Annotated in this window: 124 protein-coding genes and 1 tRNA gene (1 of these 125 running past the window's edge); 19 read left to right on the top strand and 106 right to left on the bottom strand. The window is 36.2% G+C overall.

All coding sequences use genetic code 11. The annotated features are described in order from the left end of the window. On the bottom strand, positions 1-899 hold the 5' portion of the coding sequence (locus P9E47_RS11425; protein ID WP_003329193.1) for a metallophosphoesterase family protein. The gene continues 373 nt to the left of window position 1, outside the view; only the first 899 of its 1,272 coding nucleotides appear in the window; its start codon is at positions 897-899; its stop codon lies beyond the left edge, outside the window. Positions 900-1,060: 161 nt separating this feature from the next. Between P9E47_RS11425 and P9E47_RS11420 the strand changes: the two genes are divergently transcribed. Then, positions 1,061-1,492: a universal stress protein gene (locus P9E47_RS11420; protein WP_003329192.1), complete on the top strand. Its 432-nt coding sequence runs from the start codon at positions 1,061-1,063 to the stop codon at positions 1,490-1,492. Between the two features lie 64 nt (positions 1,493-1,556). On the opposite strand, the gene P9E47_RS11415 is transcribed toward P9E47_RS11420, so the two are convergent. The 20 genes from P9E47_RS11415 to P9E47_RS11320 form a co-directional block, all read right to left on the bottom strand. Next, positions 1,557-2,345, bottom strand: coding sequence for a M15 family metallopeptidase (locus P9E47_RS11415; RefSeq protein ID WP_326163506.1), 789 nt, complete (start codon positions 2,343-2,345; stop codon positions 1,557-1,559). 84 nt (positions 2,346-2,429) lie between these two features. Then, on the bottom strand, positions 2,430-3,809 hold the full coding sequence (locus P9E47_RS11410; protein WP_326163504.1) for a sensor histidine kinase: 1,380 nt from the start codon (positions 3,807-3,809) through the stop codon (positions 2,430-2,432). Beyond that, complete coding sequence (locus tag P9E47_RS11405) at positions 3,806-4,504, bottom strand: response regulator transcription factor (protein WP_326163503.1); 699 nt, start codon at positions 4,502-4,504, stop codon at positions 3,806-3,808. The genes P9E47_RS11410 and P9E47_RS11405 overlap by 4 nt, the downstream gene beginning before the upstream one ends. 124 nt (positions 4,505-4,628) lie before the next feature. Then, on the bottom strand, positions 4,629-5,168 hold the full coding sequence (locus P9E47_RS11400) for a hypothetical protein (RefSeq protein WP_003329187.1): 540 nt from the start codon (positions 5,166-5,168) through the stop codon (positions 4,629-4,631). A gap of 114 nt (positions 5,169-5,282) precedes the next feature. Beyond that, the gene (locus P9E47_RS11395) at positions 5,283-5,936 is read right to left on the bottom strand and encodes a hypothetical protein (RefSeq protein WP_233276091.1); all 654 of its coding nucleotides are present in this window, start codon (positions 5,934-5,936) and stop codon (positions 5,283-5,285) included. A 16-nt stretch (positions 5,937-5,952) separates the two neighbouring features. Next, complete coding sequence (locus P9E47_RS11390) at positions 5,953-6,870, bottom strand: ABC transporter ATP-binding protein (protein ID WP_326163502.1); 918 nt, start codon at positions 6,868-6,870, stop codon at positions 5,953-5,955. Next, a complete protein-coding gene (locus P9E47_RS11385; RefSeq protein ID WP_003329184.1) occupies positions 6,867-7,709 on the bottom strand; it encodes an ABC transporter permease in 843 nt (280 codons plus the stop codon). Before P9E47_RS11385 ends, P9E47_RS11390 begins: the two co-directional genes overlap by 4 nt. Next, positions 7,684-8,169 carry a nitrous oxide reductase accessory protein NosL gene (locus P9E47_RS11380; RefSeq protein WP_003329183.1) on the bottom strand — a complete coding sequence of 162 codons (486 nt, stop codon included), beginning with the start codon at positions 8,167-8,169 and terminating at the stop codon, positions 7,684-7,686. Before P9E47_RS11380 ends, P9E47_RS11385 begins: the two co-directional genes overlap by 26 nt. Before the next feature lie 20 nt (positions 8,170-8,189). Beyond that, positions 8,190-9,590 (bottom strand): nitrous oxide reductase family maturation protein NosD, encoded by a 1,401-nt coding sequence (gene nosD, locus P9E47_RS11375; RefSeq protein WP_003329182.1) that lies wholly within the window; start codon positions 9,588-9,590, stop codon positions 8,190-8,192. Beyond that, the gene (locus tag P9E47_RS11370; RefSeq protein ID WP_326163501.1) at positions 9,569-10,153 is read right to left on the bottom strand and encodes a hypothetical protein; all 585 of its coding nucleotides are present in this window, start codon (positions 10,151-10,153) and stop codon (positions 9,569-9,571) included. Before P9E47_RS11370 ends, nosD begins: the two co-directional genes overlap by 22 nt. A 113-nt stretch (positions 10,154-10,266) precedes the next feature. Then, positions 10,267-12,117, bottom strand: a complete 1,851-nt coding sequence (gene nosZ / locus P9E47_RS11365) for a Sec-dependent nitrous-oxide reductase (protein WP_003329179.1) — start codon at positions 12,115-12,117, stop codon at positions 10,267-10,269. A gap of 24 nt (positions 12,118-12,141) precedes the next feature. Next, positions 12,142-12,603: a hypothetical protein gene (locus P9E47_RS11360; RefSeq protein ID WP_003329178.1), complete on the bottom strand. Its 462-nt coding sequence runs from the start codon at positions 12,601-12,603 to the stop codon at positions 12,142-12,144. Between the two features lie 306 nt (positions 12,604-12,909). Then, the gene (locus P9E47_RS11355) at positions 12,910-13,644 is read right to left on the bottom strand and encodes a DNA polymerase beta superfamily protein (protein ID WP_326163500.1); all 735 of its coding nucleotides are present in this window, start codon (positions 13,642-13,644) and stop codon (positions 12,910-12,912) included. A gap of 86 nt (positions 13,645-13,730) precedes the next feature. Further along, complete coding sequence (locus P9E47_RS11350; RefSeq protein ID WP_003329176.1) at positions 13,731-15,770, bottom strand: methyl-accepting chemotaxis protein; 2,040 nt, start codon at positions 15,768-15,770, stop codon at positions 13,731-13,733. A gap of 193 nt (positions 15,771-15,963) precedes the next feature. Beyond that, positions 15,964-16,902, bottom strand: a complete 939-nt coding sequence (locus tag P9E47_RS11345; RefSeq protein WP_326163498.1) for a hydroxymethylglutaryl-CoA lyase — start codon at positions 16,900-16,902, stop codon at positions 15,964-15,966. A gap of 10 nt (positions 16,903-16,912) precedes the next feature. Beyond that, positions 16,913-18,121, bottom strand: coding sequence for a CaiB/BaiF CoA transferase family protein (locus tag P9E47_RS11340; RefSeq protein WP_003329174.1), 1,209 nt, complete (start codon positions 18,119-18,121; stop codon positions 16,913-16,915). 140 nt (positions 18,122-18,261) lie between these two features. Further along, the gene (locus P9E47_RS11335; RefSeq protein ID WP_003329173.1) at positions 18,262-19,329 is read right to left on the bottom strand and encodes an ABC transporter substrate-binding protein; all 1,068 of its coding nucleotides are present in this window, start codon (positions 19,327-19,329) and stop codon (positions 18,262-18,264) included. Positions 19,330-19,368: 39 nt separating this feature from the next. Further along, positions 19,369-20,214, bottom strand: a complete 846-nt coding sequence (locus tag P9E47_RS11330) for an ABC transporter permease (RefSeq protein WP_003329172.1) — start codon at positions 20,212-20,214, stop codon at positions 19,369-19,371. Further along, positions 20,211-20,993, bottom strand: a complete 783-nt coding sequence (locus tag P9E47_RS11325) for an ABC transporter ATP-binding protein (protein WP_407697182.1) — start codon at positions 20,991-20,993, stop codon at positions 20,211-20,213. The genes P9E47_RS11330 and P9E47_RS11325 overlap by 4 nt, the downstream gene beginning before the upstream one ends. Positions 20,994-21,093: 100 nt before the next feature. Further along, entirely contained in the window at positions 21,094-21,870 is a 777-nt protein-coding gene (locus P9E47_RS11320) for an IclR family transcriptional regulator (RefSeq protein ID WP_003329170.1), read from the bottom strand. A 396-nt stretch (positions 21,871-22,266) separates the two neighbouring features. Between P9E47_RS11320 and P9E47_RS11315 the strand changes: the two genes are divergently transcribed. The 3 genes from P9E47_RS11315 to P9E47_RS11305 are packed head-to-tail and all read left to right on the top strand — an operon-like array spanning position 22,267 to position 25,229. Next, entirely contained in the window at positions 22,267-23,514 is a 1,248-nt protein-coding gene (locus tag P9E47_RS11315) for a 3-isopropylmalate dehydratase large subunit (RefSeq protein WP_003329168.1), read from the top strand. After that, positions 23,514-24,011, top strand: a complete 498-nt coding sequence (locus P9E47_RS11310) for a 3-isopropylmalate dehydratase small subunit (protein ID WP_003329167.1) — start codon at positions 23,514-23,516, stop codon at positions 24,009-24,011. The genes P9E47_RS11315 and P9E47_RS11310 overlap by 1 nt, the downstream gene beginning before the upstream one ends. A 30-nt stretch (positions 24,012-24,041) precedes the next feature. After that, positions 24,042-25,229 (top strand): MFS transporter, encoded by a 1,188-nt coding sequence (locus P9E47_RS11305; RefSeq protein ID WP_003329166.1) that lies wholly within the window; start codon positions 24,042-24,044, stop codon positions 25,227-25,229. Between the two features lie 174 nt (positions 25,230-25,403). Here the strand turns inward: P9E47_RS11305 and P9E47_RS11300 are convergent, their stop codons facing one another. The 7 genes from P9E47_RS11300 to hpaD form a co-directional block, all read right to left on the bottom strand. Next, positions 25,404-26,093: a GntR family transcriptional regulator gene (locus P9E47_RS11300; RefSeq protein ID WP_051678256.1), complete on the bottom strand. Its 690-nt coding sequence runs from the start codon at positions 26,091-26,093 to the stop codon at positions 25,404-25,406. 77 nt (positions 26,094-26,170) lie between these two features. Continuing rightward, entirely contained in the window at positions 26,171-26,554 is a 384-nt protein-coding gene (locus P9E47_RS11295; protein ID WP_003329164.1) for a 5-carboxymethyl-2-hydroxymuconate Delta-isomerase, read from the bottom strand. 132 nt (positions 26,555-26,686) lie between these two features. Then, positions 26,687-27,427, bottom strand: a complete 741-nt coding sequence (locus tag P9E47_RS11290) for a fumarylacetoacetate hydrolase family protein (RefSeq protein ID WP_003329163.1) — start codon at positions 27,425-27,427, stop codon at positions 26,687-26,689. Further along, a complete protein-coding gene (locus P9E47_RS11285; protein ID WP_326163497.1) occupies positions 27,424-28,218 on the bottom strand; it encodes a fumarylacetoacetate hydrolase family protein in 795 nt (264 codons plus the stop codon). Before P9E47_RS11285 ends, P9E47_RS11290 begins: the two co-directional genes overlap by 4 nt. Before the next feature lie 29 nt (positions 28,219-28,247). Next, entirely contained in the window at positions 28,248-29,675 is a 1,428-nt protein-coding gene (locus tag P9E47_RS11280; protein ID WP_326163494.1) for an aldehyde dehydrogenase family protein, read from the bottom strand. A 123-nt stretch (positions 29,676-29,798) separates the two neighbouring features. Beyond that, on the bottom strand, positions 29,799-30,632 hold the full coding sequence (locus P9E47_RS11275; RefSeq protein ID WP_326163492.1) for a MerR family transcriptional regulator: 834 nt from the start codon (positions 30,630-30,632) through the stop codon (positions 29,799-29,801). 117 nt (positions 30,633-30,749) lie between these two features. Then, positions 30,750-31,748, bottom strand: a complete 999-nt coding sequence (gene hpaD, locus P9E47_RS11270; protein ID WP_003329159.1) for a 3,4-dihydroxyphenylacetate 2,3-dioxygenase — start codon at positions 31,746-31,748, stop codon at positions 30,750-30,752. Positions 31,749-32,040: 292 nt separating this feature from the next. Between hpaD and P9E47_RS11265 the strand changes: the two genes are divergently transcribed. Beyond that, positions 32,041-32,505 carry a flavin reductase family protein gene (locus P9E47_RS11265; protein ID WP_326163491.1) on the top strand — a complete coding sequence of 155 codons (465 nt, stop codon included), beginning with the start codon at positions 32,041-32,043 and terminating at the stop codon, positions 32,503-32,505. 157 nt (positions 32,506-32,662) lie between these two features. Beyond that, the gene (locus tag P9E47_RS11260; RefSeq protein WP_326163489.1) at positions 32,663-33,529 is read left to right on the top strand and encodes an FAD synthetase family protein; all 867 of its coding nucleotides are present in this window, start codon (positions 32,663-32,665) and stop codon (positions 33,527-33,529) included. A 107-nt stretch (positions 33,530-33,636) separates the two neighbouring features. On the opposite strand, the gene P9E47_RS11255 is transcribed toward P9E47_RS11260, so the two are convergent. The 14 genes from P9E47_RS11255 to P9E47_RS11190 all read right to left on the bottom strand — a co-directional run bounded on the left by P9E47_RS11255 (position 33,637) and on the right by P9E47_RS11190 (position 49,661). Then, complete coding sequence (locus P9E47_RS11255; protein ID WP_326163487.1) at positions 33,637-35,118, bottom strand: 4-hydroxyphenylacetate 3-hydroxylase family protein; 1,482 nt, start codon at positions 35,116-35,118, stop codon at positions 33,637-33,639. Positions 35,119-35,280: 162 nt separating this feature from the next. Next, complete coding sequence (locus P9E47_RS11250) at positions 35,281-37,167, bottom strand: XylR N-terminal domain-containing protein (protein ID WP_326163486.1); 1,887 nt, start codon at positions 37,165-37,167, stop codon at positions 35,281-35,283. Positions 37,168-37,285: 118 nt separating this feature from the next. Then, complete coding sequence (locus P9E47_RS11245; protein ID WP_004432299.1) at positions 37,286-38,593, bottom strand: TRAP transporter large permease; 1,308 nt, start codon at positions 38,591-38,593, stop codon at positions 37,286-37,288. Next, complete coding sequence (locus P9E47_RS11240) at positions 38,583-39,137, bottom strand: TRAP transporter small permease (RefSeq protein ID WP_004432295.1); 555 nt, start codon at positions 39,135-39,137, stop codon at positions 38,583-38,585. Before P9E47_RS11240 ends, P9E47_RS11245 begins: the two co-directional genes overlap by 11 nt. A gap of 26 nt (positions 39,138-39,163) precedes the next feature. After that, positions 39,164-40,243: a TRAP transporter substrate-binding protein gene (locus P9E47_RS11235; protein WP_004432293.1), complete on the bottom strand. Its 1,080-nt coding sequence runs from the start codon at positions 40,241-40,243 to the stop codon at positions 39,164-39,166. A 130-nt stretch (positions 40,244-40,373) separates the two neighbouring features. Continuing rightward, a complete protein-coding gene (locus P9E47_RS11230; protein WP_004432292.1) occupies positions 40,374-41,060 on the bottom strand; it encodes a GntR family transcriptional regulator in 687 nt (228 codons plus the stop codon). Between the two features lie 199 nt (positions 41,061-41,259). After that, positions 41,260-42,765: a 5-carboxymethyl-2-hydroxymuconate semialdehyde dehydrogenase gene (gene hpaE, locus P9E47_RS11225; protein ID WP_004432291.1), complete on the bottom strand. Its 1,506-nt coding sequence runs from the start codon at positions 42,763-42,765 to the stop codon at positions 41,260-41,262. A gap of 39 nt (positions 42,766-42,804) precedes the next feature. Further along, complete coding sequence (hpaI, locus tag P9E47_RS11220) at positions 42,805-43,725, bottom strand: 2,4-dihydroxyhept-2-ene-1,7-dioic acid aldolase (RefSeq protein ID WP_004432290.1); 921 nt, start codon at positions 43,723-43,725, stop codon at positions 42,805-42,807. A 247-nt stretch (positions 43,726-43,972) separates the two neighbouring features. Continuing rightward, a complete protein-coding gene (locus tag P9E47_RS11215) occupies positions 43,973-44,794 on the bottom strand; it encodes a DODA-type extradiol aromatic ring-opening family dioxygenase (protein WP_004432289.1) in 822 nt (273 codons plus the stop codon). 112 nt (positions 44,795-44,906) lie between these two features. Beyond that, complete coding sequence (locus tag P9E47_RS11210; RefSeq protein WP_035196840.1) at positions 44,907-45,698, bottom strand: 2-keto-4-pentenoate hydratase; 792 nt, start codon at positions 45,696-45,698, stop codon at positions 44,907-44,909. 12 nt (positions 45,699-45,710) lie between these two features. Beyond that, positions 45,711-46,739 carry a 4-hydroxy-2-oxovalerate aldolase gene (gene dmpG / locus P9E47_RS11205; RefSeq protein WP_326163592.1) on the bottom strand — a complete coding sequence of 343 codons (1,029 nt, stop codon included), beginning with the start codon at positions 46,737-46,739 and terminating at the stop codon, positions 45,711-45,713. Positions 46,740-46,757: 18 nt separating this feature from the next. After that, on the bottom strand, positions 46,758-47,642 hold the full coding sequence (locus P9E47_RS11200) for an acetaldehyde dehydrogenase (acetylating) (RefSeq protein ID WP_004432286.1): 885 nt from the start codon (positions 47,640-47,642) through the stop codon (positions 46,758-46,760). A gap of 19 nt (positions 47,643-47,661) precedes the next feature. Then, positions 47,662-48,459 (bottom strand): 2-keto-4-pentenoate hydratase, encoded by a 798-nt coding sequence (locus P9E47_RS11195; protein ID WP_035196838.1) that lies wholly within the window; start codon positions 48,457-48,459, stop codon positions 47,662-47,664. Positions 48,460-48,710: 251 nt separating this feature from the next. Beyond that, positions 48,711-49,661 carry an amidohydrolase family protein gene (locus tag P9E47_RS11190; RefSeq protein ID WP_004432283.1) on the bottom strand — a complete coding sequence of 317 codons (951 nt, stop codon included), beginning with the start codon at positions 49,659-49,661 and terminating at the stop codon, positions 48,711-48,713. 232 nt (positions 49,662-49,893) lie between these two features. Between P9E47_RS11190 and P9E47_RS11185 the strand changes: the two genes are divergently transcribed. After that, positions 49,894-50,685 carry an IclR family transcriptional regulator gene (locus P9E47_RS11185; RefSeq protein WP_004432282.1) on the top strand — a complete coding sequence of 264 codons (792 nt, stop codon included), beginning with the start codon at positions 49,894-49,896 and terminating at the stop codon, positions 50,683-50,685. Between the two features lie 57 nt (positions 50,686-50,742). On the opposite strand, the gene P9E47_RS11180 is transcribed toward P9E47_RS11185, so the two are convergent. From P9E47_RS11180 to P9E47_RS11170, 3 genes are all read right to left on the bottom strand, one after another. Continuing rightward, positions 50,743-51,579, bottom strand: a complete 837-nt coding sequence (locus P9E47_RS11180; RefSeq protein ID WP_326163484.1) for a methyl-accepting chemotaxis protein — start codon at positions 51,577-51,579, stop codon at positions 50,743-50,745. Positions 51,580-51,758: 179 nt separating this feature from the next. After that, positions 51,759-52,184 (bottom strand): GlcG/HbpS family heme-binding protein, encoded by a 426-nt coding sequence (locus P9E47_RS11175; RefSeq protein ID WP_004432280.1) that lies wholly within the window; start codon positions 52,182-52,184, stop codon positions 51,759-51,761. A gap of 14 nt (positions 52,185-52,198) precedes the next feature. Beyond that, complete coding sequence (locus P9E47_RS11170; RefSeq protein WP_004432279.1) at positions 52,199-52,399, bottom strand: 4-oxalocrotonate tautomerase; 201 nt, start codon at positions 52,397-52,399, stop codon at positions 52,199-52,201. Between the two features lie 235 nt (positions 52,400-52,634). Here P9E47_RS11170 and pyc point away from each other — a divergent pair, with 235 nt between their 5' ends. Beyond that, positions 52,635-56,081 carry a pyruvate carboxylase gene (gene pyc, locus P9E47_RS11165; RefSeq protein ID WP_326163482.1) on the top strand — a complete coding sequence of 1,149 codons (3,447 nt, stop codon included), beginning with the start codon at positions 52,635-52,637 and terminating at the stop codon, positions 56,079-56,081. Positions 56,082-56,194: 113 nt separating this feature from the next. Here pyc and P9E47_RS11160 read toward each other — a convergent pair whose 3' ends face one another. The 8 genes from P9E47_RS11160 to P9E47_RS11125 all read right to left on the bottom strand — a co-directional run bounded on the left by P9E47_RS11160 (position 56,195) and on the right by P9E47_RS11125 (position 64,322). Next, positions 56,195-56,488 (bottom strand): 2Fe-2S iron-sulfur cluster binding domain-containing protein, encoded by a 294-nt coding sequence (locus P9E47_RS11160; protein ID WP_039957667.1) that lies wholly within the window; start codon positions 56,486-56,488, stop codon positions 56,195-56,197. A gap of 120 nt (positions 56,489-56,608) precedes the next feature. Then, positions 56,609-57,523: a catechol 2,3-dioxygenase gene (locus P9E47_RS11155; RefSeq protein ID WP_004432276.1), complete on the bottom strand. Its 915-nt coding sequence runs from the start codon at positions 57,521-57,523 to the stop codon at positions 56,609-56,611. A 175-nt stretch (positions 57,524-57,698) separates the two neighbouring features. Continuing rightward, positions 57,699-59,603: a XylR N-terminal domain-containing protein gene (locus P9E47_RS11150; protein ID WP_326163481.1), complete on the bottom strand. Its 1,905-nt coding sequence runs from the start codon at positions 59,601-59,603 to the stop codon at positions 57,699-57,701. Positions 59,604-59,981: 378 nt separating this feature from the next. Beyond that, positions 59,982-61,004 (bottom strand): NADH:ubiquinone reductase (Na(+)-transporting) subunit F, encoded by a 1,023-nt coding sequence (locus tag P9E47_RS11145; RefSeq protein ID WP_326163480.1) that lies wholly within the window; start codon positions 61,002-61,004, stop codon positions 59,982-59,984. Positions 61,005-61,052: 48 nt separating this feature from the next. Continuing rightward, positions 61,053-61,343, bottom strand: a complete 291-nt coding sequence (locus P9E47_RS11140; protein ID WP_004432271.1) for a hypothetical protein — start codon at positions 61,341-61,343, stop codon at positions 61,053-61,055. 16 nt (positions 61,344-61,359) lie between these two features. After that, positions 61,360-62,877: a ferritin family protein gene (locus P9E47_RS11135; RefSeq protein WP_035196827.1), complete on the bottom strand. Its 1,518-nt coding sequence runs from the start codon at positions 62,875-62,877 to the stop codon at positions 61,360-61,362. 8 nt (positions 62,878-62,885) lie between these two features. Continuing rightward, positions 62,886-63,185 carry an MmoB/DmpM family protein gene (locus tag P9E47_RS11130; RefSeq protein WP_004432265.1) on the bottom strand — a complete coding sequence of 100 codons (300 nt, stop codon included), beginning with the start codon at positions 63,183-63,185 and terminating at the stop codon, positions 62,886-62,888. 15 nt (positions 63,186-63,200) lie between these two features. Then, entirely contained in the window at positions 63,201-64,322 is a 1,122-nt protein-coding gene (locus P9E47_RS11125) for a ferritin family protein (protein WP_326163477.1), read from the bottom strand. A 402-nt stretch (positions 64,323-64,724) separates the two neighbouring features. Between P9E47_RS11125 and P9E47_RS11120 the strand changes: the two genes are divergently transcribed. Next, a complete protein-coding gene (locus P9E47_RS11120; protein ID WP_004432261.1) occupies positions 64,725-65,150 on the top strand; it encodes a PaaI family thioesterase in 426 nt (141 codons plus the stop codon). 78 nt (positions 65,151-65,228) lie between these two features. On the opposite strand, the gene paaI is transcribed toward P9E47_RS11120, so the two are convergent. From paaI to P9E47_RS11085, 7 genes are all read right to left on the bottom strand, one after another. Continuing rightward, positions 65,229-65,630, bottom strand: a complete 402-nt coding sequence (paaI, locus tag P9E47_RS11115; protein WP_326163476.1) for a hydroxyphenylacetyl-CoA thioesterase PaaI — start codon at positions 65,628-65,630, stop codon at positions 65,229-65,231. Positions 65,631-65,640: 10 nt separating this feature from the next. Next, on the bottom strand, positions 65,641-66,852 hold the full coding sequence (locus P9E47_RS11110; RefSeq protein ID WP_326163474.1) for an ABC transporter substrate-binding protein: 1,212 nt from the start codon (positions 66,850-66,852) through the stop codon (positions 65,641-65,643). A gap of 131 nt (positions 66,853-66,983) precedes the next feature. After that, the gene (locus tag P9E47_RS11105; RefSeq protein WP_004432258.1) at positions 66,984-67,736 is read right to left on the bottom strand and encodes an ABC transporter ATP-binding protein; all 753 of its coding nucleotides are present in this window, start codon (positions 67,734-67,736) and stop codon (positions 66,984-66,986) included. Next, a complete protein-coding gene (locus tag P9E47_RS11100) occupies positions 67,733-68,521 on the bottom strand; it encodes an ABC transporter ATP-binding protein (RefSeq protein WP_326163472.1) in 789 nt (262 codons plus the stop codon). Before P9E47_RS11100 ends, P9E47_RS11105 begins: the two co-directional genes overlap by 4 nt. 21 nt (positions 68,522-68,542) lie before the next feature. Then, on the bottom strand, positions 68,543-69,553 hold the full coding sequence (locus tag P9E47_RS11095; RefSeq protein WP_157382165.1) for a branched-chain amino acid ABC transporter permease: 1,011 nt from the start codon (positions 69,551-69,553) through the stop codon (positions 68,543-68,545). A 1-nt stretch (position 69,554) separates the two neighbouring features. Next, positions 69,555-70,433, bottom strand: a complete 879-nt coding sequence (locus P9E47_RS11090) for a branched-chain amino acid ABC transporter permease (RefSeq protein WP_004432255.1) — start codon at positions 70,431-70,433, stop codon at positions 69,555-69,557. 307 nt (positions 70,434-70,740) lie between these two features. Then, the gene (locus P9E47_RS11085; RefSeq protein ID WP_004432252.1) at positions 70,741-71,691 is read right to left on the bottom strand and encodes an NAD(P)H-dependent flavin oxidoreductase; all 951 of its coding nucleotides are present in this window, start codon (positions 71,689-71,691) and stop codon (positions 70,741-70,743) included. A gap of 72 nt (positions 71,692-71,763) precedes the next feature. Here P9E47_RS11085 and P9E47_RS11080 point away from each other — a divergent pair, with 72 nt between their 5' ends. Next, on the top strand, positions 71,764-72,279 hold the full coding sequence (locus P9E47_RS11080; protein WP_004432250.1) for a gamma carbonic anhydrase family protein: 516 nt from the start codon (positions 71,764-71,766) through the stop codon (positions 72,277-72,279). 37 nt (positions 72,280-72,316) lie between these two features. Here P9E47_RS11080 and paaX read toward each other — a convergent pair whose 3' ends face one another. The 13 genes from paaX to paaK all read right to left on the bottom strand — a co-directional run bounded on the left by paaX (position 72,317) and on the right by paaK (position 84,062). Beyond that, a complete protein-coding gene (paaX, locus tag P9E47_RS11075; RefSeq protein ID WP_004432248.1) occupies positions 72,317-73,183 on the bottom strand; it encodes a phenylacetic acid degradation operon negative regulatory protein PaaX in 867 nt (288 codons plus the stop codon). Positions 73,184-73,344: 161 nt separating this feature from the next. After that, positions 73,345-74,121, bottom strand: coding sequence for an enoyl-CoA hydratase-related protein (locus P9E47_RS11070; protein WP_326163471.1), 777 nt, complete (start codon positions 74,119-74,121; stop codon positions 73,345-73,347). A 62-nt stretch (positions 74,122-74,183) separates the two neighbouring features. After that, positions 74,184-75,386 (bottom strand): thiolase family protein, encoded by a 1,203-nt coding sequence (locus P9E47_RS11065; protein WP_326163469.1) that lies wholly within the window; start codon positions 75,384-75,386, stop codon positions 74,184-74,186. Positions 75,387-75,404: 18 nt separating this feature from the next. Continuing rightward, positions 75,405-76,259, bottom strand: coding sequence for a 3-hydroxyacyl-CoA dehydrogenase (locus P9E47_RS11060; protein ID WP_326163467.1), 855 nt, complete (start codon positions 76,257-76,259; stop codon positions 75,405-75,407). A gap of 103 nt (positions 76,260-76,362) precedes the next feature. After that, positions 76,363-77,880: an aldehyde dehydrogenase family protein gene (locus P9E47_RS11055; RefSeq protein ID WP_326163465.1), complete on the bottom strand. Its 1,518-nt coding sequence runs from the start codon at positions 77,878-77,880 to the stop codon at positions 76,363-76,365. Between the two features lie 30 nt (positions 77,881-77,910). Next, complete coding sequence (locus P9E47_RS11050) at positions 77,911-78,684, bottom strand: enoyl-CoA hydratase-related protein (RefSeq protein ID WP_326163463.1); 774 nt, start codon at positions 78,682-78,684, stop codon at positions 77,911-77,913. Positions 78,685-78,694: 10 nt separating this feature from the next. Beyond that, positions 78,695-79,471 carry an enoyl-CoA hydratase/isomerase family protein gene (locus tag P9E47_RS11045; protein WP_326163462.1) on the bottom strand — a complete coding sequence of 259 codons (777 nt, stop codon included), beginning with the start codon at positions 79,469-79,471 and terminating at the stop codon, positions 78,695-78,697. Further along, on the bottom strand, positions 79,464-79,772 hold the full coding sequence (locus P9E47_RS11040; RefSeq protein WP_326163461.1) for an EthD family reductase: 309 nt from the start codon (positions 79,770-79,772) through the stop codon (positions 79,464-79,466). Before P9E47_RS11040 ends, P9E47_RS11045 begins: the two co-directional genes overlap by 8 nt. Positions 79,773-79,803: 31 nt before the next feature. Further along, positions 79,804-80,298: a 1,2-phenylacetyl-CoA epoxidase subunit PaaD gene (gene paaD, locus P9E47_RS11035; protein ID WP_326163460.1), complete on the bottom strand. Its 495-nt coding sequence runs from the start codon at positions 80,296-80,298 to the stop codon at positions 79,804-79,806. A gap of 112 nt (positions 80,299-80,410) precedes the next feature. Continuing rightward, a complete protein-coding gene (gene paaC, locus P9E47_RS11030) occupies positions 80,411-81,241 on the bottom strand; it encodes a 1,2-phenylacetyl-CoA epoxidase subunit PaaC (RefSeq protein ID WP_326163459.1) in 831 nt (276 codons plus the stop codon). After that, positions 81,241-81,591, bottom strand: a complete 351-nt coding sequence (gene paaB / locus P9E47_RS11025; protein WP_004432201.1) for a 1,2-phenylacetyl-CoA epoxidase subunit PaaB — start codon at positions 81,589-81,591, stop codon at positions 81,241-81,243. The genes paaC and paaB overlap by 1 nt, the downstream gene beginning before the upstream one ends. Before the next feature lie 39 nt (positions 81,592-81,630). After that, the gene (gene paaA / locus P9E47_RS11020) at positions 81,631-82,593 is read right to left on the bottom strand and encodes a 1,2-phenylacetyl-CoA epoxidase subunit PaaA (RefSeq protein ID WP_004432200.1); all 963 of its coding nucleotides are present in this window, start codon (positions 82,591-82,593) and stop codon (positions 81,631-81,633) included. A 143-nt stretch (positions 82,594-82,736) separates the two neighbouring features. Further along, complete coding sequence (gene paaK, locus P9E47_RS11015) at positions 82,737-84,062, bottom strand: phenylacetate--CoA ligase PaaK (protein WP_326163456.1); 1,326 nt, start codon at positions 84,060-84,062, stop codon at positions 82,737-82,739. A 370-nt stretch (positions 84,063-84,432) separates the two neighbouring features. On the opposite strand from paaK, the gene P9E47_RS11010 reads away from it, so the two are divergent. Beyond that, positions 84,433-84,984, top strand: coding sequence for a hypothetical protein (locus P9E47_RS11010; RefSeq protein ID WP_326163455.1), 552 nt, complete (start codon positions 84,433-84,435; stop codon positions 84,982-84,984). A gap of 108 nt (positions 84,985-85,092) precedes the next feature. On the opposite strand, the gene P9E47_RS11005 is transcribed toward P9E47_RS11010, so the two are convergent. Next, entirely contained in the window at positions 85,093-85,404 is a 312-nt protein-coding gene (locus P9E47_RS11005; RefSeq protein ID WP_004432197.1) for an iron-sulfur cluster assembly accessory protein, read from the bottom strand. Positions 85,405-85,524: 120 nt separating this feature from the next. Further along, a complete protein-coding gene (locus P9E47_RS11000) occupies positions 85,525-86,235 on the bottom strand; it encodes a DUF3889 domain-containing protein (RefSeq protein ID WP_326163454.1) in 711 nt (236 codons plus the stop codon). A 196-nt stretch (positions 86,236-86,431) separates the two neighbouring features. On the opposite strand from P9E47_RS11000, the gene P9E47_RS10995 reads away from it, so the two are divergent. Further along, complete coding sequence (locus P9E47_RS10995) at positions 86,432-87,253, top strand: alpha/beta fold hydrolase (protein WP_004432193.1); 822 nt, start codon at positions 86,432-86,434, stop codon at positions 87,251-87,253. 66 nt (positions 87,254-87,319) lie between these two features. Here P9E47_RS10995 and P9E47_RS10990 read toward each other — a convergent pair whose 3' ends face one another. After that, positions 87,320-87,991 (bottom strand): SOS response-associated peptidase, encoded by a 672-nt coding sequence (locus P9E47_RS10990; protein ID WP_004432191.1) that lies wholly within the window; start codon positions 87,989-87,991, stop codon positions 87,320-87,322. 223 nt (positions 87,992-88,214) lie between these two features. Between P9E47_RS10990 and P9E47_RS10985 the strand changes: the two genes are divergently transcribed. Beyond that, a tRNA-Val gene (locus P9E47_RS10985) sits at positions 88,215-88,286 on the top strand. Between the two features lie 145 nt (positions 88,287-88,431). Here the strand turns inward: P9E47_RS10985 and P9E47_RS10980 are convergent. The 6 genes from P9E47_RS10980 to P9E47_RS10960 all read right to left on the bottom strand — a co-directional run bounded on the left by P9E47_RS10980 (position 88,432) and on the right by P9E47_RS10960 (position 92,435). Then, a complete protein-coding gene (locus P9E47_RS10980) occupies positions 88,432-89,166 on the bottom strand; it encodes a sulfite exporter TauE/SafE family protein (RefSeq protein ID WP_326163452.1) in 735 nt (244 codons plus the stop codon). A 172-nt stretch (positions 89,167-89,338) separates the two neighbouring features. Continuing rightward, complete coding sequence (murI, locus tag P9E47_RS10975; protein WP_004432185.1) at positions 89,339-90,136, bottom strand: glutamate racemase; 798 nt, start codon at positions 90,134-90,136, stop codon at positions 89,339-89,341. 41 nt (positions 90,137-90,177) lie between these two features. Continuing rightward, entirely contained in the window at positions 90,178-90,327 is a 150-nt protein-coding gene (locus P9E47_RS22935; RefSeq protein WP_407697181.1) for a DUF5651 domain-containing protein, read from the bottom strand. Then, complete coding sequence (locus tag P9E47_RS10970) at positions 90,296-90,463, bottom strand: hypothetical protein (RefSeq protein WP_157382164.1); 168 nt, start codon at positions 90,461-90,463, stop codon at positions 90,296-90,298. The genes P9E47_RS22935 and P9E47_RS10970 overlap by 32 nt, the downstream gene beginning before the upstream one ends. Before the next feature lie 632 nt (positions 90,464-91,095). Continuing rightward, positions 91,096-91,782 (bottom strand): Crp/Fnr family transcriptional regulator, encoded by a 687-nt coding sequence (locus P9E47_RS10965; RefSeq protein WP_326163451.1) that lies wholly within the window; start codon positions 91,780-91,782, stop codon positions 91,096-91,098. A gap of 275 nt (positions 91,783-92,057) precedes the next feature. Then, positions 92,058-92,435, bottom strand: a complete 378-nt coding sequence (locus P9E47_RS10960; RefSeq protein WP_004432177.1) for a hotdog domain-containing protein — start codon at positions 92,433-92,435, stop codon at positions 92,058-92,060. Positions 92,436-92,626: 191 nt separating this feature from the next. Here P9E47_RS10960 and P9E47_RS10955 point away from each other — a divergent pair, with 191 nt between their 5' ends. After that, complete coding sequence (locus P9E47_RS10955) at positions 92,627-94,123, top strand: DNA/RNA helicase domain-containing protein (RefSeq protein ID WP_035196787.1); 1,497 nt, start codon at positions 92,627-92,629, stop codon at positions 94,121-94,123. Between the two features lie 63 nt (positions 94,124-94,186). Here P9E47_RS10955 and P9E47_RS10950 read toward each other — a convergent pair whose 3' ends face one another. From P9E47_RS10950 to P9E47_RS10930, 5 genes are all read right to left on the bottom strand, one after another. Beyond that, positions 94,187-94,963: a sulfite exporter TauE/SafE family protein gene (locus P9E47_RS10950; RefSeq protein WP_004432171.1), complete on the bottom strand. Its 777-nt coding sequence runs from the start codon at positions 94,961-94,963 to the stop codon at positions 94,187-94,189. A gap of 59 nt (positions 94,964-95,022) precedes the next feature. Continuing rightward, positions 95,023-96,156: an MBL fold metallo-hydrolase gene (locus P9E47_RS10945; RefSeq protein WP_326163449.1), complete on the bottom strand. Its 1,134-nt coding sequence runs from the start codon at positions 96,154-96,156 to the stop codon at positions 95,023-95,025. Positions 96,157-96,202: 46 nt separating this feature from the next. Next, complete coding sequence (locus P9E47_RS10940) at positions 96,203-96,598, bottom strand: DsrE/DsrF/DrsH-like family protein (protein WP_004432166.1); 396 nt, start codon at positions 96,596-96,598, stop codon at positions 96,203-96,205. A 25-nt stretch (positions 96,599-96,623) separates the two neighbouring features. Further along, a complete protein-coding gene (locus tag P9E47_RS10935; protein ID WP_004432165.1) occupies positions 96,624-97,199 on the bottom strand; it encodes a sulfurtransferase TusA family protein in 576 nt (191 codons plus the stop codon). 72 nt (positions 97,200-97,271) lie between these two features. Beyond that, positions 97,272-97,568, bottom strand: coding sequence for a rhodanese-like domain-containing protein (locus tag P9E47_RS10930; RefSeq protein ID WP_326163448.1), 297 nt, complete (start codon positions 97,566-97,568; stop codon positions 97,272-97,274). 404 nt (positions 97,569-97,972) lie between these two features. Here P9E47_RS10930 and P9E47_RS10925 point away from each other — a divergent pair, with 404 nt between their 5' ends. Next, positions 97,973-99,394, top strand: coding sequence for an NAD(P)/FAD-dependent oxidoreductase (locus P9E47_RS10925; protein ID WP_326163446.1), 1,422 nt, complete (start codon positions 97,973-97,975; stop codon positions 99,392-99,394). A gap of 270 nt (positions 99,395-99,664) precedes the next feature. Here P9E47_RS10925 and P9E47_RS10920 read toward each other — a convergent pair whose 3' ends face one another. Then, entirely contained in the window at positions 99,665-100,429 is a 765-nt protein-coding gene (locus P9E47_RS10920; RefSeq protein ID WP_004432162.1) for a sulfite exporter TauE/SafE family protein, read from the bottom strand. 99 nt (positions 100,430-100,528) lie between these two features. Here P9E47_RS10920 and P9E47_RS10915 point away from each other — a divergent pair, with 99 nt between their 5' ends. Continuing rightward, positions 100,529-101,422 (top strand): LysR family transcriptional regulator, encoded by an 894-nt coding sequence (locus P9E47_RS10915; protein WP_326163445.1) that lies wholly within the window; start codon positions 100,529-100,531, stop codon positions 101,420-101,422. 35 nt (positions 101,423-101,457) lie between these two features. On the opposite strand, the gene P9E47_RS10910 is transcribed toward P9E47_RS10915, so the two are convergent. The 12 genes from P9E47_RS10910 to P9E47_RS10855 all read right to left on the bottom strand — a co-directional run bounded on the left by P9E47_RS10910 (position 101,458) and on the right by P9E47_RS10855 (position 110,362). Further along, positions 101,458-102,009 (bottom strand): CueP family metal-binding protein, encoded by a 552-nt coding sequence (locus P9E47_RS10910; protein WP_326163444.1) that lies wholly within the window; start codon positions 102,007-102,009, stop codon positions 101,458-101,460. Positions 102,010-102,107: 98 nt separating this feature from the next. After that, entirely contained in the window at positions 102,108-102,773 is a 666-nt protein-coding gene (locus P9E47_RS10905) for a response regulator transcription factor (RefSeq protein ID WP_326163442.1), read from the bottom strand. Next, positions 102,770-104,152, bottom strand: a complete 1,383-nt coding sequence (locus P9E47_RS10900) for a sensor histidine kinase (RefSeq protein ID WP_004432159.1) — start codon at positions 104,150-104,152, stop codon at positions 102,770-102,772. The genes P9E47_RS10905 and P9E47_RS10900 overlap by 4 nt, the downstream gene beginning before the upstream one ends. Positions 104,153-104,181: 29 nt before the next feature. Next, positions 104,182-104,913: an urease accessory protein UreH domain-containing protein gene (locus P9E47_RS10895; protein WP_326163441.1), complete on the bottom strand. Its 732-nt coding sequence runs from the start codon at positions 104,911-104,913 to the stop codon at positions 104,182-104,184. A 57-nt stretch (positions 104,914-104,970) separates the two neighbouring features. Then, the gene (locus tag P9E47_RS10890; RefSeq protein WP_326163440.1) at positions 104,971-105,204 is read right to left on the bottom strand and encodes an SHOCT domain-containing protein; all 234 of its coding nucleotides are present in this window, start codon (positions 105,202-105,204) and stop codon (positions 104,971-104,973) included. A 221-nt stretch (positions 105,205-105,425) separates the two neighbouring features. Continuing rightward, the gene (locus P9E47_RS10885; protein ID WP_267880052.1) at positions 105,426-105,557 is read right to left on the bottom strand and encodes a hypothetical protein; all 132 of its coding nucleotides are present in this window, start codon (positions 105,555-105,557) and stop codon (positions 105,426-105,428) included. 14 nt (positions 105,558-105,571) lie between these two features. After that, the gene (locus tag P9E47_RS10880; RefSeq protein WP_326163438.1) at positions 105,572-107,986 is read right to left on the bottom strand and encodes a heavy metal translocating P-type ATPase; all 2,415 of its coding nucleotides are present in this window, start codon (positions 107,984-107,986) and stop codon (positions 105,572-105,574) included. A 76-nt stretch (positions 107,987-108,062) separates the two neighbouring features. Continuing rightward, entirely contained in the window at positions 108,063-108,269 is a 207-nt protein-coding gene (copZ, locus tag P9E47_RS10875) for a copper chaperone CopZ (protein ID WP_004432155.1), read from the bottom strand. Between the two features lie 13 nt (positions 108,270-108,282). Continuing rightward, positions 108,283-108,624 carry a metal-sensitive transcriptional regulator gene (locus tag P9E47_RS10870; RefSeq protein WP_004432154.1) on the bottom strand — a complete coding sequence of 114 codons (342 nt, stop codon included), beginning with the start codon at positions 108,622-108,624 and terminating at the stop codon, positions 108,283-108,285. 333 nt (positions 108,625-108,957) lie between these two features. Further along, on the bottom strand, positions 108,958-109,413 hold the full coding sequence (locus P9E47_RS10865) for an OsmC family protein (RefSeq protein ID WP_004432153.1): 456 nt from the start codon (positions 109,411-109,413) through the stop codon (positions 108,958-108,960). Positions 109,414-109,676: 263 nt separating this feature from the next. Continuing rightward, positions 109,677-109,979 carry a hypothetical protein gene (locus P9E47_RS10860; RefSeq protein WP_004432151.1) on the bottom strand — a complete coding sequence of 101 codons (303 nt, stop codon included), beginning with the start codon at positions 109,977-109,979 and terminating at the stop codon, positions 109,677-109,679. 194 nt (positions 109,980-110,173) lie between these two features. After that, positions 110,174-110,362, bottom strand: coding sequence for an ATP-binding protein (locus P9E47_RS10855; protein ID WP_407697183.1), 189 nt, complete (start codon positions 110,360-110,362; stop codon positions 110,174-110,176). A gap of 10 nt (positions 110,363-110,372) precedes the next feature. Between P9E47_RS10855 and P9E47_RS10850 the strand changes: the two genes are divergently transcribed. Beyond that, positions 110,373-110,780, top strand: coding sequence for a phosphatase PAP2 family protein (locus tag P9E47_RS10850; protein ID WP_326163436.1), 408 nt, complete (start codon positions 110,373-110,375; stop codon positions 110,778-110,780). Here the strand turns inward: P9E47_RS10850 and P9E47_RS10845 are convergent. The 3 genes from P9E47_RS10845 to P9E47_RS10835 form a co-directional block, all read right to left on the bottom strand. After that, positions 110,729-111,340, bottom strand: coding sequence for a DedA family protein (locus P9E47_RS10845; RefSeq protein WP_326163435.1), 612 nt, complete (start codon positions 111,338-111,340; stop codon positions 110,729-110,731). The genes P9E47_RS10850 and P9E47_RS10845 overlap by 52 nt on opposite strands. A 17-nt stretch (positions 111,341-111,357) precedes the next feature. After that, positions 111,358-111,849, bottom strand: coding sequence for a CDP-diacylglycerol--serine O-phosphatidyltransferase (gene pssA / locus P9E47_RS10840; RefSeq protein ID WP_004432147.1), 492 nt, complete (start codon positions 111,847-111,849; stop codon positions 111,358-111,360). Between the two features lie 212 nt (positions 111,850-112,061). Next, positions 112,062-112,460: a DUF5661 family protein gene (locus P9E47_RS10835; RefSeq protein ID WP_326163434.1), complete on the bottom strand. Its 399-nt coding sequence runs from the start codon at positions 112,458-112,460 to the stop codon at positions 112,062-112,064. 241 nt (positions 112,461-112,701) lie between these two features. On the opposite strand from P9E47_RS10835, the gene P9E47_RS10830 reads away from it, so the two are divergent. Both P9E47_RS10830 and P9E47_RS10825 read left to right on the top strand, forming a co-directional pair. Further along, positions 112,702-113,208 (top strand): hypothetical protein, encoded by a 507-nt coding sequence (locus tag P9E47_RS10830; protein ID WP_326163432.1) that lies wholly within the window; start codon positions 112,702-112,704, stop codon positions 113,206-113,208. 72 nt (positions 113,209-113,280) lie between these two features. Next, the gene (locus P9E47_RS10825) at positions 113,281-113,802 is read left to right on the top strand and encodes a hypothetical protein (protein ID WP_326163431.1); all 522 of its coding nucleotides are present in this window, start codon (positions 113,281-113,283) and stop codon (positions 113,800-113,802) included. 51 nt (positions 113,803-113,853) lie between these two features. On the opposite strand, the gene P9E47_RS10820 is transcribed toward P9E47_RS10825, so the two are convergent. From P9E47_RS10820 to P9E47_RS10810, 3 genes are all read right to left on the bottom strand, one after another. Then, entirely contained in the window at positions 113,854-114,228 is a 375-nt protein-coding gene (locus P9E47_RS10820; protein ID WP_004432141.1) for a YmaF family protein, read from the bottom strand. A 220-nt stretch (positions 114,229-114,448) separates the two neighbouring features. Further along, the gene (locus tag P9E47_RS10815) at positions 114,449-114,901 is read right to left on the bottom strand and encodes a nucleoside deaminase (protein ID WP_004432139.1); all 453 of its coding nucleotides are present in this window, start codon (positions 114,899-114,901) and stop codon (positions 114,449-114,451) included. Positions 114,902-114,986: 85 nt separating this feature from the next. Beyond that, a complete protein-coding gene (locus P9E47_RS10810; RefSeq protein ID WP_326163428.1) occupies positions 114,987-115,208 on the bottom strand; it encodes a cation transporter dimerization domain-containing protein in 222 nt (73 codons plus the stop codon). Positions 115,209-115,343: the final 135 nt, after the last annotated feature.

Below are 115,343 nucleotides of genomic sequence, written 5' to 3'. Positions count from 1 at the left end.
TGAGCCTTTGTTGGACCAATAATCCGGAACCGAACAGCCAAGAACCGCCCTTCTGCATCTTGAACCTTTTTTTCTAATTCCTCATGGATTCTTTCCATTATTTCCTCAAAATTTTCAAGACCGCTTACATCAATTTCACAAAGTTCCCAGCGTAGTACATCCAGTGACAAATGCGTATAAGACTCAATTTCACCATTTTCCACCCTCACAAGTGTGCATCCTTTGTCACCTGTTTCTTTTATATGTCTTCCTTGAATATTCCCTGAAAAAAGAATAACAGGTTTATTTTTATGAAGGACTTCACGTAGATGGATATGACCCAACGCCCAATAATCGTACCCTTTTTCCTTCATATCATCGATTGAACATGGCGCATAGTTTTCATGATCTTCCCGCCCTGTCGCACTTGTATGAAGAACACCAATATTAACACAGCCTTCAATTCTATTAGGGTAATTTTTTACTAGATTCTCTTCTATTGATCGATGAGCGAAGCCTTGTCCGTGTATAGCAACACCGAGTTCGTCAAGGATAATAGTTTCCGGCTCCTTTGTTGAAAATTCGAAGACATTATCGGGAAGCTTCAATTCCTTCGTTATTAAACTGGCAGCATCATGGTTGCCACGGATAAGGAATACTTTAATATCAGCTTTTTGCAAACGGACCATTTGACTGGCAAAAAACAAACCTGTGTTGTAATCTTTCCAGTCACCATCATATAAATCGCCAGCAATGATGATGAATGAAACCTGTCTCTCAATCGCTGTGTCTACTAAATTCCTGAACGCATCTCTAGTTGCACTACGGATTCTATCAACCGGTGCTCCTTCATATTGCTCAAGTCCTGATAATGGACTGTCAAGATGTATATCTGCAGCATGAATAAATGAAAATGACAAGACTTCATCGCCTCCAACTTTTTCCTATTTCCCTATCGTTACACCTATTATAGCAAACAAACGTTCCTAATAACAAGCTTTAAAAATTCACACAACTTTAAAAAGTCTATCACTATTTAAATGGTAGAATAGTATTATAAATAGTAGAGGAGAGATTTCTAATGTTCTCAAAAGTACTTGTGGCTTATGATGGATCAGATTTAGCAAAAAAGGCTCTACAAATGGCAATGAAACTTTCTCAAGAGAATCCTGATTTGGGTGTCGAAATCGTACATGTTTACCAAATTCCCACAGTTGCAATTGGAGAGGGGGTTTATACCCCTTCCGCCCAGGCTGCTATGAACTACCTTGAAAATGCTCAAAAAGTCTTAGCTGAAGCCGAAGAATTAGTAGCAGGTACAATTAAGAATTTCAATGTAACATTAAAAGAAGGAAATATTGCGAGAAATTTATTGGATCATGCCAATGAGACAGGATGTGATTTTATATTGATAGGCAGTCGCGGACTTAGCGGCATAAAGGAATATTTTCTTGGCAGTGTCAGCCACAATGTTGTTCAAAAATCTAATGTACCAGTTTTAATCGTTAAATAATATTAAAGAAGGAAAACCTCCTTGGCGGATTTATGCAGCCTAGGAGGTTTTGATATTATGATTGTTATCGTTGTGCTAGATATTCTTCAAAAGTATATCCATTTTCATAAATTACTGTTGCCACATCCTTGCCAACATAACGAATATGCCAAGGCTCGTAAATATAGCCAGTTATGTCTTCTTTCTCTTTTGGATAGCGAATAATAAAACCATACTTATGAGCGTTGTTCTTTAACCAAATTCCTTCTTTTGTTTCACCAAACTCTTCTATTAAATCATATCCAACATACTTGGATGTTACATCCATGGCTAGTCCTGTTTGATGTTCACTTTGTCCAGCCTCGGCACTCACTCTTCTGGCTTCCTTTTCCCCTTTTTTGGCAACATTTGAAGCAAAAATTGCTTCCTGTCTTGAATAGGAACGATATCCAGAAGCACCTAATAATTCAATTTGCTCCTCTTTTGCCGCAGCAAATAGTTCTTCTAGGGCTTCTGCAGCAGCTTTGCGGACATAGCGTTTAGGGATGTCCTCTTCAAAAGAAAAAGGAATATTTGGTGCAACTAAATCGCTAGGTTCATAATCTTCAGGTAGTGTATTTTTCTTATTTACTAAAACTAATAGATCATCTGAGTTTGAAACCACTTTGATAACTTCATCTTTCTTTTCAATACTGTCTGTATTTTCTTGAGGTGTTTCTTTTTTTATTGGCTGCTTTGCTACTTCAGAGTCGATTAATTTTTCCTCAATTGGAACAGCGGCATCTACACTTTGCGCACTACTATTAATGATTTCAGCATTGCTACAACCAGTTAGTACCAGCCCTATCGTTAATGCGATAAATGGCTTTTTCATTATTTATAACTCCTTTTAATCTATTTTTCAAATTCTATTATATTATAATTCTCATGTCAACGAATGACAATTTTCTACTATTTTTTATAAAAAACTTGGTAATCTGATAGAAAAGCTAGTTCCCTTGCCAATTTCACTAGTAACTGAAATCGTTCCCTCATGTGCTTCCACAAATCCTTTTGCAATGGATAGACCCAAACCAGTCCCACCTTGATCCCGGTTTCTTGACGAGTCAGTTCGGGAAAAGCGGTCAAAAATTGTTGGTAAGATTTTCGGATCAATACCTGAACCTGTATCGGAAATCGTAATTACCACTTCACCTGTGTTTTTATCGTAATCCGAAAGAATCGTTATTTCACCGTTTCGTGGTGTATGTCTAAGCGCATTATCCAATATATTAACAATGACCTGCGTCATCCTGTCCTCATCTAATGGAAGTATAATTTCTTTAATCAGTAAACGTTTTTTAAGTGTGATATTTTTGTCATCAGTTAAAGCAAGGAAGTTTGAAATAACTTTATCAAGGAATTGATTCACATTTAAAGGCGCTTTGTTTAGCGGAAGTTTCCCCGCTTCTGCTAAAGACAACTGTTGAAGATTGTTAACTAAACGGGAAAGCCGGTAAACTTCATCAACAAGAAGCATAATTTCTTTTTCGTTCGCTTCAATCACACCCTCCTGGATAGATTCGAGTTTTCCACGAATAATCGCCAGTGGTGTTCGAAGTTCATGGGCCACATCTGCCATCAGATTTTGTCTAAGCCTTTCATTTTGCGCCAACTGTTCTGTCATATGATTGAAAGCTTGTACAAGATGGGAGAATTCATCCTTTTTATTCACCTCAACGCGAAATGAGGTATCACCGGATGATACCTTCTCGATTCCTTTGAGTAATTTAGCGACCGGCTTTGTCAAACCTTTAGCAATGATAAAACCTACTGCAACAGCAATCAGGCTGCCAATCATTGTACCTAGTAAAATAGTAGAATTAGTTGAATGGATAAATTGCTTCACTAGATTTTGCTGGATTAAATCTTCTTCACGGATTATGATGAGCTCACCGACTTTTTTATTATTAAAAAGTAAGTCACGATGAATCCCTGGAACCTCCAAAGCCGGTTTTCCATTATATAATTGTTTAGAGTCAGCAATAATAACGCCTTTGGTGTTAGCTATTAATACTTGCAGATTGAGGAGCATCGGTGTTCCCACCATCCCCCCATGCCTTCTCCCCATCATCATTTGATTGGACTCTAGCACTTGTTCTACATTTTGAAAGCTATGATTTAATTCGTAATAGCTTTCGAAATATATCTCCAATCGATCAACTATTCCCATTTCCTGATTTACTAGAAATTGCTGAAATTCCGTTTTGATTTGATTTTGAAAATAAAAATACTGAAATAATCCCATCAATAATACAATTGTCGTTACCGCAAAAATTAATTTTGAGAGAAGCTTCATAGTTCTCCACCAAACCGATAGCCAATCCCATACATCGTATGGATATATGTGGGATTATGCGGGTCATTTTCCACCTTTCTTCTTAAATTGCTTACATGTGTATCAATAGAACGCTCATAATTGGCATAGGTTTCACCAAAGGCAGCATTCATTAATTGCAGGCGACTATAAACTCGTCCAGGCTTTTGCGCCAACATGGCCAAAATTTTGAATTCCGTCGGGGTTAAATTTACTCTTTTTCCACTGACAAAAACTTCGTATGTGGATAGATTAATCATGATCTCTCCATGCTCAAGGATTTCATCTTCATCTACATCTGAATCTTCATTTGTAGCTCTTCGTAAAACCGCCTTGATCCTTGCAGAAAGTTCCCGCAAACTAAATGGCTTTGTAATATAATCATCTGCTCCCATTTCTAAACCTACAATTTTATCAATCTCATCGGTCTTTGCGGTCAGCATAATGACAGGTAACTTCTTTTGAATTGAGCGGATTTCTTTAAGTGCTTCATAGCCATCCATTTCGGGCATCATGATGTCCAACAGCACCAGATCAATTTGATCATTTTTTACAGTTTGAACAGCACTGTCGCCATTTGCCGCCTCTACAGTTTCATAGCCCTCATTTTGTAAATAGGAAGATATCATTTCCCGAAGATTGTGTTCATCATCAACAACTAGTACTCTTTTAACCAATCAAATCACCTCTTTCATCTTAATTATAATGAATTTTCCCTTGGTAGATTGTGGACATTAGGGGAACATTAACAAAAGCCAAAGGCAATTTTTGCCCTTGGCTTATCTTTTAAATCCTATTATTTTACCACCACATTGGACCGGCACCCATTCGTCCTCGTCCCATTCCTGGATTTGCACCCGGCATCATGAAACATCCTCCACCTCTATGGTAGCCGGCACCTCCTGGGCCAACTCCTTCAGCATCAATCATATTCTCAACCATGGCCTTCATATTTTCCAGCATTAAATCTTTTTGCTCGTTAGTAATTGTTTTCGCCTTTACCATATCATCGAGCACGGTTTCCCTTTCAGCGATAACTGCTTTTACAACTTCAGCAGCACTAATATCCTTCTCATTCATTAGCTCTGCAATAGACTTTCCGTCCAAGCAGGCTTTATAAAGCTCATCACTAGTCATTCCCAGCTTTTCAGCAATGATTTCATGCATAGACCCTTGGAAATAAGAGCCCATGAACATTCCCATCCTTCCGTACATCGAAACATTGTTATTTGGTTGAACTTTTGCTGGAGCGTTCGCAGCTTCCCCCAGTGTCGGATTAGTCATCCCAAATGCCAATGTACCCACCATCACTGCGCCTAAAAACACCTTAAATCCTTTCATCACACATTCCACCTTTCTATAATTCTATTATTCTTTCTCTACCTTAATTATAGAAAATCATTTTATAGGTAACGTCAGGAAATTATTAAGGAATTGTTAAGATTTCAAGCTGTTTTAATGGTAAAAAATAGTTGTATCAATCATACCTACGGCTTCGACCAACAAATCATCAAATTCTTTTTTTGCATTGTATTTTAATGTTGCATCATCCTTTTGATCATTATATTTTTCTTTCTCTTCCTCTACTAATTTTTGTTTGACCTTTTCGGAATTTATTATAGTAAAGTAGCGTTGTTTCTCGTAATTCCAGAATTTCTCTTCGCCAAAGGAAGCAATCATTTCCTTGAAAGTTGCTGATGAGGATAATTCCTGCTTGATGGCTTTCATTCTTTGTTGCACTTCCTCCTCTGTAGCAGAGACCCCTTTTAAATCTGCTAAATAATCAACCGCTCTTAATTCTACAATCTGTGAAATCAGGGTTTGTTCTGGTGGACATGTATCATCTTTTGGCTTATTTGATAGTGCATTCTGTAGTTGAGCACGAAAACACTCATAATCCATTTCTTCCTGCGCTATTTTCTTTCCGCCGACGCTCGCATAAATCTGACCACTTTCATTTTGATTCTCATTTTGTTTTGCTGTTGTCACACTCGTTTTTTCACTCATACTCTTGTTTTGTTCAGCTGTTGCCGTTGATCCACTCTGATTATTACAGCCAGCCACAACGACTAAAAATATTAACAAAATAATGTATTTTAATATTTTCATTATTTTCACCTTCAATTTATGCATTCATTGTGTATCTCTTAGTTAAAATTTCTTGATAAATATCCTCTAATGTAACCTCTTTTATTTCAATATCCTTTATATTTTCGAACGATTGTAAAGCTTTCAAGGCTTTTAATTTTTCATCATAAGTACATGACAAAACATAGGAATCCTTTTGCACTTCAATTGGATAACTCAATTTATTTGTTAGTTCTGCTACATCTTGTATCCCCTTAAATGAAACCTTTATTTTCACTTCATCTTTAGCATTTCTTTTTAAATCTTGAATATTGCCAAGTGCAACTAGTTCGCCGTCACTCATAATACCGACCCGGTCAGCCAAATCCTCTACTTCACTTAAAATATGGGATGCGAAAATGATTGTTGTTCCTTCCTCATTTAGATGTTTGATAACTTTTTTGAATTGAATCGCCCAAAATGGGTCCAACCCTGATGTTGGTTCATCTAAAATTAACAAAGGTGATTTCGGTAAAAGGGCGATGGCAAATCCAATCCTCTGTGTCAGTCCCTTTGAAAAATCGCCTACTTTCTGATTTTTATAATCACTTAAACCGACTATTTCCAGCACCTCATCCTCATTTTTCTCCGAAATTTTTTGAAGCTCCGCAAAAAAATGAAGCGTTTCTTTTGCTGTCAGATGTGGGTACAAGGCCATAATTTCCGGCAAATAGGAAAATTGTTGTTTTGCATTTTTTTGAAATGGGGCTACATCAATTCCATTTATGCTAATTTGACCCGAGCTTTTTTGGATTAAACCCGTCAGCATTTTAATCAGTGTACTTTTACCTGCACCGTTATGACCTAATAAAGCAAAAATTTCACCCTGATTTATACTTAAGCTTATATTTTTTACTACTTCCTTTTTTCCATATATTTTTTTTACATTAGTAATACAAACGATAGGGTCTGTCATTTCAACACGCTCCTTTTAAAGAAAAACACTGTTAATAGAAGCGGAATGATGATCCATGCGAATATTCCACCCGTAAGCAGTATTTCACTTGAAACATTGGTAATCATCCGTGTTAACTCCACTAAACTTGGTCCAAAGATCGTTTCTCCTCCTAAATTTACAATTGCCAACGTTCTCACCGAATCAGTTGGATTGAATAGAATCGAGATTAGCAGAAACATCGCCATAGAAGTACCTTCAAACAGATTAGCGGCTGCCATGACGAGTAAATCGTAAATAAGGATAAGGAAAAACCAAATAATGGTACTTACAATAATGGCTGTTATTCTTTTCTTTGCAAGTACAGAAATTAGCATCGATATGCTTAAAAACGATAATACAAGGAGAATCGATAACATGACGAAAATTAAATATGACTTTGCATCTGCAATCGATACTTTAAAAGCAACAACCATCCCCATCAGACCAAAGCCAACAGTAATGGTGAGAATTAAAGCGGTGGCCATTCCACAATATTTCCCAACTATAAATTCAACAGCACTAATTGGTTTCGATAGCATTAAGTTCATCGTTCCGTGTTCCCGCTCCCCACTTATAGACGTACTACCCAATAAAAGCGTAATCATCGGAATTAGAAAGAGAATTAAGTTGAGTAAACTGGCCGTTGTCTTATTAAAGCTTTCAAACCCTAGTCCGGTACTTTTTATAATCCCCATGTAAATGATGGAAAAAGAAAGCACCATAAAAATAACTAAAAATGTATAAAACCAGCGATTACGAATGGAATCCAGCAATTCCTTTTCAATGAGCACTTTAATTGTGTGTATGTTCATTCTCATTATGACTGCTCCGCTCTTTTATTTTCTCTTTCACTTGATTCCACAACATCTTTTCACCACTGGATTCCGCTAAAAATTTCTCTGCATTTGTATGACTTGAAAAAGCAAGGAAACCATAATTCATGGGCGTCTCGACTTCGTCTGTAAAGACAAACGCTGCATCCTCAACTTGCACCCATTCTCTGCTATAAAAATCTCTGACATATGGTTGTCCAACTGGCAGGTTATCATTTATATACATGGTCATACAGCCAATATCATCGAATTTAGAAATTTGTCCGCTAGGCGTGACAATTTGGGTACTAAACTGGTTATCTTGCACCATCATTGTACAAGCCTCACAAATATCTACCTCCTCATCAATGGCCTCGGGCATAATGGTTCCTACCTGTCCGCAAGAAGCAAGCAGCAAAACGAGTAGAAAAAGAGAAAAGAAATTTCTTAAAATGTGTTTACCCATGCGATTCACCCCATTCAAAATCATCTGCCAAAACGAGTAGATAGGCGTACTAATAAACGAATGCTGAGAAGAACAACTACAAGTGAAACTAAAAAGGTAATCATTCCAGCTTTTTTACTTGTTTCAGTTTCCATACCTTCTAAAAATGCTCTAGAGTTTAGATCCTCTAAAAGTGGAAAAGGATCAACAACTTCAGCCCGTTCAATGACCGGAAACATTTTATCCACCGTCTGCAGCATTTTAGCAGTTGGACTTTCAACAAACAAACGAAAATGAGGGTATTTATACATAAAAAACTCAAAAGCCGATCCTGAATGATGCGCGTTGTCGCCAATTCCATCTTTTTCAATATCAATTCCTGAATAATCGCTCCAATAGTTTCCTCTATTTCCGTAATACCATTGATCATTTATTGTTATTTCATTAACCAACACCTGCTGAAGATTATCAATAAAGCTATTTTCATAGATAACATCATCCCAGTTACTACCGAGAACCTCCATTCCGATATCATTCTGAATGATGGTATTTTTCCTGAAGATGTTACCTCTCGATAAATCCGAATTAATGCCAATCGAATTATTAAAAAACAAATTATTTTCAACGATGCTATCTTCTACTGTTTGAAAAAACATCCCAAATGCCCTGTAGCCCCGATTGTTTTCAAAAATATTTTGTTCCATGTTAATCCTTTTCGAAAACATGATAGCGGCACCGGAAACATTGTTACTAAAATAATTGTTTTTAAAGCTATTGTCATTGGACCACATATAGTGCAACCCATAACGGATACCACTTATTTTATTATTAGTAACAATGGTCTTGTCTGAATGGTCAAAATACATACCATCCCGGACATCTGTAATTACATTTCCATCAATTGTATTATTTTTTGAATTAAAAAAATGAAATCCATTCCCACGTTCCGAAAACTTCTTATCTTTCAAACCATGTATTTCATTGTCTTTTATTAAATTACCTTCCGAACTATCAATATAAATGCCGAATAATACATCTTCAAATACATTATTCATGATTTTTGCATCATTCTTTTGATCAATTAATATTCCCGCATCATTATCAAGGAAATTATCACCGCTACCCTTAATTGTAAAACCGTTGATGACAACATTTGGACTTTTAATCGTAATGACATGTTTTTGCTTGTCGCCTTCAATAATGGCTTTATGTTTTTCAATAGATTCCAATGTTATAGATTTAATAATTTCTAGCTTTTCCTTATAGTTACCAGGGTAGACTTTAATGATGTCGCCATTTTTAGCCTGTTCTACTGCATCAGAAATAGTTTCGCACGATTTATCTTTTCCAACCTCAAGTTCTGCTGCATAGCTTTGTCCATCCATGAGGCAAAAAATTAGGATTGAAAAAAATACAGAAATCAGGCTGACTTTTTTGCCCATAATTTTTCACCCCATGTGCCGAGGAACACACCAATGGCGCTCAACACAAGGAAGTAAAAGCCACTTCGAAATGAACTATAAGTTGTAAAGTTAGCAAGTGTATTATCCCCAACAACAGGTGGTACAAATGGGTCTACTTTAATTGGTGCATCTGGAGATAAATTTGTTCCAAATGTATTAAGCCAATGATACATATCATACATACCTAGTGCGCCGCCGACTACGAATAAAAGACAAACAAGATAGGCTAGTTTTTTATATCCCAAAATGGCTGTTAAGGCTGTTAATATCACAATTCCCCAAATGATAAAAGGAATATATTGAAGTTCAGGAAATCCTTCTTCACTGATTTCTTCCATGCCAATATAGTGATTTAAGTTATTCAGAATATCAATTTCACCAGATAGTTTCGATGGATGGACAATAATTGCGAGACCTTCTGGATATTGTGGTGCTTCTAAATCTAAGCCCCACCATGGCAATAAGGAGGAAATGCCCAAAAGAACAGCTCCTATAATAATCAATACTCGGCTTATGATGGATAATTTTTTTGAAGTTTTCATTTTGACTCCTCCAGTTATCAGTAAAAGGGAGGATGTCTCCTCCCTAAAATATTGTCTAGCTCCAGCGCCCAGCGACTCGTATACTTCGCTTAACTAGCTTTAAGCTTTTCTTACTATTCTTTTGGTTTAACTAACATATAACCTTGCATTTCTTGGTGAAGCGCTGAACAGAAGTTTGTACAGTAGAATGGGAATACCCCTGGCTTGTCTGCTTTAAACTTAATTGTATTTGTTTGACCTGGTTGAACCTCAAAGTTAATGTCATATAAGTTAATACCAAATCCATGCGTGATGTCTTGGTCAAGGTCGATATTAGTTAAATGAATTGTAACTTCATCGCCCTCATTCACTTTAATTTCATCAGGATAAAAACGTGAGCGCACGGCAATTCCATAAACAGTCACTTTATTTCCATTTCTCTCAATTCTTGCATCTTCCTCAGACCAAATAGCATCAGGATTGTTTTCATCTTTTTCATAAATCTTCACCGGATTAATTTTGTCTGCCTTAATAATTTGGGCGTAGTGTGGCTCCGGATCAATTGGTGCTTCATTGATAATTTCCATTTTGTCACCCTCAATATCGATTAATTGCATATTTTCAGGATGTGATGGTCCAACTGGCAAGTGGCGGTCCTTAGCTAACTTATTCAATGCCACAAAGTATTTTCCATCCGGGCTTACCGTATCCCCTTCAGCAGCAGAGCCATGTCCAGGGCTGTAATGAACGGTTACCTTATCAAGAACCTTCCATTCTCCAATTTTCCATTTTGCAACGGTACTTTCAACGAAGTTTGTTGTGTAGGCATAGCCATCCGTTCCAAATTGTGTATGCAATGGTCCGAGTCCTGCTTCAACTTCTGCTGCCATGACAGAATTATAATTGACAACAGGAATACCTCTTACCTCGTCAGTAAAATCTTTATTTTCAACGGCTTGCTTAAACTTTTCAAAATCATACGCTGTTACAATTGGTGACAGTTTTCCATTTCCAACAAAGTATTTTCCATCAGGCGTAACGTCTACACCGTGCGGGCTTTTTGCAGCGGCTACTGCATAAACGATTCCTGGGGCTTTCTCAGGATCAATGACTTTTTGGCCGTTTACTTCTTCGAACTTGCCATCCTTCACTGCCTGCTCAGCAGCTTTCCAATTGATTGCAAGAATATAGTCTGTTTCATTTTTCGAAGCATTTACTTCTAGTAAATGGGTCGCCTCTTCTGTATTATATGTTGTTAAAAATGCCCATCCGTCTGAAGGACCTTTACCTGCATCAGATAGGTCAAAGTTCCATGGTGGCAGCTTTAATTGCCAAGCAGGTGTCATATGACCTGTTTTTTGATCAACACTAATTGCCTGTAGTGCACCATTATAGGACTCCTTATACTGTTCAAGCTCTTTATAAGAACCATCCATTGGGACAGAGAATCTCGTACCCATCATAAAATATTCAGTATTCGGTGTTACGAATACGGCGGAGTGTGGACCCATGATATTCGGAATTGGTCCAATAATTTGTTCTGTATGGAACGTTTTTAAGTTAATCATCGCTGCACGATTGTTTGCATTATCATTTATAAAAACAAATCTGCCATCATAATCACCATTTGTCTCACTTAATGACGGATGGTGGGCATCACCCCATGTAAAGCCACCCATCAACTCTTTCGTACGTTCATCATATCCATACCCTGTAGCTGAGTCTGGGGAAAATACTGGAATTGTACGAATTCTTCGTAATGATGGCACCCCGATAACAAACATTTGTCCAGAGTGACCGCCTGATGAAAACATATAGTATTCATCGTGCTGCCCTGGCGGCACAAATGCTTTATTTTGGGCAGATGCAATTTGCGAACTGCTCATTGTTGGGGCAGGGCCATCAGGTTGGATCACAATATTTCCGGCAACCATACCTGCAATAATCCCGATAACCATAGGGACATACCATTTACCAAATTTCATTACCTATACTCCTCCTCCGTAGTTTTATTGCTCACTGTATTCTTTTACAATACTAATAACCTTCTCTTTTTCCTCATCTGTTAGCGGTGTAGTTCCAAAAACCGCTGACATCGTTCCTTCCGGTTCTTCTAAAAATTCCTCTAATGATTTACCAAATCGATTCTTTACATCACCATAAGCAATCGCTAAATCTGGCGCTGTTCCATTTCCTTTAGCACCGATCGGGCTTACAGCATGGCAGGCAATACATCCTTTTTGTACCAGGATATTATCAGTGTGCTCTGCTAGATTAGGTTGTGCCGTTTCTGTAGTTTGTTCAGCTGTTTTATCTGTCACATCAGCTGCTTCCGAAGAATTTGTACTTTCTGTCTGTGGCGGTGGTTCAGTTGTTGCTACTTGCTTGTCATTATTAAATAATAAAGAAACCATAAATCCTACTACAATTCCAACCACTAAAAAGAGTATCCACCGAAAAACCTTATTCATAAATCTCCCCTCCCTCTCTCTTTAATTTCTTTGAGAAAACATTAAAGTAAAAATTCGCAAACCTTGCACATTATCTGCACAATTTCTGCATATTTCAACGATACCAATGGACGTATCCCGCAACCGTGATACAAATCACGAAATACTGTGTCGAATTTGTACAGTTTTTGTCAGAATTGTGTTAAAATTTCAATTAATTTATGTTGGAATTGTGTTGAAATTGTGATGAAATGGTGTTGTCGTACCTATTTGTGCTGAGTTTTTGGAAGATGGAGATGGTTCTATTCGGGGTGGGGGCATAGCCAATCAGCCCCCATTAAACGATTCAATCAATACGGTCTTCACACTTACTTTAATCAATTGCTCAAACTTTTCTTTTAGTGTCACATTAACCTCGACCGATTTATATACATCTTCAAGCGCTCTAATCACTTGTTCTTTTTTACGAATCATCTCTTCAAGTTGATCAAAGCCGTATTCGCCTAAACGGATATTTAATAGTAACTCCCGCACAGGGTCTTTTGCGTCATACTGCATCGCTTGTTCGAATGAGCTAAATGAGAATTTTTGATACCGATCTAAAAAATCAAGTATTCTATAAGAACTCATCGCATGTTTATAAGTTTTACCAGGAAGCTCCTTTCCTTTATCCCGATTAAATTCTTTCATTTTCTGCATATACATACCAAGGCAAGCATCATAAAGGTAAGGTAAATTCATTTTTGCAAGTTCATCTCGTAACACAATAATTTTGGAATATAGCTCCTGATCGTAGACTTCATATTCTTCTGAAAAAAGAACTTCCATGAAATTTACATTTGATTTATATAGTAAATTCGGCAGTTTTCGGATATCGTGGTATTCAATATCTTCATCATCACTAACAAAGGCTTTCGAATATTGGCCGCCTTCGTAAAGATCATCAAAATTAGGATAGAAAAATATTTTATAATCCTTATCTGAAAATTCATTATTCAAATTATAATTATGGCTACCTACCAGCGCTTTGAAACAGAGTTTTCTTTTTGACAAAAATATCACTCCCACATCATAAGCTTTACATTTATTCCATTATTTTGTCCAAAAAAAAATAGAGAGTCATTTTAGACTCCCCACCCATACCTAATTTAATCTCTAATTTCCTTCTCCTCTATTTCGATCGAACTTTCTTCTGAATTATCATCTAAATTTTCATCTTTCACAAAACTGCTATTCTCTAATTGGAACTTATTAACTTCCTCGAATAAAATTTTAGATAGTTTTAACAGATCAGCAGCAGATCGGTTAACCTCTTCGATTGCTTGAATTTGATTTTCGCTGCTTGCCGATACTTCTTCACTAAATGCTGCTGATTCTTGGGAAACAGCGCTTATTTCTTGCATAGCCGAGAACAAATCTTGCGAAGTTTTATTTACCGTTTCCAAGGCTCGACGGATTTCCACTGTACTTCCATCAATGACAGCAACTTGATTTACAATGTCGTCAAAAGAGTTAAGTGTATGAAGAACCGAATCTTTTTGCTTTGCATTATAGATTTCCAGCTTTTCAGCTTCCCTCGTTGAAATGGCAATTTTTTCGTTAATGGTGGCAATGACTTCTTGAATATTATTTGTTTCTTGTTTTGTTTTCTCAGCCAGTTTGCCTACTTCATTAGCAACAACTGAAAATCCTCTCCCAGCATCCCCAGCCCGAGCAGCCTCTATTGCAGCGTTTAGGGCAAGCAACCCTGAGTTTTCTGAAATCTCTCTTATTGTCTCTAGAATTTTTGAAATTTGGTACGACTGATCTGCAACCTCCTGAACACTATTAATTAGGGTTTGGGCAAGATCAGTATATTCTTTCGAAGTATGGTCGAGCTCATTTACAACTTTAATCCCAATTTGACCTTTTTCACTTGTTGTTTTTGCTTGGTGAGTAATTTGTTCAGCATGATCATTAACATTATTTATTTGGGTTAAAATTTCCTCTATTAATCTTGAGCCTAAATCTATATCATTCGATTGCTTTTGGGCCCCAGAAGCTATTTGTTCAATGGCTTCATTTACCTCATAAGTCTGTGTGGCAGTTTGATCAGATAAGGTAGACAATGCATTTGAAGAAGAAGATAGCTGTTCAGCTGCCTGTTTCACTTTTTGTAAAGATGTTTGAACATTATCCGCCATCTGATTGAATGCGTTTGCTACTTTTCCTATTTCATCCTTAGATGTTGCAACAACACGATGGGTTAAGTCACCCTTCCCGATAATTTCAGCCCCACTGTGAAGATCCATGACCGATTTTGAAATCGATTTAAAGATTAGATAACCTAATAAAAGAAGGATAAACAGCACGCCAGCACTTATACTAATCATAATAATGATTAGCAAATTCATTTGCTTTTCTTTGTATTGAAGAATCTCATTATTCTCTTCAGCCAACACTTCGTTTACTGATTGAACTTCTTTATTCAAATCAGATATTATTGTTTGAAATGTATTCGATGAAGAGATTTGGCTTATGATTAGTCGTTGAACCTCCATAAATGCATAAAGGTAGTTATCAAGTAGCTGTTTATCACTACTTGAGTAATTTGCATTTGTTGCGATGTGATTAGTAAGCTCCTGTGAAAGTTTAGAATATTCATTTACAGGTATGTGATCAGCGATAAAATCTTTTTCAATCATTCGGAGCGCTTGATATAACTGAACTGCTTTTGAATCGCCTTTTGCCTTGATCGCCGACTCTAATTTACCGGCGGCCTCATTTAGTTTTCCTTTCATACCAGAAGTCGGATTATAGCCTAATTCTTGTTGCCTATTGACTAGCTCCCGGAAACGACTATCATACATCGTGGAAAATTGAAGCAGCATACGAGTACTATCCTTAATCTTCTCTTCATCACTCAATTGACCAAGTGTTTCAACTGTTGATTTAAGCTGTGTAATCTCCTGTTCCACGAGTTTTACATTTTCTTCATCAAATGATTGTAAAAATTCCGTTTCATTAACCCGCGCTTGGTTAGCGTGAATTATAATATCCTTTCCCAACCCTACTGCCTGAATAACGCGTTCAATTTTTTCATCCATAACACCCAGCCTATTAAACGCATAAAAGACGGCACCTAGTAATAACGCTAATCCGATAACTGCAGTGATAATAATTCCTAATATTTTTTTTTGTATAGTCATACACTCTACCTCATAAAATATTTTTTCTTTATTTTAAAGCTCTTCCAATTTACTTAATATTATAAATTTTATAATAGATATGTCGTTAATTCAATTTTTTTCTATATTTTTATAATTTTTTATTTGTGAAAGTAATTAGAAGGCTTCACTCCCATAAGAAAAGGATAGCTGGCATTAACCAACTATCCTTTTCTTAACCAATTTTTTCTTGACATTTCGGTGCTAAATGTAGATCTGAACATTTCCCTGCTTTCAATATAAAGCTATTTGAGTATACCGGAAATCTTTCTTGGAGTGCTTTACCAATTAATATTACCTTGTCTAAATCAATTCCAGTTTGGACCCCCATTTCCTCAAATCCATGAATAATGTCTTCAGATGCAATGTTTCCACTTGCATTTGGGGCATAAGGGCAACCGCCAAGCCCTGCAACTGAACTATCAAAATCCGTTATTCCTTCTTCAAAACCTGCCACAGCATTTGCAAAAGCCATGCCGCGAGTATTATGGAGGTGCATCGAGAATTTTAGTTCAGGATATAGATCCCTAATTTGGCCGACAATTCTTTTTACTTTTACCGGATTTGCCATACCAGTTGTATCAGCTAGAGAGATATCGTAAATTCCTAGATCAATATATCTCTTACAAATCTCTGAAATTCTTTCAATTGGAACATCACCTTCGTACGGACAGCCAAATATAACCGAAATAGACCCAGAAACGATGATTGATGAATGCTGTGCACGGGTGACTAGCGGTTCAAATTCTTTCATAGCATCGAAAGTTTTTCTATTTGCATTACTGAGACTGTGTGAATCAGTAGCGGATAACATTAACTTCACCTTATCCACCCCGGCCTCCATTGCTCTTTCTAAACCTTTTAGGTTCGGAACCAAAGCTCGTAACTTAACATCCTTTCTACGATTGATTCCATTTAACACTTCTGAAGCATCCTTTAACTGAGGGATAGCTTTAGGATGAACAAAAGATGTAACCTCAATTTGACTATAACCACAATTCATCAATTGATTAATAATTTCTATTTTATCCTCTGTTGATATGATTTCAGGCAAACTTTGAAAACCATCCCGTGGACAAACTTCAGTTATTATTATTTCTTTAGGAATGTTCATAGATTCCTCCTTAAATAATCTTGGATTCTTTTAATTTAGCAATCTCTTCTTCGCTATAATTTAGTAACTCACACAAAATTTCATTGTTATGCTCACCCAAATCCGGTCCTACATTACGAACCGCTCCTGGCGTTTCAGAGAATTTCGGTACAATTCCCGGCATTTTTACCTTCCCCAGGCGTGGATGATCTACTTCTATGATATTTTCTCTTTGTTTATAATGTTCATCTTCAAATATATCCTTAATGCTGTAAATTGGGCTAATAGGAACACCATGTTCATCTAAATACTTTTGCAAATCATCACGATTAAAAGTTTTTACCCAATCCGCTACAATTCCATTTGTTAAATCAAAATTTTGTAATCGTACTGAGTTAGTATAAAATCTTTCATCCTCCAACATATCAGCTCTATTCATCGCATGTGCAAGTCTTTCAAATGTTCGGTCAGAGCTAGTCACAAGTACTATCCAGTATCCATCTTTAGTCTGGAAAGTACCAGCAGGACTGGAATGTCCACTTAACCCCGGTGAACGTTCTTTAATTGTTCCGTTTTGGTCATATTCCGCAACCAAGAACTCCATCAATCTGAAAACTGATTCATAAAGGCCTATATCAATGTACTGCCCTGTTCCTTCCTCATTTGTATCACGATAATATAATGCTGTAACAGTTGCAAAAGCTACATAAATCCCTGTAATATAATCCGTTAATGAAAAAGAAGGACTAATTGGAGGTCGGTCTTCGTATCCGTGCAAATACGTAAATCCACTATATGCTGTTGCAGGTGTACCAAATCCAGCCTTTGGGGCATTAGGACCGGTTTGCCCATATCCCGTAACACGGGTCATAATAAGATTTGGATTTTCTTTTTTTAATTGTTCGTAGCCAATACCCCATTTTTCCAACGTTCCTGGTCTGAAATTTTCAATTACTACATCTGAAGCTCTAGCTAATTTACGAAGTATTTCTTTTCCTTCTTTTGTATGCAAATCTAGAGTTAATGATTTTTTATTTCTGGCAAGACCCGGCCATCTTAACGGTTCATCACCATGAAATGGACCCATACCTCTTAAAGAATCACCCTTACCAGGCATTTCGACTTTGATCACTTCTGCACCAAAATCCCCCAATAAGGTAGCTCCAAAAGGTGCTGCAATCATTGTAGATAAGTCAAGAATCCTTACTCCAGATAAGGGACCAAAGTTTGTTTTCTTCATAATAGTAGTTCCCTCCATTATAGGATAAGAAAACACTCACAAGTTCCTGGCACAATGTTTGGGGATCAAAACATAAGAGGAGAATCTGTAAGTGTTTTCTAGTTTAATAGCTTACTTTACATTTATTAGCAAATTAAGATCTATTGCTGTACCTTTTCAGCAAAACTGTTGTTTACGACTTGATCATATGGCACATCAATACCCTCGAAGGAAATATTCATATCATATCCTTCTTTTGTAACAATTGGGCTAGTTGCAAATGCAGGATAATTATTTTCAAAAGCTATATCAAACACATTTGCCTCAATGTCTTCAAAAGACTTTTTCAAAATTTCCTTTGATCCTGCTTTATCAGTTTTAATAAAATTTTCTGCCTTGGCTATAGCGCGTGTCATCTTTTCAAATAGTTCAGGATTAGACTCCATTTTATCTTTTTTTGCTACTAATCCTGTATATAGGAATCCGTCTAATTCCTTAATATCGCCTTTAGATAAATTAATTAGCATAAAACCATCATTCATTACGCCCATATCAGCAGTTGGTGAAGAAAATGCAAAAGCATCAATTTGTTTTTGTTTAAAAGAAGGTATTACTGCTTCACTCTTACCAAGTGGAACTAATTGTACATCTTTATCCGGATTAATATTTTCCATTGAAAGTAGGTAACGGACTAATTTGTCACTTGAACTTCCAGGCGATGTTATTGCTATTTTTAGTCCCTTTAATGCATTAATTTTTTCAGAGATTGAAGAATTTTCAGTAATACCTTTTTCTTCAGCAATCTCTTTACGAATTACAACGTTCGAAGCATACTGGTTCATTAATGTAGCAAAAATTTGAACATCTTGTCCCTTTTCAGCGGCATCCATTACATTCCCTAATGTAGTACCCCCGATTTCAACACTACCACCGATAACAGCCGCCATTACCTTAGAGCCTCCACCGGCTATGATTACTTCTACATCAAGGCCCTCATCAGCGAAGAAACCTTTCTGCTCCGCAACATAGATTGGTGCAAATAAAAACCCGTGAGTAGTTTGAGCTATCGTGACTTTTTGTTTTTCTGCTGATGGTGCTGCTTGTTCTTGATCCCCTTCTTTTGCTGGCTCTGTACTACTTTGGTTAGTTTGTCCCCCGCCGCCACAAGCAGTAATGAATAACAGCATTAACCCAATTACTAAACTTAAAACAACATTTTTCTTACGCATAAACTCTTCTCCTCCTCTTTTATATAAAAAAATTTTTTATTAATTATTTGTTATTTTCCAACGTAGAAAATGTTTCTCAGCAGCACCTATTATAAAGTTAACTGTTACTCCCATTACCATAAGAATTAATACTGCGGCAAATGTTCCAGCAGTATCAAACTGCCCCGCAGAGTAGCTGATAAGGTATCCAACTCCACGGTTTGATGCTGTGATTTCTCCCACTACTGCGCCAATTAATGCATATGGTACTGACATCTTAAAACCTACAAAAACCCAATTAAGAGCAGATGGGATAGTCACCTTCATCAAAATTTGTCTCTCTGTTGCACCCATTAAACGAATGCTATCTATTAAATCACTATCAACGTTTTTTACTCCTGCATAAGTATTAAAGAATACTAGATAAAAAACAATGACTGCAGCAAACACTATTTTCATTTCAATTCCAATACCAAACCAAAGAATAAATAGTGGCGCTAATGCAACTTTCGGTAAACTATAAAGCGCCATAATGAAAGGGTCTAAAAGTTTCGCCCCAAACTCCCAGCGTCCTAAAATAAAACCTAAAATCGCTCCTGCGGATGCTCCAATGATAAAACCTATTACCATTTCCTGCGTTGTAATTCCTATGTGGAAAAATAACTCCCCTGCTAGTACCCAAGTATATAGTGTTTGGAATATATCACTAGGTTCGCTGATCCAAAATTTATCTACTATTGAACCAGAAACTAATTCCCAGATTACTAGAATTGTTACAAGCAAAGCTAAGCGCATACCCGCAAGTTTTAATTTTTCCTTTGTCCGGTTCATTTTCACATCATCGTCCAAGTTAATATGTTCTTTTGATAAATTTGACTCTTTTGTGTTAGCTACTGTTGCACTCATCCAACATTCCCCTCCTCAATAAATTCTTCTTTTAAAGCCTCCCAAAGTTTTGCATGAACATTTGCAAACTCATCTGTGAAGCGGACATTAAAAGTATCCCGTGGTCGAGGTATATTAACATCTTGAATTAACTTAATAGTTCCAGGTCTTTTACTAAAAACTGCTACCCGGTCACCAAGTGTTATCGCTTCTTCTAAATCATGTGTAACAAATATGATTGTTTTTTTGGTTTCTTTCCAAATCTGGAGTAATTTATCTTGGAGTATTAATCTTAATTGTGCATCAAGTGCTCCAAAAGGTTCATCCATCAATAATGTCTCAGGATGATAAGCAAGTATTTTCGCAAGACTTACTCTTTTGCGCATACCACCTGATAGTTCTTGAGGATAATGCTTTTCGAACCCTTTCAAACCAACCATTTCAATATATTTAGCGCTTTCTATTTCACGTTCTTTCGCACTAACACCTTTGATCTCGAGACCGATTTCTACATTTTGCTTGACTGTACGCCAAGGCAATAAGTTATCTTTCTGTGTCATATAGCCCACATTCGTATTTGTTTTTTCAACCAACTTGCCTCGATAGTAAATTTCACCACCATTAGATTTCATCAACCCAGCACACATGTTTAAAACTGTAGATTTTCCACATCCACTGGGGCCGATAACGGTAATGAATTCTCCTTCTTGAATATCCAAATTAATATTTTGAGCCGCCCAAAATGATTTTCCCTCTCTAGTAAACCGTTTTGAAACATTATTAAATTGAATCAAGTCCATTCCTCCCTACATCCTTTTTGTTTTTATTCACTATTGTCATCATGCTAATAATTGTAATCGTTTGCATTTAACCATCCACTACCCTTTAAAAGGCAATGGATCAAGTAGAAATAGGAGCTTTCTTAATCGGCTTTGTATATCCTAGATCACTTGAAATTCTGGAACTTGCTTCAAGAACTTCACTTATAAAATTTTGAACCTTCTCTTCAGTAAATCTCACAAGAGGACCAGAAATTGTAACACCTGCAATTACATTTCCCGTATAATCCCTGATTGGTGCTGATACAGAAGCTGTCCCCTCTAATCGTTCACTAAAGCTGGCTGCATACCCTTTTTCCCTTATTTCAAAAAGCTCCAGCTTTAATTTGTTCATCTCTTCTACTGTCATATTTTCTCTTTCTTCATTTAATATCTCTATTACTTTATCATTATCACAAAAAGCTAGTAGAAGCTTCCCAGATGCACCTTTTGACAAGGGAAGGAGTCTACCTATTTCTGAAACTTTCCTCAATGCTTGGTTACCATCAATGCGTTCAATACATACTCTGTGATTTCCTTGAACAATGTTTATATTTACAGTTTCTTTCGTTTTATCTGAAAGCTCTTTCATAATTGGCTTTGCAATATCGATTAATTCTAATGAACTTTGAACAACATTTCCAAGATCTAATAATCTAAGACCGAGTTTATATTCATATGTAGAATGAATTTTTTCAACCATTCCCTTTGATTCTAAAGAAGCTAGCAATCGAAAAATTGTAGATTTTGTTAACCCCGTCTTCTGACTGATTTCAGGTACTGTTAGAACTGGTTCATTTACTGTAAAGCAGGTTAAAATATCGATTGCCCTTTCAACTGAACGAACAGTTTCACTCATATATATCCCTCCTCTATTATAAAATTTAGTTTATGGTATTTTTCTAAAGAAATCCACATAGTGGAATAGAAATTTAATAATTTATTTATTTGTTTCGCTTGGTGGATTTATAATCCGTCTGGCGATTTGTTGTTTTCATGTTAAAACAATCCAACAAGGTTGTCAACAAAAAATTCTAAAAATTTAAATAGGTTATGTCAATATTTTATAAGATTTTTCATAAAACGCGACCTAAAACAGCGCTTATCCTTATCTATTTGCTTTAAACATGAATTTTTCATTTAAATTCATGTTCTAAATTTTCTAAATAATCATTGACAGGTTTCTTTTTTGTACCGTAGAATGAATTTAAAATCCACCATACGGATTACAGTTTTTATTTAAGGAGGTTTTAATATGGGTCAAACAATGATCGAAAAGATTATTTCTTCTCACGCGGGTAAAGATATATCTCAAAATCAAATCGCTATCGTTGATGTTGATATGGTTATGGCATCAGACACCACAGCACCCTTAACAATAAAAAGTTTTAAAGAAATGGGGGGAATTAATGTTTGGGATTGTTCGAAAGTAGTATTTGTGATCGATCACGCGGCACCTGCTCCTAATGAACGTATTGCGAATCTTCATTCATTAATGAGAGACTTTGCAAAAAAACAAAGTATTATTCTTTATGATGCTGGTGATGGCATTTGTCACCAATTGATGGTTGAAAATCAACATGTTAAGCCTGGACAATTGGTACTTGGGGCTGATTCACATACATGTACGTATGGGGCATTAGGAGCTTTTGCAACCGGTGTAGGATCTACTGATTTAGCAGCCGTACTATTAACAGGGAAAACTTGGATTAAGGTTCCCGAAACAATAAAGATACAATTAAATGGAACGTTACAACCTGGTGTCTCTGCCAAAGATTTAATTTTATTTATAGTAGGCCATTTAGGAATCGATGGTGCTACATATAAAGCTATCGAATTTACAGGTGAAGCAATTAAGGAATTAAGTTTGGACAGTCGTTTAACAATAGCTAATATGGCAATCGAAATGGGGGCAAAAGCAGGTTTTGTAGATACAAATGGTCTAAAACTACCTTATGATTTTGAAAATATTAAGGCCGATGATGATGCAATCTACGATTCTGTGCATGTATTTGATGTTTCTCAACTAGAACCTCAAGTAGCTATCCCTCATTCACCTGATAATGTAAAACCAATTACTGAAGTAGAAGGAGTTGCCATCAATCAAGCTTTTTTAGGAAGTTGTACAAATGGTAGATTAGAAGACTTACATGAAGCCGCTAAAATATTAAAGGGTAAAAAGATTCATCCTAATGTACGTATGATCATTGCTGCGGCTTCAATGGATGTCCATATTAAGGCTGTTCAAGACGGAACAGCCGAAACATTAATGCGTTCAGGAGCGACCTTCCTTCCATCCGGCTGTGGCCCTTGCGTAGGAACACACCTCGGTGTGCCTGGTAATGAAGAAGGCATTATTTCTTCAACTAACCGAAATTTCAGAGGACGAATGGGAAATCGAAATTCAAATGTATACCTAGCTTCCCCAGCAACGGTTGCTGCGTCGGCACTATATGGAAAAATAACAAATCCAAAATTACTATTGGAGGGGGCTATAAAATAATGATTTTTACTGGAACATCACATGTTTATGGAAACGATATTGATACTGACAGAATAATACCAGGAAAATATACCAAAACATTAAATATGCAAGAATTAGCGGATCATGTTTTTGAAGATTTAGACCCTGATTTTCGTTCAAAACTCGTACCTGGCGATATTTTAGTTGCAGGAACTAACTTTGGATGCGGTTCATCAAGAGAACAGGCACCTTTAGCATTAAAGAATGCAGGTGTATCAGTTGTTATAGCACGGTCATTTGCCCGAATTTTTTTTCGTAATGCTATCAATATCGGTTTACCGATTCTAGAAATTAAGGATCACACTATTAATGATAAAGATAAGTTGGAAGTTAATTTAAGCACTGGTGAAGTGAAGAACCTAACTACTGAAGAAACACATAAAGGAACTGAAATGCCATCAGTTATGATTGATATTATTAATGATGGCGGGCTAGTACAGTATTTTAAGAAGAGAGGAACATATCAATTATCTTAAAAAATACCTTTTGTAAAAAGTGGTGTTAAGATGAAAGTCTTTAAAGTAGTTTGTATCTGTACTATTTATGTTTTGATGATTATGGGGACACGTCCAACTGTCTCCTTATTTGCTCATGAGTTAGGAGCATCGATTAATCATATTGGTTTAATTACTAGTCTATTTTCTATAATTCCTTTACTTTTTGCGATTCCACTTGGTAAAAAAATCGATCATCTAAACTCTAAGATTACTTTATTATTGGGTGGATATTTAGGAGTTTTGGGTATAGTATTACCTGGTTTCTTTCCGAACTTTTTGGGTTTATACTTATCACAGCTTATTGCTGGGTCAGCACAGACCGTTTTAATTTTATCTGCACAGGACTATATTGGAAGAATTTCAACGAAGAAAAATAGAAATCAGTATGTATCATGGTTTAGTTTTGGAGTAGCGGTAGGAACATTGGCCGGGCCTCTTTTTAGCGGAATTATCGCCGATCTTTTTAGTTTCCAGATAACCTTTTTAATTTTAGCGGGTATTGGATTCATCAGTTGTATAATTATACATCTTGTCCCTAATGAATATCCTATTAAAAGTAAAAAAAGCCCTATCCCTACATCAAAAACTAAATCAACTTTTGTTGATTTACTAAAGATACCAAGTTTAAGATTAGCATTATTATTTAGTGCCCTGATTTTGTTTGCAAAAGACATTTATTTAACTTTCTTCCCACTACTTGGTTTACAATTCGGTTATAGCAATTCTACCATCGGGTTATTATTGGCGATAAACGGAATTGCCAGTGTAATTATTAGGTTTTATCTAGCTCCAATTACAAATCGATTCGGTACGTTTAATGTTTTTATCGGCTCCATGATCATTAGTTGTGTAGCGTATATTGCACTACCATTCTTTCCGCAAATTGTTATTGCCTGTATAATAGCCTTTATACTTGGAATTGGATTAGGCATTGGACAACCATTATCCATTTCTTTAACGATTGATAATGCAATAAATGGCCGTGTGGCTGAAGCTTTAGGTATTCGCCTTACTGTAAATCGTTTGACTCAAGTTATTACACCAGCCATATTTGGCATACTGGCTAATCTCATTGGACTGATTTATATTTTTTTAGTAAGCTCTACAGTTATTGCACTTGGTACTGGCATAGCAGGTCATAATAAGAATAATCGAAAGACAGACGTTATGGAAGATAGCCGGGTTAAATCTATTTAAAATAAAAATACATTCTTTTCATACAAAAGACAGGCGCAAATTTGGCCTGTCTTATAGTTTTAATCCTAGAGCAGTTGTACTATTTTCATTTACTTAAACACAGATCTCTTACTTTCGATAAAAAAATAAAGTTCAAATAAATTTTATTTGAACTTAGATAATTTAAATAATATCCTATTTAATAGCTTTTCGATTTTGAAAAGCTATTAATGTATTTATTCTGTGATTACGAACAACTTCTTCAATCTCATGTAATGGCGCACTTTCTTTAATAAGGTTCAAAATAGTATCATGTTCTTCGATGGATTGGCGTGCCCGCTGTGGAACAATTGTAAAAATCGAGCGGCGCAAACGGTCGAGCCGTTGTTGAGCTTGTCCAATCTGATCAATCAAAAAGGTATTTCCACACTTTTCAAAGATAATCGCATGAAACTTCCGATTATAATGACTGATCGTTTCAAACTCAAAATTATTCAGTGCCTCAGCCATTAGTTTATTAAGCTGTTGTAGTTCCTCTAGATTTTGGACAGTTATATGTCTAGCACTTAAAGACGTCGCATATCCTTCTAAAATGGCAATAACGGAAAGCACTTCAACATATTCTGTTTCATTGATTACGCTTACGATGGCTCCACTATATGGTTTATATTGGATTAAACCATCGGACTCCAGGTTGCGAATGGCTTCCCGAATTGGAATTGTACTAGTTCCAAGCTCTTTAGCCAATTGGTCGATGACAATTCGTTGACCAGGAACATAGACGCCGTCCAGAATCTTTGATCGTAAAAACTCGTACGCATATTGTGTTTTACTCATGGCAGGATTGGGATTTAGGTTTTGGTTTGTGTTTTGATTATTTTCCATGGCTTTACCATATAACAAATCGTATATGATATCAAGTGTTTTTTTATCCTTTTTAAATTTTTTACTCTACATTTCTACTACTTAAAACGCTTATGAATATTATTATGTTTATATGTGCCTGATTCGCTAAACTCCACTAGTTCCATCGATAGGGCCAAATATCGTTTCGAAAAAAGTTCAGTAAAATGACCCTTTATCACCTCAAAAAGTTCATCACATATTGCTTTTTTGTCTTCCTCACTGCGGCCTGCTCCAATTTTAAGCATTACATGAACAAATGCATCATCTTCCTTGCCGTCGGCAACACGATAATCTTGGAGTTCAATCGCTCTTGAACGTAATCCCCCAATCGGAAATAAAGGGCTTTTTGAAATAATAACTTCATGAATTCTTTCTAGTAAAACAGGAATATTAGCATCAGCTTTAATATTATTTGTATATTCGATGATTATATGAGGCATATTGTTCTCTCCTTTTATCTATTTATGTACTATTTCACCTTACTAAACAAGCGGTAATTTCCAGCCTATCCCTGGAAAATTACCGCTGTAAATAAAATTTGGCGCTTTATAATCCAGCTCCAGCGCTTTTTGTTACCTACCAACAATTGTATTGACTAGTCGGCCGATATTATCGATTTCAGTAACGACTTCATCTCCGACTTCAACGTTTACTACACCTACAGGAGTTCCAGTTAAAATTATGTCACCTTTGTCTAGAGTCATAAAGCTGCTTAAATACTCAATTAGGGTTGGAATACTAAAGATCATATCTTTTGTATTTCCTTCTTGCGTTATTTTACCGTTTACATATGTTCTAAAAGATAAATTCATCGGATCTACAATATCTTTGGCATCAACAAGCCAAGGTCCAAGCGGTGTGCATGTATCTCGATTTTTCACTCGTAGATTAGGACGGTAATAGTTTTCTAAATAATCACGTATAGCATAATCATTGGCAACAGTATAACCAGCCACATAATTATAGGCATCTTCTTGTTTTACATTCCTAGCTTGTTTTCCAATGACAACAGCTAATTCACATTCATAATGCATATTAGCTACTTCAGAAGGACGGAATGTTTGTCCTAAATGTCCAATAAAAGTATTAGGACCTTTTAAAAATACAAGCGGCTCTGTAGGAGCTTTAAAAGCCAATTCTGCAGCATGATCCGCGTAGTTTAAACCTAAAGCGAATACTGTACGCGGTTCTACAGGAGGGAGCCATACTACTTCTTGCTCCTCAACAATGCGGCCATCATCAAGTTTCAAACGGCCTTCTATTTCAACAGCTTCATGGATTGCACCAGAAAAAGCTACACGCGCTTTTTTCATCTTTTTGCACCCCCAACTTGTAGTTCATTTTCGTGAACAATCGTATTTTCCAATATACCTACCCCGGAAATTTCGATTCGTACATGATCTCCAGCCTTCGCTAATGGCGCATTCTCAGGAACACCAACCAATAGCATGTCACCTTCATTCAGTGTCATATAATCTGTTACATCTGCCATTAATTGAGAAACAGAGCGGATTAAGTTAGCTGTAGTATTTTCTTGACGTAATTCATTATTTATGAATACACGTACAGTTAATGCATCCGGATTTTCTACCGCCTTTCGGTCAATTACCCAAGGGCCTACCGGGCAGAACCCATCACGGCACTTTTGACTAATAGCTGGACGATATACGCTCGCATGTGGGACACTTACATCATTTACTACTGTGTATCCGGCAATATAATCAAGGGCTTCAGCTTTCGCAACTCTTGTTGCTTTCCTTCCTATTACTAATCCAAGGGCTGCACCAACCTCTAATTGGTCTATACCAGCAGGCATTGGAATGGATGCGCCATACCCGATTACAGTATTAACCGGTTTAATATAAAGAATTGGTGCCTTTGGCGGGGCTTTATATGGGTCTTCATTTACAGCCTCTCCCAACGCTTCCATCGCACCTTTATAATTTAACAACGTACCATAAATCGTACCCGATACCGGTGCATCCAAGTTCAACTCTTGTAAACTTACATTTTTTCCTTTTACTTCAATTATTTGATTCTTATAATCTATGTTCACTGTTTCTTCTTGTAAAATCCCATTGAATTTCACTTTTCCAGTACTCAATACGTTCACCTCTTTTTATTCATCAGCTATTAATTTCTATTAAATACGACTAATTTCATTTCAGTCATTTCTTCAACCGCATATTTAATTCCCTCACGTCCTACTCCACTTTCCTTAACGCCACCATATGGCATGTTATCAACACGGAAGGTTGGGATGTCATTGATCATAACCCCTCCAACATGGAGCTTCTCTGCAGCATCAAGTGCAGTGTGAACGTTATCGGTATAAATACCTGCTTGTAGACCGTAGCGTGAATCATTTACAAGTTCAATTGCTTCAGCTACTGAGCTTACTTTATTGATATTAACGATTGGAGCAAACACTTCTTGGCATGAAACCTTTAGTGATTTATCGGCATGTAATACGACAGTTGGAAGAAGTACATTCCCTTCTGCAATACCACCTGTTGCGATTTCTGCACCGTTCTGTTTTGCTTCTTCAATCCACTCTAATGTACGTCCTACATCACCCTTAGAAATTAAGGCAGATACATCTGTTTGCGGATCAAGCGGATCTCCTACTTTTAAGTTCTTAGTTGCTGCAACAAATTTTTCTACAAATGCATCATACACATTCTCATGTACGTAGATTCGTTGTAACGAGATACATACTTGGCCTTGGTTTGAAAAAGCACCTACTACAGTTCTATTAATAACTTTATCTAGATCAACACCATTATCAATAATCAAGGCAGCGTTAGAGCCAAGTTCAAGAGTTACACGCTTTAAGCCTGCTTTATTACGAATGCCGATTCCAACAGCAGGGCTTCCAGTAAAGGTAATGACTTTTACACGCTCATCTGTTACTAATTTATCTCCTACCACACGACCGCTTCCGGTTACAACGTTCAATGCTCCCGCAGGTAATCCAGCTTCTTCAAGCAACTCCGCTAAAAAGTAGGAAGAAAGCGGTGTTTGTGAAGCCGGTTTTAAAACAATTGGATTTCCAGTCGCAATCGCAGGACCAACTTTATGTGCAACTAAGTTCATAGGGAAATTAAAAGGAGTAATCGCTCCAACTACGCCTAATGGTTCACGGACAGTGTAGGCAATACGATTTTCTCCACCAGGTGCAGCGTCCAATGGAATCGTCTCGCCATGTATTCTCTTTGCTTCTTCAGCAGCAAATTTATAGGTAGCGATTGTACGACTTACTTCTTGTTTTGCTGTTGTAATCGGTTTCGCTGCTTCAAGAGCAATAATCTTCGCAGCTTCATCAGCACGCTCTTCGAACAGGCTAACTAATTTTTCTAAAATAGCTGCACGCTTATGAGCAGGCATTTTTGCCATTATTTCTCTAGCATTATAAGCTGCTTCAATCGCATCATTTACTTCTTTTTCAGTTGCGGAAGGAATTTCTGCCAAAACTTCCTCAGAGTATGGAGATGTCAAAGTAGTGTAGGAACTTGCTTCAATCCATTCGCCGTTAATAAACAACTTTTTCTTAAGGACCATTTTTTACCTCTCCTTTTAAATTATTGTAAAAAAATTGATATCGTTTATCTAAATCATATAGTAAATCATATACCAAATCGTATATGATTTCAAGTAATATTATTATAGATTAGTATAAGAATCTTACTCCCCAAGACTTACCTGTACTTGAATTTCGGTAAGAAAGGCTTCCTCATCATTAGAAAGGAATTGGTCAATAATCGCCCGCTCGATAAACTCTCCTTTGATCTCATAATTGTTTTCTTTAATGAAATTCAAGAGAACTTTATAATAAGAAGAAGCTTCACTCCGAACTCCTCGATAAAAAATTGAAACGTAATGGCCCTCAGGAAAAACATTACTCATTTTTTGTAACAGATCCTGCTCTTCTACATCTTCTAATAAAAGAAATATGGAGTTGTATTCTTTAAAATCATAATGTTTAACTTGAAAGATCGTCCGTGTAAAACCAACCTTCCCTAGAAAAATAGGGGAAAGTACTCCAAATTCGTTTTTCAATTTTCTGAGAGCCAACTCCAGTTCATGGATGCTGCCAATTTTCTCTTGTAATTGAACGACGGTTCTCTCAGGGATTTTTAGTACTGTTGGTGCACCTATATTTGTTACTTTTAGACTTGCATCTATTTCTTTGATTCTTCCTTCAAGTCGCTTTTTGATTCGAGTTAATTCATTTATTTTAGTTTCAACAGTTTCATGATGTTTTTTTAATGACTCTTGAAGTTCAATAATATTCCGGCTTTGGAGCTGCTGTTTAATCTCTTTCAAAGGAACTCCTAATGTTTTTAAATAATGTATAATATCAAGTTGTTTAAATTGTTCGGAGGAATAGTAGCGATAGCCAGTTTCTTCATTTATATAGATAGGTTTAAATAAGTCAATTTCGTCGTAATATCTTAATGTTTTTACAGGTATATTATGTAGTTTTGATAATTGCCCAATTGAAAACTTATTCCTCATTTACAACACCTACTATTTAAGTAGTAACCAAGCGGTTCTGTTATTATTGTAATACATTTCGAGCATTTCTATGATATTAAAAAACTCCCACCCGATTGGATAGGAGTTCATTTGGAATTAATTTTGATTTTCTGCTTTTTCTAATCTTTTCACAGTTTCAACAGGAAGCAATTGGCCAGTTAAAATATCTTCAACTTGAACCGCCTCATTTCTCCAGCTTTCTGGAGGCAAAGCACCCCAGAATGTGGCACGTTGTGGATCATCAAGATGCCACTTTATTGGTTCAAAGTCAGGGTCGTTTGTGAAATAGTCACCTGTATATAATTCAATTCTGTTTCCATCATGGTCACGTACATACACGAAGAATGCATTAGAAGTCCCGTGACGACCAGGAGAGCGCTCAATATGTGCATAATAACCTAATGATGCGAGATGGTCACAAGCATCTAATATTGATTTCGCATCATCCATCCAGAAACCAGTATGGTGATATCTTGGACCTTTTTCACTAATTAATGCTAAATCGTGAACACTTGGTTTACGGTGCATCCACGCAGCCCAAATATGCTCATCTTCTTCGTAACCGTTTACAGTAAACTCCGAAGTTCTAAAACCTAAATGTTTGCTGTACCAATCATACAGTTCATCAATATTTGTAATTAAACAATTCGCATGGTCGATCCGCTTTATTTTAGAATTACCTTGTAAGTGGTATTTTTGCAGCATTCTTTCTGCTTTATCCATTTCAAAGAAGAACTCAACCGGCATGCCACCTGGATCTTGGATTCTTAATGCGCGTCCTTGACCTTTCTCTTCGCCTGCACCAATCCAGATTTTTTTCATACCTAACTCCGTAAACAATTCATCTAGTACATCTAAATCCTCGTCACTACCTACACGATAAGCAATATGCTTCAAGCTTGCTTGGTTTCCTTTAGTAAGAACTAAACAATGATGGTTCGCATCTTCAATAGCCCTTAAATAAATATGTTCAGCATCCGACTCCGTTTCAATAAAACCTAATCCTTTACAATAAAATTCACGTGCACGATCCAAATCTGTTACTGTAAGTTCTGCGTGATGAAAACGAACGATATCAACTGTTTTCTTTGCCATTTACTTATCTCCCCTTTTTCTTTTCCTAAATTTAATAACTTAATAAAGTTTAAAATTAATTAATTTATTTATTTATGTCTTTACTATAAAGTATCCGGTTACTGGAGAGTCAATGGTTTTTTAAAGTTTTTTCAGAACTTTCAGCCTCTTTGTGTAATCGCATTCAATTCATGTTGATATCGTATATGATTTCATATATAATTTTTAGTAACTCCTATATATTTGTAATAAAAGCGTACTAGATTGAAGTATGATGTATAGAACAAAAATAAATATATACGGAGGTACTAAAATGGATGATCGTCTGTTTAGAAATGCAATGGGCAAATTTGCAACAGGTGTTACAGTTATCACAACAGAAGCTGATGATGTAGTACATGGTATGACAGCTAACGCATTTATGTCCGTATCATTGGATCCGAAATTAGTTGTGATTTCAATTGGCCATAAAGCTAGGATGTTGGAAAAAATAACAACCTCCAAGCGGTTTGTCGTTAATATTTTATCTGATGAGCAAAAAGATTTATCGATGCATTTTGCCGGTCAAGTTAGAGAAGATCTTATAGTAAACTTTGAAACTATTAACAACATGCCCACAATTAAAGATTCATTAGCGAATATTGTTTGTAATGTAAAAACTTCATATATTGAGGGTGACCATACATTATTTATTGGTGAAGTTACGGATCTGGTTTTAAATGATGGTGATCCTCTAACATATTTCGAGGGTAAATATGGAAAAGTTGTAAGCGGTTAAGTTTATTCAGCAAAAATCGGCTGAATAAACTTAACGCCTCCGGCAGATGCCTCAGATTTTTAAAGGTAGTTTTTCGAGCAAGCTCGAAAAAATCTGGGCGACAAATACGCCAAGGCGCATTTGATTTTTTGATTCTTTTGTAAAGGGGATTTTTGCAGTGGAGACTATTTATCTAGAACATTCAAATACAGGGCTGTCATTCATCGAATCACAACCTTGTGTTTTTGCACTTGGGTTTTTCGATGGGGTGCATTTTGGTCATCAAAGGTTAATTCAAACAGCGAAAAGAATATCTGAAGAAAAAGGGGTTCCATTAGCTGTAATGACCTTTTACCCCCATCCAAGACAAGTTTTCGATAAAAATAACGCTCCCATAAAATATCTCACCCCTTTACATAGAAAGCAAGAGGTATTAAGGAACATGGGTGTAGATAAACTTTTTATAGTGAAATTTGATCCAAATTTCGCAAAACTGAGCCCAGAAGATTTTGTCGAACAATATCTTATTTATTATGGATGTATTCACGTTGTAGCCGGATATGACTATACGTATGGCTATAAAGGACACGGAAATTTAGAAACGCTTAAAAAGTCGGGGCAAGGCCGTTTTGAAGTAACGGTTGTTAATAAAATTTCTTATAATAAAGAAAAAATTGGGTCCACTCAAATTAGGCAACTAGTGTCCGAAGGGGAAATGGAAATCATCCCGAAGCACTTAGGTAGTTATTATAAAGTAAACGGCTATATTGCCCGCTCACACTTGTTAAAAAATGATATGCAGGAATTAGTTATTAAAGTAGATGCCGATTATCTAGTACCTCAAGAAGGCCACTATCAAATTCAATTAAATGTTCATAATATCCTATATCACGGTACGATTCAAAAAATTTCTATAAGAGACAATTACACACTTCTATACGCTTATATCTATGAAGATTTTAATCTATCAATTGGGAGCCTGGTTGATGTTAAATGGCTAAAATCGATTTATGTACCGGGTATGGAGAATATTAATGTTGTTTAACATAAGGTAGCAAGAGCCAGAGGGCTCTTGCTTTTTTCTTCTACACCAAATACCAAAAAGAAGCAAGGGCCACAGCCCTTGCTTCTTCCATACATACAATCTATTTATTATTTGCCGTTAGCTACTGCTTCTTCTTCCAACACCATTTGGTCTAAGAATTTCTTAACTAGAGCCATTTCAACTTCTTTATCAGCATTTGTATACGTATCCATTGTTACACGGAATGAATCAATTAGATAGAAGCGCTCATATAATTCACCACGACCAGCTAAATCTGAACCGATGAAATCCCAAGCTAAGCGATTGACTTTGATTTTTTCTAATGCGGATTTATTTCTAGCTTGATAGTACTTATCGATAAATGGTCTTAAATGGCCTTGCATATCTTTTTTCGATGGAGTACATAAGAAACCACCGCCGCCGATAAGTTGAATTAATTCGATGCATCTTGGAATCCATTTTGGCATTAATCCTCTTAAAGCTTGTAATGGTCTACCATCTGGTATTAATACACCATTCACTCCATTTTCCTCGGCACCTTCAATCGCTGAAACAATCGCAGTACGTGTTAATTCTTTATATTGCCAGATTTCGCCAAGCTTTTCTTTAATATGATCAAATGCATTAACACCGTTCATGTCAGCAATCATATGACCAATACCGAATAAGAACTCAAGCTTTGTAAGTGCTCTTGTCATTGCTTGGAATACGATATAGGCACCCCAGTTTACTTCAGCTGTTACTGCACGATATAATTCAGTATTCCCATCAATGAATACACGGTCTTTTGGAATATGGCAGTTATCAAAAATTACAATTGCATCTTGCTCATCAAAACGACTTGATAGTGGATAATCAAATAAATCGCGTTGCTTGCTGAAAGAATCACGGTTAAGCAGCATCATACCTGGATGATCCATTGGAACCGCAAACATTAATGCGTATTTTGAATCTTCAGGACGAATTCCTTGACCTGCTCTTGAAGGATAAATTGTCATTTCATCAGCAAATGGTGCTAATGTACCTAACATTCTAGCTCCACTTACAATGATTGAATCCTCAGTTTCTCCAACCTTATGAAGGGCTAAATCCCCCTCACCTTGCTGTGCTTCTGGTACTGAACGGTCCACTTGAGGGTTTACGATACAGTGTGTTAAACATAAGTCATTGTCACGAATATATTTAAAATAGTTTTCTAGATTTTTACCTTTTTCAGATTCGCCGTATTTGTCCCATACATCGGTTCTACTTGCGTAGCAAGCAAATGTAATGTTTAAGTAGTCCGGACTGCGCCCCATGATTCCTGCGGAAGCTTCAGACCAAAGTTTAGTTGCTTTGTGTAATTTCCATAGATCATCTTTAGACTTAGGAAACATAAAAGCGGTTCCAACTTTTTCGCCATTTTCATTTTCAGTTAACATAACCTCTGGATGCAGATATTGTAGGTCATATAAATGTGCGATTGATTCTGCTCCACCTTTCAACTGTGGGTGTACCGTAATATCTTCGATTCTTTCTCCATCAAGGTAAATCTCACGTCTATCTTTTTTCAGCTTTTCTAAATATTGGGCTCCTGTACGTGCTGGCATGAAAAACATCTCCTTTAGTTTCTTTTTAACAATCGAAATATTTTTAATATTTCATTTCCTTGTTTAAATCATATATGATTTTAAAATGTTTTTCTACGACACTAAGGGTCTAATATTGTAATTTTTTTAAACTTTTAGTATCTAAATGTTTATAATGTTTATTTAACCCAAATTAATTTCACCCTTGATCACCAATACCTGCAACGTTAAACGAAGCTGAAAACTCACTTCGGGGTCTCTGATATCAACATCTAAGCAGCTTTCGATTTTTTGTAAGCGGTATCGTAAACCTGTTTTCGAGAGGGCTAGTTCATCCATTGTTCGCTCCAAATTCCCGCCATTTTGTAAAAATACATACAAGGTTTTCACAAGTTCCGTATCTTTATTGCTGCTATTATTTATTAATGGATTTAAAAGATACTTCGCTTTTTGGATAACAGCCTTTTCATCTTTCGAATGCATTAACATGCCAACTAGACCAAGTTCACCAAAGGATACTACCTTTTGGTTGGGATTAGTCATTTCCAGGGCACTTAATGCTTCTTGATAATATTCTGGAGCATCGACGATATCTTCAGCTATTGTACTAATTCCAATTTGAAAGATGGCCCCACGATATTTTGTTGTTAATTGACTAATAAATTCATGGCAAAGCTGTTCTATTTTTCCTTCTGACTTTTTAAATTGAACAAATAATACGGTATTTGCTGCGTGTTGACCAATAATGACCTCTGTATTTTTTTTATTAAAATATTGAACTATTGTATCAAGCAGTTCCTCATAGAAAACCAATTCTTTTTTTAGATAATCATCTAGATACTGATGTTTTAAAATCACAATATGATATGGAAACTCTAAATCTACGTTAATGAATCGTCCTCGTTGCAGAATCTCTTTTTTTGAAGCAAACTGACCACTAATAATCTGTTCTAAAAAGTAGCCCTTCATCCTTTCCATTGCTTCAAAACTAGTCTTTTCATTTAAAAGATGCAACGATGCTATAAAAGAAAGTCTGTCGAGTACCATGTAATCAAGTTCGGGAAAAGTGTTTTTTGCTTCAAAATAAAGAAAGGAACAATAGCCGAACATTTTTTTCTGCACGATAATAGGTGTCATAAGGCGAGTGTGCTGGGACGCGATAATTTTCCGCATATTTGAATAGGCAATTACACTATTATCAGAATGCTTTTTATCCATCCATTCCGTGAAATCCTGCTGGATCGTTTCTAGTGAATCCTTTGATAATCCAGCGGAAACATAATCCCTAAAATGTACATCTTCTATTAAAATCGGAATCTTTAATGTATTAGAAACATCATTAACAATAGATTGTAAATCACTGCCATTAATTAATGCTTGGGTTATTCTTTTGCTAATTTCAGTTGCCTTAGAGAGGTTATTTCGTTCTTGAAGCAATGTTTCATATGTTCTTTCCAGCTCTTTAACAATTGTTGAATTTTCATAGTACTTTAATTCTTCATCTGCTTCCCCATTCCAATTATGAATGGATTTCCCAATATATTTACACTCATGCATCCCCATCCCTTTGCAGGATAGCTCTTTAAAAATAACCGTATGCCCACAAATAGTTGAGTAAAATCCGCTGGCATAACCAATAAGTGTATAGCAAATAGGCAGGTCTGTCATGCCAAATTGGTTTAAATGCTCCTCCGCCTCATAGGAATTAAACCACTCCCCTTCGACATATACAGATTTGACCTCCCCATTCTTTTCCCATTCAATATCGGTCTTAATTGTATGAACCTTTGTGTATCCTTTAATCATATGTTGGATTGGACCTTGCTTAAGAATATCCTTAATAGAAGGAATATCTTCATCATCCAACACTTTTTCTGCATCATATTTACCAAGATTCCATCCATATCGTAATAGAAATCCCTTAACCCGGGCCATTCCGATATTTTCGATAAGTTCCTTCCTCAATGTGCCAAAAACGGCTGACGGAGTTAATAGAATTCGTTCGTTGTCTAGAAAAATTGCACCATTTTCTTGTTTAATATCGAGACTATTTAACAGGTTTTTGGACATTCATTCCCCTTCTTCCGATAAAGATTTCTATGTATTTATAACTTTTTTATATTTTTTTAATTATCCCAAAAAAAGCAGAAAGAAGCTATCCTTAGATAACTCCTCTCTAAAAAACATATTATTTTTTCATCAAATCTGGTAAAAATGTAACTATTTGCGGGAAGATAACCAAGACAGCTACACATGCAATCATTGCAATAACAAACGGTGTAATTCCCCTAAATATAGTCTGGATTGGTACATCCTTCGCTACCCCTTTAACATCATAAACACTTATGCCAAGCGGTGGTGTAAGTGAGCCAATATTAATAATCATAACCATGATTACTCCAAACCAAACTCCATTAAATCCTAACTCTGTTACGATCGGATATATAATTGGTAATGTTAAAACTAGGATTGATAATCCTTCCACAAAACATCCCAGAATAAATAATGCCAGTAGTATAAGGGTTAAGATAACATACTCATTTAAGTCAAGATTTCCTACAAAGCTAGTAATCTTAACCGGAATTCTACTTACTGTTAAAAACTGGCTAAATATCGTTGCCCCAATAATGATAATAAAAAGATAGGCCGTCAATCGAACAGATTCATGAAACGATTGTTTCAGCCTCTTTAAATCGATTGTTCTAGTTAGTAAAGTTACTACAAGTGCAATAAATGCGCCCACTCCGGCAGCCTCTGTTGGTGTAAAAACACCTAAATAAATCCCACCAATTGAAGTCAAGAATACAACCAGAAATGGCCAAATATTTTTTAAAGTTACTAGTTTTTCACGAAGGGATGCCTTTTCAAACTTTTGTGGCGCTAGTGTTGGGTTACCTTTAATTATGAGAAGTATCGTAATTAAAAAAAGAATGATTTGAACAATCCCCGGGAAAATCCCAGCAATTAATAGTTGTCCGATCGGTTCCCTTGTCATAATTCCGTATAATACTAAAATTACACTAGGTGGAATTAGGGCCCCAAGAGTACCGCCTGCTGCCACGCAAGCAGTTGATAATTGCGGTTTGTATTTATATTTATCCATTTCAGGCAGTGCAATTTTCGAAACCGTAACAGTTGTTGCATTTAAAGAACCAGAAATGGAGGAGAAGATGGCGGCAGTTCCGATTGTCGCCATCGCTAAACCTCCTCTTAAGTGTCCCATCCAACTGTCAACGGCTTTGTATAGATTACTGCCTATACCGGAGTATGATAAAAACATACCCATTAGGATGAACAAAGGAATTACACTTAGAGTATAGGAACTGGCTGTATCAAATGGTGTCCTTCCGGATTGTAGAATAGCTATGTCCCAGCCTCTAATTAATCCGGTGCCAATCATACCTACTAATAATAGCGAAATTCCAACAGGTATTTTTAATAGGAACAAAACGATTAATAAAATTATCCCTAATATTCCAATCATCTCAGGACTCATTGCTATTCACCACCTCTTGGATGCGAGACTCGTTGCTAACTAAATGTTTATTTTCAATAGGCTTATTGATATTTATGATTTTCTTTGAATAGGCTACAATGTGCGAAACAGCAGACAATGCAAATACAACAGTTCCAATTGCAGCAATAATTACAAACAAATAAACAGGTAAATATAAGTCAGCTGTTACCGTATTTGAATGCAGCAATCTCTGGGAATTCATTACTAAACTCCAAGCAACAATAGACAATACAGCTGCGATGATGACATTAATAACACATTCAAATATCCATTGAACTTTTTCAGAGAATTTTTCAACTACAAAATCAATCGTTACATGTACTTTGTGCAAGTGTGTATATGCTAAGCTTAAAAATACTACCATGGATAAGCCCAACTCTGTAAAGTCCACTGTTCCTTTAATTGGATGATTAAAGAGCCAGCGGCCCAGAACATCAAACGTAATCCAAAGCATGATCAACAATAGAATTACTTCGGCTATATTATGTAGCCATTTGGTTATCTTCTCGATCATTCCTTCCATATTACCAGTTCACCACTTCCTTTTTACTACTTTAGTTCATCCTTAAGTTCTTCTGCACGGTTATAAATTTCCTGTGCAGGTAACCCTTTAGCAGACATCTCATCAATCCATTTTTGTGCAACCGGCTTTAATATTTCTTCCCAAGGCGCTAATTGTTCTGCAGTAAGTTCAATAATTTCCGCACCATTCTTTTTCGCTAATTCTAATCCATTTTTACCATCTGTATCAAAGATAGCTCCAGCTTTTTCAGACATCGGTAATCCCACTAAGCTATCAAGCAACTCTTTATCACTATCAGAAAAACTATCATATGTTGATTGATTCATAACAGAATAAAATGGTGTAGCTGAGAAGTTACCGATTGTTACATATTTAGCAATTTCATGGAAATTGTAATTTTGTAGTGTTTCTAATGGAACCATGGCAGCATCAACGACACCTCTTTGTAATGACTCATATACATCACCCATTGGCATTGATACAGCTGTTGCTCCTAGAGCTTCAAGAACCGCACTACCAGTTGGAGATGGAGTACGAACACGAAGACCCTTTAAATCTTCCGGTTTTTCAATGCGATGCTTTACACTTATAAGCTGGGCAGGCTCAGCTGTGAACACGAATAACGGATGTGTTTCAGAATGCTCTTTTTGGATCTCAGGGAACTCATTATAAAGAGTTGCTACTATTTTTGAACCATGTACAGCTGATTCAGCTAAGAAAGGTAATTCTAATACAGAAACTGAAGGAAATCTTCCTGGTGTATATCCATAAACACTAAGTGCGATGTCAGCTTCACCGGTTACTGCCATATCATAGTGTGCACCAGCATCACCAAGTGAGTTTGCCGGGTATAGCTCTTGTGTAATTCTACCATCTGATCCCTCATTTAATGTTTTTCCAAACTCTTCGAAAAGCTGAGTTTGAATAGGATGATTACCTGGTAAGAAATGAGAGATTATTAGATTATGAGACTTTCCAGGTTCTTCTGCCGCACCTTTAGTGTTGGAAGCAGTATTTTGTGTACCTCCACCACAAGCAGATAAAAGAAGTGCTGAAGCTATAGCAACCGTTGATAACACTTTTTTACTTTTTAGAAAATTAGTCATACATTCCATCCTTTTCAATAATATTTTTTCTTTACTCTAATATAAAAAGCTTCATCTATTGAAAACGCTGTCAAAAAACATACATTTCGAAGTGTAACAATTGGAAAAATAGTATATTTTCTGAATTTTGTTAAGACCTTGATTTCATCTGCTCTTTAAAAGCAATAATAGTATTGATTCGATGCTGTCGAATTTCCTCCTCTATTTGAAATAAAGGCGCTTTTTCTTTAAGAAGATGAATGATCGTATTATGTTCCTCTATTGATTGACGAGTCCGCCCGGGTACTAATGTAAAGATAGAGCTTCGAATTCGATCCAACCGTTGTTGGGATTGACGAATTTCTTCTAATAAAAAATCGTTTTCGCATTTTTCATATATAATAGAATGAAACTTTCTATTTAGTTGATTAAATAAATCCAATTGAAAATCTTCCAAAGCTTCATGCATTTGGGTATTCAATTGTTGCAGCTCCTCAATATCTTGAGAAGAAAACTTTCGAGCACTTAAGGCTGCCGCATATCCTTCTAAAACAGAAATGACAGATAGAATCTCAATGTACTCCGTTTCATTGATAGCGCTTACTATCGCACCACTATAGGGCTTATATTGTATTAGTCCATCTGATTCAAGGTTACGGATAGCTTCGCGGATTGGTATTGTACTAGTGCCGAGTTCTTTAGCGATTTGGTCAATGATTATACGCTGTCCCGGACCATAAACACCGTCCAGTATCTTTGTACTTATGTATTCATAAGCATACTGGGTTTTACTCATAGCTAATTTTTTTCGACGATGAATAGTTTTCTTTTTATCCATAGTAATAAGTCCCCTTTGATTGTGTCACCTCCGCTTTGTTAATCCTTCTATTAAAATCATATATCACATCGTATATGATTTCAAGGTTTTTTATACATTTTTTTCAAAAAAGTATAAAATATTTGTATATTTGACATTCATTGTAAAATTGTATCAATAAAAGCTAGAGAGGATAACTCACTAGCTTTTATTATTCACTTTATTTTCCAAACTGTGGAATATGGTGATCGCCAATTGCTACATGGATAACTTTTGGCTCAGTGTAAAATTCAAATGCATAGTGGCCCCCTTCGCGACCGATGCCGCTGTCCTTTACGCCTCCAAATGGAATGCGAAGGTCACGTACGTTTTGTGCATTAATCCAAACCATACCAGCTTCTACAGCATTAGCTACACGATGGGCTCTCTTAAGATTGTTTGTCCATACAAATCCAGCAAGGCCGTATTTCACATCATTTGCAGCCTTGATTACTTCTTCATCATCCTCGAATTCAATTACAGCCATAACGGGACCGAAGATTTCCTCTTGAGCAACTCTCATATCGTTAGTCGCATTTAATAGAATTGTTGGCGGTACGAAGTTACCTGCTTTAACTTCTTCTGGAACAGTTCCTTGTACTACATCACAGCCCTCTTCTTTAGCGATTTCGATATAGCTTTTAACTTTGTTATAATGTCCTTTTTCAATTAGTGGACCAAGCTGCGTAGATGGGTCCATTGGGTCACCAATCTTAATGTTTCGAACACGCTCTTTCAATGCAGCAACGAATTGATCCTTAATATTTTTATGAAGGAACACACGTGAGTTTGATGTACAACGCTCACCGTTGAATGAAAAGATACCCCATACAGCAGCATCAAGCGCACGATCAAGATCAGCATCTTCGAAAACGATCAGAGGTGATTTACCACCTAGTTCCATAGATGTTTTCTTGAGTGTATCTGCAGAGTTCCTGATAATAGTTGATCCAGTTGTTGTTTCACCTGTAAATGAAATAGCTTTTACATCAGGGTGCTTAACTAGGGCATCCCCTGCTGTTTCACCGAAACCATGAACAATGTTGAACACACCTTTAGGTAATCCAGCTTTATCAATGATTTCTGCTAATTTATTTGCAGTTAACGGAGATAATTCAGCCGGCTTTAATACAACAGTATTACCTGTTGAAAGAGCAGGTGCTACCTTCCAAGTTTCTAGCATAAAGGGTGCATTCCAAGGCGTAATTAAGCCTACTACACCTAGTGGTTTGTATACAGTATAGTTGATAAATTCATCATCTACAGGGAATGACTCACCATGTTTTGTTTCTACCATTCTTGCATAGAAGCGGAAGTTCTCCGCTGCACGCGCAGCTTGATTCCTAGTTTGACTGATTGGTAGACCTGTATCTAATGATTCCAAATAGGCAATCTCATCATTTGCCTCATCAATAAGGTCTGCAATTCGATAAATATATTTCACACGTTCTTTTAATTTCAAGTTTGCCCAATTTTCAAAAGCAGCATTTGCAGCTGCAACAGCTTTTTCCATATCCTCTTTGCGACCTTCAGCGATATTGTTGATCACAGTGTTTGTAAACGGGTTGTGGTTTGCAAACGTACTGCCAGCTTCTGCATCTACAAATTCACCATTAATATATAATTTAATATCTTCTAACTCTTTATGAGTTTTTAAATTGTTTGTTTCTACTGCTTGACTTTGCATCCTTTTCACATCCTTTTCTTTTTTCAATATCAATCACAATTATTTAGAAACAACATTCTCTGGAAGGTCTACATGTCTTTTTAAAATATTACGTAGTTTATCTTGTAATTCTTGTGTTGGAAGAGCCATTGGTCTGCGTAGGATTGGTTTAGCAATACCCATCATTCCCATAGCTGCTTTTAATGGTGCTGGGTTTGTATCTTCAAACAATACATCATTTAATTCCATTAATTCGAAATGATGATCTAATGCAGCTTGAATGTTTCCAGCTTCATAGTCATTGTAAAGATCAGCAATTTCTTTGGGAAGAAGGTTTGCTGTTGCACTGATGTGACCAGCTCCACCGATTGCTAACATTGGGTAACATAATAATTCGATACCAGAATATAAATTGAAATCTCTTCCACACTTTTGTAAAACACGGTTAACATGTTCGAAGTCTTTGTTAGATTCTTTTACGCCGATGATTTGTGGAACGTCTTTAACAAGACGAGCTAGTGTATCAACATGTAAATTCACTGCTGTTCTACCAGGGATATTGTACACTATGATTGGAATATCTACTGTTTCAGCAATCGTTTTATAATGATCATAAAGTGCATGTTGTGATGGCTTATTGTAATAAGGAACGATGATTAATACTGCATCTGCTCCAAGATCTTTTGCCTTCTTCGTTAAAGTAATAGTTTCATCAAAATTAACAGAACCAGTAGCAGGTACGAATGGAACTCTTCCATTGATTACTCTTGCAGCATTTTCCATTACTTGAATGCGTTCTTCTGTTGTTAAAGATGAAGGTTCACCAGTAGTACCACATACAGAAATGGCATGGCTACCGCTTTCAATTTGCCAATTTATTAATTTCTCTTGTGTTTCAAAATCGATTGAGTAGTCTTCGTTGAATGGTGTAACAACAGGTGCAATGGATCCTCTTAATCTTTTTTTCAATTCTTGATACATTATGAATTCATCCTTTCTAAACTAAAATAATTTATAAAAAGTATAATTTTTGCTTCTTGTTTAAATCATATACCAAATCATATACGATTTCAATAGTTTTTCTCAAAAAATCATATATGATTTTTTGAGAAAATAAAAAAGAGAGTCTTTTAAACTCCCGTTCTTTCGATTGTTTAGTTTTTAAAAATGTTCACATTTTATACTTAATATACTGTTTTGTATAAAAAGCAAATAAAAAAATTTGGTTTTAGGCAGTTATATCTGTAGTTTGTTTTTCAAATGTAATGACAGGGTTCCAGCTTCCTGAAGATTGCCCATCTGCATAATACTTTGGTTCATCATTTTCATCCAAAATCGCACTTAACATCGCTAAATGACGTCCGCCAGATTCAACCTTAGCAGCAGCTGCATATTGTGGAAGCATTTCATATGCTTCTTTATATTTTTTGTTCATTACTAATTCTACATATTGCTTATCTAAAGCCTGCTCAGAAATAGTTGGCTTATTCTCTCTACCACGCACGACATTATGAGATAATGCACCGCTAGATACAAAAACAACCTTTTTATCAGTTTTCTCAAGAACCTTTCTAATTTCTTGGCCCCATTTATACGTCTCTTCTAGGGATGCAACTAAAACAACAGATAAATTAATAACTGGGATATCTTCATTAGGGACAAGATGACGTAATGGTACAACTGTACCATAATCCCAGACAAAGCTTGAATCATTAAATCCAACAATATTTAATCCGGCACTTTGACCTGCTTGGACAAGCTTTTCAGCGATTTCTTGATCACCTGGATAATTGTATGGAACATCAGAAACTAAATCAGGGCATTCTTGGGCAGTTAAAATACCTTTGTGAACAGGCGTGCAATCAACTAGATGATTGAAAGTTGATGGCCAATGGCATGAAACTAAGACAACTAGATCAGGTTTTTTCTCATAAATCTTCTTAGATACCGCTTTCATTCCAGCAACCATTTCTTTTTGAAACTCAGGAACATGCTCATCATGGCAAATACTCGGTACGTGCGGTGAAATAACACTCATTACAATACTCATTTTTCAAAACCTCCTTAATTTTCTGTATATTCTATTTATTAGAAATCGGAAATCCCTTATGTATGTTGTTGCAAAAAAAGGGATTCCCGAAACCAATCAAACAAAATTTTTGTTATTCTACGACAGTAAAAGTTACTTCTCCTAAACCATCAAATTTACCAGAAACAACATCACCTTTTGAAAGCATAACAGCACCGGTAATGCCGCCTGTTAAAATGATATCGCCTTTTTTAACCTTCTCGCCTTTTCGAGCAAGCATATTCGCTAGCATTGCCACAGAATTAGCCGGATGACCAAGAACAGCTGCACCAGCCCCAAGCTCTTTAATTTCACCATTAATCGTAATCGTTGTTCCAACAAGCTCTAGATCAAATTGGTCCGGCTTTTTCAATGCTGTTCCGAATACAACACGAGATGTTGAGGCATTATCAGCTACCACATCAGGGAATGTAAAATTAAAATTTTCATAACGGCTGTCAATGACTTCAAGTGCAGGAAGTACATATTCAGTCGCCGCTAATACTTGTGCACCTGTAACACCAGGACCTTCCACGTCTTCACCCATTACAAAAGCGATTTCCGCTTCAACCTTTGGATGGATAACATCACTAAGTTTGACCTGTCCACCATTATCAATCAACATATAATCAAATACATAACCATATATCGGCTCATCTACACCCATTTGTTTCATTTTGGCATAGCTAGTTAATCCCATTTTAGGGCCCACGATTTTTTTTCCTTCAGCCAGTTTCATTCTTACAATTTCTTCTTGAACTAAATAAGCTTCATCAAATGTTAAATCAGGCTTAATCGATGCCGTTACTTTTACTACTTCACGTTTTTCATATTCAGCATCTTGCAAATAAGTTGCTATTTGTTTGATTTGTTCTTGGGTAATCATTATTGCTTCCTCCTAGCCGATCGTGACATTTTTCTTCTTAGCAATCTCTGCAGCGACATCGACGATCATGTCTTCTTGACCACCGACAATATGTTGTTTACCCAATTCTATTAAAATATCACGGGAGTCAATGTTAAATCTCTTAGCCGCACGCTGTGCATGCAATAAGAAGCTTGAATATACTCCTGCAAACCCGAGTACAAGTGAATCTCTTGTAATTTCCTGTGGTTTTTCCAAAATAGGTGCAACAAGGTTTTCAGCAGCGTCCATCATTTTATAAATATCGATGCCCGTATGAATACCTAATTTGTCTAATACCGCAACCAATACTTCAGTTTGTGTATTTCCGGCACCCGCACCTAAACATCTCATACTGCCATCAATTCTTGTAGCACCTACTTCAATCGCAGCGAGTGTATTAGCCATTGCTAATGATAGATTGTTATGACCATGAAAACCGATATTTACTGATAAGTGATCTCTTAAGGCACAAATTTTTTCTGTTACCTCATGCGGCAATAAAGCCCCAGCAGAGTCAACAACATAAACTGTATCAGCCCCATAGCTTTCCATTAACTTAGCTTGTTCAACTAGCTTAGCCGTTGGAGCCATATGTGACATCATAAGAAACCCTACAGTTTCCATTCCAAGTTCTTTTGCAAGTTCAATATAGGCAGGTGAAACGTCTGCTTCCGTTACATGCGTTGCGATCCTTGCCATCTTCGCACCAAGGCTTGCAGCTTGTTTCAAGTCCTTTTCTAAGCCGATACCTGGTAATGATAATACGGCAATTTTAGAATTCTTCGCAGTTGCTGCAGCAGCTTCAATCAATTCAAACTCATCTGTTAAAGATAATCCATATTGCAGTGTAGAACCACCTAATCCGTCACCGTGTGCCACTTCAATATATGGAACTTTCGCTTCATCTAAAGCCTTAACAACATTTACCACCTGTTCAACAGTAAATTGATGTCTAATCGCATGGCTTCCGTCACGTAAAGCAACCTCAGTAATTAAAATATTTTTATTTGTATCACCCATCATAATTTCCTCCCTTCTTTAAACAGTAGCATTTGCTAGCATTTTGACTGCCCATTGTTCTGCAACTTGAACGGATGCAGCCGTAATGATGTCTAGGTTACCTGCATATTTAGGCAAGTAATCTCCAGCACCTTCAACCTCAATCAGGATTGTTATTTTATTCCCATCAAATAATGGCTCCTGTCTAATTCGGAATCCTGGAACATATTGTTGTACTTTTTTCTCCATGTCTCGAATTGCTTTCACAATACCTTCTTCATCCACAGTATCGCCTTCAACTAATGCGTGGATTGTATCTCTCATAATAATTGGTGGTTCAGCTGGATTAATAATCATAATTGTTTTTCCACGCTTTGCCCCACCAATAATTTCAAGGGCACTATTCGTTGTTTCAATAAATTCATTAATATTAGCTCGTGTTGCAGGACCAGCACTTCTACTAGATACAGTTGCGATAACCTCTGCATAGGCAACTGGTTGAACTTGATTAATTGCATGTACAATTGGAGTTGTTGCTTGGCCTCCACAAGTAATCATATTTACATTATCATCGTCTAAATGTTCATTTATATTTACCGTAGGTACTACAAATGGACCAACAGCTGCAGGTGTTAAGTCAAGCACTCGTTTTCCTGCTTCTTTTAATAATTTAGCGTGTCTGATATGCGGCTTTGCGCCAGTTGCATCAAATACGATATCAGCAAGTTCCGGTTGTTCTAAAAATCCGTCAATTCCATTATCAAAAGTTGCATACCCATATTCTCTTGCGCGTTTTAAACCATCTGACTCGGGATCAACACCAATAACTGCTGTTAATTCTAGATTGGTTGCTCTTCTAAGCTTAATCATTAAATCCGAACCAATATTACCTGAACCTAATATTGCTACCTTCACTTTACTCATTAACTACAACTCCCTCCTATTATTCTTCAAAATTCACTGTAACTTGACCAAGATGCGCAAATCGAGCTGTAAATGTATCACCAGGTTCTGCAACGACCATTGCTGAAAGTGCACCTGATAGAATAACTTCCCCTGCACGCAGCGGAATATCAAATTGAGATAGCTTGTTTGCTAACCAAGCAACGCATGTTGCTGGATTACCTAGTGCAGCAGCTCCAACGCCAGTGTTCACTAACTGACCGTTTTTCGTTAAGACCATACCTAGTAATTCTAAATTTACATCTTCGATTCGTGTTGGTTTTCCACCTAATACATAAAGACCACTGGAAGCATTGTCAGCAATTGTGTCCGGCAATTTAATCTTCCAATCTTTTACTCTACTACCGACGATCTCTAGTGCCGGAACGATATATTTAGTAGCCTGCAAGACATCAAGAGTAGTAACATTTGGTCCGATTAAGTCTTTTTTCAGAATAAAAGCGATTTCACCTTCAACTCTAGGTTGGAGTATTTGACTCATAGAAACGGTTCCACCATTTTCAACAACCATAGAATCAAGTAAATGTCCGTAGTCCGGCTCATCTACTCCAAGTAATTTTTGCATTGCTAGTGACGTTAAGCCGATCTTTTTTCCTACTACTTTTTGTCCAGCATCTAATTTCCTTTGAATATTTTCAAGTTGTATATGATAAGCTTCCACCGGTGTAAGATCTGGGTTCACTGATGTTAAAGGAGCAATTCCTACGCCTGTTACTTCTGCTTCTCTAAGTTGGTCAGCAAATTGTATTGTTTGAGTAGTCAATATGTTCCACTCCATTCCATGTTAATTAAGATGTAAAAAGTCAATTGATTTTACAACATACATTAAGTTTAACTTCTTCAATCATCTCCCGAAATCCTCCCTTATGTTAGGGATTTTATATAATAATCTTAAAATTATAATAACTCTACTTAGTTGCGCATACAACCTCGCAGTTGTTCTATACGCAACAAAAAGTATCTTTTTTGAAACTTTTTCATCTTTTTTCGTTAAAATAAAAAAGAGACTTTTGCAGCCTCTTTTCTTATTTAAGTATTTACATTTGTTGCCAAAAGCGAATTGACACCTTTTTCTCCTGAAATTTGTGGTGGCCAAGTACAAAGGTCGAAAGGATAATCTGATCCTGGAACTACCCTGTCTTCGCCAACTGTATTTAGTAAATACTGCAAACTTCCCTCGTTCCAAAGAACGGTGTCATACCACATTCTTTTTAAATACTCAATCGGCGGTGCTTGTAATACTGACGAAACATTGTTCCACATACTGTAGCCTTTATTTAATCTTCCTATTTGGTAGGGAAGAAAACCGCCGCCATGGGCAAGCAATACTTTAATATTCGGGTACTTGTCTAAAAAGCCACTTAGTAATAAATCAGTTGCACATACTGTTGTTTCCCAAGGAACACCAATTAAATTAGGCATCATTCTCTTCTTTAGTCTTGGATCTTCACATAGTAGCGGATGAATAAAGATAATCGCATTTAATTTATTAGCCTCTTCAAAAAACGGTGCAAAAAAATCATCTGATAACATATATTCGGATAGTCCCGGTCCAATAATCGCACCTTTTAAGCCCAATTTCATTGCTTCATTAAGCAACCCGGCAGCCTTAACAGGACTATTAAGCGGTACAGTAGCCAGTCCTGATATTTTTTCTGTTTCTCGATCAGCCCAATTAGCTAAAGAGCGATTATAAACTTGCGATAATTCACTTGTTATTTCGGCGGAGAAATCATACATAAATAATTGTGGAATTGGTGATACAAGCGAATGCTTGACGCCAATGTTTTTTTGTTCATGTAAATACAGGTTCTCATCTACGAAAGATTTCTTTAATTCAAAGCCCCATTTTTCATTTACAACAAGAAAGTCCTCTTTATTTGGGTCTTTCTTTTCCCATTTTGCATTGACTAAAGACTTATTTTCTTTTAGCCATGCGATTACATCTTGCGGTATAAAATGAGTATGTACATCATACATATGTTTCCACTCTCCCTGTTTATAGTTTATAGTTTTTAGTTTCATATATCGAAATTGCGTTTCTCTATAACATACACTATATCAAAAAATCAGTTAGAAAGTAACAAAACTTATGAAATTTTTAGAATATTCCTTTAAAAAAATTATCACTTTTCAATTTTCATTTTTTTTGATATGTTTTCTATAGAGAGAGTGCGTTCTTCTATATGAAACTACGAAAGGGTGTACTAAATTGACAACGAATGATAGGGATTCAAAAGATAACAAAGATAATTTGCTTTCATCAGTAAAAAATGCACTATTAATTTTACGGAGCTTTTCAATGGATGAACCTGAAAAAAAGATTAGTGATCTTGCCACAGAGTTAGGTCTGAATAAAAGTACTGTCAGCCGAACAATGGCAACACTTGCTAGTGAAGGGTTTGTTTATAAAGATCCCGAATCAAAAAAATATCGCTTAGGAATGACAATCATTTCATTAAGTGGCATTATCAATAATAACATGGATGTCTACCGTGAATCACAGCCAATTTTAAATAAACTGGTCCAGGACATCGATGAAACGGCCCACATCTCGGTTCTTGATAATACCGATGTTATTTATATTCAAAAAATTGAATGTAAACATTACGTAAGAGCACTATCACATGTTGGAAGACGAAATCCGGCTTACTGTACTAGTTCCGGTAAGGTTCTATTGGCTCATGCAGATGATAGTGTTGTAGAAACTGTGATTAATACAGGACTAAAAAAATATACTGATACAACAATTACTGATCCCGACAAGTTAAGAGAAGAATTAAAAAAGATAAAAGAAGATGGATTTGCCTATAGCTTGGCAGAATTCAATGAAGGTGTCCATTCAGTAGCGGCACCTATTTACGATTATACCGGAAAGGTAATAGCGGCCCTGACTGTGGTTGGTCCGATGCAACGAATACAGCAAAGCAAAATTAGACCACTTGCCAAAAAAGTCATTGAAGCCAGTATGGAAATTTCAGATAGAATGGGCTATTGGAGGTAAGAAAAGCACAAGCGCTAGACAAGAAAAATCGGGGCAGGATTGTCCCGATTTCTTTTTTTATAGTTTACTGGATAATTGTAATAAAAGCTTTGAAATTTCCTCAAATCTTTCAATTCTAGTATTAATATCTTTTGCTTTTTCTAATTGACTAATAACAGTATTGTTTATAGAAGTAACCTCATCCGTAATGGATTGAAGGTCAATCTTCAAATCATTTAATGTTTTTTCAATTTCGATACTTGCATCATTACTGTGACCAGACAACTTCCGGATTTCATCTGCAACGACTCCAAATCCTCGTCCGACATCTCCAATTCTTGCAGCTTCAATAGCAGCATTTAGTCCAATTAGCCTTGTTTGTGAAGCGATTGATTTAATAGAATCCAAAATCTGGCTAGATCTTTTAAACTTATTATTAATATCAGCAGCCTTTTCTTGGAGTGCTTCACTTTCACTTTTTATTTGGGAGGCAATTTCCAAAAACAGTTTTATAATACTCCCAACCTCACCACTAGATTGTGATAATTCCTCAGCACTATTATTCAAACCAGTCCAGGTTTCTATGTTCCTAGCAATTCCCACCGAACCGATAACATTATTATTTTCATCTATTATTGGATACCCTGAAAGTCTAACTGGTAAGCCATATAAAGAAGCATCCATATTCTTAACAGCATACTTTTTCGTTCTTATAGCTTCTGCAGATGCCGAAGTCGGTTTGAGAGGATCACCTGGAGAAATATTCAATTTCAATGTTTTCCCATCTTTTTGTATAATAAACTTTTCTTTGTCTGTAACGGCAAATCCCATATCTACTTGCAAAATATCAGCAATAAATGGCGTAACCACAACAAGCGCATCCATTAGTTGCTGGGCTGTTACATTTCTTTCCATTGTATTCGCCTCCTTACTTCATTAAATTAATAGAATAGTATTTTAGTATAGTAGTAAACGTTTCCATATATCACAATAATTTTATCATTCGAATTCACTGTTTACAAGTTGTTAAAAGAGGGGCTATCCCAATTAATAGACTCATATGATCTGTTAACTTGAGATACCCCCCTTAAGGTTTAAACTAATTGTTGAACAATTTGAAGTGCTGCTTCCCCACACATTTCATCCTCTTCAGCGCTTCCTCCGCTAATACCGATACCGCCAATGACATGACCATCAACAGTAATAGGGAAGCCACCGCCGAAAATAACAAGTTTCGGAGTGTGTACAATTCCATTTAATAGTGCTGGTTCATCCTTTATCATTGGATACCAATCACCGGTAGGTTTTTTAAATCCAATAGCAGTGTATGCTTTATTTTGTGATATGCCGATACTTAGAAGCGGAGCATGATCCATTCTAGAGAAAGCTACTAAATTTCCGCCTTCATCTACAATCGTAATATTAACAGCGATTCCCAATTCCTTTGCCTTATTTTCAGCTGCTTCAATCATTTTTTTCGCAAGCTCATTTGGAATGGAAAACTTCTCTATTAACTTCATATAATCCCTCCTAATTAATTCATTTTTGAACGGCGTTTTTCTACTGATTCACCTGCAATTCCCCAATGTGATGCAGGAATTTCATTAATAAGTACACGAACAGATTCAATTGGTGCTTCCAATGTTTCACAAACTGTATTCGTTACTTCTTTAATTAGCCGTTCTTTTTTTTCAGGTGTACGTCCTTCCATTATAGTAATCTGAACTAAAGGCATTCTTTGACACTTCCTTTTATTATTTGATAGAATCTTCTTAATTTATAGTAAATCCTTTTTGTTCGTATAACAACATTATTGTTGCTTTATATGAAATTAAAAAAAATTTCGATTTAAAGTATTAATTATTGTATATATTTTTTGAATCTTTTGCTAAAATACTTTGTATCATATACAGAATTTATGTTGCTTTATAAGCAACATTTATGTGTAGCGTTTAGGAGGAGGTCATAAAATGAGAGAGAGAAAAATTCAGAAAGTCCTTGTAGCAAACAGAGGAGAAATTGCAATTCGCGTATTTCGTGCTTGTACTGAGCTTGGAATACGTACTGTAGCCATTTATTCGAAAGAGGATTCTGGCTCCTATCACCGTTACAAAGCGGATGAAGCCTATTTAGTTGGTGAGGATAAAAGTCCAATCGATGCCTATTTAGATATTGAAGGAATCATCGAAATCGCAAAAGCAAATGATGTTGACGCCATCCACCCTGGATACGGCTTCTTATCTGAAAATGTTCAATTGGCGAAACGCTGCGAAGAAGAAGGAATCATTTTTGTCGGACCGAAAGAAAAGCATTTGGAGATGTTCGGCGATAAAGTAAAAGCGAGACACCAAGCTGTTTTAGCGAATATTCCAGTTATTCCTGGTTCCGATGGTCCTGTATCAAGTGTTGATGATGTAAAAGCATTCGCAAGTCAATTTGGCTATCCATTCATTATTAAAGCTTCCTTAGGCGGAGGCGGTCGCGGAATGCGAATCGTTCGCAGTGAAGATGAACTCGTTGAAAGCTATAATCGTGCAAAATCAGAAGCGAAGTCCTCTTTTGGTAATGATGAGGTCTACGTTGAAAAATTCATTGAAAATCCTAAACATATTGAAGTGCAAATTCTAGGTGATCAACACGGAAACATTGTTCACTTGTATGAACGCGATTGTTCTGTCCAACGTCGTCATCAAAAGGTTGTTGAGGTTGCACCAAGTATTTCCCTATCTGAAGACTTACGTGAACGCATCTGTGAAGCAGCTGTGCGGTTAATGGATAATGTAAAATATGTAAATGCCGGTACAGTTGAATTCCTTGTTACAAAAGAAGAGGAATTTTACTTTATTGAAGTGAACCCAAGAGTACAGGTTGAGCATACCATTACTGAAATGATTACCGGAATTGATATCGTTCAATCACAAATCCTAATTGCGGAAGGACATCAACTCGACAGTAAGGAAATCAGTATCCCAAATCAGTCTTTTATTAAAACTCATGGCTATGCCATTCAATCACGTGTCACAACAGAAGATCCAGAAAATAATTTCATGCCTGACACAGGAAAAATCACAGCGTACCGTTCCGGTGGTGGGTTTGGCGTTCGCCTTGACGCCGGAAACTCCTTTGCCGGTGCTGTCATCACACCATTTTATGATAGCTTGCTTGTGAAAATCTCCACACATGCTTTGACATTTGAGAAAGCAGCTGCGAAAATGCATCGAAATTTAAAGGAATTTAGGATTCGTGGTATTAAAACGAATATTCCTTTCTTGGAAAATGTAATTACGCATGAGAAATTTTTGACAGGTCAATATAATACAAATTTCATTGATCAAACACCGGAGCTGTTCATTTTTCCACAGCGTAAGGACCGCGGTACAAAGATGTTAAGCTTTATTGGAAATACCACTGTAAATGGAACTCCAGGCCTTGCGAAAGAAAAGAAACCACTTCTTAAAAATCCAAGAATGCCAAAAGTGAAATTATCTGAACCAATACCAACTGGAACAAAGCAAATTCTTGACCAAGAAGGTCCAGAAGGTCTTGTAAATTGGATTAAAAACCAAAAAGAAGTTCTATTAACAGATACAACATTCAGAGATGCGCACCAATCCCTACTTGCAACTCGTGTTCGTACAAATGATTTAAAACATATTGCTGAACCAACAGCCAGACTATTGCCAAATCTTTTCTCTGTTGAAATGTGGGGCGGTGCAACATTTGACGTGGCCTACCGTTTCTTAAGAGAAGATCCATGGGTAAGGCTGCAAGTATTAAGAGAAAAAATGCCGAACCTATTATTCCAAATGCTGTTACGTGCTTCCAACGCCGTTGGTTATACAAATTATCCAGACAATGTCATTAAAGAATTTGTTCAGAAATCAGCAGAAAATGGCATCGATGTTTTCCGAATCTTTGACAGCTTAAACTGGGTTAAGGGTATGACATTGGCGATTGATGCTGTTAGAGATACAGGAAAGATTGCCGAGGCAGCTATTTGTTATACTGGGGATATTGAAGATAGCACAAGAACGAAATATAACCTTGAGTATTATAAGAATATGGCAAAAGAGCTTGAAAACGCTGGAGCCCATATTTTAGGAATTAAAGATATGGCAGGTCTATTGAAGCCGCAAGCAGCCTATACATTGATTTCGACTTTAAAAGAAACCGTGAATATTCCGATCCATCTTCATACACATGATACAAGCGGAAATGGCATTTATACCTACGTGAAGGCCATTGAAGCCGGCATAGATATCGTTGATGTGGCAACAAGCTCTATGGCGGGATTAACATCACAGCCAAGTGCAAATACATTGTACTATGCGTTGCAGAATCAAGATCGCCAACCAAAGGTTGATATTCAGTCACTTGAAAAGCTGGCCCATTATTGGGAGGATGTACGCCACTACTATAAAGTATTTGAATCCGGAATGTATGCTCCTCATACAGAAGTATACAATCATGAAATGCCAGGCGGACAATACAGTAATTTACAGCAGCAAGCAAAGGCTGTTGGCCTAGAGAGCGAGTGGGACAATGTTAAGCAAATGTATCGCAATGTAAATGATATGTTTGGCGATGTTGTTAAGGTAACTCCTTCTTCTAAAGTTGTAGGAGATATGGCGTTATACATGGTTCAAAACAAACTTACAGAAGAAGATGTAATCGAACGTGGTGACACCCTTAATTTCCCTGATTCTGTAGTGGAATTTTTCCAAGGTTATCTTGGTCAGCCGTACCAAGGCTTCCCTGAAAAGTTGCAAAAAGTAATTTTAAAAGGTCGTGAGCCAATTAAAGTTAGACCCGGAGAATTACTTGAGGCTGTTGACTTTGATGCCATTAAAAAAGAATTGGAAAACACATTTGAACATGAGGTTTCTGATTTAGATGTGATCAGCTACGCAATATATCCGAAAGTATTCGAGGAATACCAACATTTTTTTGACCAATATGGTGATGTTTCCGTCCTTGATACCCTTACTTTCTTCTATGGTATGCGCCTCGGTGAAGAAATCGAAGTGGAAATCGAACAAGGAAAAACATTGATTGTTAAGTTAATTTCCATTGGTCAAACACAGCGAGACGGTACAAAAGTCGTTTACTTTGAATTAAACGGCCAGCCTCGCGAAGTCATTGTTAAAGATGAAAGTATGAAATCTGCTGTAGCAGCAAAACCGAAAGCAGAAAAGAAAAATCCAAATCATATTGGTGCCTCTATGCCTGGAACAGTTGTTAAAGTATTAGTAGAAAAAGGCGAAAAGGTTAAAAAAGGTGACCACTTAATGATTACAGAAGCAATGAAAATGGAAACAACCGTTCAAGCTCCATTTGATGGGGTTGTGACCGACATCCATGTTAGAAGCGGAGAAGCAGTCCAAGCGGACGATTTATTACTAGAACTGGAAAAGTAAGAAAAGCAAAAGCGCCCGTTCAGCGAAGTTTACGAGTTGCTGGGCGCTGGAGCTAGGCATTAGAAAAGCGAAAAGGCTGGTTCCTTAAAATTTAAGGATCAGCCTTTTTTTGATTATCTTAGAATTTTATTCATTTCTCTGCATGGTTCTACAACCATATCGGTTATTGGCATACTTTGACATGCTAAACGGTAGCCTGCAGAATGTTCGTCATCTGATAACACAGATTTCGAAGCAATTCCATCTAATGTATGTCCACTGACAACCTTTACTTTACACATCCCGCAGCCACCACCTTTACAGCCGACAAAAATTCCACCTGCTTGGCGTTGTGATGCATTAAGGATCGTTTCATTCTCCCTCACAGCTATCTCTTTTTCTCTTATAACTACTTTATAAGCTCCCATTTTACATAACCCCTTTGTTGAAAATTTCAATAATAAGTAGAAGGAAGTTTCCCGAATATTTGGTACCGCTCCCGAGCGCATCCAAATCGAGAAACTTCCTTGTTATCTTTATATTATTTTTTATGAGAATACAGTCGTAAATCTTTCGTTTAATTCTCTTTCGAAGTAGAATATTGCCTTACCAATCGTATCTTCTGTCCAAGTAATCGTTGGAGAGTCAGGATATGTGATATAGCCGCCACAGAATACTTCGTTACGGTTACCAGATGGGTCAAAGAAGTAAATTGTTGTACCTCTTGTAATACCGTGACGAGTTGGTCCTGCATCAATCATGACGTCATTTTTAGCCATAATATCAGCAGCATTTCTTAGTTCAACCCACTCATCTAACCAGAATGCAAAGTGGTGTAGTCCATTTTGAGGGCCTTTTATAATAGCAATATCATGGGCTGTATTTGTTTTGAATAACCATTTACAAATAGTAACATCATTATTTTCCCCTGCTACTAATTGCTCACTTACATGAAAGTCGAAAAGGTCTGTGAAAATCTTCACTGCCCCATCTACATCGTCTCCGGCAACCAATAAATGATCTAGGCGTGTTGGATGCATTCCTACTAATCCATCTGGCCATGGATCTGGGTTCACCAGTGGTAAGCCATTGCCTACTACTTCAATTTCACTATAAAGTTCTACAGTTTGTCCAGTAGGAATGACGAAACGTACCGCTTCTCCTTCAGCAAGGCGAGTTCCGGCCGGTACACGCTCAGTAGTTACACCATAGTTATTTAATTTTTCTTCATATAGATCTAAATCAGAGGCAAACTCACATTTAAAGGCTAAATGAACTAAACCTGCAGAATCATTCTTTTTCAGAATAACACTGTGATGATCGTGCTCATCCCAAGCTTTTAAATAAACTCTATCTTCTTCACGAGCAACTTCAATTAAACCGATTACATTTTTGTAATACTCAATAGATTTTTCCCAGTTTGGACATCCGATTTCTACTCTTCCTAAGCGCATGATTGCCATTACAACATTCCCCCTAATTTTATTATTTTTACTAATTTATAGATTAAAATATTTCAATAGTATTGTCTTCCTACGAAATATTCTAATTTTTGATTATTTTCAGACATATACATACAGTATAAACTAAATAATAGAATTATTTTCAGTCAATTTTTGATAGTTTGTTAACATTTTGTTACAAATCAAATTGTATTTCACCTAAAATAATAAGCATTTGTATTGCCAGAAATAATGGATAACTTGAGGCTGGTTGACGGATGTCTACAGACAAAATATCCTTTATTTTCTCAATCCTGTATCTTAATCCACTAATGGATAAGGCTGAGCTGCAGGCGGTTTGTTCCAAATTACCGCCATTCAAAATATAGTGATACAGTGTTTTCGTCAAGTCCATGCCCTTTCGGTTATCGTATTCTAATAGATCTTTTAATACTTGAATCGAATATTTTCTAATTGCCTCTTTATCTCCAGTCTGAATTAAAAGTCCAATAAACCCAAGCTCTTCATAACTAGTAATTGGTTTAGATTTCGTGCTAAGCTTCACTGCTGTCAAAGCTTCTTCGAGTTGATTTTTAGCTAACTCGATATTATCCTGGCATGTGCTAATACCACTATAAAAAGTAGGACACGGGTATGACTTTGAACAAACCGTCATAATCTCTTCGGTCAGACTCTGTATAGTCTTATTACACTGATTTAAAATATCATCCTGAATATAGATTACAAAATTTTCTGATTTATAGGTTATTAGTATTGGAATGGACATCTTTTTGAAAAATCCCGATATTTTGGTAACGAGGTCATCTTTCCATTCAATTTCTTCCTTTACATTATGCTCCGTATGAAAAACGTTAACCACTACTATATGAAAGGGCTTTAAAAAATCCACACTCACATAGTGACCCATTTTTATAATTTCTTGTTTACTCATTTTGCCCGATAGAATTTCTTCTAAAAAATTCCCACGCATGCGTTGTTCTGCCTCAATCACAGTTCGATCATTTAGAAGATACATCGCACAAACTACCGACGACCTTTCGATCATCATATTTTCCAAGATTGAAAATTTATCTGTTGGTCTTATGACAGAACAATAACCCGTAACCTGATGATTTAATATAATCGGAATCATTAAGCGGTAATGTTGACTAGCAACCTGCACAACGGCCGGTTTGAAATCTTTAAGAAATTCCAACTTCAATTCTTTAAACCGTTTCATTTTTGTATTTTTATAACACTTCATCTGCTCATTATTCTTTATTATTTCTTTTTCGTCTAATCCTGCTGCTGCCAACACGTTAAATTGATGGTCTTCAAACATAATCGGTACATCCAATGTTTCAAAGAGAACGCTTGCAATAGACTGCAAATCATGGCCTTGGATTAATTCACTAGTTAAGCGTTTATGGATGGTAAAAGATTTATCTAGATTATCTCTTTCTTCCTTTATTTGTTCATAAGCTGACTCTAACTCTTTAATTAAGCTAGTTTCATTAAAACTAAATAACTCTTTAACTTCTTTGTCTTTCCATTCTCGCTCATGTCTAGCAATCCAATGACAGCAGTCGTCACCTTTACCTTCACACTTGATCTCTGTTACAATAACCTTCATTCCTAAGATTGTTGATATATAGCCGCTGGCATAGCCAATCGTTGTGTAACAAGTTGGTCTGTTGTCTAAACCAAAAAGCTTCTTCCATTCTTCAGCTTCATGTGAATGCCGCCAAATTCCTTCCATATAGAAACTATTCTTTTTTATATCCATCTCGAGCTTTAAAGGTTGGACATAGACATGACCTTTTTGGGTATGCAATTTTGGCCCATCAAGAATCATTTCTTCTTTAGACTTGTTCGTATTATTTTGTAAGGTAATAGATGCATCATGAACGCCAAGACTCCATCCGTGCAACACAAGAAATTGTCTCGTTCTTATCTCTCCAACCATCTCTAGTAAACCCTGACGCAATAGACTCATAGCCGCTGTTGAGGTAATAAAGACTCTTTGGTTATTCAAATAGATCTTACCATCTGAAGGAAATCGAATAACAGATTCATTTTCAACTGAAGAGTGATTCGCCAATACAATACCACCTCGATCCAAGAAAATTATTCTAGTCTCTTGATGTCAAAATCAACAAATGACAGCGCTTTAATTTCATTCAGCAATTACTGAATGAAATTAAGCCTCCGGCGGATGCCTCTGAAAATCTGAGGCAGAAATACGCCGAGGCGTATTTGATAATACAAAAAATGTCTTGTATAATCAATATATCAAAGTTTGTCCCATATACAAGGATTGTGTTGCTATATATGAAACAACCATCGTCTTTTCTGGAAATTTTCTTAATTGTTTTTTAAAAAAGGGGGATGTTATAGAAGAATCCTATATAGGATATCACTTACTTCCTAAAAGCTGTCAGGAATCTGAATTTGGTTCCTGACAGTTTTTAATTAATAACTAAAATTCATCTAAATAGATATGGTTTCCTCTTAAGCCTTTTCCATATAAGGCATCTGTTACCGTTTCGCACATGATCGGCGGCCCGCAAAGGTAAGCATCCATCCCACTACATGACTCCATCTTTTTCTTGATTACATCAGCAATAAATCCTCTTTCCCCACTCCAATTTGAGTCATCTGAAAGATTGGATAGTGCAGGGATAAAGTGGAAATTCGGATATTTTCGTTCCAATTCAAGCCAATCTTCTACTAAATATAAATCCTGTTCTGTTCTAGCCCCATAGAAAAACCATGCTTCATGGTCAAAAGAGGCAGAAAAAACTTCTTCAAGCAAAGCCTTGATTGGGGCCATACCTGAACCGCCAGCAACAAACACTAAATCTTTATCGCGATCACGTAATTGCATTTTCCCATATGGTCCCGAAGCTTTTACAGTTGCTCCAACTTTAAGGTCACACATATAGTTCGAGCCAATGCCATTTGGAATTCTTTTAACATGAAGCTGAATCTTTTTGTTATCAATATATCTAGTTGCCGCGGAATAGGACCTGAGTTCTGATTCACCTTGAACCTGAAATTCGAAAAATTGCCCTGCGCCATAAGGTACAGTTGTTGGTTCGGTCAACTCCAGATCAATAATGTGAATATCTGGTGTAACCTGCTCATTTTTTTCGACTATTGCTTCAAAATCAACAACTGGATAAAATGTTAGGCCTTCTTCCTCTTCTTCTTCAATTTCCACTACAAGATCACTCTCTGCCAATGTGCTGCAAAGAAGAATCATGCCATCATCTCTCTCAAAGGAGAGAAGAGAGTATTCGGATACTCTCCCCATAATTTCATAATTACCTTCCAGCACCCTAGCTTTACAAGCACTACAGCTGCCATGACGACACCCATACGGTATTTGAATACCATTACGGATAAGGGCATCCAAAATCGTTTGGCCTTCCCTCACTTGTATTTGATTCCCGCTAGGTTCAAGAGTGACCTCATATGTTTCTACCATTGTCTTACTCATAACAAATGAGTCCTCCCTTTTATGCTATTTGAATATTTTTATAGTCTTCTAGACTGCAATGATTTGAATTGGTGCACCGTTTCTAATTCCCATTTCTTTCAATGTTTTCTTTTCATCGACATCGACATCTTGACCACCAAGCCATGTCACTAACTTATAGCGATGATTGTCTTCATTTAAGTTCCATAAGCTAAGACCGGCTTCTTTTAAATCTAATCCCGTCATATCATATTTTGCCCTAAGTGCGATATAGGTTAATAATTCATCCCCGCCAGCTAAAGAAGATGGAACTATATGGACCAACAAATGGTTTGGATCATGTAAATAACTGATTGCCAATTGTATTCACCTCCAATTATTTGAATCTCTTATCAAAATTAATAGCTTGGCGGTATTGCAGCCAACGTAAACGGTCTCTAGATGAGTAATGCTCTCCCGCTTCTTCAGGACTAAACGCTAAATACTTAAACAGATCCATCGGAACATTTTCTCCAAATTCACCACTTACATAAGCTTCAGCTGGCCACCACATTTGCATATACTTTTGTGGTTCTGATTCAAATAAATGTTTACAGCCTGGTGAACATGTCATATGGATATCACCATTGTATTCACTGTACTGTGTCCATTGTTGTGTTGGTTTATCCGGATTTACAAATTCCAATGGAATTTGACATACTTTACATACAGATGGGATTCCCGGACTAGTAACAGCTAATGCGTGATCACCTTGACGCTTATAATAAGACGCATAATATTGGTCAAACGTATTTGGGTACTCACTTGCCAGCCACTCATAATCATCCGGCTGCAGCTTAAATGTTCTAAATACATTAGCATGTTTATAATGATCTAAAATTCTCATAGTGGCATGGGAGTAATGTTCTTTTTCCTTTATGCTATCTTCTGCATGTAAAGGTAGGCGAATACCATATTTTCTTAGATCTTTAAATAAGCCATTAAATACTTGGTCTTCAATATAGATTTCGAAAGCTTTTTTCCATGAGATTGGACGAATACGCGGGTAGTAATCCACGATTACTGATACAACAGAAAACATTCTGTAGGCTCTCCAATACCATTTATCCAACCACTTCTGAACAATCGGAACGTTTCGGTCATCTTCTTCTAATAGCATTTTCAAGGCAGACATTCCGAGCGCCATATGTCTTGATTCATCCGATTGTACTGTTTTACCTGTCGCAGCAAAATGCTCATCACCAACAGCAGCTGCTGAGGAAGCAAATGGCAGGAACAAAATATTTGTAAAGCAATATTCAAATGAAAAGGAAATCGCCATCAATGCTTCAAATGGTCCTGCACTTAATGCATCTTCAAAGAATGACTTTGGAACGGTGTTAAACCAATGATTCTCATTTGTTTTAGCATAGGAATGTAGACCATCGTAATATTTACTCATATGGGCATAATGTTTAATCTCAATTTGTGCGTGGCGCAATTCATCGATTGCTTGGGCAAAAGTAGCAAAACGGATTGCTTCAATTGGAATATTCCTTCCAATATAAGCCATTAAGCGGTGTGCTTGATATTCTGCTGGCTGAACAGCTACAGCAAACGCTTTTACCCCTTCATACCATCGGGAGTCTACTACTTTTGCATGTCCATGATTGGCTTCAAAAGCATTAACCACCGAATGATAGATAGAATCCTTCTCCGATTGAATTTTTACATATTGATTGTAAGTCATACGGAAAGGATCTTCCCATTTTTTCGGATCTTTAATATGAATTCCTTCTTTTTCGATTAAAGGATACACTGTTTTCATATCAAAGTCTTTTGGTTCCCACATTAAATCTCTAGTTAAATATTTATATTGATCTTTTGAACTAAGTTTAACTGCCAAAGAACTCACCTCATTTTTTAGTCAACGTTATTCCAACGAATGATTAGCTGTTCATCGTCCATCTCTTCCATAAAGCCAAAATAGGATGCCATATAAATATGAAGTTCATCCATAGACCAATCTCTTCCTAGATGCTCTTCCACATTACACCTGTTAATAATCAACTCATTGGGAGCCTTTAGTTTAATAAATGTTGAAAAATCATCAACTTCTACTCCCGTATTGTCATCCTTTGCAGCAGCGATAATTGCTTTGATAACCTCCCCGCCACTAGTATCTAAATCGATACCAACATATCTAACTGTATCAACAGACATCTTCATTCCTCCTCTTTAGACTGGTGAAGCCGCACAATGAAATGGAATTCCTGCTTTTTTGTAAAGTGGAATAATATCCTCTTCCTCTATTTGCTTCAATGTTTGCTCCAAATCTATACCAAGATTGTGTTTTTCAAATAAAGGTGCAAGTGCTAAAATAGCTTTATATGCTTTTGGATACCACTTCTCCACCCATTCCTGAATGATTTCTAAATTGCTCAAGTTTTCCTCTGGTGTCTCCCTTGGGTCAGTGAGTGTTCTGCCCCAACGATAATCACCAGGCCACTCCTCGTACCCTAATGACTTCAAATAATCCCAACGGCTCGTTGGTTTATCATTAGCAAAATGTTTAAATAGTGCGAAAGCCCAATCCGATTGCCATTTCATTTGTTTATTAATCGTTAAATTTAATACTGAAAGATGATAATCGTTAAACTTTCCAGCTTCCTTAGTTAAATGTTTATACATTAAATTCCCTAACAAAAGATCTAAAGTAAGGTTTTCTGCTAAAATTACTTCCGCCCAATCGTTTGTTACTAATAATTCTTCAGCATAGCTGCGTAATGGCTGATAAGCAGGCTCATTTAATAGAATCTCCTTACTATGATCTAGGAAATTACCATGATGCTCCTGCATATTCATTGCCCAAAGTGTAATCCATTGTGCTCTACCTGTTTTATCATAGGCTTGAAAAGTAGCACATTGCTCTATCGGCGTACCTAGAGCATAGCGAATTACATGCTGCATTTGGACATTTTCACCATATTCGATATGGCGTAAAGGAGTGTATATATCACGTAGCGCATCTGCCCATTGGCTTGGCAGATTTTCGATTATTCCTAATTCCTGTGCATTTTTAAACCCATTTTCCACTTCAATAGCTAGATTTTTTCTATCCCTAGTGTAGGTTGTATACCAATATCGTTTCGGATCTCTAAACGCTTCCCAATCAGAAGATTTAATTCTTGTATAGCGAGGGTCATAAAGATCATAATCTCTTTCATCAAAAATATTACGATAATGATAATGCATATAAGTTTGCATTCTTAACGTTACTTCTTCATATTCATTTTTCGTATCCCATGTAAAAGGTTTTTCACGAATTGGTTTGATCTGTGATGATTGATCAGCACTCATTTTCAATTCCCTCCTAGACTTCTACTCTACTAATGCTATTTAATTTTATTACCTACATACAAATATGAATGATGTATCAGCTACTAGTATTTCTTTTCACCATGACTATCTGAACATGACGTCTTTCCGGAGCAATTCCCACAGCACTTTCCGTCTTTTTTACCATTACCTTGCATAACAGTACACCTCCTCTTTTTTCCGCTTCACTTGATATTTATATTGTATTGAAAGCACTTTCAACTTTAAACAACACGGTTTGTTATAATTTTCTAAATATTTAGTACTAAAATGTTTGTAAAATTTAATAAACATTATGTTTTTAATATATTTAGAAGGAAATATATATATAAAGCATAATAATATATATAAGCTATAAAAATGTAAGTATAAAGGAGTTTGACAATGAAAAAAATATATCGACCAAAAGATTTAGTGGAGGTAGTAACAAAAGGGAATATACCACCAAACTGTGATTTAACATTACAGCTGCAGCCTACTTTTTCTGATGATGGTATAGCTCGTGGAGTTTGGCAAGTAGATGAAAAATTTATTAATGGTATTGGAGTAGTTATGGGTGGTTATCTTTCTGCAGTAGCAGATACAATGATGGCTTATGCTATCGCATCAAAATTAAATGATAATCAAGCATTCACATCTATTGATTTACATACAACTTTTCATAGACCAGCCCAAATCGGGGAAATATATGTAGAAGCTAGAGTGGAAAGATTAGGAAAAAGAACCGCTTATGTTCTGGCAGATGTGATCCAAAATGATAAGAAAGTGGCAAGTGCTGTCTCTTCCGTGTTGATTATGGAAAATCATTAGATTTAAAATTTTAATTTGACAAAGCATAAGGGGCATTCAAATAATCTTAAGCCCGATTATTTGGATACCCCTTTCCATTTAAGCATTTATCTTATTTTTACGATAAACCATGCCATCAGCAGTTGCAATTAATTGATCATGTTCATTTCTAACTTCCATATTATAGAAACCTAATTTAGAATTTTTAGAAACTTCTTTGGCAACTGCTATTAATCTATCATTAGAAAAACCTGCTGCAATAAAGTTCATATTCACGTTAATTCCAACTGCCTGTTGTTCATACGTATTGCTAGCGATTGCAAACGCTGCGTCTGCAAGTGAAAAAATGACTCCGCCATTTGCAGTACCGTGAATATTCAGCATATTATCGGTTACATTCATCGAAACCTTTGCAAATCCCTCTGCGATTTCATCAACCGACATCCCCAATAATTTAGCATAAGGATCATTTGTAACTCTTTCCGTAATTTTAGTATCCATTACACCACTCCTACTTTTTTAGCATCCACTTTCCATCTTTAACTTCTGCTAATACCATACTATCTGCTGACAAACCATTATGATCTTCAGGAGAGAATGTAAATGTACCTGTTGCCCCTACGAACCCTTGAACTTTTGTCTCTAGATAATCTCTGATTGCTTGGCGGTCTGTACCAGCATTTTTCAGTGCTTCAATAGCTAAAAGCATATTGTCATATCCGTAAGAACCGAATTGTGTTGGCTCTCCGCCAAATTTTGAATGATAAGCATCATAGAAATTCTTGATTACTTCATATTGTGGATCTGACTCTTCAATTTGGGTTGGGAACAATAATTTACCTGTAGGGATAACAACGCCCTCAGCTCCACCTTCAGCTAGTTCAATAAATGTATTATTTGCAATACCATGACTGCTGATATGTGGCATTGTCATGCTTAATTCTTTCATATTTTTCGCTATAATAGCTGGACCTGGATTTGTTCCCCATACAACTAGAGCTTCCGCGCCAGAACTATTAATCTTCGTTAATTGTGCACTCATATCTGTATCATTTGTATTATAAGATTCAGAAGTTACGATTTCGATGCCATTTTCACCAGATAATTCTTTAAGTACTTCCAATCCAGCAGCACCATATGCATTTGAATCTGTTAAAGTAGCAATTTTTGTGATTCCCTCTTGTTTCATGTACTGATAAATACGTGTTACTGCGTGTAAATCAGAATGTGGTGTCTTAAACACCCATGTTGACTCCTCAACAGGTGCAACTACGGATGTAGCTGCAGCAGCTGAAATCATCGGAATTTGATTTTCCATTGCCAGTCCTTTCATCGCAAGACTAGGACCGGTCGTTGAAGTTCCAAGAATAATATTCACTTTTTCGTCATGAATCAAACGGTTCATTTCTTCAATCGCCTTTTCCTGCTTAGACTCATCATCAGCAAGAATAACCTTTACCGGCACACCATTAATACCACCATTAGCGTTTATTTGTTCTTCAAGAAGCAATGTTGCATTCCATTCAGGTTCACCAAGTGGACTAGCAGGGCCTGTTTTCGAATAAATTGCCCCAATTTTATAAACCTCCGGAGTTTTTGTTTCTTCTCCTTTGTTTTCTTCTGTTGTCGACTTAGATGTGTTTCCTGTTTGCTGGCCACCACAAGCTGTAAGAAGCATTCCAACAAATAGAAAAATAATCCCGAAATTTAACCATTTTTTCATTTTCAAACCCCCATTTTTTTCAAAATTTTATTTTAGTTAATTTACTGTTTTGAATATTTATAATAAATGGAAAATTATGTGCAGATCCATTTACCCCCTAAATTCCAAACAACCAATTAACATAAAATCAATTATCCTACTGCATGACCTAAAAAAGCTTCCTTAACATTTTCATCTCGTAGCAATTCTTGTGCAGAACCTTCTTTAACAATTTCACCATGCTGTATAACATAGGCACGGTCAGATATTTTAAGAGATGCAAATACATTTTGCTCTATCAATAATACTGTTGTATTATATTGATCGCGTAAATTCTTTACTAACTCAAGTACCTCTTTCACAACAATTGGTGCTAATCCTAGGGATGGCTCATCTAGAAGCAATAAGTCAGGCTTAGACATAATTGCTCTTGCAATCGCTAACATTTGTTGCTGGCCGCCAGATAGTGTTCCTGCCAACTGATCCTTTCTCTCTTCAAGAATAGGAAAAATTTCAAACAGCTTTTCGATCTCTTGAACGACATTTTTCTTTTTTGTTTTCTGATAATGATGATAGGCGCCAAGATGTAAATTATCCAAGACACTCATCGTTGAAAATACTTGTCTATGCTCTGGCACATGAATAAGATGCCGTTGCACAATTTTTTCAGCTGATAGCTTAGTAATGCTCTCATCTTTAAAAATTATCTCACCCGAATCAGCGCTATTTAATCCGGATATTGTTTGAAGTAATGTTGTTTTCCCCGCTCCATTTGCACCTAACAATGCAACAATCTCTCCTTTATGTACATGGAGGGACAAGTTATCTAAAGCCTTAATTGGGCCATAACTAAAATGTAGGTTTTTGATATCCAATATTTTCTCGCGATCTATTCTTTTTATCATCCTGTCACCTCGACTTTTTCCTCGGCTTCCTCACCAAGATAAGCTGCTATTACCTTTTCATTATTTTGTATTTCCTTAGGTATTCCTTCAGCAATTTTCATTCCTTGGTCCAGAACGATAATCTTGTCACATATGCCCATAACCAAATCCATATCATGTTCTACAACAAAGATAGATATTCCCTTATTGCGAATTCTTTTAATAAGTTCACTCATCTCAAGCGTTTCAATATGATTCAGACCCGCTGCAATCTCATCTAAAAGTAAAAGTTCAGGCTTCGTTGCCAGTGCTCTTGCTAATTCTAGTAAGCGGAGCTTGCCTAATGGCAAACTTCCTGCATTTACATCATATAGATCCTCTAAACCAACAAATTTGATTTGCTCCATTGCTGCTTCAAGAATAATTTTCTCTTCTTTTTTAGCACTGGGGAAGCGTAAGGCAGCAGCAAGCATTCCTGATTTTGTTCTTGAATGATGTCCAACCATCACATTTTCTAAAACGCTCATGTTTTTAAATACTTGTAAGTTTTGAAATGTTCTCGAGATGCCTAACTCACAAACTTTATAGGATGACATTTTTTCGATTCTCTGGCCTTTATATTTAATCTCACCAGTTGTAGGGGGAAATACAGCAGATAACATGTTAAACATCGTACTTTTACCTGCACCGTTTGGCCCAATTAAACCAACAATTAGCCCTTCTTCAAGGGTGAACGAAACATCACGATTTGCAACTACGCCTCCAAAGCTTTTTGTAAGACCATGAACCTCCAACAAGTTTCTCATTCGCTTTGATCTCCCTCCCTTTTACATTTGTATATCTTCAGAGACTTTCATTTTCCTATATTTGAAAAGTCTAGATTGGAAAACATGCACAAGTGAGGGTAATAACCCCTTTGGAAGAAATATAACAACTATCATTAAAATTAATCCATATAGTACATGTTCAAAATCACTTGTAATAAAAGAGATGTGCTCCCCAAGAATTTTAACGATTACTCCAATTAAGGTAATTAGTAAAGAGCCAACAACTGCTCCCCAAATACTGGTGCTTCCACCTAGTACAACCATTGCAAGGAATATAATCGATGCATCCAACGTAAAGGATGTAGGGGAAATGCTATAACTCATATGGGCCATAAGCCAACCGGCCAGTCCTGAAAACATTGCTCCTACTATAAATACTTGCATTTTATATTTTCCGGCATCAACCCCCATTGCACTTGCTGCAATTTCGCTGCCATGAATAGAACGGAGTGCCCGTCCAATTCTGGAATTAATAATATTTAAGGAAATAACAATAATTATTAATACAAAAGCCCATACAAAGTAATAGTAAGATAACCCTTGAGTTAAACTATATCCAAATAACTCTACCTTAGGAATTCCATATAATCCGGAGGCACCATTTGTTACAGACTTCCATTCTACTAATAAAACATGAACAATAATCCCAAATGCAAGCGTTGCCATAGCGAGATAATATCCATTTAAACGTGACATCGTAAACCCAATCAAAAAGGCGATCATCCCTGGTATCAACATGGAAAAGATCAGCCCTAACCACGGATTAAAGTTGTAAGTAGTTGAAAGTACAGCTGTTGTATAGGCTCCGACACCATAGAACGCTGCATGCCCTAGCGAAATTTGACCCGCAAATCCCATTAATAGCCCTAGGCTAACCGCAACAATTGTATATATACCAGCAAATGTTGCTTTAGTAATATAAAATGACTGAGTAATAACTAGGGGAAAAATTATCATCACAACCGCAAAAGCCATCAAACCAATCCAACTTGTCTTTTGAAGACCCTTCAAATTAGAGCCCTCCTTTTCCAACATTCTTTTCTCCCATGATGCCATATGGGCGAATTAATAATATGATAAGGATTACTCCAAAAACAATGGCATCCTTTAATCCTGAACTAATATAACCCGCACCAAATGATTCCATCAAGCCGAGAATCAAGCCGCCAATGACTGCTCCTGGTGCACTTCCTAATCCTCCAAGAATAGTAGCTGAAAATCCTTTAATCCCCAGCATTGACCCCATATCATATGCAGGAAAAAGTATGGGTGCTATTGCAAGTCCGGCAATTGCTCCGAGTGCTGCACTTAGAACGAAAGAGAATGAGGACATTTTCGCAGGGCTTATACTCATTAACCTTGCCGCCATTGGATTAGCTGAACAGGCGCGGAAAGCCTTCCCTATCATTGTTCTTTCCATAATGAAAAATAGTAGAGTAACACATATTAGTAAAATAATCATTACCCAAATACTTTGCGGGGTAATCGCAGCCCCCATTATATTAATAGGATCATTTTTCATAAACGGCTCAATTTTCACCGGGTTTTTTCCCCAAACCATACTCGCAATACCACGGATAAAAATAGAAGCTCCAATTGTTAAGATGATAAGACTAAGTGCATCTGCTTTTCGTGCTCTTCTTATAATGGTTAATTCTAATAAATAGCCTAAAATTACGACAATAATAATAGTTAATAAAAATCCAATGAAGTAAGGTAGCCCTAATGAAAGCAAAGTAAACATTGTCATACCGCCCAACATGACGAACTCTCCTTGGGCTAAGTTTATTACTTTCGTAACGCTATATATGGTTACAAAACCCAATGCAACGATCGCATAAATGCTACCGATTGTTAAACCAGTAATCAAAAATTGCAACAGTTCTCCCAATACTATACCCCTCCTAAATTAAATGTGACGTTTTTGTAACGCCCACTTATTAGCACGCTATTTTTAGAATGATACCGTTTTCAAATATTAATTGTCAATAATATTTTAAATATTTTTAAACTTATTATATTTTTTTGTTTATTTTATAAACATTCCTAATATACCTTGATTTTTTTCAAAAAAAAATAGTACAGGACTAATCCTATACTACCGATTCAAAAATATTTTTAGAACTTTACCACGTTATTTCTAAGTTTTTATATGACCACTTTTCGTATTTCGTTTTTATTTCGTGTTATTATAAAAACTACAACTTTTTTATTAATGAATTCATAACAAGTTCAGCTTCAGCAATCATCCGCTCTACTAATTCTTTAACAGTGGGAATATCGTTTATTATTCCTGAAATTTGACCGCCATTAATAAAGCCTTCTTCTAAATTTCCATCAACAGCTCCGATCTTATGGAATTTTTCACTTGTGAATTCACTGAATTTCGCTAGTGTATAATCCGGACTACCTTCAAATTCTAATAGTTTCTTAGAGTAAGGAGATTTCAAGACACGGCGTACACGTTTTACCGTACGTCCTACAATTACAGTATCGGTATCTGTTGCAGACAATATTTTATGCTTATATTCCTTACTAAATGGTGCCTCTTTTGTAACTATAAACCGGGTACCAATTTGAACTCCGCTTGCACCTAACGCAAGCATTGCTGCTAAACCACGACCATCAGCAATTCCTCCAGCTGCAACCACCGGTACTGTTACTTTATCAACAATTTGTGGTATTAAAGTTAATGTCGTACTTTCATAATTCGAATTAATTCCGGCTGCTTCATACCCTTCAGCCACAATTACATCTGATCCTGCAGCTTCTGCCTTTTGAGCATGTCTAACAGAACCGACAACAGTCACTACTTTTATTCCTGCATTATGAAACCTTTCAATAAATGCAGTTGGATCGCCAGCCGATAAAGAAACAACAGGCACACGATGTTTTATTAATAACTCTATCAATTCATCCACATAAGGAGACACACCTATCGCAATATTTACGGCAAATGGTTTATCTGTCATTTCCTTTGTCTGTTGGATAATTTCTTCCAACTCACCTGAAGTCATTGTCCCAGCCCCTATTGTGCCTAAGCCCCCTGCTTCCGATACCGCTGAAGTTAAAATAGCATTACTAATATTACCCATACCACCTTGAAAAATTGGGTATTTAATCCCTAATTGCCCACATAACCTATTCATTTTTTACCACCCCGTTTAAAAAGTGTTATAATAACCTTGTATATAAATTACCATATATAGGGGGAGTTGGAAATGCTTTATCCGTATAAAAATAAAATGCCGAAAATTGACGAAAGCGCTTTTATCGCACCCGGTGCAAGAGTTGTAGGCGATGTTACAGTTGGAAAGGAATCCAGCATCTGGTTTAATGCCGTCCTAAGGGGAGATGAAGCACCCATTAAAATAGGTGAGCGATGCAGCATTCAAGACAATACTACATGCCATTTATTTGAAGACTATCCGTTAGTTGTTGAAGATGATGTTACAGTTGGACACAATGTTATCTTACACGGCTGCACCGTAAGAAAAGGAGCACTAATAGGTATGGGGTCGACAATACTGGACGGTGCTGAAATAGGTGAATATACAATAATCGGAGCAAACACACTAATCCCTTCAGGCAAAAATATTCCACCACGCTCTTTAGTTGTTGGTTCCCCGGGAAAAGTTGTGCGAGAATTAAATGAGAAGGACTATGAACTAATTCAACTTTCTGTAGATACGTACGTCCAAAAGGGAAAAGAATTTAAGGAGCAATTATCATTATAATGAAAAAGAGGCTTTTCAGCCTCTTTTTCATTTTTTCTTAATTGTTGTTTACCATATATGGATGGTTTAAAACCTCATATTCACTGTCTTTTTTATGCATTTCATTATCTTTTTCAAACACACTTTCAAAGAACTGATTGGCAGGCTCAGCCAATGTTTTGTAATAATCACTAAACAGCGATGCAGCGTGTCCACCAAGCCATTTGCTTGGCAAGAGTTCCTCAGGTAAGCCAGGGTCTATGAATAAGAACTTGCGATATTCATGAACCAACTTGGCTCTTTCAACAAAGCATTCTGCATCTGTCATTTCACCGTTCGAAATTTTATTTTTATCCACAACATATTTTTTGCTGTAAACATTTATGAACTCTTCATATTTAGCATTAATATTATCGATATCCCAGCATTGTCTTACAAGTGCTTCATTATCAGCAGGACCTTTGTACTCTGATACAAAAAAATGGACATATGATTCAATTTTATACTTTTCTATTAATAACTTCACTTCATCTTCTAAATTGTTGGGAGATATCCAACAGCTATTTAAGAGCATACCAAACCCGCTCCACACTAATTCCTGACGCAATTCATCACGTAAGTTCCGCTTTTCTTCGGGAATCGTATAGGTTAATGTTCTCCAATAGCCATCCCATTTTTCAGGGCCTAATTTATATATACGTTTGGCTGCTTCTTCAATACGTGCTACACCCATTTTACTAAGGGAATAATAGCTCTTATTACCTTTTTTAGAGGAAGTTACCCAACCTTGTTTCCCCATTCGCGAAATAGCCGCTCTTACTGATTGATCATTATGACCGAACTCTTCAAGCAAACGGATTAAGCTGCCAATCCATATTTCATTTCCATAATGGCTAATATAGTCGCCATATAATGTAAAAATCATAGATCGTGTATTTATATTAGTCACCTAGATTCATCCCTCTTTACTATACTATTTTATATATTATTATAAATTGAGGATGATATCAAATACCTTATGTTATAGTTTTTGCAAAAATAGTAAAAAAACTCCATATTACGACATATTCATAGTTTTCTTAAATACTATTTCCCTATAAAGTTTGGTGGCCTTTTTTCACTAAAAGCTTTTAAAGCCTCAACCCTATCTTTTGTCGGGATTATCATTTCATAGGCCTTTGCCTCTATTGCCAAACCTGTCTGCAAATCCACTCCCATGCCATAATTAATAGCATATTTCGCCTGCTGCAACGCTACAGGACCATTAGCCATCAATTCTTCCGCGAGTGAAATGCATTCATCCATCAAGTTTTCTTGTTCAACTACTTTTGTTAATACACCAAGGATATTTGCCTCATCCGCAGACACTTTTTTCGCGGTTAAAATCATTTCTTTTGCTTTTGCTTCACCTATTAATCTTGGAAGACGCTGCGTGCCTCCAGCTCCTGGAATAATAGCCCATTTCAATTCAGTAAGCCCCATTGTTGCTTCCTTAACAGCAATTCTAAAGTCACATGCTAACATTAGCTCAAACCCACCACCAAAAGCATGCCCATTAACAGCAGCAATGGTCGGTTGCGGTAATAAGGCAATATCATTAAATACAGTACGAATTTTATTGACGTTCCTACGAACCTCTGAATCTGGTAATGTTTTGCGCTCCTTTAAATCTGCTCCTGCACTAAAGGCTATGTTGCCAGCACTAGTAAAAATAACAACTCTAACATCCTTATTTGTTCGAATTTCATCAACGATTTCTCCAAGCAATGCCAAAGTTTCATAATCAAAACAATTTAGCACTTCGGGTCGGTTAATGGTCACATAGCCAATATAATTTTTTACATCAAACATTACTTTTGCCATAAAAAGCGCTCCCTTTTTATCTTATATGAACAAACAAATATTATATTTAAATAACTTTTATTTCATTCAATATTTTCGACAATAGTTGCAATTCCTTGACCAACACCAATACACATCGTCGCGAGTCCATATTTAACATTTCGTTTTTTCATCTCATAAATAAGTGTGGTTAATATCCTAGCTCCGCTGGCTCCTAAAGGGTGACCGAACGAAATCGCACCACCATTAACATTAACAATATCATTATTCAACTCAAGTTGCTTCATGCACTCCAAAGATTGGGAAGCAAATGCTTCGTTTAACTCCACTAGACCTAAATCATTAATTGTTAATCCCGCACGTGTTAAAGCTTTTCTTGTTGCAAAAACTGGTCCTAATCCCATTATTGCCGGCTCTAAACCTGCTGTAGCGGATACTTTATATTTAACTAATGGCTTAACTCCTAACTCGTCAGCTTTCTCAGCTGACATTAACAGTAAAACAGATGCACCATCATTTACACCTGATGCATTTCCTGCCGTTACTGTGCCGTTTGGAAAGATTGGTTTCAGCTTTGCAAGGCTTTCTAATGTTGTTTCAGGCCGCGGATGTTCATCTTGATCAACGATAGTTTCATTTCCTTTACGGTCATGAAGAACTACCGGAACAATCTCATCTGCAAACCTATTTTCTTCTATTGCTTTTTTTGCCTTCATTTGACTCCCAAAAGCAAATTGATCTTGTTCTTCACGTGAAATATCGAACCGTTGTGCAACATTTTCTGCCGTTTTTGGCATCGTATCTGATCCATACATTTCGTGTAATTTCTCATTTGTAAAACGCCAGCCAATTGTAGTATCAAACATTTTCATGTCACCGCGCGGGAAATCTGTTTCTGGCTTTGCCATTACTAAAGGGGCACGAGTCATACTCTCTGTTCCTCCCGCGATAAAAATTTCACCCTCTCCAGCCAAGATGGCACGTGCAGCATAATTAACAGCATCCAACCCCGAACCACAAAGGCGGTTTATGGTTGTTCCACCAACTTCAACAGGAAGGCCAGCAAGCAACGCAGACATTCTTGCAACATTACGGTTATCCTCACCAGCCTGGTTAGCATTTCCTAATACTACTTCCTCAATTTGTTCAACGGGAACATTGGGATTTCTATCCATAATTTTATTAATTACAATCGCCCCTAAATCATCAGGACGCACTGATTTTAATGCACCTTTATAACGGCCAATTGGAGTTCGAACAGCATCAACGATAACTACTTCTCTCATCACTAACAGCTCCTATCCCTATTTATCAGTATAATCGTAAACGCCTCTGCCCACTTTCCTACCTAATCTGCCAGCTTTTACATACTGTTCTAAGAGCGGAGCAGGACGATATTTTTCTCCTAATTTTTCATGTAAGTATTTTAAATTATTCAATCGCACATCTAAACCGACTAAGTCTACAAGTTCAAATGGACCCATCGGGTAATTCAACCCGAGCTTAATAGCCTTATCTATTTCCTCCGGTGTACCAATTCCTTCCTGGAGCATATAAAATGCCTCATTGCCCACTAGCGTGCTGATTCTGCTTGTAACAAATCCCGGAAACTCATTAACAACAACGGTTTCCTTTCCCATTTTTTCCGATACTTGTCTTGCAACTTCAGCTGTTTCATCTGCTGTTTCCAAACCACGGATAATTTCTACAAGCGGCATTTTATGAACAGGATTGAAGAAATGCATAGCAATTACTCTTTCAGGACGTTTCGTATAGGAAGCGATTTCTGTCGGACTCATCGTTGATGTATTTGTTGCAAAGTAACAACTTTCAGGTGCATTTGCATCGATTGCTTCAAACACATTTTTCTTAATATCTTTAATTTCAGGTACAGCCTCTATAACCATATCAGCTGTTTTCACAGCATCTGCTAAATTTGACTCATATGTTAAACGCTTTTTAGCCTCATCGGACTGTTCCACTAAGACTTTTCCACGTTCAATTCCTTTGTCAAAAATACTATTTATCTCTTTTTCAGCATTTAATAATGCTTCATTTTTAACATCCACGAGTTTTACATGAAATCCACCCACAGCAGAAACATAGGCAATGCCTCTTCCCATCGTACCTGATCCAACCACAACTATATGTTTAACCACGATATTTCCTCCTATTATCTACTTATTTATATACTGAAAAAATAACGAGCACTTTTTATAATAAAGGTGCTCGTTTTTAAAAAACTATGTTAACCTATTTTAATTACACACCTAGTGGATTTAATGGCTTGCCACCATAATATGAGAGAACACTCTTTGTTTCCGTATATAAATCTAGCGTTTCGATACAAAGTTCACGACCAAAACCGGATTGCTTATAACCACCAAATGGTGTTCCTGGGAAGGCTGAAAATGGACAGTTTACCATTACAATACCTGCTTGGATTTGGTGGGCAACTCGAGTTGCAGTGCCTTGGTCCTTAGTCCAGATAGCAGAACCTAAACCAAATTCAGTATCATTAGCAAGCTTAATAGCTTCTTTTTCATTACTAAATTTCATGACAACAACAACAGGTCCGAAGATTTCTTCTTTTACGACCTTCATCTCATGGGTAACATCAGTAATAATGGTTGGCGCATACCAATACCCATTTTCAAAACCTTCTACTGTTACTTCATGACCACCTGTAAGGACCGTTGCACCCTCTTCAATTGCAGATTTTACATAGCCATCAATAACTTCAAGTTGGCCTCTATTAATAATAGAACCTACTTGTGTTCCAGGATCCATAGGATTTCCTAAACGTAATTGCTGCGTCTTTTCAACGAATTTTTCCATAAATTGATCATAAATGTTTTCATGAACATATAAACGTGAGCGCGCCTCACAAGATTGACCTGTATTATAGAAAATTCCAAAAATAGAACCATAAACAGCTGCGTCAATATCAGCATCCTCAAATACGATATTTGGGGATTTTCCACCTAATTCAAGTGTAAGACGTTTTAATGTTTGGGAAGCTTTTCCCATAATGTCTTTACCAATTGGTGTAGATCCTGTAAAGGCAACTTTATCAACACCCGGATGTTCTACAATGGCATCTCCCACACTAGCACCTGGTCCAGTTACAACGTTGACTACCCCTTCAGGTACTCCAGCCTCATGACAAATTTCAGTTAATACAATGGCCGTTAATGGCGTTAGACTCGCTGGTTTTAATACTACAGAACACCCTGCTGCAATGGCCGGTGCGATCTTCCAAGCTGCCATCATCATTGGATAGTTCCAAGGAATAATTTGTCCGCAAACGCCTACCGGTTCTTTTTGAGTATAATTTAAAAATCCGTACGGAAGATTATTAACTTCACCGCGGCGGCCTACAATCGCAGCAGCATAAAACTCAAAATCTTCAATAGACTGCATAACCTGACCTTGAGCAGCTGATAAAGATTTACCGCTGTTTAGAACTTCTAATTCTACTAATTCATTGAAACGTGCTCTCATAATAGATGCAATTTTATTTAAAACTCTTGATCTTTTATTTACTGGGAACTTTCTCCATTTTCCGTTGTCAAAAGCATTACGGGCTGCTTCAACAGCTCTATTAACATCATCCTTTGATGCTTTCGCAACCTGCGCAAGCACCTCACCTGTTGCAGGATTATATGTAGTGAATGTTTCCTTTGCTAATGCATCAACACGTTCACCATTAATAACCATTTGATAATATTCACGCTTCATATTTAATTTTTCCATTTTTTCTTCTTTAATTGTAGACATAAATAACACCCCTTGGTTTATTACATTTATTTACAAACCCTTAAATTCTGGCTTCCGCTTTTCCAAGAATGCCGCTATTCCTTCTTGGTGATCAGCAGTTAACCCTGCGGCCCTCTGCCCATATGCTTCCTTCTCAAGCATTTCTTCGAGATTGCAAGTCCAGCTATCATTAACATAGCGCTTTATTAATCCAATCGCTTTTGTTGGCATTTTCGCCAACTTTTGTGCAAATACAGATACCTCTTTCTCCCAATGATCTGAAGGTATTACTTTTGTAACTAATCCAATTGATTTTGCTTCTTCGGCAGAGATTTTTTCCCCTAATATCGCTAATTCAAGTGCTTTAGCTTGGCCTACTAATCTAGGCAAGTAATACAAGTTCCCTGAATCAGGAATTAAGCCGATATGAATAAACGCTTCAACTAAACTAGCCTTTTCAGATGCTAGTCGAAAATCGCAAGCCAAAGCAAGGCTTAATCCTGCACCTGCAGCAACTCCGTTGATCGCAGCAATAACTGGCTTTTCAATGGCAGCAAGCTGCTGAACCATCGGATTGTAACGATTTCTAAGAATCTCACCATGATTTGTTTCCTCACCAAGACTGCCGATGTCCTCACCTGAACAAAAAGCACGACCCTCCCCTGTAATGACTAAACATCTAATCTCAGAGTTTCTAGCAACATCCTTCAAAGCTTTACCAATTTCTACATTCATTTGTTCTGTAAAAGCATTTAGTTTATCTGGGCGATTTAAGGTTAACCAAGCAACACCATTTTTAACATCGAATTTAATTGTTTCAAACATTAAAATCCTCCTATTTCCCTTCAAAATTAGGCTTTCTCTTTTCGATAAACGCCTTCATTCCTTCTTTTTGATCCTGTGAAGAAAATAAAAGGTAGAAGTTTTTTCTCTCAAATTGCATTCCTTCATATAATGAATAGTCAACTGCTTTTTGAACTGCCTCTTTAATTAGTCTTAGAGAAAGAGGAGGCTGCTTTGCGATTTTTTCAGCAAAACGAACGGTTTCTTCCAATAATATTTCCGGGGCAACTAAGCGATTGACAACACCATGATGTAAAGCCTCTTTGGCAGACATAGGTTCACCAAGCCACAGCCATTCCAATGCTTTTGTTTTTCCCATCAATTTGGTTAAGCGCTGTGTCCCTCCTGCTCCCGGCATCACACCCAACTTAATTTCCGGAAAACCGAATTGTGCGTTTTCAGCAGCAAATAAAATGTCGCAGCAAAGTGCCAATTCAAAGCCACCACCTAATGTAAAGCCATGTACTGCACCAATGATTGGTTTTTTAATGAGAGCGATTCGATCCCAATCTTTAAATTGATTCAATAATTCAAAACGTACAGGATCATCCTCAGCCATTTCATCAATATCGGCACCTGCTGCAAACGCCCGACCTTCCCCTGACATAATAATTACTTTTATTTCATCATTTTGATCGAAGTCTTCCAATGCATTAACAATTTCTCTTACCATTGATCGGCTAAGTGCATTTAATACTTTCGGGCGATTGAGATTGATATAACCAATTGAATTACGGCTTAATACGTTTATATATTGAAAATTACTCATTAACTTCCTCACCAATCATTAACGTAACAATCCCCTTAGCAAAAGACATTAAGTCTTTACCAGATGCTTTAGCCTCCTCAGTTTTCATTGCCGTTTTAAATGTATCCATGCTCTCATAATACATTTCGCACATTAAGTAATATTCACTATCACCACCCATTGGACTGCCAACAAATTTAGTAACATCCATTTTTAACAAGCCAGGGATTTTCTCCGTAATTGGCGCATGTGTTGAAAAATAATGCTCATCAAACTTTTCCTTATCTTCAGGGTGTTTATATAGTGCTACAAATTTAATCATTTTACATACCTCCATGTTTGATCTTATTTTTTTATAAAATAGAAATCGGCTTCATCGCTTCAAATGGGTTTTTACATTCCTTGCAATACAAAAGACTTCTACATGCAGAAGGACCAAAAATATTTTCTAGTGTGTTGTAGGGTGACCCGCAATACGGGCAGTCAACTTGCCAAGACCCGTCACTTTCAAGTTGAGTAGGAGGAGGGGCTATACCAAATTGCTTCAGCGCTTCTCTCCCTTTTTCTGTGATTAAAGCGGAAGTCCAAGGAGGGGTATTGATGTAGTTAACCACAACCTCTTCCACTTCATTAAGTTCACTAATGGCTTTTATTACATTTTCTTTAATGATTCCTAATGCAGGGCATCCTAAAAATGTCGGAAGAAGTTCAACAGTTACTTTTTTTTCGAGGATCGAAACATTTCCAAGCATTCCCAAATCAACGATATTTATCGTATCAATCTCTGGATCATAAACAGTTTCGATTTGCTGTTTAACCTTTTCCTCTAGAGTTTGTGAGATTATCATTTTCACTCCACCTTTCTAGTATTTTTCCAACAATATATGCTGCGGTGTAAATCTAGTAAACTAATATAATCTTAAAATTAGAACTCCCGCAGCATATATTTACATATTGTTCTTACCAAGGTACAGCAGTATTTAAGTTATAAACTTCTGCCAGTGTATTAATTGCTTCTTTTAAATCTGCAGTATGAACACCTGTTCTACCATCCCCACGTTCCATTCCAGGCTCTCCCGGATATTCTAAATTAAGATGTTCAAACGCATCCTTGACAACGGCCACAAAACGTTCTTTTAACACTTCTTCACCATCAATCAATCCTGTATTCACCATAGCTTCACGGTTAGGTCCAAGTGAAAGAAGTCCACCCACATCCCTCCAAGCCTTTTCAATTGCAGCCTTCATTCGGTCTCTTGCTTCACCTTCGGCACTTACCAGTTGGTAGAACCAAGTTCTCCAATGCATTAAGTGATAAATGGTTTCAGATTGAACCTTGATAGCAACTTGTGCAAGCGGCTCGTACGAGCTTGTTTTTAAAGATTCAATCTTGTGCTTTTTCATTACTTCATAGAAATAATTGCGAACAACGGTGAATGCCCAATCATATTTAGGTTCTTCGTATAACCAACCGCCAGGACCGTTTACTTCTTCTAATAGAATGGCATTTTTACGAACAGCTTCTGAACGACCATGGGCTAAATCATCAGATTTACCTTCCCCAATCTCTTCCAGTAATTCATAATAAATCGCGGCATGTCCCATTGTATTTTGGGCAATTGATGAGTAAGCTACATCTTCTTCAATATGCGGCACTAACCCGAGCCATTCACTTCCTCTAAAAGAATGAAGGAAATCGTCATCAGCCAGTTGATACAATAAATCTACTAACACTTTTTTATACTCTACATTTTTTGGATCGTTGACTTCATTTGCTGATGTGATTTTCATTATTTAACACGCCCCTTACTCCAAGAAAGGATTTCTTTCTCATCTAACATTCCCTGCTCGGCTTCTCTCCAAATTTTTGCCAAATAGCCGTAGCCCTTTGTTGTACGATAATCTTTATTATCAATACGCTTAAGTCCTTGGCGTTCTTCCGGTGTCAGCGACCGAATGTCTGAGCGTTTTACAACCCATATATCACAAACCTCTTCACGTCTCATAAAATTTTCTTGCGCCATCATTAAAGCGATTTCATGATTTGGAGCAAGTAATGTATATTGCTCCTGTGCATAAGAGGTAGGTGTTTTTCGACTAAACACTTGAAATTCTTCATAAAATTGCGTACTCTTATCCATTGATTAATCTCCCTCCTTCTTTTTCAATCACATGACTAATCAAATACCTACTTCACTATTCAAACCCAATGCTTCACGTACCCATGCATTATTTTCATAAGAAATTTTTCTTAGGCGCAGTCTTTGTTGTGACATTGGACCATTATTACTAATAATTTTTTTGAAATAATCCCAATCCGGTTGTTTATATACCCAGTTCTTTGTTTCCGAATCAAGGTATATTGTTTCATCTGGAATTGTTAAACCAATCCCTTGAATTCTTGGAATATATTTAGTAAGATAAAATTGTCTTAAATCTTCATTTGTATTTTTTCTAATTTTATATTTAATTGTTATGTCTTGCTTTGAAGTGCCTGTTGTTTCGGAAGTTGGAGGTCCAAAGAACATTAATAGTGCTGGCCACCAACGATTTAGGGCATCTTGAAGCATTTCTTTTTGTTCTTTTGTTCCTTTAGCTAAAGCTACAGAAATTGCCTCACCATGCTGGGCGTGGAACACTTCCTCCGCAGCAATTCTCTTTAATGCTCTTGCGTATGGTGCATAAGAAGCATCCAACATATTGGTCTGTGTGATTATTGCTGCTCCATCTACCAACCATCCGATTAATCCAGCATCTGCCCAAGATTCTGTTTTCCAATGGAAAACGTTATGGAATTTCAAATCCCCTTTGAACAAATCTTGCATTAAATCTTCACGTGTTTTGCCAAGTGGTTTTATTAAGTCTTCAGCAACCCTTAATAAAAGTTGGCCATGCCCCATCTCATCTTGGACTTTTGCCATAATCCCAAGCTTACGGTAAAGGGATGGTGCTTTAGGTGTCCACTCCTTCTCCGGCAATGCACCCATAATCTCACTAATCCCATGCATGGAAATTAGCTTGATCAGTGCCGTTCGATATTCTTCAGGCATCCAGTCACTGGCCTCAATCTTTTCACCAGCTTCGATTCTTTGCATAAACTCTTTGTGCTTAAGCTCATCCGATGAATTTACTACTACAGCCATTTTAATTCCACCTTTCTTTATTATAGTTTCGAAAACTCATTATTTTTATATGACGTTTCCATAACGTGATTATAATATTTCGTCATATATATATTACAAGTACAATTTATAAAATTTTCAGACTTTTAATAAATTTAAATTGATTAAACACCGACACTTATTGATCTTCTATCGATAACCCTAACGGCTTTCCCTTCTGATCTTTTAATCGACTTAGGTTCGTGTATTTTTACATCCATTGATACAAGACAGCTATTTTTCATAATATGCTGTACTTTCTTCTTCAGGAGCTGAATACTTTCATGATTCATATTCCATTCAACATGTTTATATACTGCATCTGTGATTTCAACATTAAGCTCAATTGCATCCATAATACCTTTTTTTAATAGGTGCACTTGGTAAAATGGTGCCAGTTCATTTACTTGCAATAGATAATGTTCAATTTCGGACGGAAATACATTTACTCCTCTAATAATGATCATGTCATCAATTCGACCTTTTACACGTGACATGCGAAGAGTTGTTCTGCCACACTTACACTTTTCTCTAGTAACTGATGCAATATCCCCTGTTCGATAACGAATTACAGGAAATGCTTCTTTTGTCAAACTAGTAAAAACTAATTCTCCGTCCTGTCCATCTGCCACTGGTTCAAGCGTATTTGGATCAATAACCTCAACATAGAAATGGTCTTCAGCAACATGCAAACCATCCTGAGCATGATGACATTCCATCGAAATCCCAGGACCCATAACTTCACTTAAACCGTAAATATCGCAAGCCTTTATATCAAACTTTTCTTCTATCGTTCTTCTCATTTCCTCAGACCAAGGTTCTGCTCCGAAAATTCCATATTTCAAGCTTGTTTTACGAGGATCCTTTCCTAACTCCTCCATATGCTCTGCAACGTTTAATATATATGATGGTGTTCCACAAATGACCGTCGGCTCAAAATCTTCAATTAAAGTAATCTGTCTTTCAGTATTTCCTCCTGAAATAGGAACTGTAGACATTCCTAAATGCTCACTGCCGTAATGAAGTCCCAATCCACCAGTAAACAAACCATATCCATATGCATTATGTAATACCTCTCCTGGTTTTCCACCAGCTATCGTTATTGCTCTGGCTACAATTTCACTCCAACTTTGAATGTCTTTTCTCGTATAAGCCACCACTGTCGGCTTACCACTTGTACCGGATGAACCGTGGATGCGTACAATTTCTTTACGGTCAACTGCAAAAAGACCGAATGGGTAGTGATCACGTAAATCTTGTTTTTTTGTAAATGGTAGTTTCGAAATATCCTCTAAGCCTTTAATAGCGTCTGGAGTTATATTTTTTTCGCTAAACTTTTGTTTATAAAACGGTACATTGTTGTATACTTTTTTAACTGTTTCTTTCAATCTACTTAATTGAATCCTTTCAATATTCTCCCTGTTTTCTGTCTCAATTTCATGTAGAATCATCGCATTTCCTCCTTTAAATTTACATTCATAGCAATATTTCGCCAAAATACTACATAAAAGCGTTTTCAATTTATCATAAATATTACGGCACACAATTAATGTATGACGTTATATTTACGATTATAATATTTTTGTAATGTTTGTATAAAATTTACAACTCTCAAAGTAAATTGTCAATAGGTTTTCAGATTTTTTAGACTTTTTATTTTTTTTTGTTTATAAATCCCTATTTAGCGCCTCCCTATTATAATCTAACTAAATTTTCAAACTATTTAAAGTATTATGTTGCAATTTTTCAGCGCATACGTAATATTTAATAAAAAGTAGATTTTATATTTTAAGAATTAATTATCGAAAAGAGATGAATTTAGTGAAGCTGGATGAACACCAAAATAATGGCGCAACTGAAGGAGCGAAAAAGGACCATTTTCTTGGTATTTTTCTTGTAACGATTGCCTTTGGTTATATATTTAATTATTTTCTCAAATCACAGCTACTTGAAATAATTTTGAGCATAGGCATTGCAGTGTTCATTATTTTATCTTTATCCGCGCTCGAAGGTAGTTTGAAAATTATTACATATTTCTTATTGATTGCAGCAATTACAATCTTGATAGGGGTTAGAGTCAATTTAACTTTAGTATCAATTTTTACACTTGTACCATTACTAGGAATCCCGGTGCGGTTGGGTGGGTATTTAGAATCTTTAAAACAATTATTTGCGCGAGTAAACCCAAAGTCTTCTTTCGTTTTTCTAGTAACTCAAGCGCTGGCACATGCATTGGGGGTAGTTTTTAATATTGGTTCCATTTCAATCCTCCATTATTTATCAAAAGCTGCACCTATTCAATCGCCCCGTTTATTAGTCAGCGCAATCAATAGCATATTGAAGTTACAAGAATTGCCTTCCGCTGGAATATGAAATACGGGATTGTTATGGCGATATTGCTGCCGATCTATTTAGAGGTTGTTGGAGTGTAAAAAATTAAGAGCATGAAATCACGTTTATGTGACTCATGCTCTTTTTATTTTAATGATGATGGTGATGGCCTTGTGGCTCCTTAGAAGGGTTGGTGATTTCGAACCCTTCCTCAGGAACATAAAAATATTTAATCCAAACGCCATCTAAGAATTCCTCTCTTTTATCAAGGATGACATCGATTCCTTTGTCTGTCTTGACAACTTCATCATGTTCCGTTGGTGTATCAAGTTTTAAATCATAATGGGCATGGTCGCCATGCATATGAGTTATGTATACACGGATCATTTTTCCTTCTGCTTCTTCACTTCCAAGCATCTCATTCAACACTTTTGCGGCATTGCGATTAATTTTACATTTCATTATTGATGATTCCTCCAATTATTTGTTTTGTATGTATTCATATTTTACCCATTTTTAAAGCCTCCAAGCAACGATATTGAATGTTTAGAGGCTTTATTTAATTTTACAGCATAGTGAATTTTAGAAATAGAGGTTATCGTATCTTTCAAAATGCTCTATTTCCTTAAAATCAATGGAAGTAACTCGATCTGTATTTGGATTATAAACTACATTGCCTTGTATCCTAATATTATCTTGCCCGGAATGAACAATATATTCATAGGTTTCTTTAGTCTGCGACGGAGAGACATGGGTTTTTCTAATAAAATGAAAATCCGTTACGTTATAAGTTGGATAAGCTGTTTTAATAATCTCCAGCAAATATTTCCCCCATCTTTCTTTTTCAAGCTCAGGCGATGGAATAATCTCGACATTTATAACACCTATACTTGGATTCGCTCCTAAGGCTATAAATGCGTTGCGATGAAGATTGACTTTATTTGTCGGATAACCAGCCACTGTATCTACGATTGTCACAATAATTTCTCTTTGCCCTGGCGAAGTTAAGTTTCGTATTTTAAGAGTTTGACCACATTTATAAGGGGAATTTTCGCCGACAGCGACCGTCATATATTCATTTTTAGACCAGGGGATGCCGCATTTTGTAACTTGTCCCCCAGTCGTCCATGTCGCTTGACCTCTTATAGGACGTTGCCGATCCCAGTTATCAGTTGTCTCTAACAGATAGCCCGTATTGTAATTATCATAGGGTTGACCATGGAAAGTTGGATACTGATAGGTTCCATAAATATTGGGGTTAATATTAGACCCAAGATAGTAGTGAGGCCACATTTTTCCTTCCTCCTTTTCAATTTCTTTCTAGATAGCATATGCCTTTAAAAGGTTGACCTGTTACAGTAGCACACTGTTTGTGAAATTAATTATCTACTTTTCAAAAAATAATTTTTAAAAAATTGTGAAAATAAAGGATTTAAGAGAAAGTTTGTCGAATTGCCAAAATGAATTCAAAAAGATTGGAGGAATTTTTATGTCAGTTGAAAAAGGTAAATTTATTGAAGTTAAAGGCGTCAATACCCACTATCATGAAGATGGTCAAGGTGAAGTTGTTTTACTGATTCACGGTTCTGGACCAGGGGTGTCTGCTTGGGCAAACTGGCGTTTAGTGTTCCCGCTTCTTTCACAACATTATCATTTATATGCACCTGATGTAGTTGGTTTCGGCTATACAGACAGGCCAGAGGGTGTTCAATATGGAATCGATGTTTGGGCAGACCATATGATTGATTTTATTGAAGCTGTTGGCCATAAAAAGATTTCAGTAATTGGAAATTCTTTCGGTGGCGCTATTGCCTTACACATGGCTAAAAAACGTCCTGACCTTATCAACAAACTCATCTTAATGGGTAGTATGGGCATTGACCATCATATTGCTGATGGATTAGACCAAGTTTGGGGCTACGAGCCAAGCCATGAAAATATGAAAAACCTAATTAAGATATTTGCCTTTGACAAAAGCATGGCTGAGAATGGCGATTTAGTTGAAATGCGTTATAAGTCCAGTATTCAACCAGGCTTCCAAGAATCATTTTCCTCTATGTTCCCTGCACCAAGACAAAGACATGTTGGGGCAATGTCTTTAACTATTGACCAATTACAAGATATTAACTTCCCAGTTTTATTAATTCACGGCAGAGATGACGAAGTTATTCCTTTAAAAGAAACTAGCTACAGGCTGGCACTTGCTCTTCCAAATGCTCAGTTGACTGTATTCCCTGAGTGCGGCCACTGGGTACAAATTGAAAAAACCAATGAGTTCGCTGTACAGGTTGTTGATTTTTTGAATAGATAGTATTTGATTATTTTTGGTTAAGGGGAATCAGAAGCTGTGTTCTACAGACAGGCTTCTGATTTTTCCCTATTCCAACGATTGTATACACTCCATCTGGTTATTTTTCGGTGAATTCACTATAGACGATACCTCATATACAATCATTTCCTCAGCCGCATATGGTATTAACAGCTGTTTTAATTGATTAGTATCCTGGATACTGCGATCGAGCCATATTTTTTGCGCTTCTTCTGGAAGAATAACCGGCATGCGATCGTGAATATCCTTCATAATTTCATTCGGCTTTGTTGTAATTATTGTGCATGTATATAAAACTGTCCCCTCTTTTTCCCACCGGTCCCAAAGGCCTGCAAATGCAAATAACTTATTATCTTTATGAACGATTCTGAATGGTCGTTTATTCCCTTGATCGTCTTTTTTCCATTCATAAAATCCATCAGCTACAATCAAACAACGTCTCCGCTTTAACAAGTTTTTAAAACTTGCCTTTTCATCAATCGTTTCGGACCTGGCGTTAATCATTTTATAGCCAATTGACGGATTCTCTGCCCAAGACGGCACCAACCCCCAACGCAAGAATCCACCCCTGTTGTTTTCACCATCAGATACAATTGAAAAAACATTTTGGCTTGGGGCGATATTGTAGCTGATCTCATAATCAAGCTCATCCCCATTTACAATATTGAATAATTTAATAATTTCCTCTAGTGGTGTAGTTAACGAAAACCGTCCACACATATTAACCCTCTTTTCATTATCTCAAATACGGTTACGGAAGCTTATTTAATGGTATTTGCGGACAACCCTCATACCCCAGTGTTGGTTCTTGACCGCAATCACCTGGACCCGACCTATACATTTCCCTATTATTGATTATTACTATTACTAATTTAAATAATAACTCTTTTCATTAACTAATATTGACTATATGGGAATATTTTTATATAATTAATTTTGTTCTGGTCTGTTAGCTCAGTGGGAGAGTACTTGCTTGACAGGCAAGGTGTCACTGGTTCGAATCCAGTACAGACCATCATTGTAAGAGAGCCTAAATCCTTTGATGTGAAAGGGTTTAGGCTTTTTTTTTACGATTTGACTTTTTACTTTCAAATGCCTATATTTATGATTTGCAAATGGGTTCCATCATGGTTATATCTTCCATTAGAACTCCCTAGTATTTAAGAGTTTATTTGTAAATTCAAACTTTCGATAAGAAGATAAATCCCAGTAAAACTCAAAAGAATATATGTAAATATCTTAAAAATCCGTTGATTTAGCCATTTGTAAATAATTTGACCTATAAACAACCCCAAAAATACAATTGGAATTGCATAAAAACTTGACTCCCATACTAATTTATTTGTACCAGTAAGAATTATTTGAGTAATTAGACTGATAAAATATATAAACAGATAAAAAGCTAAAGTAGTTGCCCTTAGCTTCCCTTTTTCAGTATCGGTTCCTGTAAAGTAAAGTAATAACGGGGGACCCGGCATACCAATGCTTGCTGTTAAAAGACCTGATAACCCACCAACAACGAAATCTCCAATGCGATTTGGCTTTACCCTGAAGTTAAGTATTAACAACAAAGTAAATATTAAAAGCAATATACTAACTCCTATTTTAAAAGCAGTTATGTTAATGGAAATAAAGATCAGTATACCAAAGGGTACCCCTACCATACTTCCGATAATAAACCTCTTTAAAATTGAAAAATCAATATCTTTGCTTATTTTCCCTATTAATGAAACTGAAATAATTAAAGATAAAATTATGTTTATTTGTATGGCTTCTTGTGGCAGAAATAACATTAGCAAAAAGGGGGTCGCCATTATGGAAAACCCAAAACCTGTACTTGTTTGCAGAATAGAAGCCACTAATATAATACATAAAAAAGATAGTATAGTCCCCAAAATAACCTCCTATAAATTCAATGTAACTAGTATTTTATCATTGAATTTATTATACCATCCAATTCAACAATCCTCCCTGCCTGTTTACACAAGGGAATACCCAAATTTTTCTTTAAATAGTTATTTTTTAATTAATCTTGTATACTTTCTACTAATTGACCCTCGTGGCGCTCTATGAACCCACTGTTAAAGAACTTATTCCGTCTAACATTACCAACAACTTTTTATAAATAGATAATGTTTCTTTGTCTTTAACTTTATAACCAGATTTAAAAAATAAAATATCTCCTGCCCCATCGTTAATTTGATTCCTAGCTTCGAGAATTCGTTTTAAGTTTTTTGCAGTTCCAATACCTCCAGAAATAATATCCACTTCTTCAGGAAATATTCTTTTAAAACTATTTTCAAAATAGGGGAAATGGGTGCATCCAAGTACAATCGTTCCGTACTGTTTTAAATCAAATGAAGATAGTTTTTCTTTTAAATATGGTACAACTTTTTCATCTCTAAATTCAAAATCCTCAGCGAATTGAACCAGACCAGGAAGCGGTAGACTTTCAACAATATCGTGATGGTCTATACTTTTCACAAGGTTTTGGAACTTTTCCTCTCGGAGAGTTAAATTGGTCGCCAACACTAAAACCTTTTTTCTTTTTCCCTCACAGAGTTGAACTGCTGGTTTTACAGCTGGTTCAATACCCAAAATAGGGAAATTATACTTTTTTCGAAGGTCATCCACAGCGATACTAGTTGCAGTATTACATGCAATGACTAATGCTTTAATTCCTTGTTCAGCCATAAAGTCAACTGCATTAAAAATATACTCCCTTACCTCTTTTTTTGTTTTTTCACCATATGGAACATGCAGGGTATCTGCATAATAAATATAATCATCATTCGGTAAATACTTCAATGCTTGATGAAGTACAGTCATTCCACCTATTCCAGAATCAAAAAAACCTATTCTCACTACTTTCACTCTTCTCCAAATTTAATGCTATCAATCACTTATTAAGAATCTATTTTATATGCATACTTGCAATTATTGTAGTCAAATCCGCTTTCCGAGATAAAGTTATCTTCAAACACTTGATGCAATGTACAGGTGTTCCAACCCTTTGTGCAGCTATTACAATGAGAAAGATTTTTCTTGCTGGACATTTTCGAGTTGCTGAGTAGTAGCCTCTAGTTGCTGGTCATCTTCCTTTAATTGGGGCCCGTTTGCTTGTTCACAACCAATAATAAACAAACTCCAAAATAAAATAAAGGCTATCACCAAAAAAGATGATTTCTTCATGTCTGTTCCCCCTCGTAAATTTTACTCTCTACCTTTATTAGACGCAGACTCCTCCCATTTGTTTCAATATTGAAGTTAGAATTTCTAATAATGTAGTGGGAATTCTCCTCTTGCCAGTAATTTATAGAGAACTTTTCCTGTTTATTTTTGTTTTAATATTCGCCACAACTAACAATAGTAAAGGCAGCAATAAAAAGAAAGTTAATGAATAGGGAGTCTACACCTCAAATGTAAATTCTCTAAAATAAACAATATTGGGATAAAAAATCTAATAGAAAAGAGAGAATGGTAACAATCCAGGCATCCCTTCCTGCAGCAGCACCAAAACCATGTATGATAGTGGTCCCTATTTGAAAAAAACAGTTAATACAAAAAGTTGATATAGTGATATTTGCTCCATAAAAAAAGAATCTATCTTAACAAAATAAATTCTTTTCTAGCATCAAGGTAGTATTTCAAATTTAATGTAATTCTAGACTTGATCTCGCCTCTTCTTCCATTAAAAAGCTAATGAAATATTGTTCATAAGCACTTAATATATTTCCAAAGTAAAAAAGTCTGTTTACCATATAGGAATAGAACAGACGTGTCTTAATATTGGTACCTTAATTTAACCGCTATAAACATACAAATCATCCAAATTTTTCCTTCAATTTTTCAAATTCAACTAACAGGCCACCCACATTATCTTTATATAATAGTTGTTCTTTAATTAATCTTGTATATGTTCTACTAATGGACCCTCGTGAGGCTCCCACCATTTTGGCTAAATCAGTAGTAGTAAACTGCGGCTTCAGATGACATTGGCCGTTTTGGGTGATTTCCCCGTACCTTTCACACAATCGTAATAGTAATTTCACAATTTGCATATTCCTTTCAAGGAGAACCTGCTCCTCAAGACGGGTTTGGAGATCAATAATTCGTTCATTCATTACACTAAATAGCTTAATTAAAACATTCGGGTTATCTAATATTAATGATTCGAAGTCATGCACTCCAATCGAACCTATTATTGAATCTTCTAAGGCCTCGGCATTTGCCGGAAAAGTAACTTCTCTGGAGAAACCCTCCAATGGGAAAATATCACCTTTCTGCATAATCCAGACAATTTGCTCTTTTCCACAGGAATCCTTGTTAAAAATTTTAACCTTCCCTCTTATTATGAAATAGATTTCATTGAGTGACGTACCTTTTGAAAAAATTTGTCCGTGATTTTTGTATTGTCTTAAACGAATGATATTTAAGAGATGTGTTAATGCATTTTCATCCAATTCTTTTATTATAGGAAAATTTTTAATACTATCTTTCAAAAAGCTCATTTCAAAACCTCCCCTATCTATCATCGTGATTTATGCACAGTTTCTGCAAAATGATAATTCCAATGTACCTCATACCCTTGCTGGTATTCCGTGATTAAAATCACAAAAATTGTGTATGTTCTTTGTACATTTCGTGTTGATTTTGTGAGGAAAATTTTAATTTTTAACGAGATTTTTGTGAGTAAATTATGAACTCTAAATTTTTTGTAAGAATAAAGGCAATAAAAAAAACCTGAAATGGTTTTTTATTTCAGGTTCCAACAATACTTACTAAATTATAAGATTACTCCTGCAAAGCTTCCTCTTAATACTTGTTTCTCATATTGGTTTGCACATTGAAAAGATGCCATAATAGATATTCTGTTATTATCCTGCCTTTCAAACTTCTCAATCGTTACTTCACATCTAATTGTATCACCAGTAAATACGGGTCTTAAAAACTCAAAATTCATCGTTCGGGCCAGTACATTATGATCTCCACCGACTTTTGTTGGTAATGTAGCGGTCAACAACCCCTGAATAACAAGTCTTCCCTGTTCATCAGGAGTAACATGGTGAGTGCCTTCATCACCTGAAACCGTAGTAAATAATTTGACATCATCTGCCGTGAAAGTCCGTTCGAATGCTATAATATCGCCAACTTTTAAAGACACTGGTATCCCCCCTAATTCAATTGCTAAAAATCATAAGTGAACGATCGCTCAGTTATATTATAAATAATATTCCCAATATTTAAAACAGATCACCGCCGTTATTTAATAAATGTTTCCGTTCAAATAAAACAATCTTTTTTATATAATTGAAGTAAAGTAAATTTGACTTTGTGGAAAATGGGGAAGCAATTTTGAAAACAATTAATCTAGTTTCTTTAATAAGCGCTAAAGAAGATTTAGATGCAATAAACTTTGCCAAATACATTGAACAATTTGGTATTAATCCAAGAATACGTACAAGTGAGATTAAAGATATAAAGGCTTTAGTTGGGGAATTTAGAAAACGGGATGATAAATTTGATATTTTTAACGATTATTATGTCGGATTTATGATAAAACAAATAGGAAAAGAATTTGACCTACTCAGAATCGGTAAGAACAGTATTATTAACATTGAATTAAAGCTAATAAGTACTGAGGAAAAAATTAAAAAGCAGCTTGTTCAAAACCGACACTATTTAAAATTTCTTGATGTGGATGTTTTTAATTTCACCTACATTTCATCAACCCAAAAACTTTATTGCCTAGTCGGTCCTGATAGCATTGAAGAAATAGGATTTGAGATTTTAATTGAAAAATTAAAAGAACAAAAAATTAAAGAGATTGAAGATCTTAATGAGGTATTTGACCCGACGCATTATTTAATTTCTCCATTTACTGAAGCTTTTATCGAAGATAAGTATTTTCTCAGTGCCCAGCAAAACACATATAAAAGGGATATCATTAATTTAACACCGACTGACCAAACAATTTTTGTATCCATTAAAGGTGGAACTGGTACTGGAAAAACACTGTTAACCTATGATATCGCTAAAGAATATATGAGACAATCGAAAAAGGTGCTTATTTTTAATTGCGGGAAGTTAAATGATGGACACGAAAGACTAAAAACACAGTATTATTGGCCAATTGAAGCTATTAGTAATTTTAATGAAGGCAATAGCCTAGAAATGGATATTCAACAATATGAATTAATCATATTCGATGAAGCCCAACGAATGTATAAGAACAAATTTTTGAAATTAACGAATATGATCAAACAGTTTAAGATAAAATGTATTTTTTCCTATGATCCTGACCAATGCCTAACGGAGCTTGAGATTGAAAATAATATTCCTAAATTAATAGAGGAAAATTTGAATCCGCACCAATATGAATTGACCACGATTATTAGGCACAACAAAGAAATACATGCATTTATTAATAATTTATTTGATTTGTCAAAGCATGCGAATGTCGATAATTATTCGGATGTCAGTATTCAATATTTTTCCTCGAAAAGCGCGACAACAAGCTACTTGCAATTATTACAACAAGAGGGATGGAAAGTGATCGATTACACCGAGGAACAATATATTGAAAATCCTGATAACGATCATAAAATTACAGCAAGAGCAAAATATCAATATGGAACTGGACAGGAACTTGATCATGTTGTTGCCGTCATTGACGAATACTTTTATTACAAACGAAACCACAAACTGGCCACGAATGATATCGAAAAACAAACTTTTTATCAGCCAATTAAAATGCTGTATCAAAACATAAGTCGAACAAAAAAGAAGTTGCATATTGTGGTTCACAACAATTCTGATGTTTTAGATAAAATCTTAAAGATTTTAAACTAAATAAGAGCCTAAATCCATTGCTATCAAAGGGTTTAGGCTCTTTAAAATTGAAACATTCATAGATTACAAGATATCCATCCAAATTTTCACTGCCGTGGCGAATATAAGGATTGCTAAAATTACTTGCAGAATTTTTGTATTCACCTTTTTTCCCGCCATTGCCCCAAGTGGTGATGCTATTAAACTGGCAATGACCATGATTAGTGCCGGAAAGTATTCCACCTGTCCTGTTGTCAGTTTTCCCACAGTCGAACCAATCGATGATATAAAGGTGATCGCCAATGAAGAAGCAATCGTCATACGTGTTGGAATCTTTAACACCACAAGCATAATTGGTACTAATAAAAAAGCTCCTGCCGCACCAACAATGCCCGCTCCAATTCCGACAATAAAAGCTAATGAAGCTGCAATCCATTTATTAAATTTCACTTGATCAAGTGGAATGTCATCAAGGCCCTTCTTCGGAATAAACATCATCACCGCTGCAATAGCTGCTAAGATTCCGTAGATGACATTGATTCCGCCCTCAGACATTAGCTTTGATCCATAACCACCGATAAAGCTTCCAACTAAAATACTAATCCCCATATAGGCAATCAATGTTTTATTTAAATAGCCACCTTTTCGGTAAGCCCATACTCCGCCAATTGTTGCAAAAAACACTTGGACTGCACTAATTCCAGAGACTTCATGTGCACTAAATGCCGCGAGACCAAATAATGGTGGGATATACAAAAGCATCGGATATTTAATGATAGAACCGCCTATACCAAGCATTCCGGAAATATAGGAACCAATAAAGCCAATTAAAAAGATCGTAATAATAAATGCAAAATCCATGAATTTCCCTCCTCCCCTATTAAGGAAAGGGATCTAAACTAGATCCCTTTTTTGTCATTTTATTCTGCGTGGTGAACAGCACAACGGTTTGGACCAATTTCCAGTTCCTGCATTTTTTCAACGTCTGCTGACACCATGCCACGGTTAATAGAGACAATTTCTTCAAAATTAGGAGGTTTTACTGAACTTGCTGATTTTTCAACTTGGTCAAGGAATTCCTCTTCACTCGTATTAAACATCTTCTCGTTACGCTTCCGAATATCGCCAAGAGTCGCCCCAATAAAACCAGAGGCATTCATTTCATCATCCAAGCTAGCATAATGACCCGGAAGTACAATCACATCATCCGCAATCTCTGATACCTTAGAATAAACAGTATTATATAAGTCCTTTGCCCATTCTCTTACCTTATTACCAAGGTCAGGACGTCCTAAGCCGCTCACAAAAATCGTATCCCCAGAGAATAATAACTTGTTGTTTACAAAGAACGATACACTTCCCGGTGTATGCCCGGGTGTTTTTACTGCTAGCACTTCTAGTGTAACGTTGTTAAATACGATCTTTTCATGATCCTCTAAAGGAATGAAATCAAATGTTGCTCCTTCACTTTTCATCAGGTAGTAGTCTGCACCTGTCTTATCAGCAAGTATTTTACCACCTGAAATATGGTCTGCGTGAAGGTGGGAATCAACGATATGCTTTACCTTCGCTCCCGCTTCCAGAGCAGCAGCTTCATATTGTTCTACAAATCTTGCCGGATCCACAATAAGAGCTTCCCCATCAGAAACAACCATATAAGAAAGACAGCCTTTACCTACACGTACAAATTGGTACACCGTAATGTCTTGGTCTTCATAAACCTTTGTTTTGTGTAAAAATTCACTCCATGACTTCATTCCACCCTCTAGAATAGAGGAACTAATACCAGCTTCATCTAAAAACTCTGCCACCATCATCGATGAACCTTCTTTTGCACAGACTACTAATATTTCCTTATCTGTTGGAAGCTTATCTTGGATCGGCTCAATCCCATCAATTAATTCGAAGTAAGGAATATTTAAATATTCAAAGTTCTCCCCTTCGATTTTCCAATCATTAAAATCAGTTTCATTACGAACATCCAAGATAAATAGACTTTCTTTATTTAATACTTTTTCAGTGATTTGTTTTGCAGTCAAAATATTTACAGTCATTAACTTACCCCCTAAGGTATTATTGTTTGTAAAAAAATTTGTTGATTTAGAACGTCAACGTAATATCTGCATCTTTTGCATACTCTAAAAATGTTACCGCCCCACCAATATCAATGCCATCAACAAAGGCTTCTTTCTCTAGACCCATTACATCAATCGTCATTTGGCAACCGATAAATCTTACGCCCATTTCCTGCGCCATCTCTACTAATTCTGGAATGGCCGGTACGTTAGCTTTTGCAAATCCTTCTGCAAAATGTTCTTTTCCCTCAGGCATCGGAAGTTGTTTGTATGCTTCCTTATGAATTAAATTTAATCCTTCGAACGTAAAGAAAATCGCTACTTCCATATCTGTTGCTGCTGCCGCTGTTGCGATATTAAATACCTTATATGCATCAAATACTCCACCATTACTTGCAATAATTGCTACCTTTTTAGTCATTTTAAATTCCTCCTAAATTGTATAGTTATTTATTTAATCCTGTCGTTTTACCAGTCCACTGACTCATTCCTGGAACGACATTAAAAACTTTACTAAATCCATTTTCATCAAGCTTCTGAGCAGCTAAGTCACTGCGGTTTCCTGTACGGCAAATGACATAAATCTCATTATCTTTATTTAGTTCTCCCATGCGACCCTCAAGATCACCTAACGGAATTGAAATAGCCTCAGGAATATGGTTAAAAGCGAACTCTGCTGTTTCTCTTACATCAAGAACAACAATTTTGTCATTGTCTTTTAATTTGATTTCAAGTTCATCATTATTAATAACGTTTGGATGATTTTTTTCGAGCATATCGTCATTCGAAGATTTCCGAATATAATGCTTCAATACATTTTCTTCTTCGACTGTACCTAAATATTGGTGGCCGGTGCTCTCAGACCAAGCTTTAATATCGGCTTTTGAGCCTTTATCAGTCGCTTGGATTTCTAACACAAGACCAGCCTCAAGATCATTCATTGCTTTTTTTGTTTTTACAATTGGCATTGGACATGATAATCCTTTTGCATCCACTACTACATTTGCTTTTATACTATTCATTACAAACCTCCATGTGGTGATATCACTATTAATATATACTTACAGGTATAGGTATTTATAACTGTAAAAAAATTATTCTACAGAGCCTTCCCAAGCGAGCATTCCACTGGTCATGTTTTTCACCTTAAACCCATAGCTTTCAAGAAATTGTGTTGCACGACCACTTCGAGCACCAGATCGGCACACGATAATATAGTCTTTTGTTTTATCTAACTCATTCATGCGAAACTCGATTAACCCTAAGGGTATATTTACTGCACCAGGAATTTTCCCAGCTGCCACTTCATCAGCTTCGCGAACATCAATTAGATTTAGAGTTTTTCCCTCTTTAATTAGTTCTTCTACTTGTTTAGCAGTTATCACATTCATCGTTTTGAGCCTCCAATTAGTCTAATTGTGATTACCTTTTTTAATACAAAACTTTAAAACCTCATTACTGCGATTAATATTCCTAACAATATTCATTTTATACCCTATATGGTATTTAGTCAACATATCTATATAAAAAATATAATAAAAATAACAATGTTTTGGGATGGTCAATATTCGATTTGTTATCTGAATATTAAAAGTCTTCTGGTAGTTTAATCATACTTAATCGTTACATTATAAGCAGAGAATAACCATTATTCTACCCTTTTTTTAGGAAGGATTTTTAAATGGATGAAGTTTTAAAATTTTTCTTAATTTATCTATAATTTCTATTCTATTTATACCCTGTTAGGTATATAATATTATAAAATACACTAGCAGGTATGTAAAGGGGGATAAAAATGGCGAACGTTGTCATTTTGGGAGCAGGTTTTGCTGGACAAACAGCGGCATTGTATTTAAGAAAAAAATTAACCAAGGATCATCAAGTAACCGTAATCAATCCATGGCCTAGATTCACATATATACCCTCCTTAGTATGGGTTGGAGTTGGCCAAATGCAGCCGGAAAAAACAATGTTTGAACTAGCTCCTATATTAAAAAAGAAAGGAATAAAATTCATTCAAGCCTGGGCGAGAGAAATTCATCCCGATGAACAATACGTGGTTACTGAGTCGAAAGATGGGACAAAGCAAACAGTAAATTATGATTATTTAATCAACGCAACAGGACCACACTTAAACTTTGAAGGAACTGAAGGCTTAGGACCGGACAATGGTTATTCCCATTCTATCTGTAATATTCATCATGCCAAAATGGCAAGAGATGCTTATTTAGACAAGGTTGAACGAATGAAAAAAGGTGAACATGTAAACATTCTAATCGGTACTGGGCACGGACAAGCTACATGCCAAGGGGCTGCATTAGAATATATAACAAATATTCATAGCGATCTTGTTAAAAGAAGACTTAGAGACAAGGCCAAAATTATGTGGATTTCAAATGAACCAGCATTAGGAGATTTAGGTGTTAATGGTATCCATGCGCAAAAATATGGGTACGTCATGAAATCCGAAGCATTCCTCAAATCACTTTTTGCTGAACAAGGGATTTATTTTCAAGTTCAAACAGCCGTGAAAAAAGTAGAACAAGGAAAAGTGACTTGGGAAAACTACGAGGGCGAAGAGGGGGAAACAGAATTTGACTTTGCTATGCTAATCCCTCAATTTCTTGGAACAAAAATAAAATATATTAATAAAAATGGCGAAGATGTTACATCTAAACTTACAAACCCTGGAGGCTTTATGTTGGTAGATGGCGGTTATGGTAAGCAATGGAATGAAATGAAAGCTTCTGATTGGCCTTCCACATACCAATCACCATTTTATCCAAATATATTTGCTGCTGGGATTGCTTTCGCTCCGCCGGGGTCCATTTCAAAGCCACATGTAACGAAAAATGGAACAGTGATTACTGCAACTGCCCCGCGTACGGGGATGGCTGCTGGTATTATCGGCCGTGTAGTAGCTTTTAATATCATCGATATGATTGAAGGCAAAGCCCCATCCCATTATGAATCTATGGCAGAAATGCCAGGTGCATGTATTGCTTCTTTAGGAAAATCAATATGGAACGGTTCAGCTTCAACAATCTTAATGTACCCGGTTGCTCCAGACTACGAAAAGTATCCTGAGTACGGACGAGACCTTAAAGTTTGTGATTTAGAAGTGGGACTTGCTGGCGCATGGATTAAGCGTTCTTTACACACAGCATTCTTATATAAAATGAAAGGAAACTTAGGTTGGAGTATGATACCTGAATAAAGTGAAAGGAAGATGATTTATGCAACTGATTAATGAAATGAAACCGACAAGAAGAACATTGTTCATAAGGCAATGTAAAATTTATCAACTATTTAGGTTTTTATCGTTAACTCTTAAAGTCTTAAAAGTGGCCTTATTCCCTCCACATGATTCACGTCATTAGGAAGTTATAAATAAAGTGCCTACATTAGAAAAGTTGGCTAATGTAAGCACTTTTTTTATAAAAAAATCTCTTATTTAATAGATAATGTCCTTCGCCAGCATGTTCAATTAGGATAGATTCGAAATAACTTGCGCAATTAGTACAATAAATATTAGGGGCAATGCAATTTGAACCCATTTCATTTGAATCTTTGGAATTAGTTTGATCCCAATATGGGAACCGACGATTGAACCAATTGCTATTGGAATGGCAACTGCCCAATCTACGATCCCTTGAAAAAAATACCACCAAAAAGCTCCAAAGCAACTGGAGAATATTACAATTCTAGAAAATTCAACGGCTTTATAATAACTGAATTGCTTTTTTAAATAATATGTAATACTCATTGAAGCTGACCCAGGTCCAAACCCTCCATCATAAATACTTATAATAAATGGAATAATCCGATTGATTTTTTGTTCCTTATCTTGTTTTACTAAATTATTAATATATTTTCTACTTAATAAAACGGTTATTAGAGCTATAACCAATAAAAAGCATGCCACTATATTCATTACGTTTTCCGATAGTAGTGTGGCTAAAAAAGCTCCAAAAATACCACCGCAAATAGCAATGATGATGATACCAATTGTCTTTTTAAATGATATTTCTTTTTTTACAAAAAAGGTCATCACATTCGTAAACGCAGATAGTCCTGTTGCAAACTTATTGACAGCTACACTCGTATGGATTGGTATGCCAACCAAGAGCATGGCTGGAAGGGTTACAAGACCCGCAGCCCCAAACAAAGCCCCTACCATTGATGCAACGACACCTATACCGAATAATGTGACAGCCTCAAACGAAAATAAAGAAAAGATTAATTCACTCACCTAAACTCCCCCCTATTTCTAAATTAGCTGTATACTATTGATAAAACAAATATATATTTTTCTATTTTTTATAAATAATTTTTATATAAGGGGTATAACATGAATTTACATGCACTTAAAATTTTTATAATCGTAGCAAAACATAAAAGTATCACTCTAGCAGCAAACGAACTTTTAATCAGCCAACCGGCTGTAACGATCCAGATTCGCAATTTGGAAAAAGAATTAAATTTAAAACTGATCGAGGGAAGAGGAAGGGGAATCCAATTAACATTAGCTGGTGAATTTATATATGAACAGGGCCAAAGATTATTTCGATTAGAACAAAATATCGAGAACAAAATTAGTGATTTTAAAGAAAGAAATATCCAATTGAATATTTCTTCCTCCTACATCCCAATCAACTATGTTTTACCTCCTTTGCTGGCACAATACAAACTGCTACATCCCCATATTTTTATTAATGTTGCACTTGGAAATGTAGCGAATGTAGAAAAACAAGTTCTAAATTACGAATCAGATATTGGTTTTGTTGTTAGAAGCAACGCAGGACACAAAGACCTACTATTCGATGAATTAATGACCATTCCTTTTTGGTTCATCGTCCATCCTGATCATCATTTGGCAAATAAAATGATAAAATTAGGAGACTTATCAAGTGAACAGATTATTTTTCGTGAAAGAGGAAGCTCAACACGTGACTTACTTGAAGCTATTTTTTATTCTAACAATTGTTCTCTACCGCCTATTGGAATCCAATTACAAGGGCTTCATGAATCTATTAAAGCTGTTGAAGCTGGTTATGGCGCAACACTTGCCCCTTCCTTTAGTGTGAGTAACGAAATTAAAGATAAAAAGATCGCTCGTGTATGGGTTGAAGGGATCGAGATCATTCAAAGTCTCTATATTTGCACACGAAAAATGGAAGTAAAGACAGAACCTTTTATTACATTTATCAAAGAGAAACTGAATGAAAACAGGAAAGTACTCTAAAACAAAAACAAGCCCAGAGTAGGGCTTGTTTTTAGCTAAGTCAACTGCATTGTTGTAATACAAGTATTGTCTCCTTCAAACGTTGAAATCTCCGATTCCGCTATTTTCTCATCGTACTCAATTTTTACTTGATACGTTTTGTCACGTGGTAACCAGAAATCCATGAATCCGTTGGCTTGGGATTTCATTGTCTGATCAAGGATCACGTTGCCTTCTTCATCTTCAATATATACAGCAAACTCTTTATCTACCAATTCACCTTGACAACCTGTCAAGCTATGGTTGCTTCAAGGATGGGTCTGATCGAAGTATGGAGCGATGGAAACAAAAAATTCATCTTCTGGTAATTCATATGTTAACTCACTTTTGTCGCTGTTCCTTACAATAAGTTGATGAGAAGTGATTGATGCAGATTGATCTGGAATATTACCCACACTATAATCATGTACCAATTCCTTAATATTTTGTACTTCGTTTTCCTGCGTCGCACTATTTTGGACAGTACTAGGTGATGGTTCTTGATTTGAGCTACATGCTGAGATTACTAGTGTCGACAGTAAAATTGCAGCAAATGCTTTTCTTTTCATATCTATTAAAACTCCTTTTTGTTATTTACCTATATAGTACCTTTTTTATGTGCAAAAACTTTGCAGATACTATTATTTATTGTGACAAAATTTCTAACTTATTCCCATTTATATCCTAGACCCCATACTGTTTTTAAATGATCCTCAATCGGAAATCCAGCTTTTCTACATTTATCACGGATATTTCGAATATGGGAATCCACCGTTCTTCCTTCAGTATTCGATTCTAATCCCCATATACTTTCTATCAGCTTTTCGCGACTAAAAACCGTTTTCTTATTATGTATTAATAGACCAATCATCTCAAACTCTTTCGGTGTTAGATTGATAGCTTCATCATTATATGTTAGTTCATGACTGCCCTCATCCCAAATCAAGCCGTTTTCTTCTATCTTGCTTGGCGGACTAACTCTTCTTAGTAATGCATGAATGCGTGCTAATAGTATCTCTTCCTCAAACGGCTTCGTTATATAATCATCGGCCCCAATTCCAAGTCCTTTTACCATATCGGAACTTTGATCCCTTGCTGTCAACATGATAATCGGGACATTTGAAAAACCTCGAATTAATTTAGCAGTTGCCCAACCATCAATTTCTGGCATCATAATATCAAGTAAAACTAAATCGACCTCATGATCCACTAGGTAATTAATTGCTTCATGTCCACTTGTCTTCGTAATACATTCAAAGCCATGCGGCTCTAAATACAGTTTTAATAATTGCAACATCCTGACTTCATCATCTACTACTAATAATCTTTTCAATTTGCACCACCGTCCTTTAAATGAATAGTAAAGGTTGTACCTACGTTAACTTTACTTCTTACTGAAATTTCACCACCATGGCCTTCAATAATTTTTTTCACAATTGCAAGCCCTAGTCCGCTTCCTCCGGTTGAACGAGATCTAGATTTCTCTACTCTATACAGTCGATCCCAAATATTAGGAAGATCTTTTTCAGAAATCCCTTCTCCCTCGTCAGAAACAGTAATGGTCGTTCCATTTTTATTTTGATTGACTTCAACTGTTACGGTAGTATTAGCTGGTGAATACTTTAAAGCATTATCCAACAGGTTACTTATAACTTGTCTAAACCGTTCCGCATCTATTGATACACGAATATTGGCTGCACACTTAATTTGCAATATAATATTGGCCTCGTTAAAAGCGGGCTGGAATTTCTGGCTAATTTTTTCTAAAAAGTCATTCAGCATGACTGATCGTCTATGAATAGTAAATTGATTTTCATCCATCTTTGCCAGCTCAAATAAATCATTTATTAAGGCAACGACATTTTCGGCTTCTTCTTTGATAATGGCTAGATATTCGTTCCGTTGTTCATTTGTAAGATTCGGTCTTTTTGCAATATCTGCATAACCCTTTAAATAGGTTAACGGTGTTTTAAGGTCATGGGAAATACTTGATAAAAATTCATTTCGATCTTTTTTAAGACGCTCAAGATTATCGGATAGCAATTGAATCGAACGGGCTAGATCTCCCAATTCATCATCACGTTTTGTATTTAACTCATTTTCATGATTTCCCTGACTAATTTGCTCTGTTACCCTTTTCATCTCAAGTAATGGAGAAACAATAAATTTGGATAAAAGGAAGATTGTAATCAAAGTTATAAATATTGAAATCACACCAACTAATATAAATTGATTGGTTAATTGGTGGATCATATTGCGGATAGGCACAGTCTCTAGGAACATAAATACAAATCCAACAACCTTTTTATTTACAACAATCGGGCTGACAGTCGCCATATATTTTTCCGTTTTCCATCTGTCTTCTAATAATTCTCCATGATGTGTAAAATGATGTGCTTTACTATTATTTATCAGTTCTTGCATTCCGTCTGTTATTTCATTGGACGATTTAATAACTTTATTATTTTCATCGGTAATAACAACATCTGTTGCAGCTTCCGTTTCCATTAATGCCACATGCTCTATTGTAGATTCTTGAAAGTTCTTTTCCAACACATTCCGATGAGTGGTTCCCCTAGCAAGCAGATTTCCTGTTTCACTTTGAATTCTTTCACTTATAATCCCTTGGTATAAAAAGAAGAAAAGCATCGTTTCAATTAACAATATAAAAATAAAAAACAACAATCCTAACCGGATAGATAGTTTGTTCATTGTATTCTCCTTAAAGAAGATAGCTGTATTTAAAACCAATAAGTAATCGTATCTAATGTGCCCAGAACAATCATGATCCAACCGGATACCTTTTGAATGATTGCCCCAATTTTTCGTCCCTTCTTTTTCATGTTGGAACCACTAATGCCGAAATACCAAATTAAGAAAATAGCAATAATTAATGGCAAAGATGTTCCTATTGCAAAAACGCTCGGTAAAATGACTCCGTAAGATGTTGAAAAAACAATAGGCATTAAAGTTACAAAAAACAAGAGAAACATGGTTGGACAAAACCCTAGAGAAAACCCAACACCTAAAAAGAATGCACCTAATTTTCCTTCTTTTAATCTTTCAGGGATTTCCCCTAAAGTAATAAACCAAGTCATCTTAATAATTCCAATCATAAAAAGACCAATTAAAATGAGAAAAGGCCCTACTGTTTTACGAATCCATGGAAAAAATAATGGTAATGAATCTTGAAATTCTCTCCCCAGCAGCCACACTAACAACCCTAAACTTGAAAAGACAACCATCTTTCCCATGGTAAACCAAATAATATGGAGCCATGGAATCTTGTTCTGTAGTGAACGGTTTCCATATATCGTAATGGCCCCTAGATTTCCTGTAAATTGACAAGGTGCAACCGCTCCAACTACCCCCAAGAACAATGCAGCAAGTATCGGTGTCCCTTCAAATCCATACGCTAACCGCATAAATGGTTGACTTAAAAGGTTGCTAATTTGACTAAAAATCTCGTACATTATTATATTCACCTCTACCTATGCTTTTTATTTTAGCAAAAAATAAGAGGTGCCCTCTCATTTTAATAAAGTTTGTTTTAAGTGCTCGAATTCATCTTCGGTAATGTCTCCCCTAGCCAAGCGTTCTTTGAGAATATTAATATGTGATCCACCCTTCGTGTCTTTACCGTTCTGCAATGTTTTTAAGAAATAGACCCCAAGAAAAATCAATAATCCCCAAAAAATAAACATACCTAGCATCATCATTCCGCCTCCTTGAAATCCTAGACAATGATCAAACCAGTTCATCATTATTTTCCGTCTCCTTCCCTTTGATGATGTATTTCCGAGAAATTATTCCCATATATATCCTAGTTCTCACATCAAACTTTAGCCTAAGTGGGAGAAACTATATTACCATAAGTATAGGAGAAAAGTTTGCAGAAACTTTCGAGAAAGATTAGAAAAAGGCCACTATTTATTAATAGGGACCCTCGTTTAAGATACTCTTACTTTTTATGCAATAAATAAATCTACTGATTATGTTGCTCCGTATTCGAATGGTCTACACCTTTAGTCGGGGTATCACTTATTGCTGTATAGGCATAATATGAGCCTACAACCACGATAAAATATAGAATAGCTGAAAGCGCCCATTTTTTCATAACACGTTTCCCCCCTAAAGTTTTACTTTTTGCAAGCGAAGAGCGTTCAATACAACAGATACAGAACTGAATGCCATTGCAGCACCTGCTAGCCATGGAGCCAGAAATCCAACCGCTGCAATCGGTATTCCAATTGTGTTATAAGCAAGCGCCCAAAAAAGGTTTTGCTTAATATTTCTCATCGTTTTATGACTCATCAAGATAGAATCAGGAATACTATTTAAATCCCCACGAATTAAGGTAATATCCGCTGCTTCCATCGCAACATCTGTACCAGTTCCAATAGCCATTCCGATATCCGCAGTCGCAAGTGCTGGAGCATCATTGATACCGTCCCCAACCATGGCAACTTTCTTTCCTTGTTGTTGTAGTTTTTTCACTTCTTCAACTTTACCTTCCGGTAGCACCTCGGCAATTACATGATCTACCCCTGCTTGTTTGGCAATTGCACTTGCCGTTTGTTTGTTATCTCCTGTTATCATAATGACTTCAAGTCCCATATCTTTCATACGCTTAATAGCAGAGGTTGAAGTTTCTTTAATAGTATCAGCAACCGCAACAAGGCCAGCATATGTGCCATCAACAGCAGCTAACATAGCAGTTTTACCTTGTTTCTCCAGACCTTCCATTTTCTCGATCACTTGATCTATCGAAATATTGTATTTCTTCATAAGACGGCGTGTACCAACCAGAACTTCTTTACCATTTACATTAGCTTTAATACCGTAGCCTGGAATAGCCTCAAAATCCATAACATCTTTCAAATGAATGGACCTTTCTTTAATTCCGTCAACTATTGCCTGAGCAAGTGGATGTTCAGATTGCTTTTCAGCTGATCCTACTAAGGATAAGAATTCTTCTTCGTTTCTATCTGTTATTACATCTGTTAGAACCGGAGTTCCGTTTGTTATCGTTCCTGTCTTATCTAAAACAACAGTATTTATTTGGTGTGTCATCTCAAGGTGCTCCCCACCTTTAAAAAGAATCCCATATTCCGCGGAACGACCAGAGCCAGCCATGATAGATGTTGGAGTAGCAAGGCCGAGTGCACACGGGCATGCAATAACTAGAACAGCTATTAAATTTTCTAAAGCCTCAGCGAAATTCCCCGGATCTACCCAAAAATACCAAACTAAAAACGTAATAACCGCAATTCCCACAACTATTGGAACAAATATTCCCGATATGGAATCAGCTAACCGCTGGATCGGTGCCTTTGATCCTTGGGCTTCTTCCACTATTTTTATTATTTGGGATAGGGCTGTTTCTTTTCCAACTTTAGTAGCTTTTATTTTTAAGAATCCATTTTTATTAATAGTTGCACCAATGACAGTATCTCCAACCGTTTTATCAATCGGCACACTTTCACCTGTGATCATTGATTCATCCAGCGCAGAACTACCTTCGATGATTTCCCCATCAACAGGTATTTTCTCTCCCGGTTTGACTAATAAAATATCACCGGAAGTAACTTCCTCCAGTGGGATAATAAGCTCTTCCCCGTTTCGAAGAACGGTTGCGTTCTTAGCTTGTAAGCCCATCAGTTTCTTTATCGCTTCAGAAGATCTACCTTTTGCTTTCGCTTCAAACAATTTACCTAAAATAATTAAAGTGATTAAAACGGCACTTGTTTCAAAATAAAGCCCTACTGAATGAGCATTACTTCCAATCGTTTGAACGGCTAAATAAACACTGTAAAAATAGGCAGCAGATGTACCTAATGCTACTAGAACATCCATATTTGCACTTTTATTTTTCAATGCTTTATAAGCACCCACATAGAATTGCTTACCAATAAAAAATTGAACTGGTGTAGCTAAGGCCATTTGAACCCAAGGATTCATAAAAGCATCCGGCACATAGATAAAGGATGTAAAACTAAAATGGCCTACCATGGCCCAAAGAAGAGGCAGCGATAAAATTGCTGAAAAAATAAATTTCCCTTGCTGTTTTTCAATCTCTTTTTGACGGTGATCCGTAGCATCGTTTTCATTATCGTCACTTTTTATGATAGCACCATAGCCTAAGGCTTCCACCTTTTGAATTAAATCGTTGGTTGCAATGATGGACGGATTGAATACTACAGATGCTTTTTCTAAGGCTAGATTGACATTAGCCTCAAGAACACCATCCATTTTGTTAATACCCTTTTCGATTCTTGTAGCACAGGCCGCGCATGTCATTCCTGTAATAACCAATTCCTTTTTTTCGGTCACGATGTCGTACCCTAAATCTCTCACTTTTTTCTGTATATCAGAAGGGGTCATGACTGTAGAATCAAATTTCACCATCGCTTTTTCTAAAGCTAAATTGACATTCGCGTCTTCAACACCATTCATTTTCTTTAGCCCTTTTTCAATTCGAGTTGCACAGGCAGCACATGTCATCCCAGTAATTTGAAATTGACTTTCTATTAATTTCTCACTCATATTAACACCTCATACCTATATAGGGTATATTTTATCTTAAAAAAGAGAGCGTGCTTCTTAGCACGGCTCTTGCTGATTACTTTACATCGTAACCTTGATCATCGATAGTTTCTTTAATTGTATCAATTGTCACTACATCCTTATTAAACTCAACATCAACTGTACCATTTTCAAGATGAACTTTTACGTTAGAAACGCCATTTAAAGCTCCAACACTTCCTTCAACGGCTTTCACACAATGACCACATGACATTCCTTGTACATTTAAAGTTACTTTTTCCATATTTACGTCTCCTTTATTTTTTCATTAATTTTTGAATTGTAACAAGCACTTCATCTAGGACTTCCATATCTCCTTCTTGAATTCGATCAACAACACATTCCTTCATGTGTGCTTCAAGAAGTAATTTAGCGACACTATTTAAAGCAGCTTGGGTGGCTGATATTTGTGTAATAACATCATCACAATATGCATCCTTTTCAATTAATCCTTTTATGCCTCGAACTTGACCTTCAATCCGATTAAGTCGGGATACTAAATTCTTTTTTGCTTTCTCGGAATGATGACTCTTTCGCTCATTTGAATGGGAGCAACAATTATCCTCAAACAATTCATCGTTTTCGAATTCAGATTCCATCTCACTTCCCCTCCTTATTCACATTATAGGATACCATAGTACCCTATGTAAAGTGTTTTGTGCAAAATTTTTACACTGTTTAGAGACTAACTTTTTTTGTCTTTATCCATTTGATTAACGGCTTCTTGATGTGTATGGTACATATACGTACCGGGATGTGTTGCGTTGAATTCCGTGCCAGTGAGTAGGTACAGGTGCAAGAAGCTCATTTTTTAATGTGATTTTGACCTTTTCAATTTTCACAAATAAATTCCATATGGGCGATAAAAAAGGTGACATTCCTATATAACTGATGAAGGATGTCACCTTTTTTGCTTATTTATTAAAATAGTATTATATTTTTTTCCATTTAGATGAAATTTCGATTCCTGCATCTAAAAACAAATTAAATACTGGGCATCGTCTTTCAACTTCCATTTTTAGTTTTCCAATTGCTTCTTCCGATTCATTTGTATCTATTTTTACCGTTAAACGTATTTTCTGAAAATGTGGAGTTACGCCTTCTTCACCCATCAAACCTCTAATATCAATAATCCCTGTTGTTTCAAATTCAATCCCTGAGAAAGTAAAACCCTGTTCATTTGCAATTAAAGGAATCATTACACCCTTACATCCATTTAGTGCTGCGACAACAAATTCCATAGGATTAGGTCCAACATTAGTGCCTCCTAATTCAACCGGTTCATCCATAAGAAAAGGTTCAAATTCTCTAATATGATGGTTTGTTTTTACTCCTTCTTCCCATTTCCCAACAGCTGATACTTTCATCAAAGTATTTGTTTCATTCATTATAAGTACCTCATTCCAAGTATTATTATAGGATTATACAACTTTTACCATCTTATGTAAAATACTTTTTTGAATGTTCACAGTTTTAGTTTTAGTGGTGAAAAACGTAAAAAGCTATATCCCCAATTTGTAACCACTTAGAAATCTACACTTTTTGATTGGACTTCCTTTACTAAAGCACCTATTTAGCTGAGTAACTTCCAGATTCTTATAAGAGTAAAAATAAGTCAAAAAACACCATCGGTTAATTAAATATCATTAATCTAAGTCCAAATATCAAATATTCTGTTTATTGTCTCACCAACCACTACATTCGGTATGCCAAATGCAATCAATTTATATTTTAGGCGATTTCTCCCTTTGTAATCTGCATGATCATGATTATTTCTAATCTCGTTATAACGATAAAAACAACCCATTCCTATTTGTATATAAAAAGCTATAACTAAACTAATTAATCCTACAATTAGATTAAAAAAAACTAAAAACTCTACATAGCCTGTTACCCAAACAGCTATTATTGAAATAAAAACCAGTAATAATCCTGATAAAAACCATTTTCTCATATCATAACATCCCCCCCTAAACAATTTTATATTACCATAAGACCCATCCTATTGAATTATGGTGCAGTTAGTGGAACAAGGGATACAATTATTTGGTTAGGATAAGCCATCATTAGTTCAGCAATTTTAAAGCCAAAAATACTTAAACTCCAAAAAGGGATGTCCAGATTAGCTTGCTGAATATCCCTTTTACTTCAAAATTCTAAGCTGGCAGACAAAATCAATTCGACCTCCGTTCCTTCTTTCTCTTTACTTTTTATTTTAATTTCACCTTTATGCAGTTTTATGATGCTTTTCGCAATATAGAGTCCTAAGCCGGAACCTCCAGTTTCCCTGCTCCTTGCCTTATCCACCCGGTAAAAGCGTTCAAAAATATTCTTAATTTCCTCCTGAATGAACTACAATCTATTTAAATCGATTAATCAATGGGCAGGTCATCACCCTTTTTTAGATGGACTAATGGTCGGTGTGACAAACAACGCGTTGCTCATCTATGCCGTTGTCTTGGTGCTCATTTGGGTTTTCGGAAAAGATCAGTATAAACAAACAGTCGTTTACGCTACGATTACCGGTGTTCTTGGATTACTCATTAACTTCGTCATTGGACATATTTATTTTGAATCTCGCCCTTTTGTCACACATAAGGTCAATTTATTATTGACCCATGCGGCAGACGCTTCGTTTCCAAGTGACCATACAACCGGTGCCTTTGCTTTAGCAGTGGCAGTTCTATTTGTTCATCTTTCGAGTCAGTGTTTTGTGCCAAGACTAACCTTTTTAGATTTTATCTTCCACAAATAATAAAAAACAAATAATAGTACAATGAACAAAATTAAATAAAGACTGTATTTGGTTACATACATTTCTACTTGTCCCCAATTTTCCCCTAGTTTTCTTCCTAAAGTGATAAAGGTAAACGTCCAAACGAATGCCCCACTATACGCATATACAATGAATTTTCTAAAAGGATAGTTATTTATTGCGGCCATATAAGCCGCAAGATGCCGCACTCCAGGAATAAAATAGCCAATGAATAAAACTATAGGCCCGATTTTCCGAAATAAATTCTTTGTCAAATTGATTTTAGATTCAGTAATATGAAATTTAGGTCCATATTTCTTCAACAATGGTAATCCAAACCTATAACCAATATAGTAACTAAGTGAAATTCCTCCTGCAGCACCTGAAAACGCGCTTAACAAAGACAGGATGAATTTTAAATTACCCTGAAAGACATTATAGCCAACGTATGTTAATAGAACCTCATCAGGTATCGGAAGACCCACAATACCGCCAATTAACACTACAATGATTCCTATATATCCAAAATGCTCAATTAGGAAATTTATATGTTGCATCATTATTTCCCACCTAAGTATTAAAGTTTTTTAACTCTAATGGGAGTCACCATTAAAATAGCAAGGACTAAGGTGATCCATGCATTGCTGTATGAAAAGAATCCCATTGCAGCGAGCGGTAGTCCAGCAGCAGGAATAGGCAATCCTCTAAAATATCCAATTGTTGGTTTAACATTAAACCTTGCTAACCTTAACGCCCCCATTATTGGAAAAAGGATAAATGCCAAGGAAGTTAAAATAGATGGCTCTGCTATTGCATGAAATACAAGTGCTGGAGCAACACCAAAACTAACAATATCAGCCAAGGAATCCAATTGAACACCTAGTTCACTGTTAACTTTTAACCCTCTAGCAATTCTTCCGTCAAGAAGATCAAAAATAGCTGAAAAGAAAATGAGGATGCATGCTACTTCTAAAAAGCCACTCATAATACAGGTAATGGAAAGAACACCACACAATAAATTTCCCATTGTAAATAAATTAGGTATTGCTTTTGCTACTTGACTGAACAAAATACTCCTCCTAACTTTGATGCTTCGACATTTAATTAGTTTTTGTTCCTTATGGTTTTCTTATTAATATGTCTTTCCTGGTATTGCTGATAAAACCATATTGCAGTGGTTAACCATAATACACTGAGGAAGTACCCTGCTAATATATCGCTTGGATAATGAACTCCAAGATTAAGACACCTCATTATCATTTACCTTTTTTTCGCATTAACCTATTGAACTTTGTTCCAATATGCTTTTGCTTCTTCTTCAAGCACTTTTAATCTTTTATAATAATCAGGAAACTCATTAAGGTGAGCCAATGCGATTTTCCCAGTTATTATAGGGTCATCCCCAGTAACATTGGTTTGGCTTGATTGATTTCCATGTTCAAGCTCAATATTTACTCCCATCCAAAATTCATTTAAATCAAACTTACTTTTAGTAAAATCAATACCTAAAAGTAAAGCTATTGCTGCCGCTTCCTCTTTAGAAAAGCTAGTTCTAGTCCTGTTCCATTTATTTGTTGGATATTGGTTAACCAGATTTCTATTGGTTTGATGAGTAGTATCCATACCGTAGTTAGAATTAACGAAACGATTCATATACGGATTATTAGAGTAGTACATCATAATCCACTCCTATAAAGTTATTACCAATAATATATGTTAACTACACTTTAAAGAAACATTGAAATTATAATTTTTACTTTCTGCTTATGATACCTTGCTATAATAATTTTAATGATACAACTTTGAGACACTAATATAGAACATTTTATGAATATATAATTGTTCTATATATGTTTTGACCGCATATGTTAGTGTCAACAAAGAATGATATCCTATTTAAACTTAAAATGGGGGATGAAGAATGCCGTCCAGTTATTCAAAATGGTACACAAATGAAAGGGATACCTATCTTGGTGCAATTTATCACTCTTTAGAAAAAGGAATGGCTGCTAAAGAAGTTGTATGTTCCATTACCACCGGTTTTCGGTCGGTGCCTTCCATCAGAACTGCTCCGGGACTTAATCCCTACCACGCAACAGTTGCTGATATTGGATACGGGTTTGATGCGATTAATGGAACGATCAATAGGATACTAACTGGCGAATCGATTTCAATGGCTAAGGAAATGCTTGTTTTTGACCTTGACACATTAAGAATTAGCGAGGCACAAATCATCCCAAATTTTGAATTAGCCGTAAAAGGTGCATCTCCAGATACCAACTATTTAGTAGAACAAAGTCGTTATTTAAACTCTCAAATTTCTATAAGAATCAATAAATCTATAAGAATTGGTAAGGAGCTTTTTGGAGCCGAGTGGGAGTCTATCCGTTCAAAGGTGGAAAATATCCAAGCTGTTCCACGTCTATAAAAAGTGGTAAAGCCGTATAGCATTTTCCATTACTATTTGTGCCGCCTACGGTAGCGGCAAATGGAGGTTATCATGTATAATCCTAATTCACATAAAATGACCCTTAGTAATGAAGAATACTTTCATTTATTAGAATGGTGGAAAACAATGGAGTCCGGAAAACCTGTCATTCAGCGACTTGTATCGTTAGTAAGTGAATTACGGATACACCCTGAGGCTAGTCATGCAGGAGGGATTATTCTTTTTTACCGTGCAATATCTGAGGTTTCTTATGGTTATGCAGGCGTAAGAGGCTGTATACGTAGGGCATTTACAGATGAATATGGCCACTCACTCAGAACCAATATGGGTATGTGTCATAGATTTGCCCATCGATTTTCGGTAGATAGTAAAGTACTTCTCGCTCGTTTAGAAAAAGAAATTTCCGGACGAAATGCTCTTCTTCTAATTAACCGAATAAAAGAAGTATTAAATGAAAACGATAGAATACTAGAGGAAATAGAAAATAAAGCCAACACTTTTTTTGGAAAAGAAACTTTTCAGTCCTTAAAAAAAGAAATATCACAAGCAAATATGGTACCGAAAATTAGATAATATTACTACTTATAAGAAAAGGTATTACACATCTGTAATACCTTTTATACGCTATCTGCTCGTTCTCCCACTATATGAATGGGAGTGAGGTGTTCGACCGCTAACAGTTGTAACTCCATGAAATTCATGAAAATGTCCACCATTTGGAAGTGGGATATCCGGTCCAGTAACTCCTCTAATTTCGTGTCTATGTCCATCATTAACGGAAGTGAATGTAAAGTACTGATGAGTATGCGGCACTCCACTTAGTGCTGGTGCAGTGGTACCAACGTATTTATGATGATGACCATCAGCAAAAGAAGTTACACCCGAAATATGATGTACATGGACAGGCTTTCCATCCCAAGACATTATATAAAGACTATGGGAATGCATAGGGTCATCTTCATTATTTGAAATCATAAAACCAGTTACAGGTATTTCCAAACCTCTTCCCCCTCGAAAAGATTAATTGCGCAAATATGAATCCAATACGCCATTCTAATATATGAATTATTTTGCAAGGTGTTCATTGAAAAAGCCCTTTTAATGGTTAAATATATATGAAAAAACAGGCTTAGCAAAGCAGGGGTAAAAGCAGATCAAGAAAATGAACTTGATATAGATATAAAAAAATTCAGATAGTGGGAATTCTCCCACTATCTATTTAAAGGGTCTGTTTCCAAAGGTTCATTGGATTTTCTTGATTTTCATTCAATCGCATTTGTTTCATTTTTATTTTACGTTCATCTTTGCTCTCTTTAAATTCATCATATATAAATTTGGATTTTCCCAAACCTACTTCAACAGCATCAGCCACTGACTGACAATAAAACACCTCTTCAATACCAGCAAAATACATAGCTGTTAGACACATTGGGCACGGCTCTCCGCTAGCATACATAGTATAACCTGATAAATTATTAGTTTGTAATTGAGCCTGTGCCCTCCTAATAGCAATCAATTCGGCATGTCCGCTTACATCATATGTTTTATGTAATTCATTTACACCTTCAGTTACTACTTCGTTATTTTTCACAAGAACAGCACCAAATGGCTGTCCTCCTTCATTTACATTAATAACAGCTAATTCTACCGCTCTTTTCATAAAAATATTCATTCTTTTTTCCTCCCATTTTTTTATTATCAATATAGACCATGCATCCCATAATTAATAAGACTGCGTCAAGTTTAACAAAGAAAATTTATTGGGGCTCAATATGAATATGAACATTTTGTATTTGATGTTTCTCCATAAGACTTTTCTCTATTTCTTCGGTAATTTGATGACTTTCAAAAACATTTAGAGTTTGGTCTGTCACTATAATAATATCAACAAATGTTTGATTTCCGTGCATTCTAGCTTTTATACTTTTTACTTTTTTAATATCAGGATTATTACTAACGGTCTCCCTAATTTGTTCCAATTCCTCAATTTCAAAGCCGTCAGTAAGTTCAAGTACAGCCTCCTTAAATATTTCGATTGCAGTCTTAATAATGATGATTCCAACAAGAATAGCAGTTACCGTATCTAGCCAATAATGTTTTCAATCAATGTCTAT

It is taken from the genome of Schinkia azotoformans, from assembly GCF_035811335.1.
Taxonomy (GTDB): Bacteria; Bacillota; Bacilli; order Bacillales; family Bacillaceae_J; genus Schinkia; species Schinkia azotoformans.
Note: the sequence above shows the minus strand (reverse complement) of the source record. Positions and strands in the feature narration are given on the sequence as shown.

What these genes read in the sequence shown, in the direction of transcription:
- P9E47_RS11420 (WP_003329192.1), top strand. Translation starts at nt 1,061, where the DNA reads ATGTTCTCAAAAGTACTTGTGGCTTATGATGGATCAGATTTAGCAAAA.
- P9E47_RS11415 (WP_326163506.1), bottom strand. Translation starts at nt 2,345, where the DNA reads ATGAAAAAGCCATTTATCGCATTAACGATAGGGCTGGTACTAACTGGT.
- P9E47_RS11410 (WP_326163504.1), bottom strand. Translation starts at nt 3,809, where the DNA reads ATGAAGCTTCTCTCAAAATTAATTTTTGCGGTAACGACAATTGTATTA.
- P9E47_RS11400 (WP_003329187.1), bottom strand. Translation starts at nt 5,168, where the DNA reads ATGAAAGGATTTAAGGTGTTTTTAGGCGCAGTGATGGTGGGTACATTG.
- P9E47_RS11395 (WP_233276091.1), bottom strand. Translation starts at nt 5,936, where the DNA reads ATGAAAATATTAAAATACATTATTTTGTTAATATTTTTAGTCGTTGTG.
- P9E47_RS11390 (WP_326163502.1), bottom strand. Translation starts at nt 6,870, where the DNA reads ATGACAGACCCTATCGTTTGTATTACTAATGTAAAAAAAATATATGGA.
- P9E47_RS11385 (WP_003329184.1), bottom strand. Translation starts at nt 7,709, where the DNA reads ATGAGAATGAACATACACACAATTAAAGTGCTCATTGAAAAGGAATTG.
- P9E47_RS11380 (WP_003329183.1), bottom strand. Translation starts at nt 8,169, where the DNA reads ATGGGTAAACACATTTTAAGAAATTTCTTTTCTCTTTTTCTACTCGTT.
- nosD (WP_003329182.1), bottom strand. Translation starts at nt 9,590, where the DNA reads ATGGGCAAAAAAGTCAGCCTGATTTCTGTATTTTTTTCAATCCTAATT.
- P9E47_RS11370 (WP_326163501.1), bottom strand. Translation starts at nt 10,153, where the DNA reads ATGAAAACTTCAAAAAAATTATCCATCATAAGCCGAGTATTGATTATT.
- nosZ (WP_003329179.1), bottom strand. Translation starts at nt 12,117, where the DNA reads ATGAAATTTGGTAAATGGTATGTCCCTATGGTTATCGGGATTATTGCA.
- P9E47_RS11360 (WP_003329178.1), bottom strand. Translation starts at nt 12,603, where the DNA reads ATGAATAAGGTTTTTCGGTGGATACTCTTTTTAGTGGTTGGAATTGTA.
- P9E47_RS11350 (WP_003329176.1), bottom strand. Translation starts at nt 15,770, where the DNA reads ATGACTATACAAAAAAAAATATTAGGAATTATTATCACTGCAGTTATC.
- P9E47_RS11345 (WP_326163498.1), bottom strand. Translation starts at nt 16,902, where the DNA reads ATGAACATTCCTAAAGAAATAATAATAACTGAAGTTTGTCCACGGGAT.
- P9E47_RS11340 (WP_003329174.1), bottom strand. Translation starts at nt 18,121, where the DNA reads ATGAAGAAAACAAACTTTGGTCCCTTATCTGGAGTAAGGATTCTTGAC.
- P9E47_RS11335 (WP_003329173.1), bottom strand. Translation starts at nt 19,329, where the DNA reads ATGCGTAAGAAAAATGTTGTTTTAAGTTTAGTAATTGGGTTAATGCTG.
- P9E47_RS11330 (WP_003329172.1), bottom strand. Translation starts at nt 20,214, where the DNA reads ATGAGTGCAACAGTAGCTAACACAAAAGAGTCAAATTTATCAAAAGAA.
- P9E47_RS11325 (WP_407697182.1), bottom strand. Translation starts at nt 20,993, where the DNA reads ATGGACTTGATTCAATTTAATAATGTTTCAAAACGGTTTACTAGAGAG.
- P9E47_RS11320 (WP_003329170.1), bottom strand. Translation starts at nt 21,870, where the DNA reads ATGAGTGAAACTGTTCGTTCAGTTGAAAGGGCAATCGATATTTTAACC.
- P9E47_RS11315 (WP_003329168.1), top strand. Translation starts at nt 22,267, where the DNA reads ATGGGTCAAACAATGATCGAAAAGATTATTTCTTCTCACGCGGGTAAA.
- P9E47_RS11310 (WP_003329167.1), top strand. Translation starts at nt 23,514, where the DNA reads ATGATTTTTACTGGAACATCACATGTTTATGGAAACGATATTGATACT.
- P9E47_RS11305 (WP_003329166.1), top strand. Translation starts at nt 24,042, where the DNA reads ATGAAAGTCTTTAAAGTAGTTTGTATCTGTACTATTTATGTTTTGATG.
- P9E47_RS11300 (WP_051678256.1), bottom strand. Translation starts at nt 26,093, where the DNA reads ATGGAAAATAATCAAAACACAAACCAAAACCTAAATCCCAATCCTGCC.
- P9E47_RS11295 (WP_003329164.1), bottom strand. Translation starts at nt 26,554, where the DNA reads ATGCCTCATATAATCATCGAATATACAAATAATATTAAAGCTGATGCT.
- P9E47_RS11290 (WP_003329163.1), bottom strand. Translation starts at nt 27,427, where the DNA reads ATGAAAAAAGCGCGTGTAGCTTTTTCTGGTGCAATCCATGAAGCTGTT.
- P9E47_RS11280 (WP_326163494.1), bottom strand. Translation starts at nt 29,675, where the DNA reads ATGGTCCTTAAGAAAAAGTTGTTTATTAACGGCGAATGGATTGAAGCA.
- P9E47_RS11275 (WP_326163492.1), bottom strand. Translation starts at nt 30,632, where the DNA reads ATGAGGAATAAGTTTTCAATTGGGCAATTATCAAAACTACATAATATA.
- hpaD (WP_003329159.1), bottom strand. Translation starts at nt 31,748, where the DNA reads ATGGCAAAGAAAACAGTTGATATCGTTCGTTTTCATCACGCAGAACTT.
- P9E47_RS11265 (WP_326163491.1), top strand. Translation starts at nt 32,041, where the DNA reads ATGGATGATCGTCTGTTTAGAAATGCAATGGGCAAATTTGCAACAGGT.
- P9E47_RS11255 (WP_326163487.1), bottom strand. Translation starts at nt 35,118, where the DNA reads ATGCCAGCACGTACAGGAGCCCAATATTTAGAAAAGCTGAAAAAAGAT.
- P9E47_RS11250 (WP_326163486.1), bottom strand. Translation starts at nt 37,167, where the DNA reads ATGTCCAAAAACCTGTTAAATAGTCTCGATATTAAACAAGAAAATGGT.
- P9E47_RS11245 (WP_004432299.1), bottom strand. Translation starts at nt 38,593, where the DNA reads ATGAGTCCTGAGATGATTGGAATATTAGGGATAATTTTATTAATCGTT.
- P9E47_RS11240 (WP_004432295.1), bottom strand. Translation starts at nt 39,137, where the DNA reads ATGGAAGGAATGATCGAGAAGATAACCAAATGGCTACATAATATAGCC.
- P9E47_RS11235 (WP_004432293.1), bottom strand. Translation starts at nt 40,243, where the DNA reads ATGACTAATTTTCTAAAAAGTAAAAAAGTGTTATCAACGGTTGCTATA.
- P9E47_RS11230 (WP_004432292.1), bottom strand. Translation starts at nt 41,060, where the DNA reads ATGGATAAAAAGAAAACTATTCATCGTCGAAAAAAATTAGCTATGAGT.
- hpaE (WP_004432291.1), bottom strand. Translation starts at nt 42,765, where the DNA reads ATGCAAAGTCAAGCAGTAGAAACAAACAATTTAAAAACTCATAAAGAG.
- hpaI (WP_004432290.1), bottom strand. Translation starts at nt 43,725, where the DNA reads ATGTATCAAGAATTGAAAAAAAGATTAAGAGGATCCATTGCACCTGTT.
- P9E47_RS11215 (WP_004432289.1), bottom strand. Translation starts at nt 44,794, where the DNA reads ATGAGTATTGTAATGAGTGTTATTTCACCGCACGTACCGAGTATTTGC.
- P9E47_RS11210 (WP_035196840.1), bottom strand. Translation starts at nt 45,698, where the DNA reads ATGATTACCCAAGAACAAATCAAACAAATAGCAACTTATTTGCAAGAT.
- dmpG (WP_326163592.1), bottom strand. Translation starts at nt 46,739, where the DNA reads ATGGGTGATACAAATAAAAATATTTTAATTACTGAGGTTGCTTTACGT.
- P9E47_RS11200 (WP_004432286.1), bottom strand. Translation starts at nt 47,642, where the DNA reads ATGAGTAAAGTGAAGGTAGCAATATTAGGTTCAGGTAATATTGGTTCG.
- P9E47_RS11195 (WP_035196838.1), bottom strand. Translation starts at nt 48,459, where the DNA reads ATGGAGTGGAACATATTGACTACTCAAACAATACAATTTGCTGACCAA.
- P9E47_RS11190 (WP_004432283.1), bottom strand. Translation starts at nt 49,661, where the DNA reads ATGTATGATGTACATACTCATTTTATACCGCAAGATGTAATCGCATGG.
- P9E47_RS11180 (WP_326163484.1), bottom strand. Translation starts at nt 51,579, where the DNA reads ATGGAAAGAAATGTAACAGCCCAGCAACTAATGGATGCGCTTGTTGTG.
- P9E47_RS11175 (WP_004432280.1), bottom strand. Translation starts at nt 52,184, where the DNA reads ATGAAGTTAATAGAGAAGTTTTCCATTCCAAATGAGCTTGCGAAAAAA.
- P9E47_RS11170 (WP_004432279.1), bottom strand. Translation starts at nt 52,399, where the DNA reads ATGCCTTTAGTTCAGATTACTATAATGGAAGGACGTACACCTGAAAAA.
- pyc (WP_326163482.1), top strand. Translation starts at nt 52,635, where the DNA reads ATGAGAGAGAGAAAAATTCAGAAAGTCCTTGTAGCAAACAGAGGAGAA.
- P9E47_RS11160 (WP_039957667.1), bottom strand. Translation starts at nt 56,488, where the DNA reads ATGGGAGCTTATAAAGTAGTTATAAGAGAAAAAGAGATAGCTGTGAGG.
- P9E47_RS11155 (WP_004432276.1), bottom strand. Translation starts at nt 57,523, where the DNA reads ATGGCAATCATGCGCTTAGGAAGAGTAGAAATCGGATGTCCAAACTGG.
- P9E47_RS11145 (WP_326163480.1), bottom strand. Translation starts at nt 61,004, where the DNA reads ATGAGTAAGACAATGGTAGAAACATATGAGGTCACTCTTGAACCTAGC.
- P9E47_RS11130 (WP_004432265.1), bottom strand. Translation starts at nt 63,185, where the DNA reads ATGTCTGTTGATACAGTTAGATATGTTGGTATCGATTTAGATACTAGT.
- P9E47_RS11125 (WP_326163477.1), bottom strand. Translation starts at nt 64,322, where the DNA reads ATGAGTGCTGATCAATCATCACAGATCAAACCAATTCGTGAAAAACCT.
- P9E47_RS11120 (WP_004432261.1), top strand. Translation starts at nt 64,725, where the DNA reads ATGAAAAAAATATATCGACCAAAAGATTTAGTGGAGGTAGTAACAAAA.
- paaI (WP_326163476.1), bottom strand. Translation starts at nt 65,630, where the DNA reads ATGGATACTAAAATTACGGAAAGAGTTACAAATGATCCTTATGCTAAA.
- P9E47_RS11110 (WP_326163474.1), bottom strand. Translation starts at nt 66,852, where the DNA reads ATGAAAAAATGGTTAAATTTCGGGATTATTTTTCTATTTGTTGGAATG.
- P9E47_RS11105 (WP_004432258.1), bottom strand. Translation starts at nt 67,736, where the DNA reads ATGATAAAAAGAATAGATCGCGAGAAAATATTGGATATCAAAAACCTA.
- P9E47_RS11100 (WP_326163472.1), bottom strand. Translation starts at nt 68,521, where the DNA reads ATGAGAAACTTGTTGGAGGTTCATGGTCTTACAAAAAGCTTTGGAGGC.
- P9E47_RS11085 (WP_004432252.1), bottom strand. Translation starts at nt 71,691, where the DNA reads ATGAATAGGTTATGTGGGCAATTAGGGATTAAATACCCAATTTTTCAA.
- P9E47_RS11080 (WP_004432250.1), top strand. Translation starts at nt 71,764, where the DNA reads ATGCTTTATCCGTATAAAAATAAAATGCCGAAAATTGACGAAAGCGCT.
- paaX (WP_004432248.1), bottom strand. Translation starts at nt 73,183, where the DNA reads ATGATTTTTACATTATATGGCGACTATATTAGCCATTATGGAAATGAA.
- P9E47_RS11070 (WP_326163471.1), bottom strand. Translation starts at nt 74,121, where the DNA reads ATGGCAAAAGTAATGTTTGATGTAAAAAATTATATTGGCTATGTGACC.
- P9E47_RS11065 (WP_326163469.1), bottom strand. Translation starts at nt 75,386, where the DNA reads ATGAGAGAAGTAGTTATCGTTGATGCTGTTCGAACTCCAATTGGCCGT.
- P9E47_RS11055 (WP_326163465.1), bottom strand. Translation starts at nt 77,880, where the DNA reads ATGTCTACAATTAAAGAAGAAAAAATGGAAAAATTAAATATGAAGCGT.
- P9E47_RS11050 (WP_326163463.1), bottom strand. Translation starts at nt 78,684, where the DNA reads ATGTTTGAAACAATTAAATTCGATGTTAAAAATGGTGTTGCTTGGTTA.
- P9E47_RS11045 (WP_326163462.1), bottom strand. Translation starts at nt 79,471, where the DNA reads ATGAGTAATTTTCAATATATAAACGTATTAAGCCGTAATTCAATTGGT.
- P9E47_RS11040 (WP_326163461.1), bottom strand. Translation starts at nt 79,772, where the DNA reads ATGATTAAATTTGTAGCACTATATAAACACCCTGAAGATAAGGAAAAG.
- paaD (WP_326163460.1), bottom strand. Translation starts at nt 80,298, where the DNA reads ATGATAATCTCACAAACTCTAGAGGAAAAGGTTAAACAGCAAATCGAA.
- paaC (WP_326163459.1), bottom strand. Translation starts at nt 81,241, where the DNA reads ATGAAAATCACATCAGCAAATGAAGTCAACGATCCAAAAAATGTAGAG.
- paaB (WP_004432201.1), bottom strand. Translation starts at nt 81,591, where the DNA reads ATGGATAAGAGTACGCAATTTTATGAAGAATTTCAAGTGTTTAGTCGA.
- paaA (WP_004432200.1), bottom strand. Translation starts at nt 82,593, where the DNA reads ATGGCTGTAGTAGTAAATTCATCGGATGAGCTTAAGCACAAAGAGTTT.
- paaK (WP_326163456.1), bottom strand. Translation starts at nt 84,062, where the DNA reads ATGATTCTACATGAAATTGAGACAGAAAACAGGGAGAATATTGAAAGG.
- P9E47_RS11005 (WP_004432197.1), bottom strand. Translation starts at nt 85,404, where the DNA reads ATGAAATGTAAAATTAATCGCAATGCCGCAAAAGTGTTGAATGAGATG.
- P9E47_RS11000 (WP_326163454.1), bottom strand. Translation starts at nt 86,235, where the DNA reads ATGTGGCCTCACTACTATCTTGGGTCTAATATTAACCCCAATATTTAT.
- P9E47_RS10995 (WP_004432193.1), top strand. Translation starts at nt 86,432, where the DNA reads ATGTCAGTTGAAAAAGGTAAATTTATTGAAGTTAAAGGCGTCAATACC.
- P9E47_RS10990 (WP_004432191.1), bottom strand. Translation starts at nt 87,991, where the DNA reads ATGTGTGGACGGTTTTCGTTAACTACACCACTAGAGGAAATTATTAAA.
- P9E47_RS22935 (WP_407697181.1), bottom strand. Translation starts at nt 90,327, where the DNA reads ATGTCCAGCAAGAAAAATCTTTCTCATTGTAATAGCTGCACAAAGGGT.
- P9E47_RS10970 (WP_157382164.1), bottom strand. Translation starts at nt 90,463, where the DNA reads ATGAAGAAATCATCTTTTTTGGTGATAGCCTTTATTTTATTTTGGAGT.
- P9E47_RS10965 (WP_326163451.1), bottom strand. Translation starts at nt 91,782, where the DNA reads ATGAGCTTTTTGAAAGATAGTATTAAAAATTTTCCTATAATAAAAGAA.
- P9E47_RS10950 (WP_004432171.1), bottom strand. Translation starts at nt 94,963, where the DNA reads ATGGATTTTGCATTTATTATTACGATCTTTTTAATTGGCTTTATTGGT.
- P9E47_RS10945 (WP_326163449.1), bottom strand. Translation starts at nt 96,156, where the DNA reads ATGACTGTAAATATTTTGACTGCAAAACAAATCACTGAAAAAGTATTA.
- P9E47_RS10940 (WP_004432166.1), bottom strand. Translation starts at nt 96,598, where the DNA reads ATGACTAAAAAGGTAGCAATTATTGCAAGTAATGGTGGAGTATTTGAT.
- P9E47_RS10935 (WP_004432165.1), bottom strand. Translation starts at nt 97,199, where the DNA reads ATGAATAGTATAAAAGCAAATGTAGTAGTGGATGCAAAAGGATTATCA.
- P9E47_RS10930 (WP_326163448.1), bottom strand. Translation starts at nt 97,568, where the DNA reads ATGAATGTGATAACTGCTAAACAAGTAGAAGAACTAATTAAAGAGGGA.
- P9E47_RS10925 (WP_326163446.1), top strand. Translation starts at nt 97,973, where the DNA reads ATGGCGAACGTTGTCATTTTGGGAGCAGGTTTTGCTGGACAAACAGCG.
- P9E47_RS10915 (WP_326163445.1), top strand. Translation starts at nt 100,529, where the DNA reads ATGAATTTACATGCACTTAAAATTTTTATAATCGTAGCAAAACATAAA.
- P9E47_RS10900 (WP_004432159.1), bottom strand. Translation starts at nt 104,152, where the DNA reads ATGAACAAACTATCTATCCGGTTAGGATTGTTGTTTTTTATTTTTATA.
- P9E47_RS10895 (WP_326163441.1), bottom strand. Translation starts at nt 104,913, where the DNA reads ATGTACGAGATTTTTAGTCAAATTAGCAACCTTTTAAGTCAACCATTT.
- P9E47_RS10890 (WP_326163440.1), bottom strand. Translation starts at nt 105,204, where the DNA reads ATGATGAACTGGTTTGATCATTGTCTAGGATTTCAAGGAGGCGGAATG.
- P9E47_RS10885 (WP_267880052.1), bottom strand. Translation starts at nt 105,557, where the DNA reads ATGAAAAAATGGGCGCTTTCAGCTATTCTATATTTTATCGTGGTTGTA.
- P9E47_RS10880 (WP_326163438.1), bottom strand. Translation starts at nt 107,986, where the DNA reads ATGAGTGAGAAATTAATAGAAAGTCAATTTCAAATTACTGGGATGACA.
- copZ (WP_004432155.1), bottom strand. Translation starts at nt 108,269, where the DNA reads ATGGAAAAAGTAACTTTAAATGTACAAGGAATGTCATGTGGTCATTGT.
- P9E47_RS10870 (WP_004432154.1), bottom strand. Translation starts at nt 108,624, where the DNA reads ATGGAATCTGAATTCGAAAACGATGAATTGTTTGAGGATAATTGTTGC.
- P9E47_RS10865 (WP_004432153.1), bottom strand. Translation starts at nt 109,413, where the DNA reads ATGAATGAAACAAATACTTTGATGAAAGTATCAGCTGTTGGGAAATGG.
- P9E47_RS10860 (WP_004432151.1), bottom strand. Translation starts at nt 109,979, where the DNA reads ATGAGAAAATGGTTTTTATCAGGATTATTACTGGTTTTTATTTCAATA.
- P9E47_RS10850 (WP_326163436.1), top strand. Translation starts at nt 110,373, where the DNA reads ATGAACTACAATCTATTTAAATCGATTAATCAATGGGCAGGTCATCAC.
- P9E47_RS10845 (WP_326163435.1), bottom strand. Translation starts at nt 111,340, where the DNA reads ATGATGCAACATATAAATTTCCTAATTGAGCATTTTGGATATATAGGA.
- P9E47_RS10835 (WP_326163434.1), bottom strand. Translation starts at nt 112,460, where the DNA reads ATGATGTACTACTCTAATAATCCGTATATGAATCGTTTCGTTAATTCT.
- P9E47_RS10830 (WP_326163432.1), top strand. Translation starts at nt 112,702, where the DNA reads ATGCCGTCCAGTTATTCAAAATGGTACACAAATGAAAGGGATACCTAT.
- P9E47_RS10825 (WP_326163431.1), top strand. Translation starts at nt 113,281, where the DNA reads ATGTATAATCCTAATTCACATAAAATGACCCTTAGTAATGAAGAATAC.
- P9E47_RS10815 (WP_004432139.1), bottom strand. Translation starts at nt 114,901, where the DNA reads ATGAATATTTTTATGAAAAGAGCGGTAGAATTAGCTGTTATTAATGTA.